This window comes from Pseudoalteromonas sp. ND6B (assembly GCF_000764215.1).
Taxonomy (GTDB): domain Bacteria; phylum Pseudomonadota; class Gammaproteobacteria; order Enterobacterales; family Alteromonadaceae; genus Pseudoalteromonas; species Pseudoalteromonas tetraodonis.
The window spans coordinates 1-115343 of sequence record NZ_JQFL01000067.1; the positions used below are offsets into that span (position 1 = coordinate 1).

The 115343-nt window shown below is 40.2% G+C and carries 111 protein-coding genes, 2 rRNA genes and 1 riboswitch (1 of these 114 running past the window's edge); of the genes, 77 read left to right on the plus strand and 36 right to left on the minus strand.

Annotated features, from left to right (window positions below; translation table 11 throughout):
* Nucleotides 1-36: 36 nt before the first annotated feature.
* The 3 genes from rrf (ND6B_RS04240) to glsB all read left to right on the plus strand — a co-directional run bounded on the left by rrf (ND6B_RS04240) (nt 37) and on the right by glsB (nt 1936).
* A 5S ribosomal RNA gene (gene rrf, locus ND6B_RS04240) occupies nt 37-151 on the plus strand.
* Between the two features lie 63 nt (nt 152-214).
* Nucleotides 215-329 (plus strand): 5S ribosomal RNA (rrf, locus tag ND6B_RS04235).
* Between the two features lie 683 nt (nt 330-1012).
* The gene (glsB, locus tag ND6B_RS04230) at nt 1013-1936 is read left to right on the plus strand and encodes a glutaminase B (RefSeq protein WP_028835530.1); all 924 of its coding nucleotides are present in this window, start codon (nt 1013-1015) and stop codon (nt 1934-1936) included.
* Between the two features lie 22 nt (nt 1937-1958).
* Here glsB and ND6B_RS04225 read toward each other — a convergent pair whose 3' ends face one another.
* The gene (locus ND6B_RS04225; RefSeq protein ID WP_013464270.1) at nt 1959-3263 is read right to left on the minus strand and encodes an inosine/guanosine kinase; all 1305 of its coding nucleotides are present in this window, start codon (nt 3261-3263) and stop codon (nt 1959-1961) included.
* Between the two features lie 177 nt (nt 3264-3440).
* On the opposite strand from ND6B_RS04225, the gene tadA reads away from it, so the two are divergent.
* Nucleotides 3441-3947 carry a tRNA adenosine(34) deaminase TadA gene (gene tadA, locus ND6B_RS04220; protein ID WP_033104008.1) on the plus strand — a complete coding sequence of 169 codons (507 nt, stop codon included), beginning with the start codon at nt 3441-3443 and terminating at the stop codon, nt 3945-3947.
* Here tadA and ND6B_RS20310 read toward each other — a convergent pair.
* Nucleotides 3944-4114, minus strand: a complete 171-nt coding sequence (locus ND6B_RS20310) for a hypothetical protein (RefSeq protein WP_008468235.1) — start codon at nt 4112-4114, stop codon at nt 3944-3946. The two genes, tadA and ND6B_RS20310, sit on opposite strands and share 4 nt — an antisense overlap.
* 126 nt (nt 4115-4240) lie before the next feature.
* Nucleotides 4241-5689 (minus strand): membrane-bound lytic murein transglycosylase MltF, encoded by a 1449-nt coding sequence (gene mltF / locus ND6B_RS04215; RefSeq protein ID WP_033104009.1) that lies wholly within the window; start codon nt 5687-5689, stop codon nt 4241-4243.
* Nucleotides 5690-5900: 211 nt separating this feature from the next.
* Between mltF and purL the strand changes: the two genes are divergently transcribed.
* From purL to ND6B_RS04195, 4 genes are all read left to right on the plus strand, one after another.
* The gene (gene purL, locus ND6B_RS04210) at nt 5901-9791 is read left to right on the plus strand and encodes a phosphoribosylformylglycinamidine synthase (RefSeq protein ID WP_028835528.1); all 3891 of its coding nucleotides are present in this window, start codon (nt 5901-5903) and stop codon (nt 9789-9791) included.
* Between the two features lie 96 nt (nt 9792-9887).
* A complete protein-coding gene (locus ND6B_RS04205; protein WP_033104010.1) occupies nt 9888-12344 on the plus strand; it encodes a YdbH domain-containing protein in 2457 nt (818 codons plus the stop codon).
* On the plus strand, nt 12341-12538 hold the full coding sequence (locus ND6B_RS04200) for a YnbE family lipoprotein (RefSeq protein ID WP_028835526.1): 198 nt from the start codon (nt 12341-12343) through the stop codon (nt 12536-12538). The genes ND6B_RS04205 and ND6B_RS04200 overlap by 4 nt, the downstream gene beginning before the upstream one ends.
* Nucleotides 12539-12549: 11 nt before the next feature.
* Nucleotides 12550-12879: a YdbL family protein gene (locus ND6B_RS04195; RefSeq protein WP_008468219.1), complete on the plus strand. Its 330-nt coding sequence runs from the start codon at nt 12550-12552 to the stop codon at nt 12877-12879.
* Between the two features lie 36 nt (nt 12880-12915).
* On the opposite strand, the gene ND6B_RS04190 is transcribed toward ND6B_RS04195, so the two are convergent.
* Nucleotides 12916-13464 (minus strand): DUF1415 domain-containing protein, encoded by a 549-nt coding sequence (locus tag ND6B_RS04190; protein ID WP_033104011.1) that lies wholly within the window; start codon nt 13462-13464, stop codon nt 12916-12918.
* Nucleotides 13461-14744: a lipid IV(A) 3-deoxy-D-manno-octulosonic acid transferase gene (gene waaA / locus ND6B_RS04185; protein ID WP_033104012.1), complete on the minus strand. Its 1284-nt coding sequence runs from the start codon at nt 14742-14744 to the stop codon at nt 13461-13463. Before waaA ends, ND6B_RS04190 begins: the two co-directional genes overlap by 4 nt.
* A gap of 324 nt (nt 14745-15068) precedes the next feature.
* On the opposite strand from waaA, the gene ND6B_RS04180 reads away from it, so the two are divergent.
* Together ND6B_RS04180 and hldE are read left to right on the plus strand one after the other, a co-directional pair.
* Nucleotides 15069-15659, plus strand: a complete 591-nt coding sequence (locus ND6B_RS04180) for a D-sedoheptulose-7-phosphate isomerase (RefSeq protein ID WP_024601842.1) — start codon at nt 15069-15071, stop codon at nt 15657-15659.
* A complete protein-coding gene (hldE, locus tag ND6B_RS04175) occupies nt 15659-17098 on the plus strand; it encodes a bifunctional D-glycero-beta-D-manno-heptose-7-phosphate kinase/D-glycero-beta-D-manno-heptose 1-phosphate adenylyltransferase HldE (RefSeq protein ID WP_033104013.1) in 1440 nt (479 codons plus the stop codon). Before ND6B_RS04180 ends, hldE begins: the two co-directional genes overlap by 1 nt.
* A 64-nt stretch (nt 17099-17162) precedes the next feature.
* Here the strand turns inward: hldE and ND6B_RS04170 are convergent, their stop codons facing one another.
* The gene (locus ND6B_RS04170; protein WP_033104014.1) at nt 17163-18710 is read right to left on the minus strand and encodes a capsule assembly Wzi family protein; all 1548 of its coding nucleotides are present in this window, start codon (nt 18708-18710) and stop codon (nt 17163-17165) included.
* 169 nt (nt 18711-18879) lie between these two features.
* Between ND6B_RS04170 and ND6B_RS04165 the strand changes: the two genes are divergently transcribed.
* Both ND6B_RS04165 and ND6B_RS04160 read left to right on the plus strand, forming a co-directional pair.
* Nucleotides 18880-19953: a hypothetical protein gene (locus ND6B_RS04165; RefSeq protein ID WP_033104015.1), complete on the plus strand. Its 1074-nt coding sequence runs from the start codon at nt 18880-18882 to the stop codon at nt 19951-19953.
* Nucleotides 19950-21035, plus strand: coding sequence for a glycosyltransferase (locus tag ND6B_RS04160; RefSeq protein ID WP_013464282.1), 1086 nt, complete (start codon nt 19950-19952; stop codon nt 21033-21035). The genes ND6B_RS04165 and ND6B_RS04160 overlap by 4 nt, the downstream gene beginning before the upstream one ends.
* 6 nt (nt 21036-21041) lie before the next feature.
* Here the strand turns inward: ND6B_RS04160 and ND6B_RS04155 are convergent, their stop codons facing one another.
* Nucleotides 21042-21761 (minus strand): 3-deoxy-D-manno-octulosonic acid kinase, encoded by a 720-nt coding sequence (locus ND6B_RS04155; RefSeq protein WP_033104016.1) that lies wholly within the window; start codon nt 21759-21761, stop codon nt 21042-21044.
* A gap of 123 nt (nt 21762-21884) precedes the next feature.
* Between ND6B_RS04155 and ND6B_RS04150 the strand changes: the two genes are divergently transcribed.
* The 6 genes from ND6B_RS04150 to glpG all read left to right on the plus strand — a co-directional run bounded on the left by ND6B_RS04150 (nt 21885) and on the right by glpG (nt 27151).
* Entirely contained in the window at nt 21885-22946 is a 1062-nt protein-coding gene (locus ND6B_RS04150; protein WP_033104017.1) for a glycosyltransferase family 9 protein, read from the plus strand.
* Nucleotides 22943-23512 carry a D-glycero-beta-D-manno-heptose 1,7-bisphosphate 7-phosphatase gene (gene gmhB / locus ND6B_RS04145; RefSeq protein ID WP_024601849.1) on the plus strand — a complete coding sequence of 190 codons (570 nt, stop codon included), beginning with the start codon at nt 22943-22945 and terminating at the stop codon, nt 23510-23512. Before ND6B_RS04150 ends, gmhB begins: the two co-directional genes overlap by 4 nt.
* Before the next feature lie 163 nt (nt 23513-23675).
* Nucleotides 23676-24872, plus strand: a complete 1197-nt coding sequence (locus ND6B_RS04140; protein WP_008468203.1) for a glycine C-acetyltransferase — start codon at nt 23676-23678, stop codon at nt 24870-24872.
* A gap of 52 nt (nt 24873-24924) precedes the next feature.
* Nucleotides 24925-25950 (plus strand): L-threonine 3-dehydrogenase, encoded by a 1026-nt coding sequence (gene tdh, locus ND6B_RS04135; protein ID WP_010390995.1) that lies wholly within the window; start codon nt 24925-24927, stop codon nt 25948-25950.
* 65 nt (nt 25951-26015) lie between these two features.
* A complete protein-coding gene (gene glpE / locus ND6B_RS04130) occupies nt 26016-26333 on the plus strand; it encodes a thiosulfate sulfurtransferase GlpE (RefSeq protein WP_033104018.1) in 318 nt (105 codons plus the stop codon).
* On the plus strand, nt 26330-27151 hold the full coding sequence (gene glpG, locus ND6B_RS04125) for a rhomboid family intramembrane serine protease GlpG (protein WP_033104019.1): 822 nt from the start codon (nt 26330-26332) through the stop codon (nt 27149-27151). Before glpE ends, glpG begins: the two co-directional genes overlap by 4 nt.
* Here the strand turns inward: glpG and ND6B_RS04120 are convergent.
* Nucleotides 27148-27546, minus strand: coding sequence for a flagellar basal body-associated protein FliL (locus ND6B_RS04120; protein ID WP_008115596.1), 399 nt, complete (start codon nt 27544-27546; stop codon nt 27148-27150). The genes glpG and ND6B_RS04120 overlap by 4 nt on opposite strands.
* Nucleotides 27547-27796: 250 nt before the next feature.
* Here ND6B_RS04120 and ND6B_RS04115 point away from each other — a divergent pair, with 250 nt between their 5' ends.
* Nucleotides 27797-28342, plus strand: coding sequence for a chorismate--pyruvate lyase family protein (locus tag ND6B_RS04115; RefSeq protein ID WP_033104020.1), 546 nt, complete (start codon nt 27797-27799; stop codon nt 28340-28342).
* On the plus strand, nt 28339-29217 hold the full coding sequence (ubiA, locus tag ND6B_RS04110) for a 4-hydroxybenzoate octaprenyltransferase (RefSeq protein WP_033104021.1): 879 nt from the start codon (nt 28339-28341) through the stop codon (nt 29215-29217). The genes ND6B_RS04115 and ubiA overlap by 4 nt, the downstream gene beginning before the upstream one ends.
* Here the strand turns inward: ubiA and ND6B_RS04105 are convergent.
* From ND6B_RS04105 to ND6B_RS04095, 3 genes are all read right to left on the minus strand, one after another.
* The gene (locus tag ND6B_RS04105; protein ID WP_008468193.1) at nt 29214-29834 is read right to left on the minus strand and encodes a 2OG-Fe(II) oxygenase; all 621 of its coding nucleotides are present in this window, start codon (nt 29832-29834) and stop codon (nt 29214-29216) included. The genes ubiA and ND6B_RS04105 overlap by 4 nt on opposite strands.
* Nucleotides 29835-29929: 95 nt before the next feature.
* The gene (locus tag ND6B_RS04100; RefSeq protein ID WP_008468191.1) at nt 29930-30808 is read right to left on the minus strand and encodes a LysR family transcriptional regulator; all 879 of its coding nucleotides are present in this window, start codon (nt 30806-30808) and stop codon (nt 29930-29932) included.
* A gap of 243 nt (nt 30809-31051) precedes the next feature.
* On the minus strand, nt 31052-31501 hold the full coding sequence (locus ND6B_RS04095; RefSeq protein ID WP_008466063.1) for a DUF2721 domain-containing protein: 450 nt from the start codon (nt 31499-31501) through the stop codon (nt 31052-31054).
* Between the two features lie 75 nt (nt 31502-31576).
* Between ND6B_RS04095 and ND6B_RS04090 the strand changes: the two genes are divergently transcribed.
* The 3 genes from ND6B_RS04090 to tsaD are packed head-to-tail and all read left to right on the plus strand — an operon-like array spanning nt 31577 to nt 33571.
* Nucleotides 31577-31939 (plus strand): putative signal transducing protein, encoded by a 363-nt coding sequence (locus ND6B_RS04090; RefSeq protein WP_008466062.1) that lies wholly within the window; start codon nt 31577-31579, stop codon nt 31937-31939.
* Entirely contained in the window at nt 31923-32513 is a 591-nt protein-coding gene (locus ND6B_RS04085) for a YjaG family protein (RefSeq protein WP_008115608.1), read from the plus strand. Before ND6B_RS04090 ends, ND6B_RS04085 begins: the two co-directional genes overlap by 17 nt.
* Before the next feature lie 44 nt (nt 32514-32557).
* The gene (gene tsaD, locus ND6B_RS04080; protein WP_008466060.1) at nt 32558-33571 is read left to right on the plus strand and encodes a tRNA (adenosine(37)-N6)-threonylcarbamoyltransferase complex transferase subunit TsaD; all 1014 of its coding nucleotides are present in this window, start codon (nt 32558-32560) and stop codon (nt 33569-33571) included.
* A 23-nt stretch (nt 33572-33594) separates the two neighbouring features.
* Here the strand turns inward: tsaD and plsY are convergent, their stop codons facing one another.
* Nucleotides 33595-34200, minus strand: coding sequence for a glycerol-3-phosphate 1-O-acyltransferase PlsY (gene plsY / locus ND6B_RS04075; protein ID WP_008466051.1), 606 nt, complete (start codon nt 34198-34200; stop codon nt 33595-33597).
* A gap of 207 nt (nt 34201-34407) precedes the next feature.
* On the opposite strand from plsY, the gene folB reads away from it, so the two are divergent.
* From folB to trmB, 8 genes are all read left to right on the plus strand, one after another.
* Nucleotides 34408-34767 carry a dihydroneopterin aldolase gene (gene folB, locus ND6B_RS04070; RefSeq protein ID WP_033104022.1) on the plus strand — a complete coding sequence of 120 codons (360 nt, stop codon included), beginning with the start codon at nt 34408-34410 and terminating at the stop codon, nt 34765-34767.
* Nucleotides 34768-35256 carry a 2-amino-4-hydroxy-6-hydroxymethyldihydropteridine diphosphokinase gene (gene folK / locus ND6B_RS04065; protein WP_008466048.1) on the plus strand — a complete coding sequence of 163 codons (489 nt, stop codon included), beginning with the start codon at nt 34768-34770 and terminating at the stop codon, nt 35254-35256.
* On the plus strand, nt 35253-36053 hold the full coding sequence (locus ND6B_RS04060; RefSeq protein WP_033104023.1) for an undecaprenyl-diphosphate phosphatase: 801 nt from the start codon (nt 35253-35255) through the stop codon (nt 36051-36053). Before folK ends, ND6B_RS04060 begins: the two co-directional genes overlap by 4 nt.
* 146 nt (nt 36054-36199) lie before the next feature.
* Entirely contained in the window at nt 36200-37555 is a 1356-nt protein-coding gene (gene mpl / locus ND6B_RS04055) for a UDP-N-acetylmuramate:L-alanyl-gamma-D-glutamyl-meso-diaminopimelate ligase (protein ID WP_033104024.1), read from the plus strand.
* A gap of 1 nt (nt 37556) precedes the next feature.
* Nucleotides 37557-38180: a flavin prenyltransferase UbiX gene (locus tag ND6B_RS04050; RefSeq protein WP_024601858.1), complete on the plus strand. Its 624-nt coding sequence runs from the start codon at nt 37557-37559 to the stop codon at nt 38178-38180.
* On the plus strand, nt 38177-39106 hold the full coding sequence (locus tag ND6B_RS04045) for an ABC transporter ATP-binding protein (RefSeq protein WP_033104025.1): 930 nt from the start codon (nt 38177-38179) through the stop codon (nt 39104-39106). The genes ND6B_RS04050 and ND6B_RS04045 overlap by 4 nt, the downstream gene beginning before the upstream one ends.
* Complete coding sequence (locus tag ND6B_RS04040) at nt 39107-39874, plus strand: ABC transporter permease (RefSeq protein WP_008466038.1); 768 nt, start codon at nt 39107-39109, stop codon at nt 39872-39874. It begins immediately after the preceding gene.
* A complete protein-coding gene (trmB, locus tag ND6B_RS04035; protein WP_033104026.1) occupies nt 39874-40545 on the plus strand; it encodes a tRNA (guanine(46)-N(7))-methyltransferase TrmB in 672 nt (223 codons plus the stop codon). Before ND6B_RS04040 ends, trmB begins: the two co-directional genes overlap by 1 nt.
* Here the strand turns inward: trmB and ND6B_RS04030 are convergent.
* Nucleotides 40542-42410, minus strand: a complete 1869-nt coding sequence (locus tag ND6B_RS04030; RefSeq protein ID WP_033104027.1) for a GGDEF domain-containing protein — start codon at nt 42408-42410, stop codon at nt 40542-40544. The genes trmB and ND6B_RS04030 overlap by 4 nt on opposite strands.
* 259 nt (nt 42411-42669) lie before the next feature.
* Between ND6B_RS04030 and panP the strand changes: the two genes are divergently transcribed.
* On the plus strand, nt 42670-44295 hold the full coding sequence (gene panP / locus ND6B_RS04025; protein WP_033104028.1) for a pyridoxal-dependent aspartate 1-decarboxylase PanP: 1626 nt from the start codon (nt 42670-42672) through the stop codon (nt 44293-44295).
* A gap of 58 nt (nt 44296-44353) precedes the next feature.
* Here panP and argE read toward each other — a convergent pair whose 3' ends face one another.
* Nucleotides 44354-45499, minus strand: coding sequence for an acetylornithine deacetylase (gene argE / locus ND6B_RS04020; RefSeq protein ID WP_033104029.1), 1146 nt, complete (start codon nt 45497-45499; stop codon nt 44354-44356).
* A 221-nt stretch (nt 45500-45720) separates the two neighbouring features.
* On the opposite strand from argE, the gene argC reads away from it, so the two are divergent.
* From argC to ND6B_RS03975, 9 genes are all read left to right on the plus strand, one after another.
* Nucleotides 45721-46734, plus strand: a complete 1014-nt coding sequence (gene argC / locus ND6B_RS04015; protein WP_033104030.1) for an N-acetyl-gamma-glutamyl-phosphate reductase — start codon at nt 45721-45723, stop codon at nt 46732-46734.
* Entirely contained in the window at nt 46731-47498 is a 768-nt protein-coding gene (gene argB / locus ND6B_RS04010) for an acetylglutamate kinase (protein ID WP_033104031.1), read from the plus strand. Before argC ends, argB begins: the two co-directional genes overlap by 4 nt.
* A 7-nt stretch (nt 47499-47505) precedes the next feature.
* Nucleotides 47506-48438, plus strand: a complete 933-nt coding sequence (locus ND6B_RS04005) for an ornithine carbamoyltransferase (protein WP_016900252.1) — start codon at nt 47506-47508, stop codon at nt 48436-48438.
* Nucleotides 48435-49637 (plus strand): argininosuccinate synthase, encoded by a 1203-nt coding sequence (locus ND6B_RS04000; RefSeq protein WP_033104032.1) that lies wholly within the window; start codon nt 48435-48437, stop codon nt 49635-49637. Before ND6B_RS04005 ends, ND6B_RS04000 begins: the two co-directional genes overlap by 4 nt.
* A gap of 52 nt (nt 49638-49689) precedes the next feature.
* Nucleotides 49690-51555 (plus strand): argininosuccinate lyase, encoded by a 1866-nt coding sequence (argH, locus tag ND6B_RS03995; protein ID WP_033104033.1) that lies wholly within the window; start codon nt 49690-49692, stop codon nt 51553-51555.
* Between the two features lie 253 nt (nt 51556-51808).
* Nucleotides 51809-52003: a hypothetical protein gene (locus tag ND6B_RS03990; protein WP_008466017.1), complete on the plus strand. Its 195-nt coding sequence runs from the start codon at nt 51809-51811 to the stop codon at nt 52001-52003.
* Between the two features lie 17 nt (nt 52004-52020).
* Nucleotides 52021-52554, plus strand: a complete 534-nt coding sequence (locus ND6B_RS03985) for a hypothetical protein (protein ID WP_033104034.1) — start codon at nt 52021-52023, stop codon at nt 52552-52554.
* Nucleotides 52555-52616: 62 nt separating this feature from the next.
* Entirely contained in the window at nt 52617-53066 is a 450-nt protein-coding gene (locus tag ND6B_RS03980) for a hypothetical protein (protein ID WP_235420568.1), read from the plus strand.
* Nucleotides 53059-53571, plus strand: a complete 513-nt coding sequence (locus tag ND6B_RS03975) for a hypothetical protein (RefSeq protein ID WP_033104036.1) — start codon at nt 53059-53061, stop codon at nt 53569-53571. Before ND6B_RS03980 ends, ND6B_RS03975 begins: the two co-directional genes overlap by 8 nt.
* Nucleotides 53572-53591: 20 nt before the next feature.
* Here ND6B_RS03975 and coaD read toward each other — a convergent pair whose 3' ends face one another.
* Entirely contained in the window at nt 53592-54083 is a 492-nt protein-coding gene (coaD, locus tag ND6B_RS03970) for a pantetheine-phosphate adenylyltransferase (protein WP_024601870.1), read from the minus strand.
* A gap of 178 nt (nt 54084-54261) precedes the next feature.
* On the opposite strand from coaD, the gene ND6B_RS03965 reads away from it, so the two are divergent.
* Both ND6B_RS03965 and thiI read left to right on the plus strand, forming a co-directional pair.
* A complete protein-coding gene (locus ND6B_RS03965) occupies nt 54262-54915 on the plus strand; it encodes a TetR/AcrR family transcriptional regulator (protein ID WP_033104037.1) in 654 nt (217 codons plus the stop codon).
* Nucleotides 54916-55015: 100 nt separating this feature from the next.
* Nucleotides 55016-56473 carry a tRNA uracil 4-sulfurtransferase ThiI gene (thiI, locus tag ND6B_RS03960; protein ID WP_013464312.1) on the plus strand — a complete coding sequence of 486 codons (1458 nt, stop codon included), beginning with the start codon at nt 55016-55018 and terminating at the stop codon, nt 56471-56473.
* A gap of 291 nt (nt 56474-56764) precedes the next feature.
* Here the strand turns inward: thiI and ND6B_RS03955 are convergent, their stop codons facing one another.
* Both ND6B_RS03955 and ND6B_RS03950 read right to left on the minus strand, forming a co-directional pair.
* Nucleotides 56765-57667, minus strand: coding sequence for a ketopantoate reductase family protein (locus tag ND6B_RS03955; protein WP_033104038.1), 903 nt, complete (start codon nt 57665-57667; stop codon nt 56765-56767).
* Nucleotides 57660-58010, minus strand: coding sequence for a VanZ family protein (locus ND6B_RS03950; RefSeq protein ID WP_033104039.1), 351 nt, complete (start codon nt 58008-58010; stop codon nt 57660-57662). Before ND6B_RS03950 ends, ND6B_RS03955 begins: the two co-directional genes overlap by 8 nt.
* 151 nt (nt 58011-58161) lie before the next feature.
* Between ND6B_RS03950 and ND6B_RS03945 the strand changes: the two genes are divergently transcribed.
* Nucleotides 58162-58644, plus strand: a complete 483-nt coding sequence (locus tag ND6B_RS03945; RefSeq protein WP_013464315.1) for a YajQ family cyclic di-GMP-binding protein — start codon at nt 58162-58164, stop codon at nt 58642-58644.
* 212 nt (nt 58645-58856) lie between these two features.
* Nucleotides 58857-59022, plus strand: a riboswitch (cobalamin riboswitch).
* A gap of 37 nt (nt 59023-59059) precedes the next feature.
* Entirely contained in the window at nt 59060-60910 is a 1851-nt protein-coding gene (locus tag ND6B_RS03940) for a TonB-dependent receptor domain-containing protein (RefSeq protein WP_033104040.1), read from the plus strand.
* Nucleotides 60911-60976: 66 nt separating this feature from the next.
* Here the strand turns inward: ND6B_RS03940 and msrA are convergent, their stop codons facing one another.
* From msrA to ND6B_RS03925, 3 genes are all read right to left on the minus strand, one after another.
* On the minus strand, nt 60977-61513 hold the full coding sequence (gene msrA, locus ND6B_RS03935; RefSeq protein ID WP_033104041.1) for a peptide-methionine (S)-S-oxide reductase MsrA: 537 nt from the start codon (nt 61511-61513) through the stop codon (nt 60977-60979).
* Nucleotides 61514-61589: 76 nt separating this feature from the next.
* Nucleotides 61590-64688 carry an efflux RND transporter permease subunit gene (locus ND6B_RS03930; protein WP_033104042.1) on the minus strand — a complete coding sequence of 1033 codons (3099 nt, stop codon included), beginning with the start codon at nt 64686-64688 and terminating at the stop codon, nt 61590-61592.
* Between the two features lie 3 nt (nt 64689-64691).
* A complete protein-coding gene (locus ND6B_RS03925) occupies nt 64692-65744 on the minus strand; it encodes an efflux RND transporter periplasmic adaptor subunit (protein ID WP_033104043.1) in 1053 nt (350 codons plus the stop codon).
* Between the two features lie 247 nt (nt 65745-65991).
* Between ND6B_RS03925 and ND6B_RS03920 the strand changes: the two genes are divergently transcribed.
* The 6 genes from ND6B_RS03920 to ND6B_RS03895 all read left to right on the plus strand — a co-directional run bounded on the left by ND6B_RS03920 (nt 65992) and on the right by ND6B_RS03895 (nt 71393).
* Nucleotides 65992-66696 carry a DUF2982 domain-containing protein gene (locus tag ND6B_RS03920; protein ID WP_033104044.1) on the plus strand — a complete coding sequence of 235 codons (705 nt, stop codon included), beginning with the start codon at nt 65992-65994 and terminating at the stop codon, nt 66694-66696.
* Nucleotides 66697-66731: 35 nt separating this feature from the next.
* Nucleotides 66732-67064, plus strand: coding sequence for a hypothetical protein (locus ND6B_RS03915; protein WP_013464320.1), 333 nt, complete (start codon nt 66732-66734; stop codon nt 67062-67064).
* A 66-nt stretch (nt 67065-67130) separates the two neighbouring features.
* Complete coding sequence (locus tag ND6B_RS03910; RefSeq protein ID WP_033104045.1) at nt 67131-68777, plus strand: Lcl C-terminal domain-containing protein; 1647 nt, start codon at nt 67131-67133, stop codon at nt 68775-68777.
* Between the two features lie 10 nt (nt 68778-68787).
* Complete coding sequence (locus ND6B_RS03905) at nt 68788-69303, plus strand: Lcl C-terminal domain-containing protein (protein WP_013464322.1); 516 nt, start codon at nt 68788-68790, stop codon at nt 69301-69303.
* 153 nt (nt 69304-69456) lie between these two features.
* Nucleotides 69457-70374 carry an ExeA family protein gene (locus ND6B_RS03900; protein ID WP_016899355.1) on the plus strand — a complete coding sequence of 306 codons (918 nt, stop codon included), beginning with the start codon at nt 69457-69459 and terminating at the stop codon, nt 70372-70374.
* Between the two features lie 11 nt (nt 70375-70385).
* Entirely contained in the window at nt 70386-71393 is a 1008-nt protein-coding gene (locus tag ND6B_RS03895; protein WP_033104046.1) for a general secretion pathway protein GspB, read from the plus strand.
* Between the two features lie 7 nt (nt 71394-71400).
* On the opposite strand, the gene ND6B_RS03890 is transcribed toward ND6B_RS03895, so the two are convergent.
* Entirely contained in the window at nt 71401-72597 is a 1197-nt protein-coding gene (locus ND6B_RS03890) for an HD-GYP domain-containing protein (RefSeq protein WP_033104047.1), read from the minus strand.
* A 109-nt stretch (nt 72598-72706) separates the two neighbouring features.
* Nucleotides 72707-76510 (minus strand): bifunctional proline dehydrogenase/L-glutamate gamma-semialdehyde dehydrogenase PutA, encoded by a 3804-nt coding sequence (putA, locus tag ND6B_RS03885; RefSeq protein WP_013464326.1) that lies wholly within the window; start codon nt 76508-76510, stop codon nt 72707-72709.
* Between the two features lie 169 nt (nt 76511-76679).
* Between putA and ND6B_RS03880 the strand changes: the two genes are divergently transcribed.
* Nucleotides 76680-77162, plus strand: coding sequence for a winged helix-turn-helix transcriptional regulator (locus ND6B_RS03880; RefSeq protein ID WP_016899359.1), 483 nt, complete (start codon nt 76680-76682; stop codon nt 77160-77162).
* Nucleotides 77163-77254: 92 nt separating this feature from the next.
* Here ND6B_RS03880 and ND6B_RS03875 read toward each other — a convergent pair whose 3' ends face one another.
* A complete protein-coding gene (locus ND6B_RS03875) occupies nt 77255-77860 on the minus strand; it encodes a TIGR04211 family SH3 domain-containing protein (protein ID WP_013464329.1) in 606 nt (201 codons plus the stop codon).
* A 212-nt stretch (nt 77861-78072) separates the two neighbouring features.
* Between ND6B_RS03875 and ND6B_RS03870 the strand changes: the two genes are divergently transcribed.
* Nucleotides 78073-79593, plus strand: a complete 1521-nt coding sequence (locus ND6B_RS03870) for a CYTH and CHAD domain-containing protein (protein WP_033104048.1) — start codon at nt 78073-78075, stop codon at nt 79591-79593.
* Nucleotides 79593-80285, plus strand: coding sequence for an START domain-containing protein (locus ND6B_RS03865; RefSeq protein ID WP_033104049.1), 693 nt, complete (start codon nt 79593-79595; stop codon nt 80283-80285). The genes ND6B_RS03870 and ND6B_RS03865 overlap by 1 nt, the downstream gene beginning before the upstream one ends.
* A gap of 48 nt (nt 80286-80333) precedes the next feature.
* Here the strand turns inward: ND6B_RS03865 and ND6B_RS03860 are convergent, their stop codons facing one another.
* On the minus strand, nt 80334-81851 hold the full coding sequence (locus tag ND6B_RS03860; protein ID WP_033104050.1) for a S10 family peptidase: 1518 nt from the start codon (nt 81849-81851) through the stop codon (nt 80334-80336).
* 304 nt (nt 81852-82155) lie between these two features.
* Between ND6B_RS03860 and ND6B_RS03855 the strand changes: the two genes are divergently transcribed.
* The 4 genes from ND6B_RS03855 to mrcB all read left to right on the plus strand — a co-directional run bounded on the left by ND6B_RS03855 (nt 82156) and on the right by mrcB (nt 87234).
* Nucleotides 82156-82938: a response regulator gene (locus tag ND6B_RS03855; RefSeq protein ID WP_033104051.1), complete on the plus strand. Its 783-nt coding sequence runs from the start codon at nt 82156-82158 to the stop codon at nt 82936-82938.
* A 255-nt stretch (nt 82939-83193) separates the two neighbouring features.
* Nucleotides 83194-83532 (plus strand): P-II family nitrogen regulator, encoded by a 339-nt coding sequence (locus ND6B_RS03850; RefSeq protein ID WP_010391070.1) that lies wholly within the window; start codon nt 83194-83196, stop codon nt 83530-83532.
* Nucleotides 83533-83541: 9 nt separating this feature from the next.
* On the plus strand, nt 83542-84771 hold the full coding sequence (locus tag ND6B_RS03845; RefSeq protein WP_016899363.1) for an ammonium transporter: 1230 nt from the start codon (nt 83542-83544) through the stop codon (nt 84769-84771).
* Between the two features lie 138 nt (nt 84772-84909).
* On the plus strand, nt 84910-87234 hold the full coding sequence (gene mrcB / locus ND6B_RS03840; protein WP_033104052.1) for a penicillin-binding protein 1B: 2325 nt from the start codon (nt 84910-84912) through the stop codon (nt 87232-87234).
* 65 nt (nt 87235-87299) lie between these two features.
* On the opposite strand, the gene hemL is transcribed toward mrcB, so the two are convergent.
* From hemL to ND6B_RS03820, 4 genes are all read right to left on the minus strand, one after another.
* Nucleotides 87300-88580, minus strand: coding sequence for a glutamate-1-semialdehyde 2,1-aminomutase (hemL, locus tag ND6B_RS03835; RefSeq protein WP_024601882.1), 1281 nt, complete (start codon nt 88578-88580; stop codon nt 87300-87302).
* Between the two features lie 38 nt (nt 88581-88618).
* Complete coding sequence (locus ND6B_RS03830; RefSeq protein ID WP_033104053.1) at nt 88619-89635, minus strand: aspartate carbamoyltransferase; 1017 nt, start codon at nt 89633-89635, stop codon at nt 88619-88621.
* A gap of 111 nt (nt 89636-89746) precedes the next feature.
* Nucleotides 89747-90181: a CopD family protein gene (locus ND6B_RS03825; protein WP_010391077.1), complete on the minus strand. Its 435-nt coding sequence runs from the start codon at nt 90179-90181 to the stop codon at nt 89747-89749.
* A gap of 16 nt (nt 90182-90197) precedes the next feature.
* The gene (locus ND6B_RS03820) at nt 90198-91880 is read right to left on the minus strand and encodes a chloride channel protein (RefSeq protein ID WP_033104054.1); all 1683 of its coding nucleotides are present in this window, start codon (nt 91878-91880) and stop codon (nt 90198-90200) included.
* A gap of 238 nt (nt 91881-92118) precedes the next feature.
* Between ND6B_RS03820 and erpA the strand changes: the two genes are divergently transcribed.
* A complete protein-coding gene (erpA, locus tag ND6B_RS03815) occupies nt 92119-92457 on the plus strand; it encodes an iron-sulfur cluster insertion protein ErpA (protein ID WP_002958911.1) in 339 nt (112 codons plus the stop codon).
* 58 nt (nt 92458-92515) lie between these two features.
* On the opposite strand, the gene ND6B_RS03810 is transcribed toward erpA, so the two are convergent.
* Nucleotides 92516-92704 carry a hypothetical protein gene (locus ND6B_RS03810; protein WP_013464338.1) on the minus strand — a complete coding sequence of 63 codons (189 nt, stop codon included), beginning with the start codon at nt 92702-92704 and terminating at the stop codon, nt 92516-92518.
* Nucleotides 92705-93065: 361 nt separating this feature from the next.
* On the opposite strand from ND6B_RS03810, the gene ND6B_RS03805 reads away from it, so the two are divergent.
* Nucleotides 93066-93305 carry a helix-turn-helix domain-containing protein gene (locus ND6B_RS03805; protein ID WP_008111877.1) on the plus strand — a complete coding sequence of 80 codons (240 nt, stop codon included), beginning with the start codon at nt 93066-93068 and terminating at the stop codon, nt 93303-93305.
* Nucleotides 93306-93373: 68 nt separating this feature from the next.
* Here ND6B_RS03805 and ND6B_RS03800 read toward each other — a convergent pair whose 3' ends face one another.
* Genes ND6B_RS03800 through ND6B_RS03785 form a run of 4 tightly spaced genes read right to left on the minus strand, consistent with a single transcriptional unit; the run spans nt 93374 to nt 97139 of the window.
* On the minus strand, nt 93374-94753 hold the full coding sequence (locus tag ND6B_RS03800; RefSeq protein WP_033104055.1) for an AmpG family muropeptide MFS transporter: 1380 nt from the start codon (nt 94751-94753) through the stop codon (nt 93374-93376).
* Between the two features lie 53 nt (nt 94754-94806).
* Nucleotides 94807-95427 (minus strand): peptidylprolyl isomerase, encoded by a 621-nt coding sequence (locus ND6B_RS03795; protein ID WP_013464341.1) that lies wholly within the window; start codon nt 95425-95427, stop codon nt 94807-94809.
* 2 nt (nt 95428-95429) lie between these two features.
* On the minus strand, nt 95430-95990 hold the full coding sequence (locus ND6B_RS03790; protein WP_013464342.1) for a YajG family lipoprotein: 561 nt from the start codon (nt 95988-95990) through the stop codon (nt 95430-95432).
* Nucleotides 95991-97139, minus strand: a complete 1149-nt coding sequence (locus ND6B_RS03785) for a methyltransferase (protein WP_033104056.1) — start codon at nt 97137-97139, stop codon at nt 95991-95993. It abuts the gene before it with no gap.
* 43 nt (nt 97140-97182) lie between these two features.
* Between ND6B_RS03785 and ND6B_RS03780 the strand changes: the two genes are divergently transcribed.
* From ND6B_RS03780 to cyoE, 17 genes are all read left to right on the plus strand, one after another.
* Nucleotides 97183-97776, plus strand: coding sequence for an alpha-ketoglutarate-dependent dioxygenase AlkB family protein (locus ND6B_RS03780; RefSeq protein WP_033104057.1), 594 nt, complete (start codon nt 97183-97185; stop codon nt 97774-97776).
* Nucleotides 97777-98213: 437 nt separating this feature from the next.
* Nucleotides 98214-98525: a BolA family protein gene (locus ND6B_RS03775; RefSeq protein ID WP_013464345.1), complete on the plus strand. Its 312-nt coding sequence runs from the start codon at nt 98214-98216 to the stop codon at nt 98523-98525.
* A gap of 109 nt (nt 98526-98634) precedes the next feature.
* Nucleotides 98635-99828 (plus strand): enoyl-ACP reductase FabV, encoded by a 1194-nt coding sequence (gene fabV / locus ND6B_RS03770; RefSeq protein ID WP_033104058.1) that lies wholly within the window; start codon nt 98635-98637, stop codon nt 99826-99828.
* 353 nt (nt 99829-100181) lie between these two features.
* Entirely contained in the window at nt 100182-101525 is a 1344-nt protein-coding gene (locus ND6B_RS03765; protein ID WP_028835482.1) for a Na(+)-translocating NADH-quinone reductase subunit A, read from the plus strand.
* Nucleotide 101526: 1 nt separating this feature from the next.
* Complete coding sequence (locus tag ND6B_RS03760; protein ID WP_008111893.1) at nt 101527-102732, plus strand: NADH:ubiquinone reductase (Na(+)-transporting) subunit B; 1206 nt, start codon at nt 101527-101529, stop codon at nt 102730-102732.
* Nucleotides 102725-103474, plus strand: a complete 750-nt coding sequence (locus ND6B_RS03755) for a Na(+)-translocating NADH-quinone reductase subunit C (RefSeq protein ID WP_024601889.1) — start codon at nt 102725-102727, stop codon at nt 103472-103474. The genes ND6B_RS03760 and ND6B_RS03755 overlap by 8 nt, the downstream gene beginning before the upstream one ends.
* Entirely contained in the window at nt 103474-104106 is a 633-nt protein-coding gene (locus ND6B_RS03750; RefSeq protein WP_006791491.1) for an NADH:ubiquinone reductase (Na(+)-transporting) subunit D, read from the plus strand. The genes ND6B_RS03755 and ND6B_RS03750 overlap by 1 nt, the downstream gene beginning before the upstream one ends.
* 10 nt (nt 104107-104116) lie before the next feature.
* Nucleotides 104117-104725, plus strand: a complete 609-nt coding sequence (gene nqrE / locus ND6B_RS03745; RefSeq protein WP_006791490.1) for an NADH:ubiquinone reductase (Na(+)-transporting) subunit E — start codon at nt 104117-104119, stop codon at nt 104723-104725.
* 17 nt (nt 104726-104742) lie between these two features.
* Nucleotides 104743-105966: an NADH:ubiquinone reductase (Na(+)-transporting) subunit F gene (gene nqrF / locus ND6B_RS03740; RefSeq protein ID WP_013464349.1), complete on the plus strand. Its 1224-nt coding sequence runs from the start codon at nt 104743-104745 to the stop codon at nt 105964-105966.
* Nucleotides 105967-106106: 140 nt separating this feature from the next.
* Nucleotides 106107-107132, plus strand: a complete 1026-nt coding sequence (locus ND6B_RS03735) for an FAD:protein FMN transferase (RefSeq protein ID WP_033104059.1) — start codon at nt 106107-106109, stop codon at nt 107130-107132.
* A gap of 97 nt (nt 107133-107229) precedes the next feature.
* Entirely contained in the window at nt 107230-107442 is a 213-nt protein-coding gene (gene nqrM, locus ND6B_RS03730) for a (Na+)-NQR maturation NqrM (protein WP_010391098.1), read from the plus strand.
* A gap of 324 nt (nt 107443-107766) precedes the next feature.
* Nucleotides 107767-108195, plus strand: a complete 429-nt coding sequence (locus tag ND6B_RS03725) for a hypothetical protein (RefSeq protein ID WP_013464351.1) — start codon at nt 107767-107769, stop codon at nt 108193-108195.
* A 326-nt stretch (nt 108196-108521) separates the two neighbouring features.
* Complete coding sequence (cyoA, locus tag ND6B_RS03720; RefSeq protein WP_013464352.1) at nt 108522-109475, plus strand: ubiquinol oxidase subunit II; 954 nt, start codon at nt 108522-108524, stop codon at nt 109473-109475.
* A gap of 2 nt (nt 109476-109477) precedes the next feature.
* A complete protein-coding gene (gene cyoB, locus ND6B_RS03715; RefSeq protein WP_024601893.1) occupies nt 109478-111466 on the plus strand; it encodes a cytochrome o ubiquinol oxidase subunit I in 1989 nt (662 codons plus the stop codon).
* Nucleotides 111463-112095 carry a cytochrome o ubiquinol oxidase subunit III gene (cyoC, locus tag ND6B_RS03710; RefSeq protein WP_008111916.1) on the plus strand — a complete coding sequence of 211 codons (633 nt, stop codon included), beginning with the start codon at nt 111463-111465 and terminating at the stop codon, nt 112093-112095. Before cyoB ends, cyoC begins: the two co-directional genes overlap by 4 nt.
* On the plus strand, nt 112095-112451 hold the full coding sequence (gene cyoD, locus ND6B_RS03705) for a cytochrome o ubiquinol oxidase subunit IV (protein ID WP_033104060.1): 357 nt from the start codon (nt 112095-112097) through the stop codon (nt 112449-112451). Before cyoC ends, cyoD begins: the two co-directional genes overlap by 1 nt.
* Before the next feature lie 9 nt (nt 112452-112460).
* The gene (gene cyoE / locus ND6B_RS03700) at nt 112461-113345 is read left to right on the plus strand and encodes a heme o synthase (RefSeq protein ID WP_008111919.1); all 885 of its coding nucleotides are present in this window, start codon (nt 112461-112463) and stop codon (nt 113343-113345) included.
* A 95-nt stretch (nt 113346-113440) separates the two neighbouring features.
* On the opposite strand, the gene ND6B_RS03695 is transcribed toward cyoE, so the two are convergent.
* The 3 genes in view from ND6B_RS03695 to ND6B_RS03685 are tightly spaced (at most 57 nt apart) and all read right to left on the minus strand, a layout consistent with a single transcriptional unit that may run on beyond the window.
* On the minus strand, nt 113441-114112 hold the full coding sequence (locus ND6B_RS03695) for a hypothetical protein (RefSeq protein WP_033104061.1): 672 nt from the start codon (nt 114110-114112) through the stop codon (nt 113441-113443).
* Nucleotides 114113-114168: 56 nt separating this feature from the next.
* On the minus strand, nt 114169-115077 hold the full coding sequence (locus tag ND6B_RS03690; RefSeq protein ID WP_033104062.1) for a histone deacetylase family protein: 909 nt from the start codon (nt 115075-115077) through the stop codon (nt 114169-114171).
* A gap of 57 nt (nt 115078-115134) precedes the next feature.
* Nucleotides 115135-115343, minus strand: the 3' portion of a protein-coding gene (locus ND6B_RS03685; RefSeq protein WP_008111924.1) for a PilZ domain-containing protein. Its footprint extends 154 nt past the window's final position; the window shows 209 of its 363 coding nt (coding positions 155-363); its start codon lies beyond the right edge, outside the window; its stop codon occupies nt 115135-115137.

The window sequence follows — 115343 nt, forward strand, 5'->3', positions numbered from 1 at the left end:
AGTAAGCTCGATTAAATCGAACTTACACCAAATTTGCTTGGTGACAATAGCGTTTTGGACCCACCTGACCCCATGCCGAACTCAGTAGTGAAACGAAACAGCGCCGATGATAGTGTAGCATTTGCTATGTGAAAGTAGGACATTACCAGGCTCCAAATTTAGTCGAAAGACTTTAAATTTAAAAATAAATAATAAGAAAATTGAAAAGAATTTTCTTGGTGACAATAGCGTTTTGGACCCACCTGACCCCATGCCGAACTCAGTAGTGAAACGAAACAGCGCCGATGATAGTGTAGCATTTGCTATGTGAAAGTAGGACATTACCAGGATCCAAATAAGAGAAACCCGTTACAGCGATGTGACGGGTTTTTTGCTGTCTGGGATTTAATAAATAGCCAAGAGCCCATGCCGAACTCAGTGGTGGCCTTTCTCGTACATCCTGTGCTCCACGGCATTCGTATTCCTAAACAGCTCAAAGGCGAGCCCCGCACAAGGCCGCCCCGACACAATGATAGTGTCGCATTTGCTATGTGACTTTCTACCGCTGTGGGCACCATGACATTACCAGGATCCAATTAAAGAAACCCGTTACAGCAATGTAACGGGTTTTTGTTGTCTGAGATAAAGAAAAACATCAAGCCAAGACTGTATATGGAACTTAGTAGTGGCCGCTCTTGCATATCTTGTGCTCCATGGCATTCGTATTCCTATACATCAAACAAAACAGCTTGGAACTAAACAAAAAAGTGGGATGTTCTATTGTATTGTCGCTATAAATTAGCGCACTGGCTCCAAATAACAGAACCACGTTACAGCAAAATGCTGGTTTTTTATTGTTTTAAATTTGAAGATGAATTACGCAATATCTTAAAAAAAGAGACTGCCAGCCAATCTCATCATGTATATGCTTCCTATCAGATTACTAATAACTTATAGACTTAACATTCTCATGCAGTTATAGATCCTACGTGTTAAAATTTGATTTTAACTTTGCATATTATTGAGGTGTCTATTGCCAACCAGTGATTATCAACGAGTGCTAAATGAGATAACTCAAGAGGTTAAACCTTTATTGAGCCAAGGTAAGGTTGCTGATTATATCCCTGCTCTTGCTGAAGTTGATCTTGAGCAGTTTTCTATTGCCATTTACACCACTGAGGGGGAGATATTTTGCGCGGGTGATTGTGAACAGCGTTTTACTATTCAATCTGTTTCTAAAGTAATGACTCTTACATTAGCGCTGCAACGTTATGGCGATGAACTATGGAGTAGAGTGGGTAAAGAGCCCTCTGGAACAGCATTTAATTCACTGACACAGCTTGAGTTTGAAAAAGGCATACCCCGTAACCCATTTATTAATGCGGGTGCCATAGTTACCTGTGATGCTTTATATAGTCGTTTATCAGCACCCATGCACTCTATGCTGGAAACATTTCGCGATTTATCTGGTAATCGAAGTATCGTAATAGATAAACAAGTGGCTAATTCAGAGTATGAGTTTAGGCATCGAAATGCGGCAATGGCACACTTAATGAAATCATTCGGTAACTTTGAAAATGAAGTTGATGATGTGCTGTGGTCATACTTTAATTTTTGTGCCATAGAACTTAATTGTATCGAACTTGCTAAGGCGTACAATTTTTTAGCTAATAAAGGGATAGATTACAGTTCTTCTAAACGAGTGCTTTCTAGTCGTCAGAATAAGCAACTAAATTCGTTGTTATTTACCAGTGGTTTATATGATGCGGCGGGTGATTTTGGTTATCGAGTAGGAATGCCGGGCAAATCAGGTGTTTCTGGCACTATATTGGCGGTGTTACCGAATAGATTTACTGTGGCAGTGTATTCCCCAGGATTAAACTCTTTTGGTAATTCAGTCGCAGGAATAGCAGCATTAGAGCTGCTATCTAAAAAGCTTGATATATCGATATTTTAAATACGCTTAGTGCATTGGGATTTTATTGATCCCAATACACTTGCTCTAAACAATCTTCGCGCTCTGGTAAGCCACGTGATAAGCGTGGAGAATGCTGAACCAGCACTTCGTAACTTGCACGGTTGGCGTATTTACTAATTTGAGCGAGCGAAGAGTAGGTAATCGCTTGTTGCTGATGTTTTGCTGAATTAGCAACGTTCAACTTATGATAAACATTCGCTGATAAGTCATGCAATACAGCGGCTAAAGCACAATCACCAGCGCCGTTGGTATTTTTAATCGAGTCAGGCCCGCCCATAAACGGAGCAGTATGACTATATGCCTTTATTGGGTTTTCACAGTCAACTTTACGCATTGCACGTGAAAACTCATAACGATTAAAGTCAGGGATAGCACCAGGCAAAAGTGGATACTCTGTTTCGCGTTTGAAACTGTCATCAACAAAACCGGCCATAAATAAGCCTTTTTCACCGGCAGTACAAATTACTAAATCAACCCAGTCTAATGCTTTGTCGGCAGCTAGTAATGGATCTTCAAATCCAGTAATTGCTTGGCCTTCTTCTTCGTTCATAGCAAGGATATCAACATGCTTTTCTACAAAGTTAGCCCACCATGTCGGATCCTGCTCGATAAGAAACTTAGTACCGAGTGTTAATACAACCGGTACATCTGCATCGTTAGCATACTTGATTGCTTGCATGGTCGCTTCGGTCATGGTTTCATCGCCTTGAGTACGCATTAAATAAGCGCTAATCACTAATGCCGATGAGCCTTCGATTAGCTCTTTATCAATTGACTCAGGCTTTAGATAATTCATTAGGCCAGCACTAATGGCAAAGGTGCGTTCACCCGTTTCATCAATCAATGTGAAACAGCGGCCTATAGGACCATCTACAGGCTGTAAGTAGTCTAAGTCTACGCGACTTGAGTTATTACATAAAAAGCGATAAGCATAACTGCCTATTTTTATGTTTTCACTCATTACACCTAATAGCACTGAACGGTCATCAGCAAGTACGGAATAGTTGTGCATCGTGTTGCCAACGGTTCCGCCTGCGAATTCGTAATCGACCATGTCGTTTAGTTTTAAGCGATCGTATAAAGCATTGGTGATGTCATTATCTATAACTTGCGACATCCCTCGGCGCAATTGAAATTCATCGAGAAAAGCTTGGTCAACCTTAGCTTCTATATCAACAACGATTTGATCGATCCCCGTAATATAGCTGCGGTGTAATCGCTCAGTGGCGTTAAGTTGATTGGTCAGTGGATCTTTGGCTTCCACTGGAAAATAATGTTTATGCCTGCGGCGTCCAGGAAATTTCATTTGCTACCCGTGTTGTGAGCTAAATAAAAAAAGCGTGAGATTATAGCGTAAATCCTGCCTTATGAGCCATGACAAACCACTTAAATTTGTTTTATTTTTGCAATAAAGTGATCAATGACGCATTTTATTGCGCTAAGTTGGTATAATTACGGCATAAAAAATAGTTAAGTAATAATAATGACAGAGCCATTTGACGACCAATATTGGATGGAACAAGCGCTTGCGTATGCAAAACAAGCGGAGCAGCTAGATGAGATCCCGGTAGGGGCTATAATTGTTAAAGATAATCAGCTTATTAGCGCAGGCTATAATCGTTCAATTACTGATAACGACCCGTCGGCTCATGCTGAGATGATAGCGGTACGTGAAGCAGGAAAAGTACTTAATAATTACCGCTTAATTGACTGTACTCTTTACGTCACGCTAGAGCCATGCTCTATGTGCGCAGGTTTATTAGTACATAGCCGAATTAAACGCTTAGTATTTGGTGCAGCCGATGCTAAAACGGGTTCTGCTGGTTCAATTATGAACCTTTTACAAGAACCTCGTTTAAACCATCAGGTAGAAATAACGGGTGGGGTATTAGAAACACAATGTGCAGAGACTATTTCTAGTTTTTTTAAGCGTCGCCGAGCACAAATAAAGGCGGCAAAGCAAGCCGCTCGTAATAGTAACAGCGATTAGTCAGCTGCTGCTATTAAGGCGTCTAATTCAGCCATTTGCTGCATAGCAAACATGCGGCGGCGCCAAATTATTTTTTTATGTAAATTTCTTAACATCACTCGACGACGAGTGGCGGTTGAGTGCTTTATACAACGTTTAAGTTGATGTGTACGTCTACGTTTAAGCATGACTTATCCTTATGTGCTTGGTAATGACACAAAATTTTATACAATTAAGCCAGATTATTGAATAATTGATTACAAGTAAACAACTATTTGATTTTCTGATGTTCAGTTAATTACTAAGCTGCGTATTTATTTTTTTTCTTCTTCAGCGGCATTACTTGTACGTTGCTCTGAATCATCTGGTTTAACGATTTTCTTTTCTGTTTCATTTGTTGAGGTAATCGGCGCCATTGCATTATTTTCATCAAGCCAAACAAGCGCATCGTAATAGCGGCGTATATTATCAACATAGGTCACAGCTACATCACCGCGAGCATAGCCATAACGGGTATTACGATAATGACGTTTTTTTACTAACAATGGTAAGCGCTTTTTAACGTCGGCCCATTTATCAGGGCTAGCTCCCTGTTGCTCGGTAATAATACGGGCATCGTTAACGTGTCCCCAACCTACATTATAGGCGGCAAGTGCAAGCCAAGTACGATCCGGTTGAGGGATTCGATCCGGGACGCGTTTAATTAATTTTGCTAAGTATTGTGCACCACCGCGTATATTTTGCTCTGGTTCTAAGCGGTTTGTTACACCGACTTGTTTTGCTGTGCGTCTTGTTAGCATCATAATACCACGCACACCGGTTGGTGACTTAGCACGCGGGTTCCACATCGACTCTTGATAACTTAATGCTGCCAGTAAGCGCCAATCTAGGCTACCTGCATATTGCATAAACCAAGGTTGATATTTAGGCAGTGTTTCTTTAATTGCGTCTATATATGCCAAGGTATTAACGTAATTAAATTGGCGGACATGACCGAAGTATTTTTCTTCGAGCACATAAAGTTGATTATTTTGTTTTGCTTCACCAAAAAAGGGGACTAATAATGCGTATAGGGAATCATCATTCGACTTTCTTAGTATCCATGCAATTGAATCATTTCGGGTAACTGAAAAGCCAATACTTAAATTAGGGTGATAGCGACGAAATAGCGCTAAAGTATGTGAATCCGCTAAGGTGTAATCTATTTCGCCGTCAATAACTGCTTGCAGTAATTCTTCTTCATCAAACTCTTCGGTTTCATTCCAGCTTAAGTTTGAGTTGGTTTGTTGAATTTCTTCTAATGTTAATGAATGGCTACTTTTAGCGATAACGGTGAAGTTTCCGGTTAAATCATCAAAATCACGAGGGCGTTCACGGCCTTGTTTAAAGACTAATTTTTGGCTAATTGTTCTGTATGTAGGGCCATAGCGATAGCGCTCAGCACGTACTTTATTGTAGGTAAGCCCTGAGGCAATTAAATCGAGGTCACCACTGTCCAAGCGCGCAAACATTTCGGATAAATTAAAAAAGGGTACAATTTCAAGCTCTACCCCTAAGTAGTCTGCAAACGCTTGAGAGAGCTCAAATTCAAATCCTTGCTCCCCTTGAACGGCTTGATAGTAATTACTTGCACTGGCAAGTGTACCAATACGAATTTTGTTTTCAGATTTGATTTGGGCAAGCTGTGTTGATTGCTCTTGTGTATTACATGCACACAAAAGTATGACTAACGTAATGATTGTTATTAGCTTTATCTTCAACATATTCGCCTCTTTAGCATCGTATCTCCTGTTATAACAAAACTTACTGATTACGTCACTTATCGTTTAATCGCAGTGAGTAAAAAATAGGTGTAAACAAAAAGAAAAAGTTAATTTAATGAAAAGCGCATTTTTGAGTTAAATCTGAGAGTAATTTGGACTATAATACGCGCCTAAAATATCGTTCAATCCCTAACCCCGGGTGAAATTACTTATGTTGATCCTTCGTGGTGCACCAGCACTTTCAGAGTTCAGAGTTAATAAAATTTTAGCGCGTTGCCAACAATCGCAACTTCCTGTCACCAATGTATATGCCGAATACGCTCACTTTGCCGATTTAACATCGCCATTAAACACTGATGAGCACACCAAACTTGAAAAGTTATTAACCTACGGCCCAACAATTGCTGAGCATGCGCCAGCAGGTCAGTTGGTATTAGTGACGCCTCGTCCTGGTACAATCTCGCCATGGGCTTCAAAAGCGACAGATATCGCTCATAACTGTGGGCTTAAACAAGTTCATCGCGTAGAGCGAGGTATTGCTTACTATGTTGAAGGTGATTTAAGTGCAGAACAGTTAGCACAAGTTGCAGCACTTCTTCATGACCGCATGACTGAAGCTACTCACAGTAAATTAGAAGATGCCGCGCAGTTATTTCGCAGCGATGCACCTCGTCCAATGTCATCAGTTGATATTTTAGGTGGCGGCCGTGAAGCATTAGCCACAGCAAATATAGAGCAAGGGTTTGCGCTTGCTGATGATGAAATTGATTATTTAGTTGAAAACTTTATTAAGTTAGGGCGTAACCCTAACGATATTGAACTGTTTATGTTTGCTCAAGCGAACTCAGAGCATTGTCGTCATAAAATATTTAATGCTGATTGGACTATTGATGGCATTGAACAACCAAAGTCGTTGTTCAAAATGATTAAAAACACCTTTGAGCATAATCCTGAAAATGTATTATCTGCTTATAAAGATAATGCAGCCGTAATGAAAGGCTCAAAGGCGGGTCGCTTCTTCCCGAATGCACAAGGTGAATATGCGTATCACCAAGAAGACATTGAAATATTAATGAAGGTTGAAACCCATAACCACCCAACGGCTATTGCTCCTTTCTCTGGTGCGGCAACAGGGTCGGGCGGTGAGATTCGCGATGAGGGCGCAACTGGTCGTGGTTCAAAACCAAAAGCGGGTTTAGTGGGCTTTACTGTATCTAATTTACGTATTCCTGGTTTTGAACAGCCTTGGGAAAGTGATTTTGGTAAGCCTGGCCGTATTGTTAATGCTCTAGATATTATGACTGAAGGCCCATTAGGTGGTGCTGCGTTTAATAACGAGTTTGGCCGTCCTAATTTATTAGGTTATTTCCGTACTTACGAAGAAAAAGTGACCAGTCACAATGGTGAAGAGGTGCGTGGTTACCACAAGCCAATTATGCTTGCCGGTGGTTTAGGTAATATCCGTGCTGATCATGTTCAAAAAGGCGATATTCCAGTTGGTGCAAAACTCATTGCACTAGGCGGCCCTGCAATGAACATTGGCTTAGGCGGTGGCGCTGCATCAAGTATGGCATCGGGTCAATCAAATGAAGATTTAGATTTTGCCTCTGTACAGCGTGAAAACCCAGAAATGGAACGTCGTTGCCAAGAAGTCATCGACAAATGTTGGCAGCTAGGTGATGCAAATCCAATTGCGTTTATTCATGATGTGGGTGCAGGTGGTTTATCTAACGCATTCCCTGAACTTGTTAGTGACGGTGGACGTGGCGGTAAATTTCAGCTTCGCAATATCCCAAATGATGAACCGGGCATGGCACCACACGAAATTTGGTGTAATGAATCGCAAGAGCGCTATGTACTCGCTGTCGCTGTTGAAGATTTTGATCGTTTTGAAGCTATTTGTAAGCGTGAAAGAGCGCAATATGCTGTTATTGGTGAAGCAACTGCAGAGCCTCATTTAACGGTTGCTGATAGTCACTTTGAAAATAATCCTGTTGATTTACCGCTCGATGTTTTATTAGGGAAAGCACCTAAAATGCATCGTGATGTAACATCACAACAAGTGTTAGGTAAAGCACTCGACGTTGAAAATATCAGTGCTGCTGATGCTGCAGAACGTTTATTACGTTTACCAACCATTGCTGAAAAAACCTTCCTCATTACTATTGGCGATCGTTCGGTAACAGGTTTAGTAGCACGCGATCAAATGGTAGGCCCATGGCAAGTACCAGTAGCTAACTGTGCAGTAACCGCAGCAACGTATGACACTTACCATGGTGAAGCAATGTCACTGGGTGAACGTACGCCTGCAGCACTACTTAACTATGGCGCTTCAGCGCGTTTAGCAGTGGCAGAATCGTTAACGAATATTGCCTGTGCAAACATTGGCTCTCTTGAAAATATTAAGTTATCTGCAAACTGGATGGCCGCAGCGGGACACCCAGGAGAAGATGCCGGTTTATACGAAGCGGTAAAAGCGGTGGGTGAAGAGTTATGTCCGGCACTTGGGTTAACAATTCCTGTAGGTAAAGATTCTATGTCGATGAAAACGACATGGAAGAACGAAGATGATGCTACAGAGCAATCTGTAACATCCCCGTTATCGCTTATTATCACTGCTTTTGGTCGTGTTGAAGACGTACGTAAAACAGTGACCCCACAGTTACGAACAGATAAAGGCGATACATCGCTTATTTTAGTTGACTTAGGCGCGGGCAAAAACCGACTGGGCGCATCAAGCCTTGCTCAGGTTTATAAGCAATTAGGTGATACAACACCTGATGTAGATAGCCCAGAGCTACTAAAAGGTTTTTACAACGCAATGCAAGCGCTAGTCGCTGATAGCAAGTTGCTTGCGTACCATGACCGTTCAGACGGTGGTTTATTTACCACTATCGCTGAAATGGCGTTTACCGGTCACACCGGTGTTACCGTTGATTTAGCGACTTTGACCGGCTCTGATATTGAAGCGCTTTATAACGAAGAGCTAGGTGCTGTAATTCAAGTAGCGAATAGCGATTTAGAGGCTGTAAATGCGGTATTTGAGCAGCATGGAGTTGCCGCAATTAGTCATGTGATTGGCTCGCTAAATAACGACGATAACATCGTGTTTAATCGTGGTGAGCAAACAGTACTTAATCATACTCGTACTGAACTTCGTACAATTTGGGCCGAAACAACGTATCAAATGCAAGCGCGTCGTGATAACCCAGATTGTGCTAAGCAAGAGTTTGACGCTAAGTTTGACGCAAAAGATCCTGGCTTAAATGTAAAACTTAACTTTGATTTAAATGAAGATGTTGCAGCTCCATATATTGCAACTGGTGCTAAACCGCAAATGGCTATTTTACGTGAGCAAGGTGTAAACTCTCATTTAGAAATGGCAGCTGCATTTAACCGTGCGGGCTTTGCAGCGGTTGATGTGCACATGAGCGACATTTTAGAAGGGCGCTTAACACTTGAGCAATTTAAAGGCTTAGTGGCGTGTGGCGGTTTCTCTTACGGTGATGTGCTTGGTGCGGGTGAAGGTTGGGCTAAGTCAATACTGTTTAATGACATGGCACGCGATCAATTCCAAAGTTTCTTCCACCGTGAAGACACCTTTAGCTTAGGGGTATGTAACGGTTGTCAAATGCTATCAACATTAAAAGAGTTGATCCCAGGTACTGAGCATTGGCCACGCTTTGTAACGAACAAGTCAGAGCGTTTTGAAGCACGCTTTAGCTTAGTTGAAATACAAGAGAATCCATCGGTATTCTTTAATGGTATGGCGGGCTCGCGGATGCCAATTGCGGTATCTCATGGTGAAGGCCATGCAGAGTTTGCAAACGAAGCAGCAACAAAAGCAGCACTTGCAAGTGGTACTGTAGCGGTTAAATTTGTTGATAACTACGGCAACCCTACAACGCAATACCCAGCGAACCCGAACGGCTCGCCAGAAGGTATCACAGGTATTACATCAACAGATGGCCGTGCAACTGTAATGATGCCACATCCAGAGCGTGTATTTCGTACTGTTGCTAACTCTTGGCACCCAGATGAGTGGAAAGAGGATAGCCCATGGATGCGTATGTTCCGTAATGCGCGTAAAAATGTAGGTTAATATACACACTAGATTCATGATCTGGATGTAAAATAAAAAAGGCTGCCTTGTGCAGCCTTTTTTGATTATAGTGATTAAAAAACATGTAAGGATAATATGTTTAAGCGCATTGGTTTAATTGTTGGCACTCTTTTACTGAGTCTATTATTACTCGGGTATGTATTTCGCTTGCCTTTACTACAATGGGCCATTGCCCCTGAACTTAAAAAAGCAGGTGTCACATTAAGCTGCCTCGATTTTTCAATTACCTCAAAGTTAAATATACATGCCGATACTGTGTGTTTAAATTACCAAAACCAACAATTACAACTCTCTGATATTACTGCAAATACAAAGCATGTCAGTGTTCAAAGTGCAATATTAACGCTCAATCCATTACCTAAAAGTGATAACGCTAATCAACCGGCTAAACAGCTTAAGATAACGCTACCTTCAAATCGCCCTCTTATTAATATTAAACAGCTTGTAGTAAACAGTAATCAGCTCAATAAACCATTAAAATTTAGTGTATTAGAACCTGCGCTAAATCAATTTAATGTAACGGGCGATATAAATGCGAGTGCGATTTTAACCACCAATAAAATAAGTGGTCAGCTAGCAGTTGATGACATTTTGTTAAAACAGGTAATAAACACTAAAAACACCTTACTCGATGCTGTTAACTTTAATACTCAACAAGTGTTTAGTTTTGACGGGATTGAGCTTAAGTTGAGCGGGGGGATTAGCGCTCAATTTGCTCATACGTTTGAGCAATGCCAATTTAATTTATTAACCACTGGCCAGATGGCTACTCGCTTTAATTTAAATAACCAAGCGTTAATCCTAGATACCGGTTCACTTAATAACAAAATTAATTTAAGCCCTCGCTGCACTGAGTTAATTCCACCAAGTGAGTACGCAGATTTTGTAAGCAAACAAGTTGCTTTAAATTGGCAGGTTAAGCTTTCTCAAGCTCTTCGTTTAGAACAGGGGGAGCTGAGTATTCCAGTAATTAATGTGATGAGTGAAGGTAATAAACACTTTGATATTTTAATAACAGATACCGCACTCCCTATTAACGCTTTGCTTGATAATATGCAGGCAAAGGTGTCTGCTCAAATAAACACGCCAGATATAAACAGCATTAATATAAGTGCTCAGCTAAATGGTACTAAAGTTAAAGGTGATTACAACGTTGAGCTTAAAAGACTACCCGCATTTATCCCTGTTACTGCTAATATGCTTAATTTCAGTGGTTACTTTGAATTAAGTGAATTTATTGACTCAAAACCCGTCGGGTACACACAGAGTAAATTTTCCGTTGCTAGCTTTGAAGCTTTTGATGTAAAAGCAGTGCATTATCAAGGTGGTTTAACCGCGAAAATGGATAAACAACTAAATGCAGAAATTACATTAACTAATCAGTTAAAAAATGCGGCATATAAAGAATTTAAACTTACCAATATAAATAATAGTCTCACGGCAAAAGCAAACCTAGGTGTAGGTGAGTTATTTGCTCATTTAACTGCGAAAACGCAAATTAAGGCTCTTAATAGCGCTGATATAAGACTGAATAATATAAAAATAGACTCGAGTGGATTACAAAGCCGTGCACTTAAAGCGTCGCACCATGCGTTTATAGATGATATTGAGTTGGTGGTAAATCATCATATATCGTCACAGGCACATCCGTTTGAGGTAATTGTGCCAGCGCAAAGTGTGTTGCCATTAAACACCTTTATTAATCAGTTTTATCCACTTGCTAAGCTGACAAAAGGTACTTTTAACGGCAATATTAGTGGCGATGTCAATTTACAAAGGGCATCCTTTGATATAGATATTCGCCAATTAAGTGGACTTTATAATGACTACCTTGCAAGTGATTTTAGTAGTGTATTTAGCGGGGAGTTTAATTCAGGTAGGCTTAATGTAAAACCGACTACCTTTCATTTAAATGAGTTTAGAGCGGGCGCAGTTATCAAAGGCCTTAAAGGGCAATGGCTCGTCAATAACAATAATGTGCTTGTTAGTAATGTTGAAGGTAATGTGCTTGGCGGTACATTTTTATTAGATAACTATACGCTTGGACAAGAAACCCAAGTTAGCACTGTAACGTTTAATAATATTGATGCAAGTAAGCTGATCACCCTTGATGATAAGTCGGGTATTACTTTAACAGGACGTTTGGCTGGTACACTGCCGGTGAGCGTTAATAAAAATGGTGTGCACATTAGCCAAGGCAGTCTGTTTAGCCAAGGTGAGGGCAATTTAAAAATTAGCAATAATGCTGCATTTGATTCTGTGATGCAGCAACAGCAAGAGTTGCAACCTGTACTGGGGTTATTGACTGATTTAGATATTCAAAAACTCAATAGCAGCGTTGTACTTAAAAATGATGGTTGGTTAAAGCTTGGAGTTAATTTACAAGGTTATAATCAGCAAGCGCAGCAGCAAGTTAACTTTAATTACAACCATGAAGAAAACATATTTACGCTTCTACGGGCACTGCGTTTAAGTGATGAAATTACACAAAAAGTTGAGCAACAATTTTCACAAAAAGGAAATGGGCAATGAGACAGTCGTTATCGATAAAAGTGCTGCTCGCGTTAGCAGCAATATCAGCACTAAGTGCGTGCACGCATCGTGTTGAGGTGTCGGCTAAAGAGCCAATCACTATTAATTTAAATGTTAAGGTTGATCATGAAATTCGTGTCAAAGTAGATAAAGAGCTCGATAATTTATTTAGCGATGACAGTGAGTTATTTTAAGGAGCTAGAATATGAATATTAAAAATAAATTAAATATAGTAACCCTAATTAGTGCCGTTTGTATGTCATTTTCAGTTTGGGCTATGAGTTTAGATGAAGCTAAAAGCCAAGGCTTAGTTGGTGAAAACAGCTCAGGCTACCTTGGATTAGTTGTACAAAATACAGAAGCAAAAGCGGTTGTTGATGACGTTAACGAAAAACGTAAGGCACAGTACTTAAAATTAGCTAAAAAGAATAACTTGTCACTTGCACAAGTTGAGGCATTGGCAGCGGCAAAAACAATCGAAAAAACGCAAAGCGGCCACTACATTGAAGTAAACGGTAGCTGGGTCAAAAAATAAAGTTAATGGGTTAACTAAAGGTATTAAAAGCCGAGCTTATACGCTCGGTTTTTTACAGTTTTCTAATAATTGTTGCCAAAAATCAATGCCTTTTCGGCGTGCTAAGTTTATATTATGCTCAGGAATAGACTCAGGTTCGTCATAATTTTCAAGTGCTTCACTCATACTTGCTTCACGAATTAGGTGCAAGGTAGGAAACGGCGCTCTATTTGTGTAGTTGGCCGCATCGGTTTCATCGCTATCGGCAAATACATAATCGGGGTGAAAATTTGCAATTTGATATTTACCTTCAAAGCCTTGTGCAACCAATAGCGCATTTGCTAAATCGACTAAATCTAAAAAGTCTTCAAAGTCACTAAAACCGTTATCGAACATGATTAGCGTGGTTTCTCGTTCTCTCTCGCGGTCAAGCTCGATACATTGCTCAAGCATATCCATTACAGCATCATCGATAGTATTGGCGTTACTTACAATGTAATGAATACAGTTGTTTTCGACTTCTTTACGGGCAAACGGGCAAAAGTTATATTTTACAATAACGGATGAAACCCATTCTCGGGTTTGGCTAATAGCTATGTTAGTCACTGTTTTGGCTCTAAGTATTGATTAATAATAGTGAGTGTTTTTTTTATGGCGCCTTGGTTTTTAGCAACACATTGCGCAGCTTTTGTGCCGAGCGTTTGGCATGCCTTTTTATTTTGGCTAAAGGTAATGAGTTGTTGTGCCAGTTCATCTGCATTTTCTACCACGCATGCCCCTTTAAGCTTTGTTAACTCAGGATAGACATGATCAAAGTTATACGTGTGAGGGCCTGTTATTACACCGACCGAAAATGCGGCTGACTCAAGCGGGTTATGACCACCACGACGAATCAAACTACCGCCAATATAACTAACACTAGCCGCGCCGTATAAACACTGTAATTCACCTAGCGTATCGGCAAGTAAAACGTGTTCGTTTTGGTAATTATTTTGGCTACGACGACTAAAGCTTAAAGTACTTTGTGTGAGTAGTTCAGCCACTTTATCAAATTGCTCGGGGTGTCGCGGGGCAATAATCAATAAAGCATCAGGCTGCTTTTTTAACAACTGCTGGTGGGCATCGAGTATTAATTCATGCTCTATAGGGTGAGTAGAACCTGCCACCCATATAAAACGTTCTTGGCTATTATAGTACTGTTTGAGCGCGCTCACCTTTGTTAGTTGCTCTTGAGTAGGGCTAATATCAAACTTGATTGAACCTGTAACATGGCTTTTTGAAGGCTCAAGCCCAAGTGCAATAAAACGCTCTGCATCTGTTTTGTTATGACTGGCTAACGCAGTAATAGAGTGCATAATACGGTGAGTTAACTGCGCAACCTTTTGATAACCCTGCTGCGACTTCTCAGAAAGTCTCGCATTAACAACCAATACCGGGATTTTTTTGTTATGCGCATTAGCCATAATATTTGGCCACAATTCAGTTTCTAAAATACACAGTAACTGCGGTTTTACGCGTTTTAAAAATCGAGCAGTGGCAAAAGGAAAATCGATAGGTAAATAACTAGTAGCGACGGTATCTTTAAATTGTGCTGTTATTTGTGCGCGGCCAGTCGGGGTATTACAAGTGATCAGAATATTGAGCTGCGGGTGCTCATTTTGCAACGCTTTAATTAATGGCGTAGCTGCTAATACCTCTCCTACAGAAGCACAATGAATAACAACAGGTTTAGTGTTATTAGAAAATAAACAGCGACGTACAAACCCAAAACGTTCTTTAAAATGCGCGCGATAACCCGAATTTTTTTTACCACGTAATACATATAAATAAAATATGATCAAAGGGCTAATAATGATTAGTGCAAGTGAATAAAAAGTGCGTGCCATACTGAGCTTTGTTTAAGGTAATTGTAGCTAGTTTATCGTGAAACGGCTTATTTCTAAACACACAAAGTATAAAAGTTGGTTTGAGTTCATTTACTAGGGTATAAACTAAATCAATGTCATTCAAATCACGCTATTGCATCAGTTTCATGATTTTAGGAAATGCTTATGGTTACTTTTATAACAAAAACGATTTCCATGCAGTAAGCCTTTGATTTTAGTTTCTGTGAAACATCTAATTTAGTTATATAGAGGTGATTTGGCTATAAAATTATGGAATAATGAAATTAATTTTTCCTGCCATTTCAGTTCCAAGAGGAATATCTCATGTCAATTATAGATTCAGTGGCAACCAGCTACCTAGAAAGTTTAAACCGTCATCAAGTATTGTTTGAAACAATGGAGGCGTATCATCAAGAGGTAATGCAGTTGCTAGAAGCATGTCATAGTGCTTTACAAGCTGGTGGTAAGGTGGTTTGGTTTGGTAATGGCGGCAGTGCTGCCGATGCTCAGCATTTAGCTGCAGAGTTTGTGGTGCGTTATAAATTAGAGCGAGGTCCATTAGCGTCTATTGCTTTGACCACAGACACGTCTATTTTAACAGCGCACAGCAACGATTATCATTTTGATACTGTGTTTGAGCGCCAAGTACAGGCGCTATGTAAGCCTGAGGATATCGTGATTGGTTTAACTACATCAGGTACCAGTAAAAATATTAATTTAGCATTAGAAGCTGCTAACAAAATAGGGGCATTCACGGTTGCACTTACTGGCCGTGACGGCGGGCAAGTAAAAGATATTGCAAAGTTACCTATTATTATTAAAAACGACGAAACCGCGCGTATTCAAGAAGCACACATGTTTATTGGCCATTGGTTATGTGAAGCCATGGATATGGTTGTTGCGGAGCAGCAGTAATGGATTTATCTTTACTAAAGAACTTATCAGCAGCACGTATTTTAGTGGTGGGCGACGTGATGCTCGATCGCTATTGGTATGGTGATTCAGGGCGTATCTCACCAGAAGCGCCAGTACCCGTTGTTAAAGTAAGTAAATTTGAAGACAAGGCTGGCGGTGCGGCTAATGTGGCTAAAAATATAGCCCGTTTAGATGGTAAAGTGGGGTTGTTAGGCCTTATTGGTGAGGACGAAAGTGGGCAAATTTTAGAAAATATTTTAGAAGGTGAAAAAATAAATTCACAGCTTGTCAGCGTGTGTGATTTACCGACTATTTCTAAAATGCGTGTAATTAGCCGTCATCAGCAAGTGGTACGTTTAGATTTAGAAGAAACTTTTAACGAATCACATAGCCAGCTTTTATTAAATCGATTAGAGCTTGTGCTAAATGATTACGACTTTATAGTGTTTTCTGATTACAACAAAGGCTCGCTATCGCTGATCAAAGAGATGATAAGTGTGGCCAAAAAAGCAGGTAAAACGGTACTTGTTGATCCTAAATCATCGGACTTACAGTTATATCGCGGTGCTGATTATATAACCCCTAATTTAAATGAATTTAAATTAGCAGGCGGGCAAGTGGGCTCAGAAGAGACACTTGCAAGTAGTGCACGAAACCTCATTAGTGATGCGGGTATAACGGCGATGTTACTTACCCGTTCAGAGCAAGGTATGTCGCTTATAAATGCCACTGAAAAATATGATTTTGCAGCTCAAGAGCTTGAGGTCAGTGACGTAACTGGCGCTGGGGATACTGTTATTGCAACCCTTGCCGTTATGTTAGGTGCGGGCATGATGCCTAAAGATGCGGTAGAAATTGCTAATTTAGCTGCAGGTATTGCGGTGAGTAAATTGGGCGCGGCTACGGTTTCTCCAGAAGAGTTAAGTCGAAAACTGGGGCAATACTTACAAGCAACTGGCGAGCATTATCAAACCCCGTTTGATGACGTATTGCAGCATATTGAATTTGCTAAGCAAAATGGTGAAACGATTGTATTTACTAATGGTTGCTTTGATATTTTGCATGCAGGGCATGTGCGGTATTTAGCGCAAGCTAAAGCCCGTGGGGACAGATTAGTGGTTGGTTTAAACAATGATGACTCTATTGCTCGTTTGAAAGGCCCAGAACGCCCAATAAACCCATTAGATGAGCGCGCCATGGTCCTCAGTGCACTTGCCTCCGTTGATTGGGTTATCCCGTTTGGAAGTGCTGATGAAAATGACACGCCGGCAAAACTTATCGAGCAAATAAGCCCTGATATTCTTGTCAAAGGCGGCGACTATACGGTAGAACAAATAGCCGGTGCGGAGCATGTGCTGCGCCATGGCGGAAAAGTCGAAGTGCTTGAGTTTTTAGATGGCTGTTCAACATCAAAAGTGATTAGCAAAATAAAAAGCTAGTTAATGAAATAAAAAAAAGGGAATAAACTGCAGTTTATCCCCTTTTTTAATGTTATTAATGAAACTAAAAGTTGTATTCGAACTTAGCAAATGCAGAGGTATCGTTTTCTGCTCCATCGTTATTAGAGGCAAGTCCGCCAAGGGTTAAGCGCCCCCCCATGGCAAGCATTCTATAACGTACTTCAAGCTGCTTAGAACTAAATGCGGTTTTTGTGATTGAGTTACCTAAATCTGGATTATTAGGGTAACGATCGCGGTTGTCGCTATTGAAGTCAATATCACGCAGTTTTACTTGCCAATCAGTCCCGTTAGAAAGTTGCCCAAGTACAGTAAGTACTAGTGACTGCGTATCATTATCATAACTAGATCCGATAGGACGGCCATGATAGCGATAGCCTGATTGATAATCTGTGTGCTCATAATAGCAGTTTTCGGTCGTTGACCCCGCAGAGCAAGAGACACCTGTATCAATATATTCTAAGTTGACTAGTAAATTCTGCTCGTAAACGCGATGTGTTGTTTGTAAGCCAAATAAATACGCTCTATCTGCTGGTTTAAATTGTGAGCTCGCATCTTCACCAATGGTACTTGCATAAATAGCATAAGGTTGATTGAACAACGTATCAGACCAGCGAATATCAATACCGGCTAATTGATTACCAATTTTTGACTGTAACTGGCTATCACAATTACTGGTGCCATCAACGCATTCTGTATCACCGGCAATCATATCGATAAAGTCACTAGCCGAGCTTGGTTGTCCTTTGCCTGCCCATTGTGCCGACCAGCTAAAGCCAATTTCTAATTGTTGAATTGGACGAAGATTTAAACGAGTACTCCACAATAACGCATCTGGTACAACTCGGGTTGACTCTAGCTTTGCCATTTGTGCAGTAAAGCTCCACTGACCAATCCAACTCAGCCAAGGTGTTTCAAATGCACTGCTTTGTTCTCTGCTGATACTTATTGCAGGAAGTGGTTTGGCGTTACCAGACATAATTAGACTGTTATCAACGCCTGGTCCCCAAAACTGTTCAACCGCACCGGCTCTAAATATCCAATTACCCAAACGATACGCTAAATAGCTATCATCAAGTGAGGTATCATTGCAGTCAGTCAGTGCTTGCTCATTGTTAACTATATTGTCTGTTGTTTTACCGTTGATTAAACACTTTTTACCATCACTGCGGTGATTAAGCGCAATTTTGGCTGCAAAGTTATGTCCTAGGTAAGCATAGGCTGCTGTTAATTCTGACTCTTGGGTATTCGTTGCACCAAAGCTGGTGGTCGCTAATGGATCTGAGCTGGCAAATGCAGAAAGTTGAACACTATGTGAACCACTGTTTTCTGACTTATAACGATGTTTTACACGCAATAACGCATCTTGTAAGCGAGGTGATAATTGCTCTAGTCCGGCATTATCGATATCAGCAATAAAGCTTTTCCACATTAACGGGTAAGTCGTTACCGGGGCTAAAATAACACCTGCATCGGCGAGTTGCTGGATATCCGCTCTTAACCCAAAATCATCAGGTTTAACCCAGGGTTCAGCATAAACAGGGGTACTCATTGCACAAAAAAGCGAAGAAAGTATAAAAATTTTGTTTCGCAAAGCTCAGATCCTTGTGATTGAAATTACCGGTAAGTTTAGCAATCTAAGCATCTTATTGCAGTAATTAAATCTAAATTGGTATGTTAAATCATATAGAAAAATGCTTACCATCTATCGCTAAAAAGTTGCCATTGGTATACTGCAGGTCAAATAAGCCAGTGAGATTGTAATGAGCAAAAAACGACTTTTATTTATTCCTGTGTCATCACCAGAAGGTATTGGTGAATATATGCGCTCATTACAGCTGGCTCAAACTTTAAAGGCTGAGTATGGCAAGCAGTTAGATATTCATTTTATTTTAAATAAACATACGGCTTATGCTAAAAGCTGCCCGTTTTCTAGCTTACTCTTAAACCAATCGGCAACAAAAGAAAATACGCACGTATGTCAGTTTATTGATCAATACAAACCAGATGCGGTGCTTTTTGATTGCGCAGGACGCGCTGAGCAAATGAAAGCGGCAAAAAAAGTGGGTGCTAAAGTTGTTTTTATTTCGCAGCATGCAAAAAAGCGGGCAAAAGGTTTAAAGCTTAATAGGACTGGTCTTATTGATACTCATTGGGTGGTACAACCGGATTACTGTATTGAACCTCTTTCGTGGTATGAAAAGCTAAAATTGAGCATGTTGCCTTTGGCCTATCCTGCTAATGTTGGGCCATTTACAGTATTTGCATCAGCGCAACAAAAATGCGATGCACTAAACCGTTATCACTTGAAAGAAAAAGAATTCTTTATTGTTAACGCGGGCTCTGGTGGTCATACAGTTAATGGCGTAAATTGCGCAGATATATATTTTCAAGCAGGGCTTGTTATTGCTAAACAAACAGGCTTGAAAGGCGTGGTGGTATTTGGCCCTAATTACACTAAGTCGCTACCTAAAACCAATGAGTTAATTTGTTTGCCAAGCCAAGAGGGAACTGAATTTTTAGCCTTACTCAGTCAGGCTAAAATTGCATTACTGAGCGCGGGTGATACTTTACTACAAGCTATTGCTTTGCAAACCCCAACCATTGCTTGTGCTATTTCAAAAGATCAGAGTGATCGAGTCGCACGTTGTGCAGTCACAGGCGTTGTTAAGCAAGCTGAGCTTGATATTTTAGACATCACTCAAAAAGTGCAAGAGCTACTTACTGAGCCAAATTATAACAATACACTCAGCCAATATATGTTGTTAGAAAATGTACATAGCTTTGATGTTATAACGAATGGTGTAAAAGTACTGTTGCAGGGGAATAAGCTATGAATATTGTCATTGTAATTGACTCTCTTGTTGGTGGTGGCGCTGAAAAGGTAATGCTTACATTAGCGCAAGAGATGGTATTAAAAGACCACAATGTGACTATCTTGTCATTGGCGCAAAATATTGAATATGACATTCCAACCACTTTGAACGTTGAAAGTTTATTTTCAGGTCGAGCAACTAAAGTAGATCGATTTTGGCAGATAAAAAAGAATATCAGAGTGTTAGAGACATGGTTTGAGCAAAAGTTACGGCAACTTGGGTCTATTGATATAGTACTTTCTAATTTAGATCGTAGTAATAACTTATTAGCGCAGAGTAAAATAAAAAATATCCATTTTGTTGTTCATAACTCAGTTAATGCAGAGCTCGCTAGGCAAAAAAAACTAGGCCCGCTTTCATACTTATATCTTAAAAAGAGTAAACAAAATCTTAATGGTAAATCACTGATCTGCGTGTCCAAAGGGGTTGAAGAAGAAATACAACAAGGCAGCTTAATAACCCCAAGTGCTATTACCACTATTTATAATCCATTCAATTTTAAAACAATCAATGATAAAGCTAATGAGGTGAATACAAATATACCCGATTCTCCCTATCTTATTCATGTGGGACGTTTAGCTAAACAAAAACGCCATGATATTTTATTTTCTGCATTTGCCAAGTTAGATAAAAAATACAAATTAGTGCTGTTATGTAACAAAAAAGAAAAGGCATTAAAGTTAGCCAAAGAATATGGTATTGAAAATCAGCTTATTGTTCCGGGATTTGTACAAAACCCATATAACTGGATAAAGCAGGCAAAAGCTTTATTGTTAAGTTCAGACTTTGAAGGGTTTGGTAATGTGCTAGTCGAGGCTTTAGCAGTAGGTACGCCTGCTGTCAGTACTGAGTGCCCTCATGGTCCAAGTGAAATACTTACGGGTGAACTAAGTAAATACCTAGTACCTATTGGCCAAGGTGAGCTCCTAGCGCTCGCAGTTAAGCAAGTGCTCGCAGATAACCCAAATGTAACCAACGCAGCTATTTTAGAAAAGGTGTGTGCCGATAGAGTAACAGAGCAATACTTAGCGTTAGCAAACTAGTTTTTATTAGGTTAACCCATTATGGTAGTGTTTATTTAAACTTTGCCAATCGTTTTCTTGCCAATGAAAGCTGCTATTGCGGCTTTGCTCTTTTAAAAATGAGCGCTGTAGTCGAGACATGTTGCTTTGTTGCCATTTTTTATCGGGTGTTTTTATTTCGCCGCGGTCAAAATCGATAATAAAAACGTTGCCACTGTCATCAAATAAAATATTATTAATATTTAAATCAGCGTGATACACCCCTTCATTATGAAATAACGCAATTGTGCTGGCTATTTTTTTTATTTCAATATCATTCAATGCGCGTTCAATCAGTATATCTAATACGCTTTTAGCGCCGCTAACCGCTTCAGTAATAATATCACCTCGGTAAATAAAACCATGGCGGCTCACTTTAGCGGCAATAGGTTTTGGTACATTTAAACCTAGCTCTATTAATTGTGTCATCAAGCTAAACTCTTTATAAACACGGGTATGCTCAAGCCCCCAGTACAAATACTGATCACTGAGTAGCTTTCCTATCAGGCCGCCACGCCAATAATGGCGCAACACAGCCGTTAAATCTGCGTGTTTAAAAAACCATGCGGTTGCACGTCCCTTTTTAGCGCCAACAATTTTTTGCTGTTGCTGCCAAAAGTCGGGGCTAAACCAATCTAACTCTATCTGGCTGCTATATTGAGGATGGCTCAAAATGACATGGTTATTTTTGACGTGTTGATTAAACATAGCTCATAGGGTTTGCTTTAATATGTGCACATATTAACGTGTTTTAACGCTAAGGATAAGTACTTGCAATGACGCGATTATAATTTAAGATCAGGTTTTATTATTTTACCTCCAAGGAAACGTGTGACTTCAGCGCCTACTTACACTTCAATTTGTATTTTACGTCTTTCTGCTATTGGTGATGTATGCCATGCAGTAAGTGCGGTACAAGCTATTCAAAAAGCACACCCAAATGCCAAAATTACATGGGTTATAGGTAAGGTCGAGGCGATGCTGTTAGCTGACTTACCAGGCGTTGAGCTTGTAGTATTTGATAAAAAGCAAGGTAAAGCGGCACTGAAACAGTTAAAGCAAACCTTTAAAGGGCAGTGTTTTGACGTACTGCTTAATATGCAAGTGGCTTTAAGAGCAGGTTTTGTTGCTCGCTGTATTCCTGCCAAAGTTAAAATTGGCTTTGACTGGGCTCGTTCAAAAGAGCTACATAGTTTATTTATTAATAAACGCATTAAAGCCCAATCTCAGGCGCATGTTTTAGAGGGATTTAAAGGCTTTGCCCAAGCGATTGGTGTTTATGATTATGTCCCTGTATGGAATATGCCCTTTACCAACAAAGATCAAGCTAAAGCTGATGAGCTGTTAGGTGACGATTATTTATCAAATAAGCTATTTGTTATTTCGCCAGCAGCAAGTAAAGCACAGCGTAACTGGTTAGCCGATCGCTATGCTGCGCTTGCGGATTATGCACATACACAGGGGTTTAAAATAGTATTAACTGGTGGACCGACTGAACTGGAAATTAATTTAGCAAATAACATCATTAAACACTCTGATTCACCCATTCTGAACTTGGTGGGTAAAACAAAACTCAAAGAATTATTGTGCGTACTTAAGCGTGCAGACTTAGTACTGGCGCCCGATACAGGCCCAGCTCATATGGCGGTGACTGTGGGTACGCCCGTTATTGGTTTATATGCGCATTCAAACCCAGCGCGTACGGGGCCTTATTTATACCAAGACTACGTGGTTGAGGTTTACCATCAAAACTTAGTTATGCAAACAGGTAAAACCGCCAAGCAATTGCCTTGGGGTACTCGTGTTAAAGGCGATGATTTAATGAGTCAAATAACCACCGATGCAGTAAAACAAATGTTTGATCATGTTGTTAAAAAAGAGTCACTGTTATGAATCAAGAAAACACTAACAAGGCGCTTTTTTTAGATCGTGATGGCGTAGTAAATGTTGACCATGGTTATGTGTTTAAAAGCGAAGAGTTTGAATTTATAGATGGTGTGTTTTCAACATGCAAAGCGTTTTATGATGCGGGCTATAAAATAATTATAGTGACTAATCAGTCAGGCATTGGCCGTGGTTATTATTCTGAGAGCGAATTTTTAGCGCTTAGTGAGTGGATGAAAGCGCAGTTTAGCGCTCATCAAATTGAAATTACGGACGTTTATTTTTGTCCCCATCATCCTAAAAACGCATTACCAGATTATTTAAAAGAGTGCGATTGCAGAAAACCAGCGCCTGGCATGTTACTTCAAGGAATAGAAGATCATCATATCAACCCTGCACTTAGTGTGATGGTGGGTGACAAATTAGGTGACATGCACGCTGCCATTAGCGCTAATGTACGTACCAAAGTACTGGTACGTTCAGGGCAAAAATTTGATGACAAAGCTGTAAATTTTGCTGACTATGTTTGTGACTCAATCAACGACCTTCCGGCTTTATTTGCTGATCTAACGTAGTACATACCTCAAGCCTGTAAACTGGCAGCTTTTCCTGCCAGTTAGGCAATTTGCGACGAATGACAAACAGTGCAATTTGGCGCTTAAACTTTTACAATACCCCCATTATAAATAGCAGCAACACGTCTGCTGTTTAACCCGTTCAACCAAATGGAGATCACAGATGAGAGCATCTGCTTTTTTTAGCCAATTACAACAGCAAATCGAAGACGTTAAAGCGGAAGGTTTGTACAAGAATGAACGTGTTATCACTTCGCAGCAGCAAGCTCAAATTGAAGTGGCATCAGGCGAAAAAGTTATTAATTTTTGTGCTAACAACTACTTAGGTTTAGCTAACAGCCCAGAGCTTATTAAAGCAGCGCAACAAGGCTTAGATGACCATGGGTTTGGTGTGGCGTCTGTGCGTTTCATTTGTGGTACACAAGATATTCATAAAACGCTCGAGAAAAAAATCAGTCAATTTTTAGAAACTGAAGACACCATTTTGTACTCATCATGTTTTGATGCCAATACGGGGTTGTTTGAAACCATATTAGGTGCAGACGATGCGATTATTTCTGATTCATTAAACCATGCTTCTATTATTGATGGCGTACGTTTATGTAAAGCAAAACGTTTCCGTTATGCAAATAACGATATGGCTGATTTAGAAAAGCAATTAATCGCAGCCGATGAAGCCGGTGCTAAAACTAAATTAATTGCAACCGATGGCGTATTCTCAATGGATGGCGTTATTTGTAACTTAGAAGCCGTATGCGACTTAGCTGATAAATACGATGCACTTGTTATGGTTGATGACTCACATGCAGTTGGTTTTGTTGGCGAAAACGGTAAAGGTACACCTGAGTACTGCAACGTGCTTGATCGTGTTGATATTATTACTGGTACCTTAGGTAAAGCACTAGGTGGAGCCTCGGGTGGTTATACCTCAGGTAAAAAAGAAATTGTTGAATGGTTACGTCAGCGTTCTCGTCCTTACTTATTCTCAAATTCATTAGCGCCTTCAATTGTAACGGCGTCAATTAAAGTGTTAGAAATGCTTGAAAATGGCGGTGAGCTTCGCGCTAAGCTATGGTCAAATGCTAAATACTTCCGTGAGCAAATGGAAGCGGCTGGTTTTACCTGTGCAGGTAAAGATCATGCGATTATACCTGTGATGCTAGGAGACGCCAAAGTAGCGTCACTTATGGCTGATAAGTTATTGGCTGAAGGGATTTATGTAACCGGCTTTTCATTCCCTGTTGTACCAAAAGGGCAGGCGCGTATTCGTACCCAAATCTCTGCAGCGCACAGCAAAGAACAGCTTGATACAGCCATTGCAGCATTTACCCGTATTGGTAAAGAGATTGGTGTTATTTAATTTTCTTGTTAAATCGCGGCTGAAGTCGCGATTTTTTAATTGAGTGTGAATTATGAAAGCATTATCAAAGTTAAAAGCAGAGCCAGGCATTTGGATGACAGATGCACCAAAGCCTGAAGTGGGTCATAACGATCTGTTAATTAAGATTCGTAAAACGGCTATTTGTGGCACCGATGTGCATATTTATAAGTGGGATGAGTGGGCACAAAACACCATACCGACGCCTATGGTGGTTGGCCACGAATACGTGGGTGAAGTAATTGACATGGGACAAGAAGTTCGCGGTTTCGAAGTTGGCGACCGCGTATCAGGTGAAGGTCATATAACCTGTGGCCATTGTCGTAACTGTCGTGCTGGGCGCGTTCACTTATGTCGTAATACAACAGGGGTCGGTGTAAACCGCGAAGGCGCATTTGCAGAGTATTTAGTGATACCTGCATTTAATGCGTTTAAAATCCCAGATAATATTAGCGATGAACTTGCCTCTATTTTTGACCCATTTGGCAATGCAGTACACACGGCTTTATCGTTCGATTTAGTCGGTGAAGATGTCTTGATCACCGGTGCTGGCCCAATTGGTATTATGGCTGCAGCTGTGGCTAAGCATGTGGGTGCACGCCATGTGGTTATTACTGATGTAAATGAATACCGCCTAGACTTAGCACGTAAAATGGGCGCAACGCGTGCTGTAAACGTCGCGAATGAAAAGCTTGAAGATGTAGCTAAAGAGCTGGGCATGACTGAAGGCTTTGATATTGGCCTAGAGATGTCAGGTGTACCAAGTGCATTTAATGCCATGCTAAATAACATGAATCATGGCGGCAAAATTGCCATGTTGGGAATTCCACCTTCAGATATGGCGGTCGATTGGAATCAAGTTATTTTTAAAGGCTTAGTGATCAAAGGTATTTACGGTCGTGAGATGTTTGAAACTTGGTACAAAATGGCCAGTTTGATTCAATCAGGGCTTGATTTAAAACCAATTATTACTCATCAGTATTCAATAGATGACTTCCAAGCTGGCTTTGATATGATGATTTCAGGCCAATCGGGTAAAGTAATTCTTAACTGGGATTAATTACCCCTTGTTAAGAGAATTAAAGGCGGCATTTGTCGCCTTTTTTGTAATTATAAGAGAGTACTATGGCATTTAAACATATATCAATCGCACAAACCCTTGAACTACTCGATAAAGAAGATGTAGTGATTGCTGATATTCGCGATCCTAATTCGTATCAAGCGGGTCATATTCCGGGTTCAGAGGCATTATCTAATGCGAATATTGCCCAATTTATGATGGAAAAGGAGTTTGACCAGCCGATTATTATTGTCTGTTATCACGGCATGAGCTCACAAGGCGCTGCCAGCTACTTAGTAGAGCAAGGCTTTGAAGATGTTTACAGTATGGATGGCGGTTTTACTGCATGGGAAGCCGCTTACAAGGATAAAGTAGCACGATGATAGAGCTAGGCAGCCTAACTAACCCCCGTGCTGCACAGGGCTTTATAGATTACCTAAAAAGCCAAGGGCTTTCAGGGCAAATTCGTACTGAGGATGGCCATACGCTTGTTATTAGTGTGGCACCTGAAGACTTTCATGCAGTGCAGCCTTTATGGAACGAATTTGCTAAAAACCCTAATCATGAACGTTATCAACAAGCATCATGGCAAGTAGGTACTACGCAGTCACCGTTAAAGTATCAAGGGCAGTCGCTTAATTTAGTTGCCCGTTTTAAAGCCTTAAGCTGGCTTAATCAAAGTGTTAGTATTCTCAGTATCGTTGTTTATGTTGCCTTTTTATTTGGTGCATTTGAGCCTATTTACATGGCGTTGCAGTTCAATCCTGCGTCACCACTTACCTGGTTAACACCTGCTATTGTGCATTTTAGCGCTATGCATATTGTGTTTAACTTAATCTGGTGGGTATCGCTGGGTGATAACATTGAAAAGCAATGCGGTAAGTCGAGTTTAATCGGACTTTTTTTAGTTACCGCTTTAATAAGTAATTGGGCACAATACTTAATGGTCGGTCCTAACTTTGGTGGGCTTAGCGGTGTTGTATATGGGTTGTTAGGCTTTTGTTGGATTTACAGCGCGCTTAACCCTAAACAGCCTGCACTGGTTACAACCGCGATTGTTGGTTTTATGCTGGTATGGTTAGTACTTGGTTTTGCAGATGTATTATTTGTTGGAATGGCTAATTGGGCACACTTAGGTGGGCTTGTTAGCGGTATGGCTTTTGCCTATACCGCTCAGCTTTTTAAAACAAAAAGCGCCTAGTGATATAAATATTTAGTAAATAACAGGTCTCGGATTATTTCTTGGCCTGTTTCTTCCTTAAGTAAGCTTTTTAGTTTTTCTGCGCTCTTAAGGCGAATTTGCTCACGCCCTGTTAAAGACTTTATTTTGTTTTCAGGCTCTTTTGATAATATCTCTACTAGCGCATCACGTAACAGCGGGGTGTGGTGTTCTACAATGGCAATATCGGATGTTTTATTTAGCATTAAATCTACCGTGACGCGAACGTAACCCATTTTTTTACTCGATGGACCAATGTAATTAGTAATAATGTCTGGCTCAAACCCAAAATAACCCACAGTAGACTCAGCACGTGCTGATAAGCTAGTTAGGCTGACTAAAAGAATAAAAAGGCCTGTAAATACTGTTTTTTTCATTTCAAAAGCGTTTCCGTAAACTGGTTACAAATAGTTTATACTTATTAGTAAATAAGATACAGCAAGATGCTGTTATTTGTTGAGTTATGTAAAGGCACTCTGTACTCAAGTTTGGGATAGGCAATAGCGAGAGTCAAATGTTGATTAGCTTTTTATAATAACAGGGTGTGCTTGGTAGTGAGTAAATCGCGCTTTTTCAAATCTCTTAGCAATGTTATGATCTTGCTGATTTTTATCAAGTAGAGCTATTGTGATTACGTTTCCTCTTTCTTTATCTGCTGATTGGCAGAGTACTTCTCAAGTCTGTGGCTTATCTAGCGCTGAGCAAGAGTGGCTATTTGAACCGCGTTCTTTAACGGCTAAATTAAAAAGCCAGTCGCAGCGTTTTGCAGTAAAGGTGCTGAGCGAGCAAAAAGTTAACCTCTCGCAACCTCAGCAAGCTTTATTAAGTAATGAGGTGAACACCGTACTTAACCGTGAGGTTTTATTGTTGTGTGATGACAAACCGGTTGTATATGCTCAAAGCTGGTTGCCAATATCAAACAACAATACAAATAATCAGCTGCATAATATGGGTGAACGTCCGTTGGGTGATGTCATATTTCAAGACCCTGCGTTAAAGCGCGCTGATATTGAAATTGCTCGCTTTGATGATAACCACTCATTGCAATCACTGGTGAGCGAACTTAATTTACCCATACACATATTATTAGGGCGACGAAGCGTGTTCTCTTTGCATGACTACAAATTTTTAGTTTGTGAAGTTTTTTTACCAGGAGCCTATTTATACTCATGAAACTAGCCCCTTTATCGGTAAACCATGTACCGTATTACGTTCAGTTAATGCGAATAGATAAGCCCATAGGCACCTTATTATTACTTTGGCCAACTTATTGGGCGCTGTGGATAGCAAATGAAGGGATACCAAGCCTAACAAACTTCATTGTGTTTACCCTTGGGGTAATAGTTATGCGTAGCGCAGGATGCGTTATCAATGATTTTGCTGACAGGAAAATAGATGGCTCAGTAAAACGAACCTGTCAGCGCCCTTTAGCAACTGGGGCTGTGAGTAGTGGGGAAGCAGTTAGTTTGTTTTTGCTGCTGGTTAGTATCGCTTTTATTTTAGTAATAATGCTAAATACCAATACTATCTTGTTATCGTTTGGGGCGCTTGGGCTCGCGTTTTGTTATCCCTTTATGAAACGTTACACACAACTTCCACAGGTTGTATTAGGGGCTGCTTTTGGTTGGGCAATTCCTATGGCATTTATGGCATCAACAAACTCATTGCCTGTGCAAGCTTGGCTATTATTTGTCGCTAATATTTGCTGGACGGTGGCTTATGACACTATGTATGCCATGGTTGATAGAGATGATGATTTAAAAATAGGGGTTAAATCAACCGCTATTTTATTCGCCAGTTATGACCGCCACATTATAGCGCTACTTAACTTTAGCTTTTTTGCGCTGATGGTTTTAATTGGATTGATGAATCAAATAGGATTTAGTTTTTGGTTGGGATTATTTGTTGCAGCAATTTTACTGGTGTATCAACAGCGTTTGATTCATTTACGCCAGCGAGATAATTGTTTTAAAGCATTTTTAAATAATCATTACGTAGGACTGGCTATTTTTATTGGCTTATTATTTTCTTACCCCGTTTTTTCTTAACGGGGTGGGTCGATAATACCACTAATTGACGCATTTTTTCTGAACCAACCAGCAATCGAATAGCGGTTATCAAAAGCCGGAAGTACTTCATGCACAAAGCGTTCGCTTTCAAATAATACCAAAGTGCCTGCAGTGGGTTTTATAACCACTTCTATGTCTTTACTTTTTGGCTTGTAAATAACCAGCTCCCCGCCTTTCTTAGGAGAGTTTAAATACAATACGGTGGTAAAAACTCGATTTGAACGACCTTTGAACGCATCTACATGTTTTTTGTAAAAATCACCCTGCGTATACTTTGCATAGTGACATTCATAATCAAACAAGCCCATGAAAAAGTTACGATTAAGGGTTGTGCGAACAGCTTCCATTATTTGTTGATAGCTAAGCTGTGCATTTGAGCTGCCATCAAACCAGTAGGTTTTATCTTTACGAACGGAATCATCAATTTGTAAATTGTTTAATCGTCCAATACCGGCAAGGCTAAAGTGAGGATTTATTCTATAGCAATCAGCCATCAACTCGGATATTAAGTCACTATCAATGGCGTTTTCAATAATGGCATAGCCATGCGTTTCAATGTGCTCTAGGTAAATTTCAGCAGCTGTAAAGTTATTCATTAACGCTAGTCATAATATAAGGGAGCGTTAGTGTAGTGAAAAAAAACTTTAATGCCACTAATTTATAGTTGTTATAAAACGCATGGAGTCATTTTTTATGCTCTTGAAACTTTCTTAATTAGCGAGAGTAGGTGGTCAACATGCTCACCTGCCTCTATCTGCTGGCTTGTTTGCACCACAAGTTGTTCATGGCTAATATCGTTATTCGTTTTAAGCTGGATTAAGTTATGGTTTTCTGCCACAGAGCTGGTGTGTTCAATACCTGCAATAGCAAAATGATCTGACTTTTCAAGTCCAGCCATTACCTGCTCAATACTACCTACTTTAATAGTTGAAACTTTATTTAACGAGTCTATTACTTCATTAAGCATTGATTGCACTTGTTTTGACTGCGAAAAACAACTGAACATTGGATAGCTTTCGAGCTCTTTTTTACTAATATCGCTTTTATTTGCTAAAGGGTGTTGTTTTGAACAAAATAAAATAAGTTGATCAGGTAATTGTATATCGCTACCAATGCTATTGACTATTTGCGAGCATACACTAATGTCAATTTCCCCTTGAAGCAGTTTTCTATGAAGCTCAGTTTTATTTTGCAGCTGCATTTCAATTTTAATATGCGGGTACTGACTCAAAAATTCGCCGCAGGTGATTGGTACTATGCTGCTGGTTGTTGTGGTGTAGCCAATCACTAATTTTTTTTCTTCTGTGCCATTAATTGATTGAAAAGCGCGATGCTTTATTTGTTCTAGCTCATTGAGCGTATTTTTAGCAAAGTCGAGGAAAAGTTCGCCTGCTTGAGTTAACTTAACCGAGCGAGTAGAGCGGGTAACTAGTTCGTAGCCAAGCTCCGTTTCAAGAGTTTGAATGCTACGGGTTAATGCAGATGTGCTAATTTGGGTTTGTTCAGCAGCTTGCCTAAAATGACGAAGTAGGCCAAGTGCTACAAACTGTTCTAATTGTTCAAATCTCACTATATAGTCCTTTTTTATAGGTAAGCTAGGGGAATTACAGATTTAATACTGACTTTATATCCCTACAGATCAGTTGAAATAAGGTTTTTAACCACTTATTAAGATTAACTTTCTTTTAATCGTATTTAAAGAGAATAGTTGCAAAATGTTGTTATACCTTTGGGTAATGTTAAGTAACTGTTGGGTTTTATCATTAGCCTAATTTGTGCAATTTTATAACAACATTACTAAAGTCTCGTTTGGTTAATTGCTGTTTTTACTTTTGGGATTAGGCTCAATAAAGTTTTTACTAACTCGGTTACTTAAAGGCTTATTTTCAATGTTTTGTAATTCAATTTCTATGGCATCACAAGAAATATGAATTTCAAATAATGAAGTAAGCAAAGATAAGCTCAAGCAGCTTAAACTAACACCAAATAAAATAATGCCCGTGGTATTAAATTCTATAAATAATGCAAACATAGATAACGTACATAATAAAAAAGAGGCCACTCCGTATACTTGCATGGTCCTTATTAGTTTTATTCGCTTTCTAAGATTAGTTATTTGCGCCACTACAACAGGACGAATAGACTCACCTTCACGGGCATTCAATTCTCGTATTAGTTGCGCAAGCACTAAAAATCGGTTTGTATAGGCAAGTAATAACAATGAGATGGCTGGAAAAAGTAAACCTGGGGTAGTTAGCGTCATAATGTGTCCTTAAATCATATTATTTGCTTTAGGTTACGCGGGCTTATTGTACACATAAAGTAAATGAGGTGGATATTGCAAAATACTAATAATAGCCAATCAAATGTAACATCATTTGATTGGGTGACGCTTTATAATGCAGAAAATAGTTTAGAGGCCAATATAATAAAAGGACTGATTCTTAATGCGGGAATTGAGTGCCAAATAAAAGGTGAAATACTGCAAGGCGCAATGGGCGAGATCCCATTTGAACAAACACAAGTAAGTGTGCAGGTTTATGCGATAAAAGAGCGCCATGCACGTGAAATATTGGTAAACTATCAGCAAGTAAAACAATCCGCTCCAGATTGGGTGTGCCCTAATTGTAATGAGCATAATGGATCAACATTTGATTTTTGTTGGTCATGTGGGACCTTAAAGAATGACAAAAGCGAATAATTTTCAGCGTATTAGAGAGTTAAATTATTTACAAAAAGCGGTATTGGCCAGTGCGTTAATAGAGCGTATGTTGCCTAATTATGGACTATTTAGTGAGGCTACCGGCTTTGGCGATGAGGTTATTTTACGCAATGCTTTAAATGTATGTTGGGAAAAAATACTCCTTCCTAAAAGTAAAATTGATTTAGAAAAGCAAGTTGAAAAAATAGAACCTAATGTTCCTGAACTTGCCGATTTTGATATGTTTGGTACCTATCCTGCAATCGATGCTGCCACCTCATTACTGAGTTTAATGCATGGCCTTTTAGCACAAGATGAGCAAGAGTTTGTTAATGTGAGTAAAATATCACAGGCCACCGTAGCTCGCTTTATTGAGTACCAAATGACGGTTGAAGGTGATGTTGCCGATAACAAAGCGGTGCGTGAACACCCACTGATGCAATACGAAATAGAGGTATTAGGTGAACTAATTGATTTTGTAGAAGCAATGGGGCGTATCACTGCTGAAAATGTGAAAGCATTGAAAAAGCATGTCCTTGCTGATGGCCAAACTAACATTGGTTTAGCACTGTAAGTTATTTGTTTTAAACACCTTGTTAGGTGGCAGGAGAATTAACAATGCGAATTTTAGGCATTGAATCATCATGCGATGAAACTGGTATTGCTATTTATGATGACGAAAAAGGGCTGCTAGCCCATCAATTATATAGCCAAGTAAAAGTACATGCAGACTATGGTGGTGTAGTACCTGAACTTGCCTCGCGCGATCACGTACGTAAAACATTGCCGCTTATTGATGCGGCATTTGCGCAAGCGGGTTGTGGGCCTGAAGATTTAGATGGTATTGCTTATACGGCAGGGCCAGGTTTAGTAGGGGCTTTGTTAGTAGGTACCTCAATTGGTCGCTCTTTAGCATATGGCTGGGATATCCCAGCGGTGGCAGTGCACCATATGGAAGGGCATTTATTAGCGCCAATGCTTGAGGAAAACGTCCCCGAGTTCCCATTTATTGCCTTACTGGTTTCTGGCGGTCATACCATGATGGTAAAAGTTGCGGGCATTGGTCAATACGAAGTATTGGGTGAGTCGGTAGATGATGCTGCTGGTGAAGCATTTGATAAAACAGCCAAGTTACTTGGACTTGATTATCCAGGTGGCCCTCGTTTGGCTAAAATGGCTGAACAAGGTGTTGCTAAGCGATTTGTTTTTCCGCGTCCAATGACAGACAAACCTGGCTTAGATTTTAGCTTTAGTGGCCTAAAAACCGCCGCTTCAATTGCTATTCGTGAAAACGACAGTGATGAGCAAACAAAAGCAGATATTGCTCATGCATTTCAAACGGCCGTTATTGATACTTTAGTAATTAAGTGTAAGCGCGCATTAAAACAAACCGGTATTAAGCGTTTAGTAATAGCCGGTGGCGTAAGTGCTAATACGCAATTACGTTTGCAATTAGAGCGTGTGATGCAAGGTATGAAGGGCGAAGTGTTTTACCCTCGTACTGAGTTTTGTACTGACAATGGTGCAATGATAGCGTATGCCGGTATGCAGCGTTTAAAAGCGGGGCAGTTTGCTACGCTTGATATGAAAACTAAACCGCGCTGGCCAATCGATAGCTTAGAAGCAATATAGTTAACCAGAATTCAGGTTAGTTATTACTTCTTATCATCTGTAGGGGCTTGTTTAGTCCCTACTTTTGGTTCTTCCCCTTTAAATAAACGCACAATATTAGTGCGATGCCTAATAATGATCAGTAGCGTAATAAAAGTCACCGGTAAGGTGTATAACGGTTTTATCCACCATGTGTATAAAGGGGCTAGCGTAACGGCCACTAACGCGGCAAGTGATGAGTAACGAGTAATCGCGACAATCAGCAACCAAGTACCAATTAATAACCCTCCTAAAGAAAGCCCTATCGGTAGTAACGAGCCAAATGCAGTTGCAACCGCCTTACCGCCCTTAAAACTAAAAAATAACGGGTACATATGCCCTAGGCATGCAGCAACGGCGATTAAACCAAGCTCTAATGGCTCAAGTTTTAAAAAATAAGCGCCCCAAACAGGGATTGTGCCCTTTAAAATATCGAAGACTAAAACTAAGCATGCAGGAAGTGACCCGCCTAAGCGGTAAACATTGGTTGCACCTGGATTATTGGAGCCATGCGTGCGTGGATCGGGGAGTTTGAATAGCCGCGACACTAAAATGGCCGATGAAATCGAGCCGAGCAAATAGGCTAAAACAAACATTAAAATGACTAACACGCGCTTCCTTATTTTTTAATCATTACTTTTAAGCTATTATTGGCGTCAAAATTTACGGGCTTCTTAAATTACTCGCAATTTTGTAACGATTCTATTGTAGAAGTAATTTTAGTATATTTAAACACTGATTAAAGTATATACAGTATTAATTTGATTGATACAATATGTAATTAACTCAGTGACTTGTTACAGTCATTTGGAGTATCAATGGACAAGGTATTTATATCACAATTGCATGTCGAAACGATTATCGGGGTGTATGATTTTGAAAAGAAAAGTAAACAAAGCCTGTACTTTGATATTGAAATGTTAAGCGACATCAAGCCCGCAGCGCAAAACGACGATATTAACTTGGCACTGGATTACGCTAAGGTAAGTGAGCGTGTTATCGAACACAGTACGGCTAAACCGGTAGAGCTTTTAGAAACACTGGTGGAGCAATTAGCGCAAATCATTTTAACCGAATTTAATACCCCACAAGTGACAATAAAAGTAAGTAAGCCGGCTGCAGTTCCACAAGCGCAAACCGTCGGTGTAGAAATAACGCGTAACAAGGCTCTTGCTTAAATGGCGCAAATATTTATTAGCTTAGGGTCGAATATTAATAAAGCAGAGCATATCAGGCGTGCTTTAGTGGCGTTAAATAAACATTTTAAAAATACACAACATTCTTCGGTGTTTGAAAGTGAAGCGGTGGGTTTTGCCGGTAATAACTTTTACAACTCCGTACTTGCTGCCACTACCGATATGGCGCTTGAAGATGTGTGTGCGTTATTAAAACAAATAGAGCGCGATAATGGTCGCAAAGCAAATGATAAAAAATTTAGCCCGCGCACCTTGGATCTCGATTTACTCTTTTACGATGATGTCATTTGCGAGAGCCCAGCTCAACTACCACGTGACGAAATTACCAAAAATGCCTTTGTATTACAGCCTTTAGCAGAGGTGGCTCCTGATTTTTATCACCCTGTAGCAAAAAAAACGATTGCCCAAATATGGAATGCATATAACAACCCTCAACAAAAACTATGGAAGGTGGAGTTTTCTAACCCATGAGTATTATAGAAATAATTGTTTTAGCCCTAATTCAGGGATTTACTGAATTTTTACCTATATCGAGTTCTGCACACTTAATTTTACCGTCGCAAATTTTAGGCTGGGAAGATCAAGGCTTGGCATTTGATGTTGCCGTTCATGTAGGAACGTTAATAGCTGTTGTTATTTATTTTCGTAAAGAAGTGGCCGATATACTCGGTGCTTGGTTTAAATCGTTTGGTGCACAAGGTACAACAGATGACAGCAAACTAGGCTGGTGGATAATTTTAGGTACTGTGCCTGCCGCTATTTTAGGGCTATTGCTAAAAGATTTTGTTGAACTGTATTTGCGCAGTGCATGGGTGATTGCAACCACAACAATCGTATTTGGCTTGTTGTTGTGGTTCGCCGATGCTAAAGGTAAGCAAATAAAAACAATCTATCAGCTAAACTGGAAAACGGCCCTCATTATTGGCTTTGCACAGGCCGTTGCAATGATCCCTGGCACTTCACGTTCAGGTATTACCATGACAGCGGGTTTAATGTTAGGTATGAACAAGCAAAGTGCAGCGCGCTTTTCGTTTTTATTAGCTATTCCAATCATTTCAATGATGGGTCTTTATTATACTGCAGAGCTTGCCCTTGGCGATCATATCGTAGATTGGACGGCATTATTGTTAGGTGTAGTGCTGTCGTTTTTATCAGCTTATGCTTGTATTTTTATGTTTTTAAAAGTGATTGAGCGAATGGGAATGCTACCATTTGTTATTTATCGTTTATTATTAGGTGTCGGTTTAATATTCTTTTTAATGCTATAAGCCATTAATCTTCAGGAAAGCCTCCCACTTTGGGAGGCTTTTTTATTTGCGCCAAGGGTTAATGGTAACTTAAGCTAAATTTTGGCATTATAGCGCCATTAAATTTTGCCCTAGAGCAAACTCCGCGCAGGATGAAAGGATAGTAAATGCATATACATATTTTGGGTATTTGTGGCACATTTATGGGTGGTATTGCCGCTATAGCAAAATCATTGGGTCACCACGTTACTGGGTCAGATCAAAACGTTTACCCACCAATGAGTACTCAGCTACAAGAACTGGGTATTGAACTAACACAGGGCTATGACGTATCTCAACTAGAGCCAGCTCCAGATATCGTTGTTATTGGTAATGCTATGAGCCGTGGTAACCCGTGTGTTGAATATGTACTCGATAAGAGCCTGCCTTATACTTCAGGACCTGAGTGGCTAAAACATAACTTACTACAAGATTCGTGGGTGCTGGCTGTGGCAGGAACTCATGGTAAAACAACCACCGCCAGTATGTTGGCGTGGATACTTGAATATGCGGGTTTAAAGCCTGGCTTTTTAATTGGCGGAATTGTACAAAATTTTGGTCTTTCTGCGCGAGTTGGGCAAACGCCATTTTTTGTTATAGAAGCCGATGAGTACGACACGGCCTTTTTTGATAAACGCAGTAAATTTGTTCATTATTTACCTCGAACACTTATTTTAAATAATCTTGAATTTGATCATGCTGATATTTTTGAAGATTTAAACGCAATTAAAAAACAATTTCACCATTTGATTCGTACACTACCGCAAAGCGGCAAAGTATTGTGGCCAAAAGATGATGAGGCTCTGAGCGATGTTATAGCAAAAGGGCTGTGGAGCGAGAGCGAAACATTAGGCAATGATTGGGATTATCAGCTACTTAAAGCGGATGGTTCTCAATTTAATGTGTTATTAAACACGCAGCTGCAAGGTGTAGTTAACTGGCAGGCAATTGGTGAGCATAACGTTAAAAATGCCATGATGGCCATTGCAGCAGCGCGCCATGTAGGAATTGCTATTGAGCACAGTATTGCGGCTTTAGGCGAATTTATCAGCCCAAAAAGGCGTATGGAGCTTAAAGCGGATATAAATAACATTAAAGTGTATGATGATTTTGCCCATCATCCTACCGCGATACAAACAACGCTTGCGGGGCTGCGCGCCAAAGTGGGCAATGACAAAATTATTGCGGTTTTAGAGCCGCGTTCTAACACCATGAAAATGGGAGTTCATCAATTTACATTGCTAGATTCATTACGCGATGCGGATGAGGTGCTACTGTTTGAACCAGAAAACTTAAGCTGGTCGCTCAAGGAGCAAGCAGAAAAAGCCGGTATGCAGTGTTTTGATTCTACAATCGCCATTATCGAAACAGTGCTTGAAAGTATTGAGCCAAATCAACATGTTTTAATTATGAGTAATGGTGGTTTTAATGGCCTTCATCAACAACTTGTTGATGGCTTGGCCAATAAATACAGCGGAGAATAATGTGCAATTTAAAGATAAAATCACCTTAGCATTTAGTGGTGCATCAGGCGCGCCTTACGGACTAAGGTTATTAGAGGTGTTGCTTGAGCAGCAGTTTCAAGTGTATGTGCTTATTTCAAGTGCCGCGCGGGTAGTCTTTGATACCGAATCAAATGTTAAACTATCAGCAAATGAAGACAAGGCCACAGAGCAATTAAGCCTGTTATATAACGCAAAACCTGGGCAGTTAAAGGTATTTGGTAAAGATAATTGGTTTAGTCCGGTAGCTTCGGGCTCTGCTGCCCCCAAAAAAATGGTAGTATGTCCATGTAGCGCAGGCTCTGTGTCTGCCATTGCAGTCGGCGCATCAGATAATTTATTAGAGCGCGCCGCCGATGTGGTAATAAAGGAGCGAGGCCAGCTTATTTTAGTGCCACGCGAAACGCCATTTAGCGAAATTCATTTAGAAAACATGCTTAAATTATCGCGTTTAGGTGTAACAATTATGCCTGCAGCACCTGGGTTTTATCATCAACCGCAAAGCATAGAAGACTTGGTTGACTTTATGGTGGCGCGAATTTTAGATCATTTAAATATTGAACATAATCTCACAAAGCGTTGGGGTTATGGTGAGGGTAAGAAATGAATAAGCAAAATATTGCTTTAAATATTGAAGGCCTTACCAAGGTTTACAAAAATGGGGTAGAGGCAGTAAAAGGGGTTGATTTACAAGTTCACGAAGGTGACTTTTTTGCATTACTTGGCCCGAATGGGGCGGGTAAATCAACCACTATTGGGGTAATTTCTTCACTGGTTAATAAGACCAAAGGCAAAGTTGAAGTATTTGGTCACGATATTGATACCGACCTTGAGGCGGCTAAAGCGAATTTAGGCCTAGTACCACAAGAGTTTAACTTTAGTCAGTTTGAAACGCTGAGCCAAATACTCGTTAATCAAGCAGGTTACTACGGTGTACCGCGCGGCGAAGCACATAAACGTGCAGATAAATACTTAGCGCAGCTTGGATTAATCGAGAAAAAAGATAAGCAAGCGCGTACCTTATCTGGTGGTATGAAACGCCGTTTAATGATTGCACGTGCCTTAATGCATGAGCCCAAATTACTTATTTTAGATGAGCCGACAGCGGGGGTTGATATAGAGCTTCGCCGTTCAATGTGGGACTTTTTAAGGCAAATTAACGAACAAGGTGTGACCATTATTTTAACAACCCACTACCTTGAAGAAGCTGAACTGCTTTGTAAAAACATCGCCATTATTGATACCGGTCGCATAGTTGAAAACACCACCATAAAAGCCTTGTTAGCTAAATTAGACAAAGAAACCTTTGTATTGGATTTAAAACAGCCTACCAAACCGGTGACGCTTGAAGGGTATAATTTCACTATGACTGATGAGCACACCATTGAAGTTGAAGTGGCTAAATCACAAGGGCTCAATGCTGTATTTAGCGCGTTAACCGAACAAGGAAATACTGTGCTAAGCATGCGTAATAAAGCAAATCGATTAGAAGAATTATTTGTAGGTTTATTAGAGCAAGGGCGGGGCGAATAAATGTTTAAATATGGCGTAGCCTTAAAAAGTATTTGGATTAAAGAGTGTATTCGCTTTTTGCGTATTTGGGTGCAAACCTTAGTACCGCCAGCGATCACGATGAGTTTATATTTTGTTATTTTTGGTAACCTAATTGGCTCGCGTATTGGTGACATGGGCGGTTTTAGCTATATGGAGTTTATTGTCCCTGGCCTTATTATGATGTCAGTTATAACTAACTCTTATTCAAATGTTGCTTCTAGCTTTTACTCAACTAAGTTTCAAAAAAGTATTGAAGAGTTATTAGTTGCTCCTGTGCCTAATTACATCATTGTACTGGGTTATATGGGCGGAGGTATGACCCGTGGCATTATGGTTGGTTTTATCGTAACGTGCGTTTCTTTATTTTTTGTAGATATACAAATACATAATATTTTTGTGATTATAGCCACTGTTATTCTCACCTCGGCGGTGTTTGCCTTGGGTGGATTAATTAACGCTATTTATGCAAATAGCTTTGATGACATAAGTATTATTCCGACCTTTATTTTAACGCCGTTGACCTATTTAGGCGGGGTGTTTTATTCAATCACTTTACTGCCTGATTTTTGGCAAATGGTGTCGCAAATAAACCCAATTATTTATATGGTTAACGCATTTAGATATGGGTTTTTAGGTGTTTCGGATGTAGATTTATCGGTCGCAATGGGTGTGTTGTTGGTGTTTATCAGCGTCCTATTTACTTTAGCACTGACGCTAATTAAAAAAGGTGTGGGGCTAAGACACTAATGAGCGATGCAAATTCACGTAGTATTGTATCTAATCAAGCGGGACTTCATGAAAAGCTTGATGAAATAGTTAATAAACACTTACAGGCTGAGTTTAAAAAGCCAATTGCAGCGCATACTCAAACCGCATTTGATGAAGTTAATGCTAAGGTGCAAGCCTTTGATGGACCGCTTATTCTAGACTCCTGTTGTGGCGTTGGCGAAAGCACTGCTAATTTAGCGAAACGTCATCCTGATGCGTTAGTTGTGGGCATTGATAAGTCATCTCATCGACTTGATAAGCATGATGTTGAGTATAAACAAACTGAGAGTGGTCAATACATTTTGGTGCAAGCTGACTTAAATGATTTTTGGCGTTTAGCTGTCGCTGCTAATTGGCGGCCTACTCATCATTATTTGCTATATCCAAACCCGTGGCCTAAGTCTAAGCACATTCAGCGGCGCTGGCATGGGGCTGCTATCTTCCCCTTTATTGTTAAATTAGGTGGTTTGCTTGAAGTGCGCAGTAACTGGGATATCTATGTTAAAGAGTTTGCCAGAGCGCTCGAGTTAGCTGGGTATCCTTGTCAAACCGCGTTGTTTGAATCAGACGAAGCAATTACTCCTTTTGAGCGTAAGTACTGGGCCAGTGGTCAGCAAAGCCACCGACTAGCCATTAATATTAATAACTAATTCATTGCTTTTTTAAACTCAGTAACATGTGGCGTTGGTTTGCCAAGGAAACTACCTTGCATCAGCGTCACATTTAGTTGGCTGAGTAACTCTGCAACCGTATTACTTTCTACCGCTTCAACAACCAATTCAAGTTCAAGCTGCTGGGCTATATCAGTGATGTAGGATATAAATAGCGACGTATTTTCATCATTTACCAGTTGCTTGGTGATCGCACCATCGAGTTTAATACCATCTACCTCAATCTTTAACGTATTGAGCGTATTAATAAACTCATTACCCCAACAATGCATCACTATTTTTGCCCCTTTACTTTTCACCATCGCAATAAATGATTTTATTTCATAGTAGTGTGTAATGACCTGCGACTCTAATATTGAAATAGTAATGTTTTCAGGGTTGGGGTAGCGATGAAGCTCATATGCTATGTGATCATAAATAGTGGGATCTGCAATATTTTCAGCGCACACAGTTAACCCCCAGCTGATTGCTGATTTGCGAAAGCGCGAAATGCATTGAGTAAATAAGGTACGTGTTAACATCCCATCCATACGCAGTCTATTTAGTGCATTTGCAAAGGTATCAGGGGTTAAAATCTCCCCTTGTGAAGTGACTATTCTCGGTGAGCAATCATACCTAATAACTTCATCGGTATGAGTATTTATAACCGGCTGAAAGTAAGGAACAACACGATGAGCATCAAATGCTTCACGAATTTCTTTTGCTATTTCAACATTATATAAATATAGAGATTTAGCGTCATTAATTGCCTCACAGTAGTTAACTATGCTCTGATCGCCCTGCTTAGATTGCAGTAACGCAATATGAGCATTCTTAAGCAGTAATGACTTATTGCCTCTAGCTACACCAGCGTTAAGTGTAATATAAATAAAAGGCTGATTTAAAAACGGTATATTTTTATTATGCGATTGTATGATGCTATATAGCTCATCAAAGGGAGTTTCTTTATCAGTCAAAATAGCGAGTTTATTAGTTGCAATACGATAAATACGTGCGTGCAAACGGGCTTGCTGCTTAAAGTGAGTGAGCAGCTTTTTCATCACTTCATCGGCTGTTTTTGTGCCAAAAAAACGACTGATATTATCAATTTCGTTCACTAAAATAATCGCAATTTGCAAATGATGTTCATTGCTTTTTTTTAGCTGTTTTTCTAAGGCAATATGATTTTCAAATCCGCTTGCATGGTCGCTCATTAATGAACGACGTACTCCATAGTAATAAAGAATATAAACTATTAATAAAATAATAATTACGCAGCAAAAATGAAACATAGATTGATATAAGTCTGTTTTTAACGCATTGCTAATTTTATCAACGCTAATATCTGCAGCTGTAATATAGGTTCTGCCATTTTTTGCTATATGAGGAATATACACCGTTTTAGAATGGCCGCGATGCGCTGTTGAGGTTTCAAAAATAGGGGCCGTTGATAAAAATGCAGCCATAGTTATTGGCGTGGCTTCGGGATAAAGATCTAAAAACTGAGTAACTTTACCGTTATTTTGATCATCTTGAGTGTAGCTAGAGGCAGTAAAATAAACATTTTCATCAATCACTACCATTGAATATAAATAATCTATATTTAAATCATTGGCCAATGCCGAAAGTTGCTCGGCTTTATTTTGATAGCTTGAAAAGCTAATTTCTTGCGCTACTTTATCGTGATAATCATTACCTAAAATGTACTTTACGCTGGTGGCTGCATTTAATAAACGATTATCAATGCTGCGTATCACATCATTATTGATGGCAGTGTAGGTGTAGTAACTGTAAATTATTAAGCTGACTAAAAAAAAGACGGTACCGAGCGCCAACCGAGTTAATTTTAGATTTCCTTTTAGCATGCAACATCCTTATTTTTTGTTAGATTTATTATACTTAAAAATTATAAATGCCCAATATTTTAATTACCCTTTGTACTAAATATAAAAAATAGTGAAATGTTATCTATTTTGTATTGTCTTTTATGGCTTAAAACGAGACATTTTTGTCATATTGCAGTAAAGTTAGCGCAATTTTTTAGAAATGCCGTTGCTTAAAAACACCTTAAATTAGCGTGTTTTACAAACTAACAGGTGTTTTAGTCACACACTAGGTATGAAGATGGATCAAAAGCGTTGTGCCGTCGCCTCTAAAGAAAGCCTCAAACGGATATTTACCGTTCCAGAGGCCCCTGACTCAACTTTGAGCAAAATAGAGCTTGAAATTTCGAGTAATTTAGCAGGTTTCTTAAACGAAAATATCGCGGCAATTGAAAAACCATTACATGAAATAGAAAAAGATTTTCAATCGGCGGCTATCCCTGAAGAGCCAACGTTTGTGTCTTGCTATGCCCAAGATATTATGGAACAGCTGGTTGCTCATTCTGTACATACCGCAGCGCCAAGCTTTATTGGTCACATGACATCTGCTCTGCCACATTTTTTACTGCCGTTATCGAAATTAATGGTTGGGCTAAATCAAAACCTTGTAAAAATAGAAACCTCAAAAGCGTTTACCCCATTAGAGCGTCAAGTTTTAGGAATGATGCATCATTTAGCTTATAGCCAAAGTGATGGTTTTTATTCTAAATGGATGCACAGTGCAAAAACCTCTTTAGGTGCATTTTGCTCTGGTGGCACCGTGGCTAACATTACTGCGCTTTGGATTGCCCGCAACCGCTTATTAAAAGCAGATGGCAACTTTAAAGGCATTGCTGCGCAGGGTTTAGTGGCGGGAATGCTTCATTATGGTTACAAAGGGCTGGCAGTTTTAATCTCTGAACGAGGTCACTACTCGTTAGGCAAATCGGTAGATTTATTAGGTATTGGCCGTGAGAATTTAATTGGTATTAAAACATCGGCTGATAATAAAGTTGATGTAGCTGCTATGCGAGAAAAAGCGCTAGAGCTTGAAGCGCAAGGCATTAAAGTGATGGCAATTATTGGTGTAGCCGGAACGACTGAAACTGGTAATATCGATCCACTTGAAGACATGGCTAATTTAGCACAAGAGATTAATTGCCACTTTCATGTTGATGCGGCGTGGGGCGGAGCTACTTTACTCTCTAATACCCATAGGCACCTTTTAAAAGGTATTGAGCATGCAGATTCAATCACCATTGATGCGCATAAACAAATGTATGTACCGATGGGAGCAGGTTTGGTGCTGTTTAAAGACCCTGCTGCAACTGATGCCATCGAACACCATGCTGAATATATTTTACGTAAAGGCTCTAAAGATTTAGGCAGCCATACCCTTGAGGGGAGCCGCCCTGGTATGGCGATGTTAGTGCATGCTTGCTTACGTGTTATTGGTCGTAAAGGCTATGAAATGCTTATCGATCGCAGTATTAAAAAAGCACGTTACTTTGCTGATTTGATAAAAGCAGATGAAGACTTTGAATTAATATCAGAACCTGAGCTATGTTTGCTAACTTATCGTTATGTCCCTAAGCAAATTAAAAATGCGATAGCACAGGCCGACGCACAAACCCGTTTAGATATCTTTGCCGCGCTTAATCGTTTTACTGCAAGCATGCAAAAACGTCAACGTGAATCAGGTCGCTCGTTTGTATCGCGTACACGTTTAACGCCAGTTCAATATGATAATCAACCAACCGTAGTATTTAGAGTGGTGCTTGCGAACCCGCTTACATCAGGTGCAATATTAAAAGAGATATTAGAAGAGCAGAAAGAACTGGCACAAACTGATCCGGTGTTTAAAAAGTATTTACGAAAATATATGTAACTACAATTATAAATGCAATGACAAAAAAGACGCGATTAAGCGTCTTTTTTTTTACTGATTAAAAGCAACTCGCCTTTATAAGGTTGCTGATAATTTGTTGAGAAGGTTTGATTTTTTCCATTGCTAAAAACTCATCGGGCTGATGCGCTTGGTTAATAGAGCCTGGTCCCATTACGATGGTTTCACAACCCAGTTGCTGTATAAATGGCGCTTCGGTACAGTAGTTAACAGCCACTGCTTTTTGCCCTGCTATATTTTCGGCTAATTTGACTAACGCGCTATCTGTGCTTCCCGTAAATGCTGGAATTGGCTCATGCAAATCAATTACGCTCACAGAGTTAGGGTATTGCTGGTTTATATCGTAGGTTGCATCAAGTACCATTGCTTGAAGCTCTTGCACGCTTAAACCGGGGAGAGGGCGCATATCAATGTGCATTTCACAGCAGCCACAAATTCGGTTGGCATTGTCACCCCCATGAATATTGCCTAAGTTGAGTGTTGGATAAGGAATTTCAAAGTGGTTTATTGAATATTTATTCTTAAGTTGTTCTTTTAAGAACAGTAATTTTGTAATCACTTTATGCATTACTTCGATGGCATTAAGACCCCGTTCGGGATCAGAGCTATGTCCTGAGCGACCAACGACTCTGATTGCTGTAGTCATATGGCCTTTATGGGTAAATACTGGTGTCATATCAGTGGGTTCACCAATAATACAGCGATTTGGCTTTAAATTTGGGTGCTTACAAATTTGCTGTGCGCCAGCCATAGTGGTTTCTTCGTCTGCGGTGGCTAATATTAAAATAGGTTGAGTTTGTTGCTTTTCATCAAGCTCACTAATAGCTTGCAGTACAAAAGCAAAAAAGCCTTTCATATCAATACTGCCTAAACCATATAATTTGTTATCAAGTTCAGTCAATTTAAATGGGTTTTGATTCCAGCGGCTGTCATCAAACGGCACCGTATCGGTGTGCCCCGCAAGCATTAACCCGCCATCGCCTTGTCCGCGTTTTGCTAATAAGTTGTAGCGGCCTTTACCACCTTCTAACTCTATTATTTCACAGGTAAAACCTAAGCTTTCACACCACTGAGCGAGTAGTTCAATCACGCTTTTATTGCTCATACACAAATGCTCTTCAATAGCACTAATAGAGGGGGCAGCAATCAATTGCTGGTACATCGAAATAAATGACGGCAGAGACATAAAAAATTCCAAAATAAGTATTCATTTTAATTGCATAACAATATAAAAGTATTTATTATGAATATCAATTCACTTTTTAAGCATAAATATATTAAAGTTACGCCATGAAAATAATACGACGATAGTTATCACTCATAAATTTAATCTGTTTGGCTGGGTTATACCCTAGTGTAAACAAATAACATGGAATGTAGTCACTAATTTTAGATAAAGAGTAAGTAATGAACGTAGTAATTATAGGTGCCAGCGGTTATAGCGGCGCAGAACTGGCTAGCTTAGTAGCAAAACATCCAACGCTTTCGTTAACTGGTTGTTACGTGTCAGCGCAAAGTTTAGATAAACATAAGTTGCTCAGTGAATTATACCCTGAGCACTTAGGGTTACTTGACTTACCTTTGCAACCACTTAATGAGAGTGCATTGAGTGATATAGCGCATTCAGCAGACTATGTGTGTTTATGCACTGACCATAAAGTAAGTGTTGATTTAGCTCCTCAGTTTTTAGCGATGGGCAAAAAGGTATTTGACTTGTCTGGTGGTTACCGTCTTGAAAGTAATGAAGATTACGTCACTTATTATGGTTTTAAACACCAGCATCCAGAACTCCTCAATGAAGCTGCATATGGCCTTGCAGAGTGGAATAGTGAGGCCATTGCAAAGGCGCAGTTAGTTGCTGTAGCTGGCTGCTACCCAACTGCCGCATTAAACGCATTAAAGCCTCTTCAGCAAGCTGGGTTACTTAGTGATGAGCGGATTATTATTAATGCTGTATCGGGAGTAACGGGAGCAGGTCGTAAAGCAAGTATTGGCACGCATTTTTGCGAAGTATCGCTAGCTGCTTATGGTTTGTTTAACCATCGTCATGGACCTGAGATACAGCAGTATCTTGGCCATAACGTGTTATTTACTCCTCATTTAGGTAATTTCCCGCGCGGTATTTTAGAAACCATTTATGTACAGCTAAAACCGGGTGTGACCAGTGAGCAAGTAACTAAAGCGTATCAAGTATTAGCGGATGAGCCGTTAATTCGATTGCTTGGTGGCAAAATTCCCTCCATTAAAGGGGTAGCAAAACAACCCTATGTTGATATTGCATGGCAGCAGCAAGACTCACAATTAATAGTGATGGCAGCGATTGACAATTTACTAAAAGGGGCGGCTGGTCAGGCTCTGCAATGTATTAATTTGTCAATGGGTTTGCCTCACACTACAGGTTTAGTAGGAGCGTTTAAATGAGCAGTAAAACGTGGGTGATTAAACTCGGTGGCGCAGTACTCAATACTGAAAATGCCGCTAAAGCGCTTTTTGAGGTTCTTAATGAGCAACATGATGCACAATTTGTCATTGTTCATGGCGGTGGCTCATTAGTTGATCATTGGTTAGCAGAAGCCGGTTTTGCCAGTGCTAAACACCAAGGTTTGCGTATCAGCCCTAAAGAACAGATGCCTTATATTGTAGGAGCATTAGCGGGAACAGCAAACAAACAATTAATGGCGCAAGCAATGACTGCTGGGCACAAACCCGTTGGCTTGAGTTTATATGAAGCTGGAATAACAGCATCACAAAAATTAAAAGCGCTAGGGCAAGTAGGTCAATGCCATAGTAATGATGATTCTATTATTAATGAATTACTCAGTAGCGGGCGTTTACCTATAGTCAGCTCCATCGGTTTTGATGAACAAGGGCTTTGGTACAACGTCAATGCTGACGAAGCAGCAGCAGCGATTGCAAGTAATTTAAACGCCGAACTTATTTTTATGACGGATGTGGAAGCGGTGCTTGATGCGAATAAGCATCCACTACATCAACTTGACACAAAACACATTGATACTTTAATTGCAGAGGGAGTAATTGTGGGCGGGATGGAGGTCAAAGTTAAGACCAGTCTTCACGCTGCCCAACATTTACGACGCGGTGTGTACATTTCCAGCTGGCAAAAGCCAGAAAATTTAACGGCTTTGCTGCAAGGCGAGCACGTCGGAACTAAAGTGACACCATAGGTTGAATATGTTTAAAGATTTTATAACGGGTCTAGAATTAGACCAACAAGGCGCACTTAATTTATTAAAATTAGCGCAAGATATTAAAGAAAGCCCTGCAAAGTATAGCCAAGTGTTAGCTGGTAAGTCAGTGGTTACTTTGTTCGAAAAGCAAAGTTTACGTACGCGCTTATCGTTTGATATTGGTATAAACCGCTTAGGAGGTCATGCGGTTTATCTTGATCAACAAAACGGCGCGATGGGGGCACGTGAATCAATAAAAGATTTCGCCTTGAATATTTCTACTTGGGCCGATGGTATCGTTGCCCGGGTTAATCAGCACAGTACGTTAACGACCTTAGGTGAGTATTCGTCTGTTCCAGTGGTTAATAGTTTGTGTGATTTATATCACCCATGCCAAGCCTTAGCTGATTTTTTAACGCTTCAAGAAGTGCACGGTGATGTTAGTCAGCTAAAGCTAGCTTATTTAGGTGAAGGCAATAACGTAACGCATTCACTGATGCTACTTGCAGCAACTTTAGGTACTGATTTTGTTGCTGTAACGCCAAAAGGCAGTTCGCCCGATTCGCAAATTCTTAAAAAAGCGGAGCAAATTGCCGCAATGAATGGGGCTTCTGTGATGGTAAGTGATAGAGTTGAGGCTGCGGTAGGTGCTAACGCAGTTTACGCTGATACCTGGGTTTCTATGGGAGACACCACCCCCCTTGAGCAAGTGAAAGAAAAATATATGCCTTATCAATTAAATCAGGCATTACTTAAAAAAACCGGGGCAACCACGGTATTACATTGCCAACCGGCACACCGTGAGTTTGAAATTACCTCTGAGGTAATGGATGGCCCCGCATCAAAAATTATTCAACAAGCAGAAAATCGTATGCATGCGCAAAATGCTCTGCTTGTTACATTATTAAATCCAAATTTTGTTAAGGAACACCTATGAGTTCAATTAAAAAAGTCGTTTTAGCCTATTCAGGTGGTCTTGATACATCGGCTATCGTGCCATGGTTAAAAGAAAACTATGGCTGTGAAGTTATTGCATTTGTGGCCGATGTTGGCCAAGGCGCAGAAGAACTTGAAGGCGTAGAAGCGAAAGCCATTGCATCGGGGGCATCTGAATGTTACGTGGTTGATTTGAAAGATGAAATGCTAAGTGATTACATTTACCCAACACTTAAAACAGGCTCTATATACGAAGGAACCTACTTGCTAGGTACTTCTATGGCACGTCCAATCATCGCCAAAGCCCAAGTTGAAATTGCCCGTAAAGTGGGTGCAGATGCACTTTCTCATGGCTGTACGGGTAAAGGTAACGACCAAGTACGTTTTGAGTCATGTTTTGCAGCACTGGCTCCTGATTTAAAAGTGATTGCGCCATGGCGTGAGTGGGATTTATCAAGTCGTGAATCATTACTTGATTACCTAGCCGAGCGTGATATTCCGTGTTCTGCATCAGCAACTAAAATTTACAGTCGTGATGCTAACGCATGGCATATCTCCCACGAAGGCGGCGAGCTTGAAGACCCTTGGTGTGAGCCAAGTGAGCAAGTATGGACATGGACTAATTCACCAGAGCAAGCGCCCGATAAAGCTGAGCATGTCACTTTATCAGTTGTAGAAGGTGAAGTGGTTGCTGTAAACGGCGAACAATTAAAACCTTACGACTGTTTAGTTAAACTAAACGACATTGCAGCTCCGCATGGTATTGGTCGTGTTGATATTGTAGAAAACCGTTTAGTGGGCATGAAATCACGCGGTTGTTACGAAACACCAGGCGGTACAGTGATCATGGCTGCGCTTCAAGCAATTGATGAGCTCGTTCTTGATAAGTCAAGCCGTAAATGGAAAGAGGTACTCGGTGGTGAATTTTCGCATTTAGTCTACGACGGTCGTTGGTTTACGCCGCTTAAAGATTCTATTTTAGCCGGTGCAGAAGCGCTTTCTACGTTAGCGACAGGTGAAGTGGTACTTAAACTTTATAAAGGGCAAGTAACAGCGGTTCAGAAAAAATCACCTAACAGTTTATATAGCGAAGATTTTGCTACCTTTGGTGAAGACGATGTTTATGACCAATCGCACGCAGAAGGTTTTATTCGTTTATTCTCACTATCAAGCAGAATTTCAGCATTAGCTAAAAAGTAATTTTTTATGCCCCTTGGAATTAAGGGGCTATTATCGGGTTTGGAGAGATTTCATGGCATTATGGGGCGGGCGTTTTTCTACGGGTCCAGATGAAGCGTTTAAACAATTTAACGATTCACTTCCCTTTGATTATCAATTAGCAGAGCAAGATATTATTGGCTCTGTTGCATGGGCTGGCGCACTTGAACAAGTGAACGTGTTATCTAATGACGAACACCAAAAGCTGGTATCGGCATTATATGAATTACTTGAAGAGGTAAAAGCAGATCCACACGCTGTTGCCACCTCAGGTGCTGAGGATATTCACTCGCATGTTGAAGCCGCGCTAATTGAAAAAGTGGGTGATTTAGCTAAAAAATTACACACAGGCCGAAGCCGTAACGACCAAGTTGCTACCGACTTTAGATTATGGTGTCGCGATACTGCCGATCATATCTTAAAAGCGATTGCACAACTAAAAGCTGAATTTATTAGCTTGGCTGAACGTGAGCTTGGCACAATATTGCCAGGGTATACGCACTTACAGCGTGCACAGCCGGTGTTATTTAGTCACTGGTGTATGGCTTATGTAGAAATGTTAGAGCGTGATGAAAGCCGGTTGCAAGATGCCCAAGCACGAATGAACTATTGTCCACTCGGCAGTGGCGCTCTTGCGGGAACTGCCTATCCGGTTGACCGTCATGCACTTGCACAAGGGTTAGGGTTTACAGGCGCGACTAAAAACAGCCTTGATGGTGTATCTGATCGTGACTTTGTGGTTGAGCTATTAAGCTGTGCGTCTATTTCTATGATCCACTTATCGCGCATGTCTGAAGACTTGATTTTTTATAACTCAGGAGAAGCTGGGTTTATCGAACTGGCTGATAATGTTACATCGGGCTCATCTTTGATGCCGCAGAAAAAGAACCCTGATGCACTAGAGCTTATTCGTGGCAAAACAGGACGGGTGTTTGGTGCGTTTAGTGCAATGATGATGACTCTAAAAGCACTGCCGCTTGCCTACAATAAAGACATGCAAGAAGACAAAGAAGGCATTTTTGACGCTATGCCAACGTGGCTTGCTTGTATTCATATGGCGCAAGCGTGTATTAAGGGTGTAACAGTTAAAGCAGACAAAACTTTAGCAGCGGCAAAAGGTGGCCACGCGAATGCAACAGAACTTGCTGATTATTTGGTAGCCAAAGGTGTGCCGTTCAGAGAAGGGCATCATATTGTTGGGGTATTGGTGCAATTAGCCATTAGTGAAGGTAAAACGTTAGAGGAGCTTTCACTTGAGCAGTATAAATCAGTAAACCCAGTGTTTGAAGATGATGTGTATCCGGTACTTGAAATTGATGCCTGTATTAAAGCACGTCAAGCACTTGGCGGAACCTCATTAGAACAAGTAAGTAAAGCGGTGAAAGACGCGAAAAAAAAACAGCAAATAACAGTTCGTGATGCAAACCTAGATGACGTGGAAGCAATCGCTAAACTCGTGCAACACTGGGCAACAGTCGGCGAAAACTTACCGCGCGCTAAAAGTGACATGGTGCACTCAATTAATGAGTTTGCTGTAACCGAGATAAACGGTCAGGTATCAGGTTGTGCTTCATTATACATTTACGACACTGGATTAGCTGAAATACGCTCATTAGGTATTGACCCTAAAAGCGCAGTAACAGGCCAAGGGCGAGAGCTAGTAGAACATTTATTAGTAAAAGCCAAAAAATTGGCACTCAATCGTGTCATCGTTCTGACTCGTGTACCTGACTTTTTCGAAAATCAGCGGTTTAGTTTCTGTAATAAAGATAGCCTACCTGAAAAAGTCATGAAAGATTGTGAGTTATGTTTACGTAAAGAAAACTGTGATGAAGTCGCAATGGAATATATGTTAAAGCCAAGTAATAGCATGGAGATCCCTTGTAAAAACGTGGCTTGAGCAATCCCTAGGATAAAAAACGCACGGTGACCCCGATGCGTTTTTTTTGGGGGTAAAATAAAATAATTTTTAAATTAACATACTATTAATTTAAAGTTGGCATATCGTTTGCTTTTATTATTCTGTAGCGTGTTGTTGAGTCAATTAACCAACCTAGGCAATACGTTACCGCAGTTATTTAGTAACTGCTCCAGGTGGTGTGATTTAAATTTACGCCAATAATAAAAATTTAATACTCAAAAGGATTAATCACATGCAAATTTCAGCTAATAGCCAAGTACAAATGCAAGCATACAATAAAACGCAACAATTAAAGCCTGCAATGGAACAAACTGCTAGCCCTAAAACCCTACAATCTGATACAGTAAGTATCTCTCAAGAGGCGATGGCTGCGGCGAGCACTGATTTACAACGTGGTGGTATTATTTTGCCTACAAGACCTAAATAAATAATTAAAGGTTATGGATGTTTTTAACTGAATTTTTTGGTTTTTTTTCGCTGTCAGCCCTAGTAATGTGGGGATTCCTGATGGCGTTCTTCTTTAATGTGTTTGTATTTAGTATTGGTGTAAAAAGAAATACAACACTGCTAGCAAGTTCTTTTATTTTATTCATATCTTACTCATCTTCAGACTACTTTTTAACATGGCTGTCGATATATGAAATTACTTATCTGGATTGGGCTTTATATGATTTAGTTACCCTTATAGCGCTTGCCATTACTTATAAATTAATAAAAAAAACTACACCATCATTTTTATATCTGATATTTGGTCTTACGATAAACATGAACTTGTTATTTTTTATGTATGTAGATGTTTTTATGAAAAATAATAATACACCTTGGTTTTTCTGGGATGTTTATACTTTTGGTGTTACCTGCATAGATTTTATTATGATTGTAGCGCTAATAGTTGATAGAGACTTTTTAGGTATACACATTCTTAAGAATAAACTATTCGGGCAACCTGATACTAATTCCGAAAACAACTTTTCATAAACATGTATATAGGCTATACCCTTGGTGAATATGTAAGCGCATTCATTCAATGGGGCTTTTTGATGGCTTTCCTTTATTGTTTTGTAAAAAGTATCAATACCCCACATAAATCTTCTCTATATTTAGCTGCAATAATGCTGTGCTCATATGTATTAAGTGATTATCTATACATAGTAGAACATGTATATCTTAATTGGATAGTTTACGATTTTTTTACCATTGCTTTTATTGTTTTTGCGATTAAAAGAGCTATAATTCTTTCCGCTTTACCTGCATATCTCATCATTATAGGTTTAACTATAAATAGTCTTTTAGTTGGTTTTATTTATTATGATTTATACATTCTAGGGAATACTCAAGAGTGGTGGTTTTGGAGTTTTTACTCTATTTCTATAAACTTAATTGATATATTAATGATAGCCTCTTTGGTAATAAACTTAGATTATGTAAATATCAATCAAGGTGCAAAAGCATTAAAACCTATGGTTAAAAATGGTGTCTCAAATGGATGATTTTTTGCTCAGTCCATATGTATCTCTTTATATAGGCGCATTTGTTCAATGGGGTTTTTTAATGGCTTTTTTATACTCATTAGTAACGAGTATAAATAAACCCAAAAAAGAGGCTTTATGGCTGTCGCTAATAATGTCAGTTTCATACTCTTCAAGCTTGTTTATTGATATTCAAAATATTTCTTACATGCAACTATTACTATTTGATCTAATGACTATTTTGGCTATTTTGGTTGTAAGTAACTTCTTAACTAAAAATGTTATATCTACTTATCTATTATTAGGGTTAAGCATAAACTCACTGTTATTTTTTGGTATGCACTTAGATGTGTCAGTTTTTAATAACACTACACCATGGTGGTTCTGGTCATTATATTCGATGAGTATTAACTTAATGGACTTTATAATGATAGCTATTTTCTTTATCAATAAAGATTTTTTGGGCTTAGTGAGGCTTAAGAGCGTTCTGTTTCCATCAAGAGCGAAGCTACCTAGCGTAATGTAACGATACGCTAGGTGTTGTGTTTAATGCTTGGTTTTCCCGAGCCTTGATTGCAGGGCTTTCATAACTATGGTGTCAACAAACTCACTCACATCCCCGTTATGGCGTGCTACTTCTTTTACTAGCGTTGATGATATAAAGGTATTACGCTCGGCAGGCGTTAAAAATACGCTTTCTAAATCAGGGTTTAAACGGCGGTTCATATTCGCGAGCTGAAACTCGTAATCAAAATCAGAAACCGCTCTTATGCCTCTGATCAGTACATTAGCATTATGGTCACGGGCTAAATCGGCGAGTAGCCCTGAAAAGCCAATGACTTTTACATTATCTAAATGGCTTAAAATCTCATTTGCTAAATCAACGCGTTCTTCTAAAGTAAAACACGGTTTTTTACTTGGGTTATGAGCAATAGCCACAATAACGGTATCGAACATTTTAGCCGCACGCTGAATTAAATCAGTGTGGCCGTTGGTAAGAGGGTCAAATGTGCCTGGGTAGATTGCGGTCACTTTCATAATATTTACTGTGTTATTATTTTTAGCCGTAGTGTAGCAGTGTTTAGTGTGCAAAGCAGCCCTGTGAGTAAATTGTATATAACTGCAGCTGCGCAGTGTTACAAATGCAATGATTTGTTTATACTAGGCGGATTATTTTAATGCAGCATCGTATTTTCGAAAATTGAGTAATGAGTATATGAATACCAAGGATAAAATAATTCAAACCAGTATTTCATTGTTTAATGAACATGGTGAAAGAGCAATATCTACTAATCATATCGCATCGAGTTTAGGTATGAGTCCGGGTAATCTGTACTACCACTTTAAAAATAAAGAAGACATTATTCGCCATATATTTGCACTTTATCGTGACCATTTAAGTACTCATTTTAAGCCGGTCGATCAGGGCGACGATGCTTTTGAACACTTAGGTCCTTATTTAGATTCGCTATTTGAATTGATGTGGCGCTATCATTTTTTTTACGACAACCTTGGCGATATTCTCGCTCGCGATAGTCATTTAAAACAGGGTTACATTGATTTTCAGCAAGAGTTACTTGAGCAGGTGCGTAACATCATTTTGGCTTTACGCGACAGTGAAATTATTGCCATTGATGAACAAGATGCTATCGAACTTGCTCATACGTTAAAATTAACGGTCAGCTTTTGGACACCCTATATGAAAGCAAGAAGGCTTAGTGGTGTGCTGGTTGAGCAAGATATTTACCCTGGTATTGTAAAAGTACTGACTTTATTTAAAGCCTACAGCACCGAAAAAAGCGCAAATAAAATTAATCAGTTAAGAGACAAGTACGCACTTTTAGCAAATGCTGCTCCCCAGAGTCCTTAAGCCCGTTAAGTTGGTTAGTTCCTAGGCGCTAAATTTTTTGCTATAATCCGCCGCGCCCAATACCTGGGTGCGCGAATTCACGCAGTCTAAGAGTTAAACTATGCTTAAATTTATCGTCAAACTTCACCCTGAAATAGCCATTAAAAGCCGTTCAGTCCGTAAACGCTTTACTAAAGTGTTAGAAAATAACATTAAAATTGTATTGCGTCGTGTTGACGAAAAAGTACAGGTACGTAATAACTGGGATAACATTTCAGTTGTAACAAAACTGGACGATGCTCAAACTCGCCTTGATTTTATCGACAGCTTACAACGTATACCTGGCATCGTGCAATTTATTGAAGTGACTGAAACAGACTTTAAAACGATTGATGACATTTATCAAAAAACTATTGAGCTAGTTGGTCACACTATTATTGGTAAAACCTTTTGTGTCCGTGCTAAGCGCATAGGTCAACATGATTTTACTTCAACTGAGCTAGAGCGTTACGTTGGTGGCGGGCTTAATCAACATGTTGAAGGGGCTCGAGTAAAGCTAAGTCGCCCAGAAGTAACGATTCGTTTAGAAATTAAAGACGAAAAAGCCTACATAGTAACGCAAACGCATTTAGGAATGGCGGGCTTTCCACTGCCAACACAAGACGATGTATTATCGCTTATGTCTGGTGGGTTTGATTCTGGCGTTGCCAGTTATCAAATGATCCGTAAAGGTGCTCGCACGCACTTTTTATTCTTTAATTTAGGTGGCGCTGCTCATGAAATTGGGGTTAAACAAGCGAGTTACTATCTATGGAAACAATACAGCTCTACTCACAAAGTTAAGTTTATTACTGTTGATTTTGAGCCAGTGGTTGCTGAAATCTTAGAAAACGTTGAGAACAGCCAAATGGGCGTTGTCCTTAAACGTATGATGATGCGAGCGGGTAGTGCCGTTGCTGAAAAACTAAATATTCAAGCATTGGTCACGGGTGAAAGTATAGGTCAGGTGTCTAGTCAAACCTTAGCTAACTTAAGTGTGATTGACCGCGTAACCGAAACGCTCATTTTACGCCCACTTATCCAACATGATAAGCAAGAAATCATCAATATAGCGCGCCAAATAGGCACTGCAGAAATGGCAGAGACGATGCCTGAATACTGCGGTGTGATCTCTAAAAAGCCGACAGTTAAAGCCAAAATTGAAGTGATTAAAGCAGAAGAAGAAAAGTTTGACTTTGATGTGTTAGATACCGTCATTGATAACGCCCGTGTTATGGATGTGCGCGATATTGATGTTGAGGCTAAGCAAGAGCTTAAAGAGGCAGAATCAGTTACAGAGTTACCTGAAGGAGCGGTTGTTGTTGATATTCGCTCGCCTGAAGAAGAAGATGCGGCACCGCTGGAAATTGAAGGTATTGAAGTTATCCACTTACCGTTTTTCCGCTTAGCAACAAAGTTTGGCGATTTACCTAAAGGTAAAGATTATTACTTATATTGCCAAAAAGGAGTAATGAGCCAATTACAAGCGCTTATTCTTCACGAAGAAGGCTTTAACACCGTAAAAGTATATCGTCCTTGATGGCATAAGATATTGGGTCTGTTGACCTTTGCGGATTATAATTTGTTCAAACTAGGGGCGGTTTAATCGCGGCGCGAGGTTTGTAACCTAGTGGGCTAAGTAAAAATCGAGCAACAAAGAGTAAATCGCCCCTAGGCAGAACCCTTCGGGCAGCGCCTGTTTGGCATTGATGCTGCGTTATCGCCTATTTATGGGGAATAACCACACCACATAGGCTCTGCCTTACCTAAATACCAAACAGACTGCTGCAAATTTAACCTTGAAAGGTCAACAGACCCTAAATGCGCGGATTTATTCCGCGCTTTTTTTTGCCAAAATTTTAGCAAGTAAGGCGTCATTATAAGGTGTTGCAATATGGTGCAGTTTTCCTTGCTCACTTATATAGCCACAAATCGCCATGATCTCTGTTTGCCTATTATGCAAAACGTCTTGATGCATCGAAGAGTAATTTTCGGCAGTTAAACTCATTACTTTGTAAGCCCGCTCTAGGGCATCTATAAGCTTAATATTGAGTTTTAGCGCGGTTGCAATGTGGCATGCCTCAGCTAATAAATTAATAATTGCACTACTGTATTGCGGTGCACGTAACTGACCATTTTTTATATTGTACAGAGCGGTTAATGGATTTATTGCAATATTAACCAGTAGCTTTTCAAACCGTAGTTGTTCAATATTGTTACTGATAATTAACTGCGGAATAGTGTGTAATTGCGCACTAAGCTGTTGAATATTTTGCATAGCTAGTTGATTACAGCCCCCTAATACACTTTGCCCGTTTCCGGTATGTTGCACAATATTGGGGTTTGACTTAAATCCAGCCATGCTGGTGGTTAAAAAGTACAACGACTGCTGCTTTGTTAGCTGTTCATTTAATTGTTCAACATTACCCATGCCATTGTGACTCAGTATAATATGGGTATTATTGCCTAGATAAGGTTTTACTTGAGCATAGGCTTGTTGCACTGCAAACGCTTTTACCGTGAATAAAACAATATCAAATTCAGGAGTTTGAGATAACTGCTCTTGTGAGATAAAAGTGGCGTTAATTTTTTCAGACGCAGCGTTACTGTGGCTGTAAAAGCGAGTATTAACTGTGCCTTTTCGAGTAAGTATATATATAGCGTGATGCTTGGCCAAAAAATGGCTAAATAACAAGCCAATAGCGCCATCACCTACAACAAGTATGTTAGCCATAATGGTTCTTTTTACGCAGTGTTAACAGGGCTTTAGCTAAAAAGTAGCTCGCTGCACCAATAAAATCGGCAACAAAATCGGCCAGTGATGCTTGTCTGTAAGGAAGGCTATCTTGCATAATTTCTATTGCTGCACCGTAACCAGCGAGTAATAGTATTTGTGCATATAATGGGAGTTTAAACGCTTTATCCATAATAATGGCAAGTAAAAAGAAGATACCAAAATGCGCCACTTTATCAACATGCGGAAATAAGTTTGCCGCGCCCTTTACCTCTTTAGCAAATAAGAAGGTAAACGCAACAATACTAATTAAAAAAATTGCTTGGTAAACACGCCTTGTCACGAAAATTCCTAAAATCGTATAAAAAAGAGGTCTCAGTATATCAAACTAATTTAGTATCGCACCTGAACAAAATGCAGAAAAATGTAAAGATTTATCATTTTAACGTTATAATTGCGGCATAAAATTAAGATTAGATAGTTAGGAGAACGCTATGCCTTCATTTGATATTGTATCTGAAGTAGAAATGAACGAAGCAAAAAATGCGGTTGATAACGCCAACCGTGAACTAGAAACGCGATTTGATTTTAGAGGCGTTGATGCCTCAATAGAACTAAATGATAAAACAATTAAATTAAAAGCTGAAGCCGATGCTCAGGTAATGCAGTTATTTGATATTTTAGCGAGTAAAATCTCTAAGCGTGGGATGGATGTTGCAAGCTTAGAGCTACAAGATATTTCTCGTGCGGGCAAAAATGTTTTTCGTAACGTTGCACTTAAACAGGGTATCGAAAAAGACATGGCTAAAAAAGTAGTAAAAGCCATCAAAGACTCTAAAGTAAAAGTGCAAGCGGCTATTCAAGGCGAAGAAGTACGCGTAACGGGTAAAAAGCGTGATGACTTACAAGCTGCTATGCAAGTTGTACGCACTGCCGATTTAGGTCAGCCATTTCAGTTTAAAAACTTCCGCGATTAATTTATTGTTTCGAGCTAGGCACTACAGGCGCTTAGTTCAAAGCAACATGTATTTAGCCAAACACATAATATTGTTTGGCTTTTTTATTTTTAAATCTATGATAATTACCGAACCTCAAACCCCGAACCTCGAACCTTTTGGGCTTGTAGGTGTTTAGACGTCCGTTGACTTTTTTCAGCAAACAGATAACAATAGCAGCCTATTTTCAAGGTGCTTGCTAAACACTTCAATGGTGTGATTTTTTTGGTAGGATAATCGGGAAGTTGGTGCGTTTTCATTGATGAAGTCAATCCCAACACTGCCCCCGCAACGGTAAAGTTATGCTGTATTAAATTATGGTAACTGAGTCCGGAGACCGGCCTTGATTTAATCTTACTTACTAACATCTTTGCGGTGGGCAAAGATAGGGGACATGATGTTAAATAAAACTGCATTGGGTGTGGCCATTTCGGCTGCACTCTCTATTTCTGTATCTGCTGCAGAACAAACCATTGAAAAAATAACCGTTACTGCGAATAAATTTGAACAACCTATAAATGATGTATTAGCAAGTGTTGCAGTTATCGAGCGCGCTGATATTGAAAAAGCGAATTACCGAGATTTACCAGCAATATTAAATACCATAGCTGGGATAGATATTGTTCGTAATGGTGGGTTAGGTCAAAAGGCAGATATATTTATTCGCGGTGCCAGCGCTAAATATACCTTAGTATTGGTTGATGGCGTAAGAGTGAGCGATGCAAGTTCAGGTAGTGTATCGCTGACGAATATTCCAGTTAACAGTATCGAGCGTGTTGAGCTTTTTAAAGGGGCAAGAGCTGCTATTTATGGCTCTGATGCGGTAGCCGGAGTAATTAATATTATCACCCGTAAAGCCTCAAATAACTCGCTTTCGGCTACTTTAGGCAGCCATAGCTACAGTAATTATCAGCTTGCTGGTGGGCTTGTAAAAGAGGCGTTTAGCTTTAATTATAATTTAGGCTACGAAGAGACGGATGGTTTTGATGTTACTGGCAAAGATCCAGCGGCTGAGTACACAAAAGATCATGATGATGATGGCTACAAAAATAAAAACATTGGCTTTAATTTAGCTTATGAGCTTGCTGAACTAGGCCAATTGAGCCTGCAATCTCAGTATAGTGAAGGCGAAGCACAATATGATAATGCATGGGGTAACGACGCCTACGACTTTGAAAATTACACCGCTAAGCTAGGCTGGAACAAAGCCTCTGATGTATATAGCCAAAGTACTTCGGTGAGCGTTTCGCAAGAAGAAAATACCCAAACAGGTACCGATGTGCAGCAAGTGTATAGCACAGAGCGTGTTGAGTTTGAATATCGAGGGCTTTATACCCTTACTGAAGAACTTGAACTATCGGGTGGCTTTAATTATTTATCTGAGGATTTATCAAACTCGTCAGCAACGTCATCAGAAGAAAAACGCGATAATAAGGCGTTGTTTATAGGCGCGTTTTATAGCCATAACAAATGGTTAGCAAATGCGGTTGTTAGAACCGATGATTATGACTTCCATGGCCGTGCAAACACTTACAGTACAGGACTTGGTTACAAAGCAAATAACTATGTAACACTACGTTTAAATCACGGTACTGCATTTAGAGCTCCTTCGTTAATTAATGCGTTTGTGACTAACAGCCCGTACTATTTACCAAACAATAATATTAAACCTGAAGAAGCCTTAAATAATGAGCTTGGTATAACTTTAGAAACCCAATGGGGCCGTTATGATATTGCTATTTTCGATAACCGTATCAATAATTTGATTAGTAATAATTATGATGCAGACTCAGGTAAATATATTGCCACTAACATAGATAAAGTATCTATGCAGGGATTTGAGCTGTCGGCAGAGTTTTCAGCGCTAGGCTTTGAACACTCGGTTAATTTTAGCTTTTTAGACGCTACAGATGAAAAAACGAATACCGATTTACCACGTAGACCTTCTGAATCGTTTAATTATCAACTCGCTAAAACATGGGGTGATTTTGATGCCAGCTTGGATATGCAATATCGCTCATCGCGTCCTTCGATTGCGTATTATGACTCGGAGCTCGCTGCTTATACGGTATTTAATATAGCAGCCAATTACCAGTTGCTAGATAATTTGTCGTTAGCTGCTCGAATAGAGAATATTACTGATGAAGAATATTTTACTGCTGCGACGGGCTTTGCTGCCAGTGGTAAGCTATTAGGTTATAACAGCGCGGGAAGAACTTTCTTTGTAGGGGCAAATTATCAGTTTTAGTCACTTATCCTAGTTGCCAAGGAACAAATAGCCCAGCTTATTGCTGGGCTATTTATTAAAAGCACTTTATTTCGATAAAAACTCGCTAAATTCGGTTTCAAACTTATGTAATTTGGGTGCAATTAAAATACTGCAATAGCCCTGCTCAGGATTTTCATTGTAATAGTCCTGATGGTAGTGCTCTGCGGGGTAAAAAGTGGTTGCTGGGCTCACCTCAGTCACTATAGGTTCGCTAACATGACTTTGCAGCTCTGCAATAACTGCCTGTGTTTGTACTTGTTGTTGCTCATTATGATAATACACAACGCTGCGGTATTGAGTGCCTATATCGTTACCTTGGCGATTTAGTTGTGTGGCATCGTGTAGGGTAAAAAACATCGCGAGTAAGGTTTCAAAGCTGATAACACTGGCATCAAATTCAACCTTAATTACCTCTGCATGGCCACTGTTGCCAGTGCAAATAGTTTTGTATGTTGGGTTATCAGTATGTCCACCAGTATAACCAGAGCAAACACTGAGTACACCTTTTACACGCCTAAATGCTGCATCAATACACCAAAAACAGCCGCCGCCGAGTGTTGCTACTTGTGTGGTCGAACTCATAAGTACTTCCTCAATTGTTAGGAATATGTGCACTGAATAAAGCGCCGTAACAGCTAGTTACGACGCTCTAAGTGACTTAGATCTCTTTAAGCGGTTTTTCAGCGGCTTGCTTATCAAGTTTTTGTTGTAAAAACTCAGGTGATTGTGTGTTTCGCGCTAGTGCGTAATAAGCGGCTGGCACCACAAACAGAGTTAGTATGGTTGCCACCGTTACGCCAGTAAATACCACCACACCAATTACCATTCTACTTTCCGAGCCTGGACCGGAAGCCAACACCAAAGGTACGGCACTCATAACCGTTGTTAGGGAAGTCATAATAATAGGGCGCAAACGCTGTGTAGCCGCTTGTAAAATAGCCTCACTAAATTCTACGCCTTTATCACGTAACTGGTTGGTAAATTCAACGATCAGTATACCGTTTTTAGCACTTAACCCAATGAGCATAACAATGCCTATTTGGCTGTATATATTAAGCGTTAACCCCATACTCCACAGCCCAAACATGGCACCCATTAAACCAAGTGGCACAGTTAACATAATAACAAATGGATGCATAAAACTTTCAAACTGAGCTGCCAGTACTAAAAAGGTCACGGTTAATGCCAGCACAAACACATAGGTCATGGCTGAGGCACCTTCATAAAACAATTGCGACTCACCTTTATAGTCAATGGCACCATCAATGTCGTTTTCCTCTGTGGCAACCTTGTTTAAAAAGTTTAGTGCTTGTTCTAGCGTGTAACCATCAGCGAGGTTGGCACTTAAAGTAATTGCACGCATTCGGTTATAGCGGTTTAAACGCGAGGCGGTGGCTTCTTCTTTTAAGCTAATAAGGCTATCAAGAGGAACAAGTTCTCCGCTACGTGATTTTAGGTAAATATTTGAAATATCAGTCGGGTTGGCAAAGTCTTGTTTTGTGCCCTTTAAAATTACATCGTATTCTTCACCGCGGTCAATAAAGGTGGTTACACGGCGTTGGCCAAGCATGGTTTCAAGTGTACGACCCACATCAGAGACTGATACGCCTAAATCAGCGGCTTTATTTTTATCAATACTGACTAAAAACTGAGGGAAGGTTTCTTTATAATCATGATCAATACGCACTAATCCAGGGTTTTTCTCAGCGCGTTTAATAATTCTATCTCGCCAATCGGCAAGTTGAGCATAATCATTACCTTGCAAAACAAATTCAATAGGGCGAGATGAACCACCTCCGCCAATACCACGGCGCATAATAGCAAATGCACGAACGTCGGTGACCTCTTGCATTTTGCCGCTTATTTCATCCATGACTTCCCATGTTGAGCGTTTGCGCTTATCCCAATCAGCCATGCCAACAATAGCCACGCCGCCACTGCCACCCCAACCTGGGACTCGAACAAGCACTCGACTTAGTTCGCCAGATTCAGAATAAGGCATTAAGCGTTCTTCAATTTTTGCCATATTAGCTGCGTTATTTTCATAACTTGCCCCTTCAGGGCCATTCATAAGCACAAAGAAGGTGCCACGATCTTCTTTTGGCGTGAGCTCTGAGGGTATTTGTAAAAATAATGAATAACTAACAAACCCAGCCAAAACTAAGCTCAGCATTAAGCCCCATTTACGGGTCATGTTTGACGCTAAAGCGTTACGGTATCCATTTTCTAATTTAGTAAAAAAACGGTCCATAACTTGGCTAAACTTACTTTCTTTTTCAGAGGCCTTTAACACTTTTGAACACAGCGCCGGAGAGAGTGTCAACGCAGTGATACTAGAGAAAAACACGGCAGCACTTACTGCCATAGCAAACTCTGTAAATAGTGCGCCAATTCGTCCTTCCATAAACACTAATGGTACAAACACGGATATAAGCACTAAGGTGGTGGCTATAATTGCAAAGCCCACCTCACGTGCGCCGCGATAAGCTGCCAATAAAGGCGGTTCACCAAGTTCAATACGGCGGTGAATATTCTCTAGCATTACAATGGCATCATCAACCACTAAGCCTATTGCTAACACCAGTGCTAGTAGAGTTAATAAGTTAATTGAATAACCCATTGCTAATAAAAACATGAAACTACTGACTAGGGCGACCGGTACTGTGACCGCGGGAATAAGAGTGGCGCGAATGTTACCTAAAAATATAAAGATAATAAGCACGACTAACCCCATAGAAATTGCTAAAGTTTTATAAACCTCATTAATTGACTCTTTAATAAATACCGAAGAATCATAACTGTCTTCTATGGTGGTGCCTTCAGGTAAATTACGTTTTATTTTTTCCAGTTCACTGCGGGCGTTATCAACCACAGTTAGGGTATTGGCTTTGGCTTGTTTAACAATACCCATACCAATCATATTACGGCCATTACCTCGGAATAAACTTTCATCATCGGCGGCTTCTAGTTTTACGTCAGCCACTTCGCCTAGACGCACTAAATAACCATCTTCACCTCGTTTAATAACTAGGTTTTGAAAATCACGTTGGTTTTTATAGCTGCGGGCAGTGCGAACGGTAAAATCACGATCAACTGATTCAATTTCACCGGCCGGAAGTTCTACATTTTCACTACGCAGTGTTTGCTCAATATCACTGGAGGTAATACCACGGGCGGCCATCGCTTGGCGGTTAAGCCATACTTTCATGGCATACTTTCGCTCCCCCCCAATGCGCACATTCGATACGCCATCAACAACGGCTAATCGATCTACAATAAAACGCTGTGCATAATCAGAAAGTTGCAATGAATCCATGGTTTCGCTGTTAAGTACAAACCACGCGATAGGGCTTTCGTCACTATTTGATTTTGATACTTCAGGAGGACGCACTTGTTCGGGTAGGCTATCAAGTGCACGCGCTACACGTTCACGCACATCGTTGGAGGCATCGTCTATGTCACGGCTAATATTAAACTCAATGGTAATGTTTGAGCGGCCATTACGACTCGATGAGTTAATACTTTTAATACCTTCAATGCCCGAAATACGATTTTCAATAACTTGCGTTATTTTTGTTTCAATAATTTCGGCAGATGCACCGGTATATTCAGTACTAATATTTACAATCGGTGTTTCAATATCTGGATACTCTCGCAAAGGCAACATGCTAAAAGCAACTAAGCCAAATGTGAGTAACAGTAAGTTAATAACAATCGCAAAAACGGGGCGTTTGACGCTAGTATCGATAATTTTCACGTGTTACCCCTTAACGCTTACTTTACTACCTGAGCGAATTTTAATTATTCCCTCGGTAACAATTTGCTCGCCATTACTTAACCCTTTGTCTATCGCAACCCAGCCATTATTTCTACTTGCAACATGTACTTCTTTACGGTTTGCTATGCCATCTTCAATTTGAAAAACGTAATGCTTATCTTGCAGAGGAATAATGGCCTTTTCAGGCACCATCAGCGCTTGGTTACTGCTTAGCTCTAGTGCAGTTTTAAGCAACATACCTGGGCGAAGTAAACCTGATTTATTAGCAAAACTGGCTGTTACCTCTACACTGCGAGTGATTGAGTCGATACGTGAGCTTATATGGGTTACTTTACCGCTGAAGGTTTGATCAGGGTAAGCATCGTTTTGAGTGCGAACAATCATGCCGTTTTTCAATTGAGCTAAATACTTTTCAGGCACTTTAAAATCAACTTTTATAATACTAATGTCATCGAGGGTTGTGATCACAGTACTATTATTAATATACGCACCCACCGATATTTCGCGTTTCCCCAGTAACCCAGAAAAAGGCGCGGTGATGGCCATTTCATTGAGTTTGGTTTTAGCACTTTCAAGTTGTGCTTCGCTGGCATCAACGCGAGCGAGTTGTTCTTCAAGCAATGACTTGGCCGTCGCTTGCGAGCGAGAAAGCTCGGTCAGTCTGGCTAATTGACGTTTTTCTTCTTGTAAATTAATGCTAAGTTCTTTTACTGCAAATTGTTCTTGTTGGTTTTGCAGTTGTACTAATTTTTGTCCTTTGCTGACCAAGTCGCCATCTTCAAAGTAAATGCTAGTGACATAATCGTTTTGGGCGCTTTTAATGTAGATAGCCTGATTAGCACGAGCACTGCCAATGGCTTCAATCATAATTGCGTTTTCTTGCGAGCTTACCGTGTGGGCAGAGACTTGCGTTGTCATTGCCGAGTAATTGGCTTGCTCGCCCTGTGATGCGGGAAAATACAAATAAACGCTAAAAATTATTAGTAACGAAATAATAAATGGAAATAAGGCTTTACCTGATTGTTTAGAGTGCATTGTTTTCATACCTGAAAATAGATTATAAGTATTGTACGAAATCAGGACAAAAAAAGGCGGTTATGTATCTCATTAATTTGTGCGTTAAGCGTAAAAATAACTGATACTTAGTCATTGCGCATATTTAACAGTAATAATGGGAGTTAATTGATGAGCTTTAAAACATCATGCAAACGCTGTTTAACGCTGAGAAAGTTAGTATTGTGGGCTATTATTATGTTTATATTTTATATGGCGTTTTTTCAGTATGGCTAATATAAATAAACAAATACTAAATTACCGAGCGCAAGGCGCTAAAAATGGAATTGAAATATTAATGGTAGGCAGCATTGGCTTGATTATTATCATGCTGTTTAATTTATTACGCCCAGGCGAAATAAGTATTATCGAAATTTTTTTAGTAAGTTTATGTATTGCTGCAATTTTAATTGGCTTTTTTAAAACACAAGAACCTTTTTATAGTATTATTTTAACTGAGCAGCAATTAATATATCAGCATAAGTATGGACAATGGCATTTACACCCAGAGAATTTGCACCATTGTGGTATACCTAAGGTTGATAATGGCATTGATTACCTTGAGCTTAATGCGATTGGTATTAAGTTAAATGATATAGATTCATTCTTGTCTGCTTTAGCTCCAAGAATTGCGGGTAAATTGTTGATAGAGCAGCGACATTTCTTTATGCAAGTTGTTCAAAAAAATTGCAAAAATGGGCATTGCCCATCAGAATGGTTAGTTGAAGATAATAAATATAGGTCAAAAAAAGGAATTGACTATAATGGGCTCATAGCGATGTTTGCTAATAGGGCTAAACATCTTCAGCTTTTAACAGGGTATGACTTACTGTTACCAGCGAGTGTAATAGAAAGTGATATTTGGGAATTTAGCGCAAATTTAAATAAATGGAAGCGCGATCCCTCTCAGTTTATAAAGTCGCAGTGTGAATAATAATATAAGCACTCACTGCGGGATTAGGAATAACTATGAGCCAAGACAGATCTTTCATTAAAAGTGGTCGAAACACCATAATACATAAAGACAGAAAACTAGATTTAGTGATTGTTAATGGTGAGACTCACCCTAAAATTAAAGTAACAGGTAATGGTCTTGAGCCATTTAAAGAAGAATTGCCAAAAAACCGCCGAGATGCAAAAGAGCGTTACCTCGACGTTGTTTATATTACTAGTGCTGATGTATTTAGCGAAGAAAAACAATTGTTGTTTATTCAATCCTTAGATGGCCGCGAATATAAAGTAGATTACAGTAAAGTTGGCACTAAATTATTTGTTCGTATTCATCAAGATAGCTATTTATAATTTATAATGGCATTTTTTTTGCTTAATAGTTTTATTAGATAATTTTAAGACAAAAAGGTGCTGAGTATGAGAGCAATTTCGTTAATACCACTTATGTCATGCTTGCTTTTGGCTGCATGCGGAGGGGGAGGCGGTGCTGATAACAGTGATATAAAAACATCAGTATTTGCAGGTAACGATCTTCAAGTTGTAGAAAAATCAGAGTTTACTATTTCTGCAAAAGGCTCTCCTGCAGATGGTACATTTACTTGGCAGCGTGTAAGTGGCCCTATTATAGATGTGTTTCCGCTTGAAGGGGCTGAACAAACCATTACTGCACCAGATGTAAAGTCTGACAGTGAACTGGTATTAAGAGTTAGCTATCAAACGTCAGATGGCAGTTTAGTGAATGACGACTTGAGTGTTTTCATTGCCTCTAATAATCAGCTTCCTCTTGCTGTTGTTACTCAAGTTGCTCCTGCAAACTTGCCCTCAGTTTATAAGGATACTGTAACCCTTAGTGGTTTAACTTCCACAGACCCCGATGAAAATGGCGAAATTAGCAGTTATTTGTGGCAATTATTGTCAGGGCCGGATTTAACAATTGATAGCTATACCAATCCAACGCTTAGTTTTCCTCATCCATTATTAGAAAATAACACCAACTTAAAATGGCAGCTCACCGTAACAGATGATGAGGGCGGAGTATCTGCATCACAATTTGATATGACCCTTAATAAAACAGCCCAGGTGATTATTGCCGATGCAGGCGCTAATCAAACAGTAGAAGAGTTTGATAAGGTTATTTTAGATGCCACTGCAAGCGAAGCGGCAACTCAATCTTATCAATGTAAGTGGCAACAACTTACCGGTAATGCAGAAACCCTGATTGAATCACAGTCATGTACTGCCAGCTTTTTTGCCTCTGATATTGATTTAAATGCAACGCTTAGCTTTGAAGTACAAGTTATGGACTTAAAAGGGCGCACCGACACAGATACCGTATTTATTGATGTAACACCCAAAGCGCTAGGGTTAATAAATGATACAGGAGTAGGAGAGTGTTATAACAATACTCAGCGAATTAATTGTAATAATGATGAATTTCCAGCTCAAGATGCTGATCTTGGGCGCGATAGTTTTGCCAATCGTTTAGGTAAAGTGGGTAAAGGGAATCTGGCTTTTGATTACACCAAACTTAATGAGTTTGCCGATGAGCTTCTCGATGATGCGCAAAACTTTAGCTGTATTCGTGATAATACTACCGGCCTTGTTTGGGAAGTAAAAAGCCCTTATTCCGGGGTGTTACCAAATACCACTTTACGTGATGGGCAAAACCGTTACATTTGGCAAGGGACTGTCAATAGCGGCGATGTAGCGGGTAGTGATAATACCACGTGCCCGAGCAATACTGATTGCGGATTACAAACCTATATTGATGAAGTTAATGCGCTTGATTTTTGTGGTGGTAGTAACTGGCGTTTACCCACTTATACTGAACTTTTAGGTTTAATTGATTATGGTAAGCAAGGGCAAAACGTATTGATAGATACTGCATTTTTTCCTAATACACCATCGACTAACACCGAAGGGCATTTACGCTATTGGACTTCGCAAACGGCTGTTGATGGTGCTAGTTTATCACAGGCTTACATTATCGATATGATGGATGGCAATGATTTAGCCTATCCAAAAGATAATGCCGCTTATGTGCGCTTAGTTAGAAATCGTTAAGGTGATTATTATGAAATTAATTAAAGTCTCTATGTTATTAGCCTTAGGATTAAGTCAGTCACTTGCAGCGCAGCAGTGTTATCAGGAAGTCGCGACTAGCGATGATACCGACCGATTTGTGATTAATATTGATGGCACTGTGTCAGATACTAAAACAGGGCTAATGTGGCAGCGCTGTAATTATGGTCAAGTTTATAATAGCGAAACAACTAGCTGCGATGGTGATACTCAACCATTAAACTGGCAGGCCTCACTTAAAGGCGCACTGAATGACACCACGGCAAATTATAACGACTGGCAAGTGCCGAGTATTAAAGAGTTAGCTAGTATAGTAGATCACCGTTGTACCGATCCAAGTATTAATGCGGGTATTTTTTTAGCAACGCAGTCGCAAAATTATTGGTCTAATACCTCGGGTATTAGCAATATAAATTCGGCATGGGTTTATCAATTTTCCAGTGGTTTAAATAGCTTACATGCTAAAACAAGTAACGTATATTTACGCCTAGTACGCTATGAGAAGTAGTTAATTAATATATTAGCGAATCTAAAAATGCTCTTTTATTTACGGTTAGCCTTTTTATTTACACTATTTTAATAATAAAGCCTGGTTGTAGTTGTCACCCAGGCTATTTTTTTGCCATTATAGACCGTGAATTAACGACCAAGGACTATAAAGGTGTATTTAAGCTATTTTGGTTTACAAGAAAAGCCATTCTCAATTTCGCCTAATCCCCACTACTTATTTTTAAGTGAACGCCATAAAGAAGCATTAGCGCACCTTACCTATGGACTAGGTGAAGACGGTGGCTTTGTGCTGTTAACAGGTGAAGTGGGTACAGGTAAAACCACCATAACACGTAGTATGTTAGAGCGACTGCCTGAAAATACCCAAGTAGCCATGATCCATAACCCTGCGTTATCAGAACTTGAACTGTTAGCCAGTATTTGCGATGAATTACAAATAACTTACGACGCCAAAAATGCCACGCTGAAGAGTCTAACGGATGTGATTAAAAAGCACCTTGAGTTTAATAATAAAGCGGGGGGGCATACTATTTTAATTATTGATGAAGCACAGTTGCTTGCCCCCGATGTGCTTGAACAACTTCGCTTATTAACCAATATCGAAACGGACCATAAAAAGTTATTACAAATAGTATTAGTTGGGCAGCCTGAGTTACAGCTACTTTTAAAGCGTAATGAGTTAAGGCAACTAGCACAGCGTATTACAGCCAGGTATCACTTGTTAGCGCTAACACCAGGGCAAACCATTGCTTATATTCAACACCGGTTGCATATAGCAGGTTGTGACAAGAAAATATTTTCAATGGAAGCGATGCAAATGGTGCATCAGCTCACAGGCGGTGTGCCACGATTAATGAATCTGGTGTGTGAACGCGCATTAGTAGGGGCATTTTCCAAACAGCAAGAAATTGTTGGCAGTGATATTGTTAAGCAAGCGGCGAGTGAATCTTTACCTATCGATTTTATTGCCACAAATAATAAGGTGAGTAAAACAGGTTCGATTTGGCCTTATAGTGCTGCTGCGTTAATGCTTTTTTGTGCAGGAATTGGCCTGTCATTTATTCTTTAGTTAGGTGATTCATGTCTTATTTATTAGATGCGTTAAAGCAGTCAAAGCACGATACCATGAGCGCAGAGCAATATGACTTGCAAGCGCAACAATTAAAACAACAACACCAGTTGATGACCTATCGTCGAATTAGTTTTTTACTCGCAGGAAGTTTATTGGCAACGGGTATATTGACCAGTGGCTTTTTTGTCGGGAAGTGGCTGCAACAAGAAAATGTAGCCGTAAAAAATAAGGTTTTCCAAAATGACCTTAGTCAAAAAGACTCAGCAGTGGTAGAAAAACCAACAAGCCCAGAGGAAGTACAAAAAACGGTTGTTCAAGCAGTAACAACCCCTCAAGCGCCCCTTGTTACAACTGCGCCTAACAATTCTGTGCCACTGGCAGGGCAGTTGGTTTATGTACAAACCCCAACGGGTGTGCAGCAAATGTTGCTTACGCCACAAGGGCAATATTTACCTATGAGCGTTAATCAAGCGTCTCAAGGGCAAACGCAAAATTTCTCGGCGCAGAATAACGTTTCATCTAGTTTTCAATCACCGAGCAGCCAACCGAAAAGCGTACCAACTCAGCCAACGAAAAGAACACTCAGTGCCGATGAGTTGAGTAAATACAAAGTGTTAGGTAAACCACTTAATCAAAATGTGCCTGCTCAGCCAGAATCAACCGCTGAACTAGATACGGTTCCCGACACGCTTAAAAATGCGTTTGCGCAAGCCGTTAATGACACAGAAACAACAGCCGACTACGAAGTAACTCAAGGCTCTCGTCATTCATCACGGGTACAACCCGTTGAACTACTGCCGGATGGCCTACAAAGTATGTTGCCAAGCATTAAATATCAGGCACATATTTATTCGTCGACAGCAGATAAGCGCTGGATAAAGCTCAATGGCAGAGAGCTATATGAGGGGGAGTCTATTGGTGCGTTGAAGGTGTTAGAAATAGCACCGGATCAGAGCGTACTTGATTTTGATGGCTATGAGTTTAGCTTAAAAGCCCTGCAAGATTGGCCACAGTAGTGGCCAATTAACTAAAGATAGAGTGCTTATAAAAGCCCTCTAAATCTATATTATATTCTTTGGGTTTCACTGCTGATTCAAGCGTGTCTTGCGTTCTTTTGCTTGATAAGTCAATATCTTGAACTTCAGTGTAACGCCCATGTTTGGCATTAAAAAACGTTTTTACGACTGGTTTTAATGGTGTTGCAGGATTACTTTGGGTCACCAACCCCACTTTTTGGCTGGAAAGTTTTACCAGCGTGCCCACTGGGTGAATACCAATGCATTGAATAAACTTATTAAGTAGCACGCCATCAAAGCTATCAGGGCAACCTTGTTTTAATATTTTAAACGCCTTAATTGGCTCCATACCCGCTTTATAAACGCGTTCAGCGGTTAATGCATCATATACATCAACAATAGAGGCCATACGAACATATTGGCTTATTTCATCGCCTTTCTTACCAAAGGGGTAGCCTTTACCATCTAAGCGCTCATGGTGCATACCTGCGATATCAACAGCAATCCCCGTTAATCCTGCGTCTTCTAGTATTTCTTTGCTAAAGCGCGCATGGTTTTGCATCACTTTAAATTCTTCGTCACTGTAGCGACCTGGTTTGTTGAGAATCGCGTCAGGTATTTTTATTTTTCCCATATCATGCAATAGGGCACCTGTTGCAAGTTCTTCAATGATTGGTTTTTCAATATTGAGATGTTTTGCAAAAATACTCATTAAAATAGACACATTTATCGAGTGCTCTAATAAATAGGCATCTTTTTGGCGCATTTGCGTAATGCACGCCAGCGCATCTTGATTTCTAAATACGGAGTCAATAAACCCGCTAGCCAGCTCCCTAAAAGGAGCAACATCAACAGTGCGGCCAGATTCTATATCGCCAAATGCTTTGGTTTGTAAGTTTTTTGCTTCATCATAAAGCTTTTTAGCTTTACTCATTTCTTGCTCAGCGCTGTGGGTTATTAACCATGGATCGCGCTTTTTGATTTCGTGCTTAGTCGCAGGCGTTGGTTGTGTTTCAGATTCTTCAGAGGTGAGCATTTTATCAGGATCGATTTCTACCTCTAAAATGCCAGATTTTATTAATTTATCAATTCCACTTTGAGTTTTAACCCAGCCTTGGTTTTTTATTCTAATATTGCCAGTTTGCTTAACAACCTTTTGTACAAACATACCAGGTTTTAGCTGTGTAGTCGGAATGGTTTTCAAAGTGAACTCTAATTAACAAATATGATTAGAGAAAGTAACAAATAAATTCACATTTAGAAATAAAAAAGGCATCAAATTGATGCCTTTTTAATTAAATGATGACTATTTTCTATTCATCATCTTCAACAAGCGTCATCAACGAGGTGTTACCGCCTGATGCCGTTGTATCGATACTGATTGTTTTTTCAGTAATAAGGCGCTTAATTAGCGTGTCGTAATACTCTGAGCTGATCACTGGCAGTATTGCGCCTTTACGTTGTGCAAGCTGTTGGCTGAAGTAGCCTAAGCGAGAAGAACGTGCAGCAACTACCGCACCCGCTAGGTGAGGGTGTGCCAATATAGCTTGTAACTGGTTTGGTTTAGCTACTTGGAAAACACCTTCAGCAACGCCGGTTGCAATAAACTTATCTCTAAAGGCAACCGCTTCGTCGTAAAATATTTCAGATGCAACAGTAATTACCGTATTACCAGCCGCTAGTGCGGTAATAATAGACAGTGCCCAAAAGTTAAATGAGGTGCTTTTATCTGCGTAACAAACCACACAACCACGAGCTTCAAGGTGAAGTGTATTCGACTCACCTGTTGGCCCTGGCAATGTTGTATATTTACGCATGTGCTTTTCTAAGCGGTTTAACTGAGCACGTGCATCGGCAAGTGTTAACGCTAAATCGTCCGCGAGGTCGTCAATAATTTCAACCGTCGCTACTTTCGCTAATAACTGACGTACCGCAGAAACACGATCATTCAGTGGCGTTGCACGCCAGATTTTTTCATCGCGCATAGAGTTAACCATCAGCTTTTCTACTTGCTCATTTGCGCCACTGTAGTGGTGTAAATCAAGCTCATCTGGCGTTAGGTTAGTCATTTGTACGTTATCTGGTGATGCTTTTTCTTTTATTAGGCGTTGTAGGTAGTTTGGTCCACCGGCTTTAGGGCCAGTACCAGAGAGTCCACGGCCACCAAACGGTTGCACGCCAACAATGGCACCAATCATATTACGGTTGATGTATACGTTACCTGCACGCGACATTTTCGCTAAATGTTCACAACGTTCTTCAATGCGAGAATGAATACCCATTGTTAAGCCGTAACCCGTGTTGTTGATTTGGTCGACAACACTATCAAGCTCACTCGATTTAAAGCGGATAACATGCACACACGGGCCAAATACTTCACGTTTCAATACCGATAAGTCTTTAATTTCGTATAAACGTGGTGCAAAGAAAAATGCGCCATTTTCGCTGTTATCAGGAATTTTACACTCATAGTGAAGTGTTGCATTACCCTTTAGGTATTCAACATGGTCGTTGAGTGTTTTAAGCGCTTTTTCATCTATTACTGGGCCTACGTCTGTAGAGAGTAATGATGGGTCGCCAATATGCAACTCAGCAAGTGCGCCTTTAAGCATATCGATAATGCCATCAGCTACGTCTTCTTGAATAAAGAGTACGCGTAATGCTGAACAACGTTGACCTGCACTTTGGAAACCAGAACTGATAACATCATCAACAACTTGCTCAGGAAGCGCTGTTGAGTCAACAATCATACAGTTTTGGCCGCCAGTCTCTGCAATTAAAGGCACCTGAATATCGTTACGTGCTGCTAATGTTTGCGAGATAAGCGTGCCCGTTTCAGTTGAACCTGTAAACATAACAGCTTGAATACGCTCATCAGGAACAATGGTTTTACCTACTTCGCTACCGCGAGCAATGACAGGTTGTACAACGTGCTCAGGTAAACCAACTGATAGCATTAATTCAATGGCACGAAGTGCGATTAAGCTGGTTTGCTCTGCTGGTTTTGCAATAACCGTGTTACCGGTAACAATGGCCGCTGCAACTTGACCCAAGAAAATAGCGAGCGGGAAGTTCCATGGGCTAATACATAAAATAACACCACGGGCTTCAAAGCGCTCATCTTGCGCAAGCTCTTCTGCACGGGCTGCGTAGTAACGACAAAAATCAACGGCTTCACGTACTTCATCAATACCATCTTGTGCTACTTTACCTGCTTCTTTAATACAGATAGCAACAAGCTCATCGTGATGGCGCTCTAAAATATCAGCAACGCGACGCAACAAATTGGCGCGCTCTTTTACCGGTGTTTGTGACCATGATTCAAATGCGGTTTCAGCGTTGGCTAGCAACACTTTCATTTCATCGCTATTTTGTAATTTTATATGGCCAATAATTTCTTTATGGTTTGCAGGGTTTTTAACTGCCAGCGCGCCCTCTGGTACTTGACTTTCATCAATTAAGTGCTCTTCAAACCAAGTGTCTAAATTTTCTTTAAACGGGGTGATCACGTTAATATCAGTTAAGTCCATACCTTTTGAATTGGCACGTTCTTCACCGTATAAATCAATTGGCATTTTTATCTGTGTGTTGTATTTATTACGTAAACCTTGCAGTGTTTCAACAGGATCTGGCAATAATGCTTCAACCGGTTGTGTGGTATCTACAATGGCATTTACAAATGACGAGTTAGCGCCGTTTTCTAGTAAACGACGCACAAGGTAAGCAAGTAGGTCTTCGTGTTGGCCGACCGGTGCGTATACGCGGCACTGAATTTTTTCTTCATCAACGATTTGGTCAAATAAAGATTCACCCATACCGTGAAGACGTTGGAATTCAAAACCTTGGTTATCACCTTTGGCCACTTCTAAAATAGTCGCTGCGGTGTAGGCGTTGTGTGTTGCAAATTGCGGGTAAAGTACATCACGTGCTTCGAGCATTTTAATCGCACACGCTTTATATGATACATCCGTGGTTGCTTTACGGGTAAACACCGGGAAGTAATCTAAACCATCTTGTTGTGTGGTTTTGATTTCTGTATCCCAGTATGCGCCTTTTACTAAACGCACCATCATTTTGCGACCCACACGGGTTGCTAGGTCGGTTAGCCATTCAATAACAAAAATAGCGCGTTTTTGATAAGCCTGAACCGCTAAACCAAAACCTTGCCAATCGCCTAAATCGTCATCGCTAAATACTGCCTCAATAACATCAAGAGAAATATCTAAACGGTCAGCTTCTTCAGCATCAACAGTAAAGCCGATATCGTATTTTTTAGCGGCAAGGGCTAGTTCTTTTAGTTTTGGAACGATTTCTTCCATTACACGCTCTCTATGAGTGAACTCATATCGAGGGTGAATAGCCGATAACTTTACAGAAATACCTGGGCTTTTTATTGGACCACGGCCATTTGCGGCTTTACCGATAGCATGAATCGCATTCATGTAGCTATCAAAGTAACGCTTGGCGTCTTTCATTGTGCGAGCACCTTCGCCTAGCATATCGTAAGAATATACATAGCCTTTTTGCTCTTTTTCAGCAGCACGCTCAATCGCTTCGTTAATGGTACGACCCATTACGAACTGTTTGCCCATTATCTTCATAGCAAAGTTAACAGACTTACGTATAACTGGCTCGCCTAAACGACCAATGGTTTTTTTGAGTATGCCAAACTGTTGCTCTTTAGTCTTATCGTTATAGTTAACCATTTTACCGGTTACTAATAATCCCCAAGACGAGGCATTAACGAATAAAGAGTCACTACTACCTAAGTGAGAGCTCCAATCACCGTTTGCTAATTTATCACGTATTAATGTTTCTTGAGTTGCTTTATCAGGAACACGAAGCAGCGCTTCGGCTAAACACATTAATACCACACCCTCTTCACTCGATAGTGAAAATTCATTTAATAGCGCATCAACACCGCTTTGACCGTCTTGGTCTTTACGAATGTTTAAAACTATTTGGCGAGCTCTTTCCCATGCACGGCTTCGTGCTTTAACACCGACTTCTGCAAGTGGTAAAATGTGATCAATAACCGCATTTTCATCTATACGGTAGAAGTCACGGATCTTTTGTCTGATCGGACAAGTCGTTGTTAAATCGCCATTGAATAACATAAGCAACCCTCAGGAGTGTTAAGACTTAGGGTAATTGTTAATTACCGCTAAATGTTGTTGGTGTAAAGCGTGCATTCTAATTAAAATCCAGCAGAATATGCTGGTTAATTTTGCCGTTTTACGATAATTTACAGGGCATATTATTAACTTATCCATATAAAATACTGATATGACTAATCCGAATAGATTACGCCTGCTTGATCGTATCGATATATCAATTTTAGACGTTTTGCAGCGCAATGGTAGAATTTCAAATGTTAACCTCGCAAAACAAGTGAATTTAAGTCCTAGTCCTTGTTTAGATAGAGTTAAACGTCTGGAGCAAGAAGGCTACATTGAGGGATATTTTGCAAAGTTAAGCGAGGAAAAGCTCAATCAAAGCTTAGTGGCGCATGTGCAGGTATCATTAGTCACCTCAAATACAGCGGTATTTAAAGTGTTTCGCGAACACATTCTTAAAATTAAGCAGGTTGTTGAATGTGACATGGTAGCGGGTGGTTACGACTATTTATTAAAAATTCGTGTCTCTAATATGGACGAATACAGAGAAGTATTAGGTGATTTGGTTGATATTCCGGGAGTGGGTACACACCACACTTACATGGTAATAGAAAAAATCAAACAGGATCCTGGACTGCGTTTAGATATGTAACCTTTGAGTACATTATTGCAGGTATAAAAAATTGCAGGCATAAAAAAAGCATCTTTTTGATGCTTTTTTTATGCCTGCAATATAGGTGGCGCTTACGCCCAACCTTCATAGCGTTTTCTGCGCGATAACACAATAGTTAAAATAATTCCTAAGAACAAACCTAAAAATGCAATAGCACCACCATAAGTGAGTAGCTGACGCTTTTCTTTAGCACTGGTTGCTTGCTTTAATTGTTGTTCTTGAGCAAGCGAGTCTTGTAATTGACTTATTTGTGCTAACAGCTGAGCATTTTGTTCGGTTAGCTGTGAGTTTTGTTCTTGTAGTTCAGGTAATTCTACTTGCGCTTGGCGTAATTTATTTTGCATAGCGCTAATTTCGCTGTTAAGCGCTTGATACTGCTGCTTTAAACCAGCTGATTCGCTGATGAATTTAGCCTCTACCCAGCCTTCACGGTCTTTATCATCTTTAACTTTTATAAAACCGTTTTGTTCATCAGATAATAAAGTCAGTTGCGTGCCTGCATCTATAGAACCGAGTAAGCGATAGTCTTTACTGGCGCCTGAACGCATAAAAGTATACAAGTTATCGATTATATAAGCTGTTTTAGCATTAGTAGGCGGCGTTGATTGAGCTTCCTCTGCTTGGCTCATAAACGGGGCGGCTGTTAAAAGCAGCCATAGTAAACAGTGTTTTAGCATTTATCTACCTTGTTAATCTAGCAGTGTCCGTTGTGAACGTGATTTTTATTTCGCATAAGTATATAGATAGTATGGATTTAATAGTTTAATAGCAAGATAGATATTGTAACCAAAGCATTTTGCTTGCGTGTTTATGACTAAAAAATTTGCAATATAGGTCTGCTTTGTTTATTTTGAGCACTTATTAATTTTAAGGGTAATCCGCAAGCCTAATGGATACTGAGATAGAACTGAAGTTTTTGGTATCAGATGACGTCATTCCACTGATCCCCTCGTTAATTACTCAATTTGCAAAAACAGTCACAAACAAGCCTTCTAAAAGTTTGCAAAATGCTTATTTTGATACGCCAAGCAGAGAGCTGAGAGCACTCGATATTGGTTTTAGAACGCGTTGTACAGACGAGCGCTGTGAGCAAACAATTAAGCTTGCAGGAGACGTGGTGGGGGGATTACATCAACGTCCAGAATATAACCTTCCCATAGAAACACATCGACCTAATTTAATGGCGTTTGATTCATCAATTTGGCCACACGGCATGCAAATTGATGTTATATCACAAAACCTCTACCCTATATTTAGTACTAATTTTATCCGCCGTACGTGGTTAATTGAAACGCAAAATGGTGCCAAAATTGAAGTGGTATTAGATAAAGGTGAAGTGGCCGCCTCGGGTAAAGTGGAGATTATTAGCGAGCTTGAAATAGAGCTCGTCGAAGGTAGCCGAGACGAGCTATTTGCTTTAGCAGATAAATTAATAAGCCAAAACAGTGTGCGCTTGGGGCTTTATTCAAAAGCAGCAAGAGGCTACCGCCTAGCGGATAACACACCGTTACAACCGAGTAAATCTATCGGTTTTGTTAAACTTACTAAGCAAGCCACTCAAGAGCAAGCACTTATTGAAGCCATGGGCTTTGGTATTCGCTTTGTGCAAAAACATGAGCAATGCTATTTTGATAAGCCAAGTTTAAAAACATTAAAACGTGTGACCGACGGTATTAGTTTAATTCGTCATAACTTTTGGTTATTTGATGATATTGTCAGTAAAGACAGCACCGAGCACCTCAGAACGGAGTTAAAGTGGTTATTGAGTGAATTAGCATGGGTTGAAAATGCCATTCAGTTAAAAACTTACACTTCTAAGCGCCATGCTTTTTATAAAAAAATAAACAGTGCGCCCGCCTTAGCTCAAGTTATTAACGATTTAAAAGAGTTACAACCGAGTATTGATGATATTTTTGCGCTTTTTCATAGTGCGCGCTACAACCGTTTATTGCTGAGCTTAACAACGTGGCTGATAAATAAGCAGTGGCGTAAAGACTGGAGCCAAGCAGAGCTACAAAATGCTGAGCAGCCCGTTATTGATATTGCTCATCGTTTATTTGATAAAGATTGGAAAAATTTACACCGCTTATTGCCTAAAGAGCAAAGTTTAGCGGGCAATGATTATTTAAATTTTCGTACTCAGTTAGAGAATAGCTTACTCAGTGGTAACTGTTTAGGTGCACTGTTTAATAAAGATGAACGATTAGAATTTAGGCTTCCTTGGCTCGATATTTCTCATGGCATGTATGAGCTAAGCACGCTTGATTATTTAAAACAGCTGTGTGGCGGGCAAGAAGATGCTCAACTAGCAAAAATACAACTATGGTTGGAACAAAAGTCTGACTTTTTAGTCAGTGCCATGGAGCAAAGTCGACACGCTTCATTTGATACAGAACCGTATTGGCTTTGATGGCTAAGCACTTTTGCACGCTTAACTTGTTGCAAAAGTGCATTATTCTATCGCTTTTGTGTTTTGTTACAAATGTGTATTCACAGCCCTCTTGGCAGCTTTACGAGAGTAAACAGGGAGTGAGTATTTATTTTCAGCGTTTGAGCGATGATACCTTGAAAATGAAAGCTGAAACGGTGGTTAAGAATACCACAGCAGAAGATTTAATCGCCTTACTCAGTGATACCGATGCTGCTCCCCGCTGGATAGAAAATATTGCTAAAGTAAAATTACTGAAATATTTAAGCCCCTCAGAAAACCTTGTTTACAGCTTTATTGACTCCCCTTGGCCCGTTGCAAATAGAGATTTAGTCACGTATTCGTGCTATACAAAACGCAGCGCGTTGCAAACTCAACTTAGTATTCATGCCCGTCCTGATTTTTTACCTCAAACTAAAGGGGTAGTAAGAATAAGCACATTAGATGCGACGTGGTTACTGACTCAGCAAGCGAATAACTTGCATATTGACTATCAGGTTTATGCGTTACCAGGCGGAAGTATACCCAATTGGCTAAATAACCGAGTCGCTCTAAAAAGCACCTTTAACACGCTAATAAATCTAGCTGAAATACTCACGACAAAGCAGTACACAGCAAAGCCAACCGTCATTCGCACCGGTAATTGCACACATGGCGAATTGCCGCGGTTATAAGCAAAAAAGTGACCTAAGTGGTCACTTTTTTAAGTGGATATAAGCTAATTAGTATTTAGCGGATTGACCGTTTTTAGGTATAGACTGTTTTATAAACTCGCGTAAATCGTTGTTAGAGCTTTTTAAATCTGCATGGCGTAAGTACATCATATGGCCACTGCGGTAGCCTTTAAAGCTTAATCTATTTTGCATTTTACCACTTGGATCTAGTTGCCACATTGTGTATTTAGCATCAAAGTAGTTTGTTGCACCATCAAAATAGCCAGCTTGAACCATCACATTTAAATACGGATTTTGAGCCATAGCTAAACGCAAGTTTTCACCGGTATTGTTTCCGCTTCTATCCCATGGGTGAACGTTACCAAATAAGTTATATTTGATGTCGGTTTTGTAATTAAGCTCTTCACGCAGGTAGTAGTTAATTGCAGGGGTAAAAGAGTGCAGCCACGATGTAAGCTCTGCCCAGTAATCTGGTGATTCACCGGCATCGCGCTTATCAATCCCTAAATAGCGCGAATCCAGTCGACCAACCATTTGTCCGCGTTCACGTAATAACTCTTTCCAAAAAAACTGTGTCGGAATGTCTAAGTTATTTTGGCTAACAAATGTTTCAGATAGACCTGCATATTCGGCCATTTTTTTAATAATACGACGTTTTTCATCTGGGGCAATAAATCCGCCTTTTGCAAGCGCGGGAATGAGCTCATTAACGGTAAACTGTTCCACTTCAGGTAATAGCTCGTCTAAGTCTTTAGCTTGTAAATCAGCGCTTAATGCCTTGTGGTACCAGGCTGTGGCTGCAAAATAAGGTAGGCGGTTAGCGGCTTTTACAGGACCGTCGCGCTTAATACCAATATCGGTAGGTGAAACGAGTACAACACCGTTAATGTACATCCATTGACTATTTTGTAGCTCATGCGCTAAGCCTGATACACGAGTGGTACCATAGCTTTCACCAATTAAAAATTTAGGAGAGCGCCAGCGTTCATTGCGAGATACAAAAGTATTAAGCCACTCTGCTAGATATTTTATATCGGCATTCACACCAAAAAATAACTCTTTTTGTTTATCCTTTGCTAGAAGGTTACCATCTTTATCTTCAACGACACGCGAATAACCCGTGTTTACAGGGTTTACGTAAACGATGTCGGCTACGTCTAAAACCGAGTAAGGGTTATCTTTAACACCGTAAGGTTGAATAGGGTAGCCTTCGTCGTCAATTTTTAAAACGCGTGGGCCGGTGTATGCTAAATGCATCCAAACTGACGCTGAGCCTGGGCCACCATTGAATGAAATAAGTAATGGGCGCTTTGTTCTATCATCGACCTTATCGCGCGTGTAGTAAGTGTATTGAAGGGTTGCGATAGCATCTCCCTTGTCATCCCATACCGGTTGTGTGCCAGTTGCTACTGTGTAAGAAAATCGTTCATTATTTATTTTTGCTTTGTGCTGGGTAACCACTTTACTGTCAATATCAATGCGACGTTGATTATCGGCAAACGAGGCGCTACTTAGGGTGAGCGCAATAGCGGCAATGGGTAAAAATAGACTTCGACTAAATTTCATAAGTGACCCTTTTTATTTTATGTACTGCAGTTATAGCGATATTTGAGTAAAAAACAAAAGTAATGAGACTAGCTGCCGATAATAATCGTTGAGTTTATGTAATTAAGATTAATCTGATCACAGCAAACAGGCGAAATATGCTTTATGTGTATACCGCACTGTAAGTTTAAGGCGATTAAAAAATTTAATTATTAATTAAGTTTTTAAGTAGTTGGTCGCTTTACTTGTTTCTATATGGATGATTGAAAGTGATTTCTTTTTAGGTTTATAACCTTAAAGAGTGAGCGCAAATAAAAGGGAGTTTATGCAACGGGTTTTAATTGTTGAAGATAATATAAGAGTACAGCAGGTACTCAAACATATTGCTGCTCAATACCTTGATGTTTTGGTTGATTTTGCCTCGTCACTTACTCAATGCAAACAACTCCTGAGCCAAACAAGTTATTCACTCGCCTTAGTTGATTTGCCACTTAGTGGACAAACCGATATGGATGTTGCTCGCTATATTTTATCGCAAGGTATCCCTACGCTATTAATGACAACGCAATTAGAAGAGTCCACGCGCTTAAAAATACTGGAATTAGGGATTATTGATTACATTATTAAAGATAACCGTGATTCTTATCTTTACGCTATTAAATTAGTTGCACAGTTACTGCGTAATCAAGGGCGTAAGGCGCTAATTGTTGATAATTCCTTGTTAAGCAGTAGTTTGATTAAGCAAATGCTCGAAAAACAGTTATTTGATGTTATTACTGCTGATAATAGCGCTCAAGCATTGCATATACTTAACCATAATAGGGCAATTAAGTTAGTCATTACTAATCATAATTTAACTGATATGAATGGGTTTGAATTAATTAGAGCAATTCGAAATGTTAAAAGTCGTGAGCAATTAGCTATTATTGGTCTGGCCGATGTATATAGTTATGGTGTTGCCACGCAGTTTATTAAATCGGGTGCAAATGACTTTTTAACTAAGCCCTTTACTCATGAAGAGTTTCATTTTCGAGTGGTAAAAACTATGGAATCGCTATGGCTGGGTGAAGCTGTAAGAGCTGATTTATCCCTCGACGCGACTGAGTAAGTCATTATGCTTAAAAAATTAATTAGTACTTAGAACGTTGTGCAGCGGGTCACTAGAGATGACGTCTTGCTTTTAACCACCTCGCACCAATGCAGTATTTTGCATAAAAAAAGCGCACCTAAATGGTGCGCTTTTTTGTTTTATATATTATTTATTTTTTTAAGTTTATGTTTTTATTATTAATTTAAAAATGGCACAAAGGTTGGATTGTATAGAGGAAATACAATAACAAGCTAGCGTCCTAAGGGGGCCTTTGTGAAAATGATCAGTGCAATAATAAAGCCATTCAAACTAGATGATGTGCGTGAAGCACTCGCTGATTTAGGCATCGAAGGAATGACAGTGGTTGACGTTAAGGGATTTGGACGTCAAAGAGGGCATACTGAGTTATACCGTGGTGCTGAATATCAGGTTGACTTTATACCTAAAATTAAACTTGAAATTGCTACTCGTAGTGAAAATTGCCAACGCGTTGTAGAAACCATTACCAAAGTCGCTGGAACGGGCAAAATTGGTGACGGCAAAATTTTTGTTTACGACCTAGACCAAATCGTCCGTATTCGTACTGGCGAGCTTGATGATGATGCAATTTAAGGGGGCAACATGGAAAATACAATTATAGAGCTGAAGTTTTCGCTCGATACGTTTTACTTTTTAATGTCTGGCATCTTAGTCATGTGGATGGCAGCCGGTTTTGCAATGTTAGAAGCGGGTTTAGTGCGCTCTAAAAATACCACAGAAATTCTAACTAAAAATATCGCGCTTTATTCTATCGCGTGTACTATGTTTTTGTTGATAGGCTACAACATTATGTACGTAGATAATGTTGAAGGCGGCGTTATTCCTTCGTTTGGTGGGCTAATAGGTAGCCAAGCGGCAGATGCTAATCATTCACTAGAATCTGACTTTTTCTTCCAAGTAGTGTTTGTTGCAACGGCCATGTCTATTGTATCTGGCGCCGTAGCAGAGCGTATGAAGTTATGGGCTTTCTTAGTTTTCACAGTGGTACTAACAGGATTAATTTACCCAATTGAAGGTTACTGGACATGGGGTGGCGGCTTCTTATCTGAATTAGGCTTTGTTGATTTTGCAGGCTCTGCCATTGTACATGCAACGGGTGCGGCTGCAGCGCTTGCGGGTGTAATACTACTGGGTGCACGTAAAGGTAAATATGGTAAAAATGGTGAAATTTACCCAATTCCAGGTTCAAACTTGCCACTTGCTACATTGGGTACGTTTATTTTATGGATGGGTTGGTTTGGCTTTAACGGCGGATCACAGTTATTAATTTCAGATAAAGAAAACGCAACAGCGGTAGGTCAAATATTACTTAATACCAATGCTGCTGCAGCTATGGGGGCAATTTCAGCCTTGTTCTTATGTAAACTGTTATGGGGCAAAGCTGATTTAACCATGGTACTTAATGGTGCACTTGCAGGCTTAGTGGTTATTACTGCAGACCCATTATCACCATCACCATTAATGGCGTGCTTATTTGGCTTACTAGGTGGCTCATTAGTAATACTCAGTATTGTCGCATTGGACAAAGCGAAGATAGATGATCCCGTGGGCGCTATTTCTGTTCACGGTGTGTGTGGCATCCTAGGTATAGTGCTAGTACCTGTTACTAATGCTGAGGCTAGCATTGTTAATCAGTTGATTGGCCTACTATGTATTATTGGTTTTGTGTTTATTGCTTCATTCATTGTATGGGCAATCCTCAAGCAAACCATGGGTATTCGTGTTACCGAAGAAGAAGAGTTAAACGGTATGGATCAACACGATTGTGGTATTGATGCTTATCCAGAGTTTGTATCAGTTAGAAGTAATTAATTTAAAGTATTGTGTGTTCAATCAAAGCCCTACTCTGTTAGGGCTTTTTTGATTTCAGGGGAGGTTAATTTTTCAGGTGCTAGAGTAATGTGATAAGCTCCTCGCGTTAAATTAACCTTCGGAATATATTACACTTAAATGGCTGAAAAAAAGAAAACATCGACCAGTAAACCCTCGACTAAGCGCGCTACTAAGTCATCTGCGCGAAAAAGTGCGACTAAAAAAACTTCAAGTACCACAAAACGGCCACTTTTTAAAACGTTGTTTTCTATTTTTTGGAAACTGAGTCTGGCGACGTTTATCGCCATTGCACTTTATTTTATTTACCTTGATGCAAAAATAACTCGCCAGTTTGAAGGTAATAAATGGCAACTTCCGGCACAAGTGTATGCTCGCTCAATGACGTTTTTTCCAGGCCAGTTTTTATCAGAGCAAGAAGTTTTATGGGAGCTTAAGCGCTTAAACTACACGGCGGTTAATCGCTTAAGCCGGACTGGGCAGTATATTAAAACAGCCAATAGTATTAAGATTTTTCGTCGTGACTTTGAATTTTATGATGGTTTAGAGAGCGCTCATGTTATTGAGTTGCGTTTCTCTGGAGAGAAGGTAGCCAGTATTAAAGATAAGTTTGGCCGTCGCTTAAACACTGCCAGATTAGAGCCTGTACAAATAGCCCGTATTGGTAATGACTCAAAACAAGATAGAGAGTTTGTACCATTAGATAAATTTCCTGACATGCTTAAAAATACCTTATTAGTAGTTGAAGACCGCGATTTTTATGATCATCACGGTGTATCGGTATTTTCAATTTTACGCGCTTTGTATACCAATATTCGCGCAGGGCGCACCGTGCAAGGGGGGAGTACATTAACCCAGCAGCTGGCTAAAAATATTTACCTTACCCGTGAGCGTTCGTTAGTCCGTAAAATTAATGAAGCCTTTATTGCGCTTATTCTTGATTACCGTTACTCAAAAGATCAGATTCTCGAAGCCTATTTAAACGAAGTGTACTTAGGTCAGTCATACAACCAAGGGGTACATGGAATGGGGCTGGCCGCCGAGTTTTACTTTGCCAAACCTGTTGATGAACTCGAGTACGACCAAATTGCCTTGCTGGTGGCTATGGTTAAAGGCCCATCTTATTACAATCCTAGACGTTACAAAGAACGTGCGATGGAGCGTCGTGACCTAGTGCTGCGTTTAATGGTCGATAACAAACTTATTTCTACTAAAGAGTATAGAGCCTCGTTAAAACGCGCAATTGATATTGCACCAATGAAAGCCAGCTTGCAAAAGTCTTATCCAGGTTACTTAGAGTTGGTTAATCGCGAGCTCAAACAGCTGCTACCCGATCAAGACGTATTGGATGCGGGTGTGCGTGTATTTACTTACTTCGATTTACAAAAACAAACCGCGATGGAAGAGTCGATTCAGGCCAGTTTACCTTATTTAGAAAGACGTCCAAATACCAAAGAGTTAGAAGCGGCGATGATCTCCGTTAATGTTGAAAAAGCCGGTGTATCAGCGTTAGTCGCTGGACGTGATGTACGCTACTCAGGATTTAACCGCGTGCTCGATACCAAACGAAATATTGGCTCATTAGTTAAACCTGCAGTGTATTTAAGTGCACTGCAGCTTCCTCATTATAACTTAGCGACGTTACTTGATGACTCGCCTGTTCAAGTCACCAACGAGGAGGGTAACGTATGGCAGCCAGAAAACTTTGATCATCAATACCGTGGTGCCATGCCTCTTTATAAAGCATTTAGCCACAGTATTAATATACCGGCAGTTAACTTAGGGCTTGATGTAGGCGTCGATAAAGTGGCTAACACGCTCAGAGGGTTAGGAGCTAAAGGTTATATTAATGAATACCCATCGTTGTTATTAGGGGCTATTGAAATGTCGAGCTTTGAAGTGGCACAGCTTTATACCACGATTGCAGCAGACGGTGAATACAGAGAACTGACGTCTATTTCTGCGTTAACCGACTCTGTTGGTAAAGTACTTTATAAGCACAAAGTAATTAACGAGCAACGTTTTGATAAAGATGCCATGTACATGACCAAATATGCTATGAAGCGAGTAACTAAAGATGGCACCGCTAAGCGCTTAAACTTACATTTTCCGTCAATCCAGTTGGCAGGTAAAACAGGCACCAGTAATGAATTACGCGACAGCTGGTTTGCTGGATTTGATCAAAATACAGTGACGGTTGCATGGATAGGCCGTGACGATAATAAAAGCACCGGCTTAACCGGCAGTGTTGGCGCGCTTGAAACCTATATTCGTTATTTAAAACCGCTAAACCCGCAAGCAATTGCCGATACCCGTCCGCCTTCAATTAGGTGGGCATTTGTAAACGAGCAAACGGGGAAGCAAGCACCACCGGGCTGTGGCAAAGTGATTCAGCTACCGCTTAGAGCCAGTGAGTTTAAACCAAGACCAGAATGTATTCGTTAAATAGTAAAAACAAAAAAAGCCCGAAAGGGCTTTTTTTATGGGTAAGCGTTTTTAAAAACTAAACGTTATAGCTTAGCAAAAGCGCGCTCTGCTGCTTCAATCGTTGCTTGAACTTCTTGCTCTGTGTGCGCAGCACACACAAAACCAGCTTCAAACGCTGAAGGCGCTAAATAAACCCCTTCTTCAAGCATTAAGTGGAAGAACTTTTTAAAGCGCTCTAAATCACATTCAGTGGCTTGTTTGTAAGTAGTTACTTTTTCTGCATCGGTGAAGAAAAAGCCATACATACCGCCAGCGTAGTTAGTCGTTAAGGCAATACCTGCTTTTTTAGCTGCGGCTTCAAAGCCTTCACAAATCGCTTTACTAATGGCTTCTAACTTATCATGCACGCCAGGAGCGCTTAGTAGTTCGAGTGATTTTAAGCCTGCTGCCATCGCAATAGGGTTACCTGAAAGTGTACCCGCTTGATAAACAGGGCCTACAGGAGCTATGTAATCCATGATTTCTGTTTTACCACCAAACGCGCCTACTGGCATGCCACCACCAATTACTTTACCTAAACAGGTTAAGTCTGGTTTGATGTTGTAATACGCTTGAGCGCCACCAAGGGCGACACGAAAACCTGTCATTACTTCATCAAAAATAAGCACGGATTGGTATTGATCACATACTTCACGCAGTCCTTCTAAAAAGCCGGGTACTGGTGGAATACAGTTCATGTTACCGGCAACTGGTTCAACAATAATACACGCGATTTCATCGGCGTATTTAGCAAAAATCGCTTTCACTTCTTCAATATTGTTAAACGAAACGGTGAGTGTGTGCTTAGCTAAATCTTCAGGAATACCTGGAGAGTTAGGTACACCCATAGTTAATGCGCCAGAGCCGGCTTTTACTAGCAGTGAGTCTGCATGGCCGTGGTAACACCCTTCAAATTTTAAGATTTTGTCACGACCAGTAAAACCACGGGCTAAACGAATTGCACTCATTGTTGCTTCAGTACCAGAGCTTACCATGCGTACTTTTTCGATTGATGGTACTAGCTCTTTTACTTTTTCAGCCATTAAAATTTCAGCTTCAGTAGGCGCTCCGTAGCTTAAACCATTTTCTACCGCGTCATGCACTGCTTGTTTAATTTCAGGGTGATTGTGGCCCATAATCATTGGACCCCAAGAGCCTACATAATCGATGTAACGGTTGCCATCAGCATCAAATGTAAACGCGCCCTGTGCTTTAGTAATAAACAGCGGAGTACCACCTACACCATTAAATGCACGCACTGGCGAATTTACGCCACCAGGAATAGAGTCTTGAGCTCGTTTAAATAAGTCTTGGCTAATTGTCATGAAAAATCCTATTGTTTTATCACTTTAAAATTAAAAGCTTAGCTATCGCGTTTGCGGCTAAACCAAGGAACGCTTACTTCATACTGCTCGACTTTGTTTTCTACGCCGAGGGTTAAAGCAAACAGCGCCATACGAATAAGTACGCCATTTTGTACTTGGCGGAATATTGCTAGATTGTCGTTAGCATTTAAGTCGTTATCAAGTTCGTTTGCCTCTAAACGGCTATCGCGAGGAAGCGGGTGCATTAATACTGAATTAGGTTTGCAATGGGAATTATAAATAGACTGGCTAATTCTAAATCCACCACGATACTTATTAGCTTCTTCTTGTGATGGAAAACGCTCTTCTTGGATTCGTGTTTGATAAACGATATCGGCTGCTAAGTTACCTTCCATTTTATCTACCAGTTCAATTTTATGACCGGCATTTTCAACCGCAGATAAAATTGAGTCAGGCATTTGCAAGCCATTAGGGGCAACCATCGAAAACTTAATGTCTTTGTAATGGCACAGTAACTTAGAGAGTGAGTGAACAGTACGGCCATATTTTAAATCGCCGACTAGCGCAATGTGCATACCATCAATATTTTGATCGAAGCGGTTAAGCTCTCGCTCAATAGTTAATAAATCAAGCAGTGCTTGGGTAGGGTGCTCATTGGGTCCATCACCACCGTTTATTACTGGTACGCTGCAACCTGTTGCAAATTCAGCTACCGAGCCTGAGTCAGGATGGCGCATAGCAACTGCATCAGCATAAGCTGAAATAACACGTGCGGTATCATAGAGTGATTCGCCCTTAGCAAGCGCAGAGCTTTGCATGCCGGTGGTTTCACGAACTAGTCCACCGAGTAAGTTAAACGCAGTGCCAAAACTAACACGAGTACGTGTACTGGGTTCAAAAAATAGATTTGCTAAAATAGCGCCTTCAAGCACGTTGGTCCGCTTTTGTTTTTTAGCGTATGGCTCCATTTTTTTTGCCACAGCAAATATGCGTTCAATACAGTCTCGGTCGAGTTGATTAACAGAGAGTATATTTTCACCTTGGAAACTGAACATGGGGTTATTCCTAGTTATTCAAAAAGGCGCGATAATCCACAAAGGAGCACGCAATCGCGCGTATTATACAAACTTAGTATGCGACTTGGCAGCGTAATTTATAAGCCTTTGCTAAAAGCTTGGCTTAATAATCGCCAAAGCGACAATAACGAGTAGCGCTAAAACAGGTAGCTCGTTGAAAATGCGATAAAACCGATCGCTTTTGGTATTTCTATCGTGTTTAAAATCAGCTAACAATTTGAAACAGTAGCCATGATAAATATATAAAATAATCACCAGCACGAGTTTGTAATGCAGCCACATGCTGTAACGAAACCATTCTCGGCCGTATTCAACAATAGTCAATACGCCAAATACTGCGGTAAGCACCGCAAAGGGTGTAACAAAATAAAGTAGCCGACGTTCCATTACTTTTAGCATTGAGTTACACGATTTTTCTTCACTCATAGCGTGATAAACAAAAAGTCGAGGTAGGTAAAAAATACCGGCAAACCAAGCAATCATAAAAAATACGTGCAAGGTTTTGTAGATTAATAATGCGCTCATATTGTTCTCATTATTGTTAAAGTAGACTGTTACGTATGGTTAAAATATGGTGGATTTGATCCCACCTTAGTAATCCCATAATTTGTTGATTATCTAATAAGTTATATACATAAAGTGCACCATTGCGTTTATCATTCAAAATTTCAAATGCATCTGCAAGGGTGGCTTGGCTGCTAATACCTTGTAAGCTAATGTATTTTATATTGACCGCCTGATCAGACATTAAACTTAAGTCATATTCAGCTAGGCGATAACCATTTTCTTCATCAAATACAATTAATGGTGTTTGACTGTCCATGGCATCTAGACTGTTTTTTATTTGCTCTTTATCGTCGGAGTAGAGCAGTTTAAAGTCTTCATCCATGTCATCCATCACTCCTACTTTCTGTAAGGCTTCAGTGGCGGGAGAGACATGATAGGGAAGCCCTTGAAAGTCTAATTGCTGTAAAAATATGGAGCGGTTACCAAATACCTGTAAAGCTGTAACGTAGGCGGTAGTAATGACGATCATCGCAGGCACAATAATTTCCGGTGACGAGGTCAGCTCCATCACAGTGGTCAGTGCCGCTAAGGGGGAGTGTAGTGTGGCCGCTAATAATCCTGCCATGCCCAGCACCCCGTAAGTGCCGGCTATATCGGTGCCGGGGCTAATAAATTGAGCAAAAAATGCCATTAAAGTACCGGTTAAAACGCCCAGCCCAATAACCGGACCTATCAACCCACCAGGAATACCTAAGCCAATAGCAAATAAGGTGGCTAATAACTTAGCAATTAAAATAGTGGTGAGTAGTTGAATATTTTCAGGTGACTCAACCGCAATAGTGATAGCGCTCATACCCGAGCCCATTGCTTGTGGAACTGCATAGGCAATTAAGCTGGCAATACACCCTGCAATCATTAAACGTGGAAACATACTAAGTGGTTTAAAGGTTTTAATAATTAACATTAAATTCTGATTAAAAGCATAAGCCACCGCGCCTAATCCCATGCCGCATAAAATTAAATAGGGGTAATGCCACCCACTTAAGGGGGCAATGGTTATTAGCGCAAGTTCTGAGCCCTCACCAAATACAAACTGTGTTGCTAATGCGCCGGTAACGGCTGCGAGCATAATCGGCACAAAAATATGCACTTTGTATTCTCTGAGCACCACTTCCATTACAAAAATAACCGCAGCCAGGGGGGTGTTGAACGATGCAGCAATGCCCGCGGCAACACCACAACCACTGAGGGTACGCATAGCGTTGTGGGGTAAGTGTAGTTTATTTGCTAATATGCTTGCCCCCGCTGCTCCCATATGAACTGAGGGGCCTTCGCGGCCAACAGAAAAACCGCTGATCAGTGCCAGCGCGCCGCCTACAAACTGGTTAACCGTATTATAAAGTGGCATTTGCCCGTAATGACGTTTTATTCTGTGTATTACAAAAGGGATACCCAAGCGGTAATGTTTAAAGCCGGTAAAAGCCGCAAATGTGGCTATCAGAAGTGCAGCAATCAAAGGCATTAATACCCGTTCTAGGGTAGGGAGAGTAGTAAAGTCGTCAGGGGTTTCTAAAAATAAGCTTTGAAAAAATAAAATGGTTAGGCGAAACAGTATAATGAAAAATGCAGCAATTAATCCGGCACTTACGCCCAATAAGCATAATTGTACGGATGTTTTTGGTTTTGCTAATCGACGTCTCAGTCGCTCAAGCCACATGCTTTATTTCCCCGTAGCATTTTTAGGCGTCAAGTTTATCAAAATAGTCTAGGGAAGTCCTTGAGATTTTTAACAACCGATTAATTTAAATTAAATTTATAGTATATTGATTCACAGAACAGATTAAACGCGCATTGTTTTAATTAAAGCTTATAAACGCGAGCTTACTATACTTGATTAAAACACTCAGGTATTAGATAATCTGGTGCATTAGTATAAAGGTATTGAGGGTTATAAAATGTCTGAAGAATTACCCATTAAGTTTAGCGACGCAGCCGCTGTGCGTGTTAAACAGTTAATCGACGAAGAAGAAAACCCAGATCTAAAACTGCGTGTTTATGTCACAGGCGGTGGTTGTTCAGGTTTTCAATACGGTTTTACTTTTGATGAAAAAGCGAATCCTGGCGATTTAGAAATTGTTAAAAACGGGGTTACCTTAGTCATTGACCCAATGAGTATCCAGTATTTAGTTGACGGTGAAGTAGACTACACCGAAGGGTTAGAAGGGGCACGCTTTTTTGTCTCTAACCCTAATGCCACAACAACGTGTGGCTGTGGCGCTAGTTTTAGCGTGTAAAGATACCGTTATTTGAAAAAAAAACCGCTTAATTAGCGGTTTTTTTATGTGTTTAAAATCATAACTCAGTTGGTCTGTATTCTGTTATTTGCATTATTAACACAAAAAAACCAAGTACGAATGCAGAGAAAGCTAAAATATAGATAAAGCCTTTTTTACCCTGTTTGATTGGAATTGCATAATGGCGCAAAAAAAAGTACCAGCCCAAGCATAAAATAATAGGCAGTAAAAAAAGTAGTCTAAACATGATTTAGCCTTTTTAAGCAAATAATAAGTTAATAATAAACGGCTTATATTTAAATGAAACAAAAAAGTTATAAAATATTTAACCTTATTCAGAGTTAGTAAATATTTGTTGTTAAACTTTAATCGCATAATTACTAATTAATCATTCAGATCAACGATGAATGGTATATAATGTATCCAAGAGTGAAACGGGCAAGGTTTCATTTTTCACAATAATAAAGTGTTAATACATATTTGAGCGTTTTTATTGGTTGAATTGTAAGCGTTTACACTGCGCTTTTGTGAGTGGTTGTAGGTTTACAGTGTTGGCGATTTTAAGCGCTTAGCTATATGTATATTTAAACAACGAGTAGGAGTTGTATATGATGGGTAAAACCGTATCTTCGGAAGAAAATGCAAAATTAACAAAGTGGCTTAAAACTAAGCGCCATGAAAAAGGCTACACCATGCGTAGCTTAGCGCAAATCTTGGGTACGCCACATTCTTTTATTGGCAAAATTGAAAATCAGGAACGTCGTTTAGATGTAATTGAGTTTGTTCGCTACTGTAATGCATTAGAAGTCGACCCTTATGAAGCATTAAGCTTAATTAAAGCTGACTAACGCTTTCTTTTTGGCTGTAATCGTAAAGTTAAATTAGCGTCTACAGCCAATACTAGTGCAGGGATGCATTAGGTATTTTTATGATAATTTTGCTCTAGTGCATATAGCTTGTGCCTAATTAGAAATAAAAACACTAATGAGGGTAAAACCATAAGTGCAGTTAATACAAAGAACAATGACCAATTCCCCATTAGCCAATCATCAATAACCACGCCGCTGTAACTCGATAATAACGTACGCCCTAAATTACCCAATGATGCCAATAGCGCATAATGGGTGGCGCTAAATGCTCTGTCACACAGCATAGATATAAAAGCAACCATTGCCACTAAAGACCAAGCTTGGGTAAAGCCATCAACTACAATTGCCATTGCATATAAGTGCTCTTGTGGACCAGCTAAGGCAATCCAAGAAAACATTAAGTTAGATGCTGCCATGGCTATGCCACTAATAAATAAGCCTTTCACAATGCCATATTTATGGTTAAAAATACTGCCCAAAAAGGCAAATACAATGGTGATTAACCCCGTGCCGAGTTTTGAGTAATTTGCTATTTGCGTATTACTAAAGCCAACTTCTTTATAAAATACAATCGACATCCGCGCTAAAAATGCTTCACCAATCTTAAATAAGAAAATAAACGCCAGCAGCGCCAACGCGGTTTTAACGCCATTTTTAGCAAAAAAGGTTTTAAACGGATCAACCACGGTAACGCCTAGCCATGCAAGCGTTTTTGTCAGTGGTGTTTGTTTAGTGGCGGCGAGTTTTTCAAGATAAACACGTTCTAGTTCGGCATGTACGGCTTCGCGATTTGATTGTGGCTCTTTAGCCCAAAATACACAGCTAATTAATAACAGCATAATCGCGGATAAAAAATAATATACCTGTGGCCAGTCAATATTTGGCATATCAGCCATGTAAAAAGGCACAGCTCCTAATAAAGCATAGCCAGTCCACCAACCTGAGGTGGCCATTGCAGCAGCCGCGGTGGCTTTGTGAGATTCATTTTCACTAAGGGTATCTATTCGAAAGGCGTCAATTGCAATATCTTGCGTGGCAGAGGCTATGGCGATTAATAAGCAAAGTGCGGCGGCAACCGCTAGGTTTGCTTTCAAATCAAGTCCTGCAAGTAGCAATGTGCCAAGCAAAATAAAGCTTTGGCAAAACAGTATCCAACTACGGCGCTGACCAAGCCAATTATATAAAAAGGGCAGTTTAGTGCGGTCGATTAAAGGTGACCATAAAAAGTTGATGCTGTAGGCACCAAACACAATGCCAAATAGGCCAATCATGCTGCGGCTCAAACCTTCATCTTTAAGCCATGCCGACATTACTGAGCCAATTAATACCCACGGAAAGCCACTGCTCATTCCAAATATAAAAACATTAATCAAACGTTTATCTTTAAAATAAGAAAAGTATTCGCTAACAGAAAGTGTGCTATTCATAGGGGCTCATTGGCTTATACAAAGAGCAGCTAAGGCTGCTCTTATTAAAAAAGTTATAAAGGAACTTGCTCAAGCACCTTAATATTTAATATAACGACCGGTTTTTCGGGTACAAAGTTGTAGCCAATTTTGTCATTAAATCCGGTTTTTACAGCCATGATTTTATCGAGTGTTTCATAGCCTTCCATCACACTGCCAAACACTGCAAATCCCCAATCACGGCCAGGGTTTAAATGATCGTTATCATCCATATTAAAAAAGAACTGACGCGTTCCTGAGTGTGGTTCACGGTCTTGATAAGCCATCGCAATGCTATACATATCGTTTGTTAAGCCGTTACCGCTTTCATTAAAAATAGGGTCGTTTTCATGTAGGCCATCGTAATCTTTATCATAACCACCGCCTTGAATTACAAAGTCACGATCATTTTCTACGTCGCGTTCTACACGATGAAACACACTACCTTGATAGCTTTTATCCGACACGTACGTTAAAAAATTATTGACCGTAATAGGAGCTCTTGAGCGGTCTAACTCAACCACAATGCTGCCCAACGATGTCACAATTTCTACCCGAGGAAAAATGTTATCTTTTTGCACAAAACGACCCTCTTGAGCCGCTAAGCTACTAACGCTAAATAATAAGCTTACGCAGATTAAAAAAAGTTGCTTCATTGTTAACCTTCTAAAAATGCAATTAATTCTGGGTCAGATACAATGCGGGTAATTAACTGCTCAGTCAACTTATTGAGCTGACCTTCAACTTTTGCCCTATCGTGACCAAGCGGGCCAGATAAATTAGCATTACCGCTGTAGCGTTTACTAAAATTACTGGTCGGGCGAATCACCCGCACTTCAAATTCAATCTTGGCTTCACTGGTATGGCTCATTAGCGTTTCTGTAACTACCGCTTGCAGCGTGTGAATATCTAACTCAAAACGCAATTGCGCTAAATTAGAAATGCTGGCGCCATTGCGACTCAGCGCACTGTCTAGCGCACTTTTAACCGATTCAGTAATACCCGTACTGGCAATGGTTTTGGTTTTGCTCGATTCAATCAGCTTTAAGGTTGCACTGTCACCACGTAAATCAATCACGCTGGTGTTTAAGCTGCTGTTTATTGAGCTTATTTGACCACTTTTATACACAGGGTTAAGAATAAGCTGATTAGGCTGATTGGCACATCCCGAAAAAACCACTAATGTACAACAGCTCAATAATGCTTTTAAGAGTTTCATTTATAACGTCCCACTATTTTTAGTTGCGCTGAGTACCACAAACTTTTTATTAGAGCCTAATAAAGTACAGTTACCAAACATACGGTTTAGTTTGTCGTGGTAATCTAGATGACGGTTACCAATAATACGCAGCTCGCCACCTTCTTTTAATGTGTCTTTTGCTTGCTTGAACATTTGCCATGCTATGTGGTCGGTAACCGCTTGTGCTTGGTGAAATGGCGGATTACACAATACAATATCAGCGCTTTCACGTTCAAAGTCAGTTAAACAATCATTCTCTATAAAGGTACATTGTTCAAACTTGTCTTCCATGTTGAGCTCAATGTTGAGTCGAGCTGATTCAACCGCCATATACGACTCATCAACAAAGCTAATATGGGCATTAGGACAGCGCGCTAATGTCATTAAACCAACTACGCCATTGCCACAGCCTAAATCAATAATATTTTTGGCTTTATTTGTTTGTGGCAAATAATTAAAAAAGAAACGCGCGCCAATATCAAGTGAATCACGTGAAAACACATTGGCATGATTACTTATTGTAAAATCAGTGCCTTCGAGCGGCCAGCTCACTGGGAAATCTGCACCTTTATAACCGCCAGCGGCCTGGCTAATAATTAAACGTGATTTTTTTACTGCGAGGCTTGTTTTCGTCTCACCAATAAAATCTTCAAATGCTTTAATCGTAGAGTTATGCACGTCTTTAGTTTTTGCAGCACCAATAACCGGTGTACCGGGCGCCAGTACTTCGCTTAATTCAGATAGCTGATACTGTAAAAAAGCCAACGTGCGTGGTACTTTTACCAACACTAGGTCTACTTGTTCGGGCAAAGCCGATAAACTATCAAGCTGGCTAAACGCAGTTGTTGCGATTTTGTTTTGCGCTAAGTTATAAGCCGCCGCCTGATGGCTAATATATGAGTCGTTTACTGAACAAACTGTTAATTGTTGCTTGCTAAAGTAACAGCTAAGTGCACCAAAGCTGTCGTTTAAGATCAGCAATGAGCGACAATTAGGGTAGTGTTCATTAACATAGTCAATGAGGTATTCGTCTGCTGAATCCCACGCTTGTAAGCTGCGGTTTTTTTGATCCAAAGGAAAGCGTTCAAGAGTAAAGGTGTTATCGCCGAGCGTAGCTTGCGTAGTCATAATAGTTTAATGATCGGTAATCAAATGATAGGTAAATTCTAACATGCAACCGCCAAACGCCAACCCCCAACTGTTACCAAATGGCTTTTCTTATCAAAGTAGGGTGCTTAGTGCGCAAAAAAGCCTCGATTTATTTTATTATTTGCAGCAAAACTTAAATTGGCAACAACCAAATATCACGGTGTTTGGCAAAACGGGGCCAATACCAAGGCTGCAATGTTTTATCAGCGAAGAGAATCTTGAGTACGGCTATTCTGGGCATAAACTCGATTTAGAGCCTTGGCCAGACGTATTACTTGCTATGCGAACACGATTAGAAAATCACCTACAGCAACCGTTTAATTCAATTTTGGTTAATTATTATCGTGATGGCCACGATAGCATGGGCTGGCATAGCGATGATGAGACGCAGCTAGGGCCTGAGCCTACAATAGCCTGTGTATCGCTTGGCGCAGAGCGATTATTTAAACTTAAACACAAAGTAAGTAACAGCATTACTAACATTAAATTACAAAGTGGTAGCTGTTTAATAATGAGCGGCCAAAGCCAACAAAATTACCAACATGCATTGCCCAAACAAACAACGCTTAAACACCCTCGAATAAGTTTAACGTTTCGCTATATCAGGGTCTGTTGATCTTTGCGGATTATAATTTGTTCAAACTAGGAGCGGTTTAATCGCGGCGCGAGGTTTGTAACCTAGTGGGCTCGATAACTACTCCTGCGTTATTCTACTGGCTTACATCCATGTAAGAATAAGTAAAAACCGAGCAAAGCTTCCGCGTCCTGCTCACGCCCCTTACCTACATCCATGTAGGTAACAAAGAGTTAATTGCCCCTAGGCAGAACCCTTAAGGGCAGCGCCTGTTTGGCATTGATGCTGCGTTATCGCCTATTTATGGGGAATAACCACACCACATAGGCTCTGCCTTGTCTAAATACCAAACAGGCTGCTGCAAATTTAATCTTGAAAGGTCAACAGACCCTAATAATGGTTTCAGTTAAATAGCATTAGCCATGGTATAGCCGCAGTTGTTATAGTAAGGACATAACTGAATTTTGAGGATGGTTTTTATGTCAATGCAAGAACAAATACGTAACAAGCTAGCCGATGCGATTGCGTGCAAGCATTTAAATGTGATCAACGAAAGCCATATGCACAGTGCAGGCACTGAATCACACTTTAAAGTGATTGTAGTTAGTGAGGAATTTGCTGGTAAGCGATTATTGCAGCGTCATCGTGAAATTAACGAAATTTTAAAAGATGAGTTAGCAAATCATATTCATGCGCTTGCGATGCACACTTACACCCCTGAAGAATTTACCGAGCACGACGGTGAAGCGCCGCAGTCGCCTAACTGTATGGGTGGCTCAAAAATTGGATAACAGGTAGCTAGAAGGTGGTTTGAGCAGAGCGTAACTGATCAGATCAGTTTTTTTTGTTTTAGCCTTTAAACTAGCGCTAATTTTTATTGTAAAAGATATAGGATGATCAATGGTCATTAAGCCTAAAATTCGCGGATTTATCTGCACCAATGCACACCCAGTAGGCTGTGCAGAGCATGTACAAGAACAAATTAATTATGTTAAGCAGCAAGGGGCATTAAAAAATGCACCTAAAAATGTATTAGTTATTGGTGCGTCTACAGGTTATGGCCTAGCGTCTCGCATTACCGCTGCATTTGGTGGTGGCGCTAAAACATTAGGTGTTTTCTTTGAAAAAGAAGGCACTGAGCGTAAAACAGGCTCTGCGGGTTGGTATAATACGGCGGCGTTTCAAGCAGCTGCTGAAGCTGAAGGTTTATGGTCAAAAAATATTAATGGTGATGCGTTTTCTAACGAAATTAAACAAAAAACAATCGACACCATTAAAGCTGAATTAGGTAAAGTTGACTGTATTATTTACAGCTTAGCATCACCACGTCGTACTGATCCAAATACCGGCGAAGTGTTTTCTTCAACGCTTAAGCCAATTGGTAATGCGGTAACCACTAAAAACTTAAATACGTCAAAGCGTGAAATTGATGAAGTAACTGTTGAAGCGGCAAACCAAGACGATATCGACAACACCATTAAAGTAATGGGTGGCGAAGATTGGGAAATGTGGATTGACGCACTTAAAGAAGCGGATGTACTCGCAGATAACTTTAAAACCACGGCTTACACTTATATTGGTAAAGAACTAACGTGGCCAATTTACGGTCATGCAACAATTGGTAAAGCCAAAGAAGATTTAGACCGTGCCACTGCTGCTATTAAAGCTGCTACCCAAGATTTAAATGGTGAAGCCTACGTTTCATCGCTTAATGCGGTTGTTACTCAAGCAAGCTCAGCAATTCCAATCATGCCACTTTATATTTCTGCCTTATTTAAAGTGATGAAGGCTGATGGCACGTATGAAGGCACCATTGAGCAAATTCATGCGCTATTTAGTGAGAACTTATACGGTGATTCTCCACGCTTTGACGAGGGCGGGCATTTATTCCAAAACTATAAAGAACTGGAAGATGACGTTCAATCTCGCGTTCAAGCCATTTGGGATAGTGTAGATACAAACTCAATTGATGAGTTAACCGATTATATTGGTTACCATAATGAATTTTTACGCTTGTTTGGTTTTGGTGTTGACGCGGTTGATTATGAACAAGATGTAAATCCTGTTGCACCTATTGCCAATATGATTGACTAACTTGTCGCTGTTAGCGCATTTTTGAAAAAGTCGCCTTGTGCGGCTTTTTTGTTTTTTAGCTTTGATTTGAAAAAATATTTGCTAATTGTTGGCTAATTTACCACTTTGGTCTAGCTTGTATTTTATTAATTGTTAATTACAAAACTAAATAAACGTTTCTCTCGTATAATTTTCATAAATACACTCGCATAGTCAGCCACAATAATGTTAAAATCAAAGCAATATGTGAGGAGTTTTACTGCGCTGCTTGTTTGGTATTTATAGCGAGTCATTTTATAGCTTGCAATAATACAAATAGCGGCGTGGTTAGTACGATTTTTCAGTTTCTTTCCGTTAATGTAGTGCAAGTGCGTATGATCAATATAAAAAAAGGTCTGGATTTACCCTTAGAGGGCGCACCTCAGCAAGTTATTCATGATGGTTCTGCCGTCAAACGTGTAGCTGTGCTAGGTGAAGAGTTTATCGGTATGCGTCCAACCATGCATGTTCGTGTGGATGACCAAGTCAAAAAAGGCCAGGTACTTTTTGAAGATAAAAAGAACCCAGGCGTATTATTTACTGCACCAGCTTCTGGTACAGTAAAAGAAATTAATCGCGGTGCTAAACGTGTTCTGCAATCTGTTGTTATTGAAGTAAACGGCAGTGAGCAAATCACCTTTGGTTCTTTCTCGGAAACTGAGCTTAACAGCTTAGACCGTGAAAAAGCTAAAGAAGTACTAGTTCAATCGGGTCAATGGACAGCACTTCGTGCCCGCCCATTTAGCAAAGTAGCGGCATTGGATGCAAATCCTAGCTCTATTTTTGTGACAGCTATCGATACCAATCCACTTGCTGCAGATCCTGCAGTAATTATTGCTGAAAATGCGAAAGCGTTTGAAGCAGGTTTGGCTGTTGTGTCACGTTTAACCGATGGCAAAGTATTTGTTTGTAAGCAAGCAGGTAGTCAAGTTCCTAGTTCACCTATTGCTCAAGTAGAAGTACATGAGTTTGGTGGCGTGCATCCGGCTGGCCTTGTTGGCACTCATATCCATCACCTTGACCCAGTATCTGCTAGTAAGCAAGTTTGGCACATTGGTTACCAAGACGTTATTGCGTATGGTCACCTTTTCCTTACTGGTGAAATTTACACAGACCGTGTGATTTCGCTTGCAGGTCCGCGTGTTAAGAATCCTCGTTTAGTGAAAACACAATTAGGTGCTTCACTTGATGACTTAGTTGCAGGTGAATTAGAAGACGGTGATAACCGTGTTATTTCTGGTTCTGTACTTGCAGGTGCTACGTCTTCTGGCGTTCATGCATTTTTAGGTCGTTACCATGTTCAAGTATCTGTATTACTTGAAGGTCGCGAAAAAGAATTTTTTGGCTGGATTGCACCAGGTAGTGATAAATTCTCTGTAACGCGTACATTCTTGTCTCACCTTACACCGAGTCGTTTATTTAAAATGACAACGTCTACGGGCGGTTCAAAACGTGCTATGGTTCCACTTGGAAGCTATGAGCGTGTTATGCCACTTGATATTTTGCCAACGCTTTTATTACGTGACTTATTGTCTCGTGATTTAGACAGTGCAATTTCATTAGGTGCGCTTGAATTAGATGAAGAAGATTTAGCGTTATGCACCTTCGTTTGTCCTGGCAAATACGAGTACGGCGCAGCCCTACGCGATTGCTTAACTACGATCGAGAAGGAAGGCTAAAATGGGCTTAAAAACTTTCTTAGAAGATATCGAACCGCATTTTGAACCAGGTGGTAAGCATGAGAAATGGTACGCGCTGTATGAAGCCGCTGCGACTATTTTTTACACGCCAGGTTACGTAAACAAAGGTTCAACTCACGTTCGTGATAACATCGACCTAAAACGCATGATGATTTTAGTGTGGATGGCGACGTTCCCTGCCATGTTCTTTGGTATGTTCAATATTGGTCATCAAGCGGCAATCGCGCTTGGTAATGGTTTTGAACTAGCTAACATTTGGCAAGTAGGTTTATTCCAGTTATTAGGCGGTGAGTTAACCGTTGATGCTGGTTGGGGCGCAAAAATGTTCTACGGAGCATGTTTCTTCCTACCTATTTATGCAACAACCTTTATTGTCGGTGGTTTTTGGGAAGTATTGTTTGCTTCTGTGCGTAAGCATGAAGTAAATGAAGGTTTCTTCGTAACCTCTGTATTATTTGCATTAATCCTGCCTGCAACGATTCCTTTATGGCAAGTTGCGCTAGGTATTACTTTTGGTGTAGTTATCGCAAAAGAAATATTTGGTGGTACAGGTCGTAACTTCTTAAACCCTGCGCTTGCTGGTCGTGCGTTTTTATTCTTCGCATACCCTGCACAAATTTCAGGTGACACAGTATGGACTGCCGTAGATTCATTCTCTGGCGCGACGATGCTTGGTCAAGCGTTTGCTGGTACGTTAAATTACGCGACTGATATTGAGCTTTGGTGGAATGCGTTTTACGGATTCATTCAAGGTTCTATGGGTGAAACGTCTACACTAGCTGTACTTATTGGTGGTTTATTCCTAATTTACGTGCGCATCGCGTCTTGGCGTATCGTGCTAGGTGTATTCCTAGGTATGGTAGTAACCTCATCAATACTAAATACTATTGGTTCTGAAACCAATGCTATGTTTGCTATGCCTTGGTACTGGCATATGGTATTAGGTGGTTTTGCATTCGGTATGTTCTTTATGGCAACTGACCCTGTATCTGCTGCATTTACTGATAAAGGTAAATTAGCATACGGTGCGCTTATTGGCTTTATGGTTATCATGATCCGTGTTGTTAACCCTGCATACCCAGAGGGCATCATGCTAGCAATCTTATTTGCTAACTTGTTTGCACCTTTATTCGATCACTTTGTAGTGCAAGCTAATATCAAGCGGAGGTTGGCACGTAATGTCTAGTAATAACGAATCAATTGGCAAAACGCTAGCTGTTGTTGTCTCATTATGTTTAGTGTGTGCAGTTATTGTGTCGCTAACGTCTGTGCAACTTCGCCCTCTGCAAAAAGCAAATAAAGCAAAAGATATTCAAAGTAATATCTTAGCTGCTGCTGGTATTGGCAAAGTTGATAACGTTGCAGAAACGTTTGAAGCTAAAATCGAAACCCGCTTTGTTGATATGCAAAGTGGTGAGTTTGCTGAGCCGGTAGAAGATTTCGACTTTGAAAAAAGCAAATATGATGCTGATTTAAGCAAGTCTCTTAAAGAGAATGGTATTAAGGACATCGCCGGTATTCAACGTATTACCAAGCGTGCGCCTGTTTACATCTCTAAAAAAGACGATGGCTCTACTGATGCAATCATCCTTCCTATTCAGGGTTATGGTTTATGGGGTTTAATGTACGGTTTTATCTCGCTTGAAAGCGATGGCGAAACTATTAAAGACATTATTTTCTACAAACATAACGAAACACCTGGTTTAGGTGGTGAAATTCAAAACCCACAGTGGACTGCAACGTGGGAAGGTAAAGAGTTACCAATCCAAATCGTTAAAGGGACTGCAGCCGGTGATGAGCACAAGATCGACGGTCTTTCAGGTGCTACATTAACGTCTAATGGTGTTGACCATGCAGTTGACTTTTGGACTGGCGAAAATGGCTTTGGCCCTTTCCTTGCGAAAGTACGTAAAGGAGCATTGAACTAATGGCTGATACTAAAGAAATGAAGGCGGTCCTATTCGGTCCAGTTTTCGCTAACAACCCAATCGCATTACAAGTACTTGGTATTTGTTCTGCGCTAGCGGTAACGTCTAGCTTAAAAAATGCATTAATCATGTCAATTGCATTGACCTTGGTAACTGCATTCTCTAGCCTTTTTATCTCGACTATTCGTAACCATATTCCATCATCAGTACGTATCATTGTACAGATGACGATTATTGCATCATTGGTAATCGTGGTTGACCAAGTACTACAAGCTTTCTCTTACGCTACGGCAAAAGAGTTATCAGTATTCGTTGGTCTAATCATTACTAACTGTATCGTAATGGGTCGTGCTGAAGCTTATGCAATGAAGTCGCCGCCATTAATGTCTTTCCTTGATGGTATTGGTAATGGCTTAGGTTACTCTGTTGTGCTTCTTACTGTTGGCTTTATTCGTGAGTTATTCGGTAAAGGTTCACTGTTCGGTGTTGATATTATTCCATTAGTACAAAATGGTGGTTGGTACCAACCTATGGGTCTATTGATCTTACCACCGAGTGCATTCTTCATTATTGGTTTATTCATTTGGGTACTTCGTACTTATAAGAAAGACCAAGTAGAAGCTAAAGCGTAAGGGGCGATAAGTGGAACATTATATTAGTTTATTTGTAAAAGCCGTTTTTATTGAAAACTTAGCGTTAGCATTCTTCCTAGGTATGTGTACTTTCTTAGCCGTGTCTAAAAAAGTAACTACATCAATTGGCCTAGGGGTAGCGGTTATTGTTGTATTAGGTATTTCAGTACCGGTTAATAACTTGGTTTACCATGCGGTATTAGCACCAGGTTCACTTGAGTGGCTTGGTTACCCAGAAGCGGATCTTAGCTTTTTACGTTTCTTAACTTTCATTGGTGTTATTGCTGCACTGGTGCAAATTCTTGAAATGGCATTAGATAAGTTCTTCCCACCACTGTACAACGCATTAGGTATTTTCCTACCACTAATCACAGTTAACTGTGCAATTTTTGGTGCGGTAGCCTTCATGGTTGAGCGTAACTATAACTTCGGCGAGTCTGTTGTTTATGGTATTGGCGCTGGTGTGGGTTGGGCGCTTGCAATTACATTACTTGCAGGTATCCGTGAGAAAATGAAGTATTCAGACGTACCAGATGGTTTACGTGGTCTAGGTATTACCTTTATCACTGTTGGCTTGATGGGTCTTGGCTTTATGTCATTCTCTGGTATTTCACTGTAATAATAGCGAGGTCAATCATGGATATTTTCTTAGGCGTTGGTGTTTTTATCGCTATCGTTGTAATACTAGTTTTAATCATCATTGGTGCTAAATCTAAGCTAGTTGCAAGCGGTGACATCATCATCGGTATTAATGGCGATCCAGACAAAGCCATTAAAACATCAGCAGGTAGTAAGCTATTAGGTGCACTATCTGAGTCAGGTATTTTCGTATCTTCTGCATGTGGTGGCGGTGGCTCTTGTGGTCAGTGTCGCGTTCACATTAAAGAAGGTGGCGGTGATATTCTGCCAACTGAACTTGACCACATCTCTAAAGGTGAAGCACGTGAAGGTTGTCGTTTAGCGTGTCAGGTTAATGTTAAAAATGACATGGAAATTGAACTTGAAGAGTCAATTTTCGGTGTTAAAAAATGGGATTGTGAAGTTATCTCTAACGATAACAAAGCAACGTTCATCAAAGAACTTAAGCTACAAATTCCAGATGGCGAGTCAGTGCCGTTCCGTGCGGGTGGTTACATCCAAATCGAAGCGCCAGCTCACCATGTTAAATACGCTGATTTCGATATTCCTGAAGAGTATCGTGGCGATTGGAACCATTTTGGTTTCTTCGACCTGGAGTCAAAAGTAGACGAAGAAACAATTCGTGCTTACTCAATGGCTAACTACCCAGAAGAAGAAGGCATTATTATGCTTAACGTGCGTATCGCTACGCCGCCGCCAAGAAACCTAAGCCTACCATGTGGTAAAATGTCATCGTACATTTGGTCACTGAAAGAAGGTGATAAAGTAACTATTTCTGGTCCATTTGGTGAGTTCTTCGCTAAAGACACAGACGCTGAAATGGTATTCGTAGGTGGTGGTGCAGGTATGGCACCAATGCGTTCACATATCTTTGACCAACTTAAGCGTTTAAACTCTAAGCGTAAAATTAGTTTCTGGTATGGTGCACGTTCTAAGCGTGAAATGTTTTATGTTGAAGATTTTGACGGCCTAGCTGAGCAAAACGATAACTTCGTTTGGCATACAGCGCTTTCAGATCCGCAACCAGAAGATAACTGGGAAGGCTACACTGGCTTTATCCACAACGTGTTATTTGAGAACTATCTTAAAGACCACGAAGCGCCTGAAGATTGTGAGTTCTACATGTGTGGTCCTCCAATGATGAATGCGGCAGTTATCTCTATGCTTAAAGATTTAGGCGTAGAAGAAGAAAACATCTTATTAGATGATTTCGGTGGCTAATACCCAAACTAAATAAATTTAGTTAAAATACCAGCCTCATAGCACTAAGTGTTATGAGGCTTTTTTATATCAACTGATTGAGTTTGGCTTTACCGCTGATTTTAGTTGATACTCTATTTAACCTTTATAAGTAGGCTATTATGAATCGATTAAGTACAGTTAAAGGCGTGGCAGCCTTATTTTTAATCATATCCACGTTACTTATTACCGGTTGTGGCAATTCACAACACAACGAAGAAGCTTACCTTGAAGGTAAAACGATGGGGACAACTTACCACATCAAGTTTTACGCTGATCAAGTGGATCCTCAAGCAGTTCAAGCAGAAATAGATGCGGTTTTAGTTGATATTAACCAGTCTATGTCGACCTATATTGAAGAGTCAGAAATAAACACCTTTAATCGTTTAGATGCTAATCAAGTAATGCCAATCAGTGATGATTTTAGAGCGGTTATTGCAGAATCTATACGAATTGGTGATTCAACTAAAACACTCGATGTGACTATGGGACCGCTAATCGATTTATGGGGATTTGGTCCTGATAAAAAACCAACAAAGCGCCCAACGGATGAAGCACTGGCAAATATGGTCAGTAACATTGGTATAGATAAGCTAGTCCTTAATGAGCAAGGGTTAGCTAAAACAGTTGCTGATTTAGAGCTGTCGTTTTCGGCTACCGCAAAAGGCTATGGTATTGATAAAGTTGCTGAGCTATTACAAAGTAAAGGCATTACAGATTACATGGTTGAAATTGGTGGAGAACTGCGTATTGCTGGTACAAAACCAGACAATCAAGCATGGCGAATAGCAATCGAACAACCTGATGCAAATCCGGGCGAGCGCAAAGTACACCGCGTATTAACACCGGGTAATAATGGCATTGCCACCTCAGGCGATTATAGAATATTTTATACTATGGATGGCGAAACTTATACGCATCTCATTGATCCGATGACAGGTATGCCGATTAAGCACGACTTAGTCTCTGTCACAGTTTTGCACCCAAGTGCAATGACGGCGGACGGTTTAGCGACTGCTTTAACGGTAATGGGCATGGAAAAGGCACAACGTTATGCGCAGCAGCATGATTTACCTGTGTATTTAATTGCGAAATCGGCACAGGGGTTAGTCACCTATTCAAGCCCTGCGTTTAAGCCTTATTTATAGTCTTTAGGTTTATATCCTTATCATGAGGGTATATAATGCAATGAGCTCAGATATGATGTTTGGGCTCATTTTATTGCTGAACAATAGGGGCTAAGCAATGTCACTTTTTTTTCTAACCTTTGGCTTACTTATTTTAATTGTCGCTGCAATGGCGATAGGCATGATAGTACAAAGAAAATCGATGGCGAGTAGCTGCGGAGGCCTAGGCTCTGTAGGTATTGATAAAGCATGTGATTGCGATGATCCATGTGATAAACGCAAAAAGCGTCTAGCCAAAGAGCAAGTATGGAAAGAAAACCAAATTCTTTAAATAGGGTATCCCTGTTTAAACAAAAAACCTCTCGTAGCTCACTACGGGAGGTTTTTTATTTATATCGGCATAAATAAATCACCAGCCGATAAAATAATCGTGTTTTTATCTTGAACAGAAAATTCTCTTTGTTATACTCATGCCCGAACTTTCAGTAAGTTTTGAAAGTTCTATTGATGCGGATCAAAACTAGCTTGGCAAAATAGTGCTAATGCGTTGAGACTGTATTTCATGTCACTGTATAAGGCTTTACGGCTGCAACCTTTTTTGTTGCCACGGTGTACACCGAATTTTGTTATTAGTCATTTTAATAGGTTAATGTTTTTGAACTCACTTTCTTTGTTTCATACCAGCGCTTTGCTTACCTTAGGTAAGTCAGTGTTGCATGAGCGCTTTAAAAAAGCGAAAAAGGGCGTGAGTGTGGCTGTAACATTATTAGTTTTTAATGTCGTTATGTTGCTTAGTGGCGCTATTGAGGATGCCTTTAGGCTTGAAGCATTGGTCAGTGATGGCTTTTTTATAGAGCCATTATTACTGACAATTGCCGAATTTTTAGCTCATCCCATCTTATCGTGTCAGTTACTTATTGGCCTTTGTTGGCTATTGTTCCACATGTTTCCAGCGCGTCGTGCTGGGATAATCCTCCGTAAAGCAGCCTTTGCTTTTAGCGAGGCTAAAGTTCAGCAACCAGTGCAAGCTGCGCATGGTTGTCGTGCTCCACCTAGCTTTACAGGTTGTCTGTTTACCCATTAATTTTATGGGTATAGGTTACACCTGTGGTATCTAATTATTTATTCTTGCTGTAAATAACGATTACTTTCATTGTAGCTTAGTGTTTTTACACACTCTCAGCCAACCATACCTCACCCAAGTTAATTTTTATTGCGTTATATTAATGTGTTTAAAAAAGCTGGGTTGGTTCTGCTAGGTGGTTTTATTAAGCCAGTGGTCAATACTTCATGCTTGCATTCGCTCTGCATTATTGTAATTCAATCTTAATTAACTTGGATTTTTATCAAATATCGTTGCTAAATATTTTTGGCAGCTAATAAAAACTCTTTAGGTTTTAGGATAGTCCCTTGTTAATTCGTAACCTTTTTAATATTGCTTTAGCTAGTATGGCGCTGATCTTATCAGGCTGTAATGGCGGGGTACTCGACCCAAAAGGGCAGATAGGTATTGATGAGAAAAATCTGATCATCATCGCCACTGTGCTTATGTTGTTAGTTGTGATCCCCGTTATTGTGATGACTTTATATTTTGCTTGGAAATACAGAGACACACAAAACCATGAAATTTACGCACCAAAATGGGCTCACTCTAATAAGATTGAGGCTGTTGTATGGGCGGTTCCTATTGTTATTGTTGTTATTTTAGGTGTGATCACCTGGCAGTCAACTCAAGAGCTTGACCCCTATAAACCGATAGAAGGTAAAGGTGAACATCTTACTGTTGAAGTGGTGTCACTTAATTGGAAATGGTTATTTATTTACCCTGAACAAGGTATTGCCACGGTGAATGAATTGGTATTTCCAGCCAATGTTCCGGTTGAATACAAAATCACGTCAGAAAGCACCATGAACTCGTTTTTCATCCCTCAGTTAGGTAGTCAAATCTACTCAATGGCGGGCATGGAAACTAAGCTGCATTTAATTGCTAATGAGCCAGGCACGTTTAAAGGCTTTTCGGCTAATTACAGTGGTGCGGGTTTTACTGGTATGAAATTTAATGCCATCGCAACGCCAACAAAAGCTGACTTCAACCAGTGGGTTGAACAGGTAAAAACTAACGCTAATAACCTTACTCATGCCAATTATGTTGAGCTTGCAAAAGCAAGTGAGAACAACCCAGTCGCTTACTATGGCAAGGTTGATGACGGTTTATTTCATACCATAGTGATGAAATACATGCAGGCGCATGGCGATATGAATAAAAAACATCATGTCATGGGTAAACATCAGCAGATGAGTAATGAGCATCAAGCAATGGGTAATCATTCAATGCCATCATCACACAGCCAGGGCGAGGAATAATCATGTCGTTTTTAGGTAAATTATCTATAGATGCAATTCCGTTTCATGAACCTATTATCATGGTTACCATGGCGGTGATTGCTGTTGTCGGGCTTATTATAGCTGGGCTAATAACAAAATATAAAAAATGGGGTGTGCTTTGGCGTGACTGGATCACCTCGGTTGATCATAAACGCTTAGGCGTTATGTACATTTTATTAGCACTAATCATGCTGTTTCGTGGTTTTTCTGATGCCATTATGATGCGTGCGCAGTTAGCGCTTGCTACCAGTGGCGCGCCAGGCTATCTGCCGCCAGAGCATTACGACCAAATATTCACCGCTCATGGCGTTATTATGATCATCTTTATGGCGATGCCATTTATGATTGGTTTAATGAATATTGTTGTACCACTGCAAATTGGTGCCCGTGATGTGGCTTTTCCATTTTTAAATAATTTAAGTTTTTGGTTTACCGCTAGTGGCGCCATTTTAATAAATTTATCACTTATATTTGGTGAATTTGCTAAAACAGGCTGGGTTGCTTACCCACCGTTGTCGGAGTTGACCTTTAGCCCTGGGGTGGGGGTCGATTATTATATTTGGGCCTTGCAAATATCGGGGCTCGGTACGCTATTAACCGCTGTTAACTTTCTAGTGACTGTATTTAAAATGCGTGCCCCTGGTATGACTCTGATGAAAATGCCAATTTTCACATGGGCATGTACGTGGGCAAATATCTTAATTGCGGCATCATTTCCAATTTTAACCGCAGTGCTCGCCATGCTAACGCTAGACCGTTATTTAGATTTCCACTTCTTCACTAATGAAGCCGGCGGAAACGCCATGATGTATATCAACCTGTTTTGGGCATGGGGTCACCCAGAGGTATACATTTTAGTATTACCAGCTTTTGGTATCTTCTCTGAAATAGTGTCGACTTTCACTGGTAAACGTTTATTTGGTTATAAATCGATGGTATATGCCAGCGGTGCCATTTCTATTCTTGGCTTTATTGTATGGTTACACCACTTCTTTACTATGGGTTCAAGTGCCAATGTAAATGCCTTCTTTGGGGTAATGACCATGGTCATTGCTGTCCCTACTGGGGTTAAGTTATTTAGTTGGTTGTTTACTATTTACCGTGGTCGCTTGCGCATTACTGTGCCCGTACTGTGGACGCTTGGTTTTATGGTTACCTTCAGTATTGGTGGTATGACGGGGGTATTACTAGCAATCCCTGGTGCCGATTATGTATTGCATAACAGCTTATTCTTAATCGCTCATTTTCATAACACCATTATTGGTGGCGCAGTATTTGGCTACTTAGCTGGTTTTGTTTTTTGGTTCCCCAAAGCAATGGGCTTTAAGCTTGATGAACGTTGGGGTAAAGCATCATTTTGGTGTTGGTTAATCGGTTTCTTTGTAGCCTTTATGCCATTGTACGTACTCGGCTTTTTAGGCATGACTCGTCGCTTAAATCACTCTAATAATCCTGATTGGAATATCTGGCTTTACATTGCTGCAGTGGGCGCCGTGATTATTATGTTCGGTATTATTTGCCAAGTTATTCAGCTTTATGTGAGCTTTAAAAACCGCGAAGCGCTTGATGATACCACCGGCGATCCTTGGAACGGTCATACCCTTGAATGGTCAACGTCATCACCACCACAATATTATAACTTTGCTGAAATCCCGCATGTTGATGATATTGATACATGGACTGACATGAAAGAAAAAGGCCTAGCTTATCAAGGTAAATCTAGCTATAGCCCAATTCATATGCCAAAAAATACCGCATCGGGTGTGCTTATTGCTGCGAGTTTAACGGCGTTTTGTTTTGCCATGATCTGGCATATTTGGTGGTTAGCAGGGCTTGGTTTTATTGGTGCAATTGCGCTATTTATTAACCGCGCTTACACCAGCGATGTTGATTACTACGTGCAAAACGACGAAATATTACAAATTGAAGGCGCGCATATTGCCAGTAATACTAAGGAGGTAAGCGCATGAGTACGTTATCTGCAACTCAAGGCCATGTAAATTTAGAGCCTCATAGCGTAAGTCATACGCATGAACATCACGATACCTCTGGCGATACAATCTTTGGCTTTTGGCTTTATTTAATGACCGATTGCCTTTTATTTGCCTCGTTTTTTGCAACCTACGCAGTGCTTTATATGAACACCGCAGGTGGTGTATCGGGCAAAGATATTTTTGAGCTTGATTTTGTTGCTGTAGAAACTGCGGCGCTACTTATTAGTAGTATCACTTTTGGTTTTGCCATGATTGCCGCTCAAGGGCAAAAAAAGGCGCTGACGCTTGGTTGGCTCGCGGTTACTTTTTGTTTAGGCGCGGTGTTTATTGGCATGGAAATTTATGAATTTCATCATTTAATTGTTCATGGCAATGGCCCACAGCAAAGTGCTTTTTTAACATCGTTTTTCTCATTAGTAGGTTTGCATGGTTTACATGTAACTGCAGGCCTTATTTGGATGAGCATAATGATGATAGAAGTGATCAAGCGCGGTTTAGGTAAACAAACCGTCACGCGCCTAAGTTGCTTAAGCTTATTTTGGCACTTTTTAGATATTGTGTGGATTTGTGTATTTACTGTTGTTTATTTAATGGGAGCAATGTAATGAGCCATAGCGAAACGCATGCTTTAGTGCAAATGCAAAGCCAACATCATGATCAGTCACACGGCAGTGTTAAAACCTATCTTATTGGTTTTGTTTTGTCAGTGATTTTAACGGCCATTCCATTTTGGATGGTGATGGAGGGCGATTTTTCAAAAGTCACCACGCTTTGGAGTATCGTTACTTTTGCAATCGTGCAAATTTGGGTGCACTTAAAATACTTTTTACACCTTAATTTCACCACCGATGAAGGCAAAGCGAATACCTTTACCTTCTTGTTTAGCGCGTTGATCATCGTCATGGTGGTTGGACTGTCTGTTTGGATCATTTATGAATCAAACGCAATGATGATGTATTAGAGGTTTCAGATGTTTCGTCGTTATTTAGCTGTTACTAAGCCAGGTATTATTATGGGGAATTTGATCAGCGTTGCCGGTGGTTTTTTACTTGCCGCCCGCGGTGATATAGACCCATGGTTAATGTTGGTTACCTTGGTTGGTTTATCGCTTGTTGTTGCATCGGGATGTGCCATAAACAATGTTATTGATAGAGACATTGATGTTGCTATGGCACGTACTCGCTCACGTGTAACTGTAACGGGCGAAATGTCTGCAAAAGCCGCTTTAAGCCATGGCGTGTTATTAGGGCTAATTGGCTTTGGCTTATTAATCGCCTTTACCACTCAAGCGGCGGTATTTTTTGCCGCCTTTGGCTATGTCATTTATGTAGGGGTGTACAGCCTCTACATGAAACGCAACTCTGTTTACGGCACCTTTATTGGTAGTCTGTCGGGCGCAGTTCCACCTGTTGTTGGCTATTGCGCCGTTACGGGTGTGTTCGATATGGGTGCATTAATACTGTTGGTGATGTTTAGTTTGTGGCAAATGCCGCACTCATATGCGATTGCTATTTTTCGCTTTAAAGATTACCAAGCCGCTAATATTCCAGTATTGCCCGTGGCGCAAGGTGTTAACAAAGCTAAGCGCCATATTGTGCTTTATATTGCGGTATATGCTTTAGTGGTGATGCTATTGCCAATTAGTGGTTATACCGGTGCTGCCTTTATGGCCGTTGCCTGTATTACCAGTTTTTGGTGGTTACTCATGGCACTTAGAGGGTATCGCTACAACATAGACACCACCCGTTGGGCACGCCAAGTGTTTGCGTTTTCTATTATTAATATTACCGCTTTGAGTATTGCCATGGCTGTAGATTATCAAACAATTGCGCCACAGTTAGTGGCGCTAAACTGATCTTAAACGATCAATGAACCGAGTTAATTCCCAAAGTTAACCAAAGGCTCTGAGCATTGCGAGGAGCCTTTTTTCATTCCTAAAACAAAGCTTAGCTATTTACTTAAGCTCTCCGCATCATAAAACATCGGTTTCAATGTGCCACAATTTATAAATTTATAATTGAGCTCACCAGCAGAAGGCACTTCGGTTGAGGTACGAAACTTTTGTAAACAGGCGCCATTTAAATCAACAAACATAATATGATGAAAGCTGGGCGGTTGGGTTATTTGATGAATATAAATACGGTTATTGTTTTTTAGCGTAACCATATCGTACTGCTGCCATTTTGAGGTTGGATTTAAATCGGTTAGCTCACGCGTAAACATTTGCTCGCTGAGCTCTATCAGTTTATCACTGTAAACTAAGCTACCCCCTTGCTTGTAATCACCAAGGTATACATCGCCGGTAATCGCGACTTCTTCGCCTCGCATTAAGCGTTGAATATTAAATGGCTTTGGTTTTACTGTGATTAACTCAGCATCACGTACTAGATCTAAAAACGGAATATCCGATACATCCACTTTGTACATAACGTGCATATTATAAGGAAGCTCATAGCTTGGAATATTAATGGCGTACACACTTGAACCATGGTTAACCAGTACCATGGCATGCTCTGCTTCATATTTGGGATCTAATGGCGGAAGCTCAGGTGGGTCTTCAGCCAGAGCGCTTATCGGTAAAACTAAACAGATAAACAATAATATAAAAGTGAATAACCGCATAATAACCTCAATTAATTTATAAGCTTAAAGTGTAGCTTAGTTTATGTATTTTTTATTTAAAAACTGGCCGCTTGTTCTATAACAATGCCATGGCGCTTTGCTAGGCGCTGATGATCTCTGTCATAGCCTCCACCAATCACAGTGGCAACAGGAGTATTATTTGCAAGGCAGCGTTTAAGCACTAAGTGATCGCGCTTTTCTATCCCTTGCCAACTAATATCCAGTTTGCCTAAGCCATCCTCTTGCCAAATATCAACGCCAGCATCGTATAAAACAAGATCCGGGTTAAGCTCGTTTAATAAAAATTGCAGCGTATCGTCAACAATACCTAAATATTCAGCGTCTTGCATATTATTAGCTAAACCAATATCTAAATCGCTAGGGGACTTTCTAAATGGGAAGTTTTTTTCACAGTGTATTGAACAGGTAAACGCATATGGTTGATGAGCCAGCATAGCTGCGGTGCCATCGCCTTGGTGAACATCTAAATCAAAAATCAGTACGTTGGTAACTTCCCGGTTTTGAATTAACGTTTGTGCGGTAAAAGCTAAATCGTTAACCATACAAAAACCCGATCCAAAATCACTGTGGGCATGATGAGTGCCGCCTGCTAAGTGGCACGCAAGTCCATTTTCAAGTGCTAAACGCGCGGTTTGCAGTGTTCCCAACGGAGCGGTAAATGTGCGGTTCATTAGTGCTTGTGACCAAGGCAAGCCAATACGGCGCATGGCTTTTTCATCTAGGCGGTTATGCCATAAATCGTGAATGTAGTTTTCACAATGTACTATTTCTAGCTCTTCTACACTACCATGTGGTGGTTCTGTGATATTACTGCCAGCAAGTCCAAGGGTTTTAACATGCTGGTGTAGCTGAGCAAACTTACTCATTACAAAGCGATGCTTGGGATCAAAACTAAACGAGTAGTTAGGATGATAAACTAAAGGTAGATTGGGGTTTAAACTCATATCTGCGTCGTTTAATTATTTTTGATTATGGTAATAAACTTCACGCAGTGCGTCTATTTATGTTTGGTGAATAAGCGTTTCAAGCTCGCGGTGTAATAATGTTTCATCAGCAAGGTTTAGCTCAACTAAACGCTTTAAATGCGTGATACTGTCTATATCAATACTATGGCATTTAAGACCAATATGGTTTTCTTCTATGTGACGAATAACCACCGGCATTTTTATTTCAATATCGCTTTGTGGCAAAGTAAAACGTAGTACTGCTT

Bases quoted from the DNA above. Each gene is read 5' to 3' on its own strand.
- ND6B_RS04195 (WP_008468219.1), top strand. From the start codon at position 12,550: ATGAATATTAAAAATAAATTAAATATAGTAACCCTAATTAGTGCCGTT.
- ND6B_RS04005 (WP_016900252.1), top strand. From the start codon at position 47,506: ATGTTTAAAGATTTTATAACGGGTCTAGAATTAGACCAACAAGGCGCA.
- nqrM (WP_010391098.1), top strand. From the start codon at position 107,230: ATGTCACTTTTTTTTCTAACCTTTGGCTTACTTATTTTAATTGTCGCT.
- argH (WP_033104033.1), top strand. From the start codon at position 49,690: ATGGCATTATGGGGCGGGCGTTTTTCTACGGGTCCAGATGAAGCGTTT.
- ND6B_RS03805 (WP_008111877.1), top strand. From the start codon at position 93,066: ATGATGGGTAAAACCGTATCTTCGGAAGAAAATGCAAAATTAACAAAG.
- ND6B_RS03905 (WP_013464322.1), top strand. From the start codon at position 68,788: ATGAAATTAATTAAAGTCTCTATGTTATTAGCCTTAGGATTAAGTCAG.
- tdh (WP_010390995.1), top strand. From the start codon at position 24,925: ATGAAAGCATTATCAAAGTTAAAAGCAGAGCCAGGCATTTGGATGACA.
- cyoE (WP_008111919.1), top strand. From the start codon at position 112,461: ATGTTTCGTCGTTATTTAGCTGTTACTAAGCCAGGTATTATTATGGGG.
- ND6B_RS04225 (WP_013464270.1), bottom strand. From the start codon at position 3,263: ATGAAATTTCCTGGACGCCGCAGGCATAAACATTATTTTCCAGTGGAA.
- coaD (WP_024601870.1), bottom strand. From the start codon at position 54,083: ATGAAAGTGACCGCAATCTACCCAGGCACATTTGACCCTCTTACCAAC.
- waaA (WP_033104012.1), bottom strand. From the start codon at position 14,744: ATGGCACGCACTTTTTATTCACTTGCACTAATCATTATTAGCCCTTTG.
- folB (WP_033104022.1), top strand. From the start codon at position 34,408: ATGGACAAGGTATTTATATCACAATTGCATGTCGAAACGATTATCGGG.
- cyoC (WP_008111916.1), top strand. From the start codon at position 111,463: ATGAGTACGTTATCTGCAACTCAAGGCCATGTAAATTTAGAGCCTCAT.
- cyoB (WP_024601893.1), top strand. From the start codon at position 109,478: ATGTCGTTTTTAGGTAAATTATCTATAGATGCAATTCCGTTTCATGAA.
- ND6B_RS03920 (WP_033104044.1), top strand. From the start codon at position 65,992: ATGGCTAATATAAATAAACAAATACTAAATTACCGAGCGCAAGGCGCT.
- mrcB (WP_033104052.1), top strand. From the start codon at position 84,910: ATGGCTGAAAAAAAGAAAACATCGACCAGTAAACCCTCGACTAAGCGC.
- mpl (WP_033104024.1), top strand. From the start codon at position 36,200: ATGCATATACATATTTTGGGTATTTGTGGCACATTTATGGGTGGTATT.
- ND6B_RS03755 (WP_024601889.1), top strand. From the start codon at position 102,725: ATGTCTAGTAATAACGAATCAATTGGCAAAACGCTAGCTGTTGTTGTC.
- ND6B_RS04105 (WP_008468193.1), bottom strand. From the start codon at position 29,834: ATGAATAACTTTACAGCTGCTGAAATTTACCTAGAGCACATTGAAACG.
- ubiA (WP_033104021.1), top strand. From the start codon at position 28,339: ATGAAACTAGCCCCTTTATCGGTAAACCATGTACCGTATTACGTTCAG.
- ND6B_RS03875 (WP_013464329.1), bottom strand. From the start codon at position 77,860: ATGCTAAAACACTGTTTACTATGGCTGCTTTTAACAGCCGCCCCGTTT.
- ND6B_RS03790 (WP_013464342.1), bottom strand. From the start codon at position 95,990: ATGAAACTCTTAAAAGCATTATTGAGCTGTTGTACATTAGTGGTTTTT.
- ND6B_RS03800 (WP_033104055.1), bottom strand. From the start codon at position 94,753: ATGAATAGCACACTTTCTGTTAGCGAATACTTTTCTTATTTTAAAGAT.
- tsaD (WP_008466060.1), top strand. From the start codon at position 32,558: ATGCGAATTTTAGGCATTGAATCATCATGCGATGAAACTGGTATTGCT.
- ND6B_RS04160 (WP_013464282.1), top strand. From the start codon at position 19,950: ATGAATATTGTCATTGTAATTGACTCTCTTGTTGGTGGTGGCGCTGAA.
- gmhB (WP_024601849.1), top strand. From the start codon at position 22,943: ATGAATCAAGAAAACACTAACAAGGCGCTTTTTTTAGATCGTGATGGC.
- ND6B_RS03820 (WP_033104054.1), bottom strand. From the start codon at position 91,880: ATGTGGCTTGAGCGACTGAGACGTCGATTAGCAAAACCAAAAACATCC.
- ND6B_RS04060 (WP_033104023.1), top strand. From the start codon at position 35,253: ATGAGTATTATAGAAATAATTGTTTTAGCCCTAATTCAGGGATTTACT.
- ND6B_RS03760 (WP_008111893.1), top strand. From the start codon at position 101,527: ATGGGCTTAAAAACTTTCTTAGAAGATATCGAACCGCATTTTGAACCA.
- fabV (WP_033104058.1), top strand. From the start codon at position 98,635: ATGGTCATTAAGCCTAAAATTCGCGGATTTATCTGCACCAATGCACAC.
- ND6B_RS03895 (WP_033104046.1), top strand. From the start codon at position 70,386: ATGTCTTATTTATTAGATGCGTTAAAGCAGTCAAAGCACGATACCATG.
- ND6B_RS03780 (WP_033104057.1), top strand. From the start codon at position 97,183: ATGCAACCGCCAAACGCCAACCCCCAACTGTTACCAAATGGCTTTTCT.
- ND6B_RS04200 (WP_028835526.1), top strand. From the start codon at position 12,341: ATGAGACAGTCGTTATCGATAAAAGTGCTGCTCGCGTTAGCAGCAATA.
- argC (WP_033104030.1), top strand. From the start codon at position 45,721: ATGAACGTAGTAATTATAGGTGCCAGCGGTTATAGCGGCGCAGAACTG.
- nqrF (WP_013464349.1), top strand. From the start codon at position 104,743: ATGGATATTTTCTTAGGCGTTGGTGTTTTTATCGCTATCGTTGTAATA.
- folK (WP_008466048.1), top strand. From the start codon at position 34,768: ATGGCGCAAATATTTATTAGCTTAGGGTCGAATATTAATAAAGCAGAG.
- glpG (WP_033104019.1), top strand. From the start codon at position 26,330: ATGATAGAGCTAGGCAGCCTAACTAACCCCCGTGCTGCACAGGGCTTT.
- ND6B_RS03765 (WP_028835482.1), top strand. From the start codon at position 100,182: ATGATCAATATAAAAAAAGGTCTGGATTTACCCTTAGAGGGCGCACCT.
- putA (WP_013464326.1), bottom strand. From the start codon at position 76,510: ATGTTATTCAATGGCGATTTAACAACGACTTGTCCGATCAGACAAAAG.
- ND6B_RS04085 (WP_008115608.1), top strand. From the start codon at position 31,923: ATGACAAAAGCGAATAATTTTCAGCGTATTAGAGAGTTAAATTATTTA.
- ND6B_RS03980 (WP_235420568.1), top strand. From the start codon at position 52,617: ATGGCTTTCCTTTATTGTTTTGTAAAAAGTATCAATACCCCACATAAA.
- ND6B_RS03695 (WP_033104061.1), bottom strand. From the start codon at position 114,112: ATGCGGTTATTCACTTTTATATTATTGTTTATCTGTTTAGTTTTACCG.
- mltF (WP_033104009.1), bottom strand. From the start codon at position 5,689: ATGTTGAAGATAAAGCTAATAACAATCATTACGTTAGTCATACTTTTG.
- argE (WP_033104029.1), bottom strand. From the start codon at position 45,499: ATGTCTCTGCCGTCATTTATTTCGATGTACCAGCAATTGATTGCTGCC.
- ND6B_RS03775 (WP_013464345.1), top strand. From the start codon at position 98,214: ATGTCAATGCAAGAACAAATACGTAACAAGCTAGCCGATGCGATTGCG.
- ND6B_RS04045 (WP_033104025.1), top strand. From the start codon at position 38,177: ATGAATAAGCAAAATATTGCTTTAAATATTGAAGGCCTTACCAAGGTT.
- ND6B_RS03940 (WP_033104040.1), top strand. From the start codon at position 59,060: ATGTTAAATAAAACTGCATTGGGTGTGGCCATTTCGGCTGCACTCTCT.
- ND6B_RS03910 (WP_033104045.1), top strand. From the start codon at position 67,131: ATGAGAGCAATTTCGTTAATACCACTTATGTCATGCTTGCTTTTGGCT.
- ND6B_RS03860 (WP_033104050.1), bottom strand. From the start codon at position 81,851: ATGAAATTTAGTCGAAGTCTATTTTTACCCATTGCCGCTATTGCGCTC.
- ND6B_RS04140 (WP_008468203.1), top strand. From the start codon at position 23,676: ATGAGAGCATCTGCTTTTTTTAGCCAATTACAACAGCAAATCGAAGAC.
- erpA (WP_002958911.1), top strand. From the start codon at position 92,119: ATGTCTGAAGAATTACCCATTAAGTTTAGCGACGCAGCCGCTGTGCGT.
- ND6B_RS03925 (WP_033104043.1), bottom strand. From the start codon at position 65,744: ATGCACTCTAAACAATCAGGTAAAGCCTTATTTCCATTTATTATTTCG.
- ND6B_RS03690 (WP_033104062.1), bottom strand. From the start codon at position 115,077: ATGAGTTTAAACCCCAATCTACCTTTAGTTTATCATCCTAACTACTCG.
- ND6B_RS04040 (WP_008466038.1), top strand. From the start codon at position 39,107: ATGTTTAAATATGGCGTAGCCTTAAAAAGTATTTGGATTAAAGAGTGT.
- ND6B_RS04030 (WP_033104027.1), bottom strand. From the start codon at position 42,410: ATGCTAAAAGGAAATCTAAAATTAACTCGGTTGGCGCTCGGTACCGTC.
- purL (WP_028835528.1), top strand. From the start codon at position 5,901: ATGTTGATCCTTCGTGGTGCACCAGCACTTTCAGAGTTCAGAGTTAAT.
- ND6B_RS04000 (WP_033104032.1), top strand. From the start codon at position 48,435: ATGAGTTCAATTAAAAAAGTCGTTTTAGCCTATTCAGGTGGTCTTGAT.
- ND6B_RS03750 (WP_006791491.1), top strand. From the start codon at position 103,474: ATGGCTGATACTAAAGAAATGAAGGCGGTCCTATTCGGTCCAGTTTTC.
- hemL (WP_024601882.1), bottom strand. From the start codon at position 88,580: ATGACAATTAGCCAAGACTTATTTAAACGAGCTCAAGACTCTATTCCT.
- ND6B_RS03985 (WP_033104034.1), top strand. From the start codon at position 52,021: ATGTTTTTAACTGAATTTTTTGGTTTTTTTTCGCTGTCAGCCCTAGTA.
- ND6B_RS04155 (WP_033104016.1), bottom strand. From the start codon at position 21,761: ATGTTTAATCAACACGTCAAAAATAACCATGTCATTTTGAGCCATCCT.
- ND6B_RS04120 (WP_008115596.1), bottom strand. From the start codon at position 27,546: ATGAAAAAAACAGTATTTACAGGCCTTTTTATTCTTTTAGTCAGCCTA.
- ND6B_RS03785 (WP_033104056.1), bottom strand. From the start codon at position 97,139: ATGACTACGCAAGCTACGCTCGGCGATAACACCTTTACTCTTGAACGC.
- ND6B_RS04165 (WP_033104015.1), top strand. From the start codon at position 18,880: ATGAGCAAAAAACGACTTTTATTTATTCCTGTGTCATCACCAGAAGGT.
- ND6B_RS04095 (WP_008466063.1), bottom strand. From the start codon at position 31,501: ATGACGCTAACTACCCCAGGTTTACTTTTTCCAGCCATCTCATTGTTA.
- ND6B_RS03915 (WP_013464320.1), top strand. From the start codon at position 66,732: ATGAGCCAAGACAGATCTTTCATTAAAAGTGGTCGAAACACCATAATA.
- argB (WP_033104031.1), top strand. From the start codon at position 46,731: ATGAGCAGTAAAACGTGGGTGATTAAACTCGGTGGCGCAGTACTCAAT.
- cyoD (WP_033104060.1), top strand. From the start codon at position 112,095: ATGAGCCATAGCGAAACGCATGCTTTAGTGCAAATGCAAAGCCAACAT.
- ND6B_RS03865 (WP_033104049.1), top strand. From the start codon at position 79,593: ATGGCTAAGCACTTTTGCACGCTTAACTTGTTGCAAAAGTGCATTATT.
- ND6B_RS20310 (WP_008468235.1), bottom strand. From the start codon at position 4,114: ATGCTTAAACGTAGACGTACACATCAACTTAAACGTTGTATAAAGCAC.
- ND6B_RS03880 (WP_016899359.1), top strand. From the start codon at position 76,680: ATGACTAATCCGAATAGATTACGCCTGCTTGATCGTATCGATATATCA.
- thiI (WP_013464312.1), top strand. From the start codon at position 55,016: ATGCTTAAATTTATCGTCAAACTTCACCCTGAAATAGCCATTAAAAGC.
- panP (WP_033104028.1), top strand. From the start codon at position 42,670: ATGGATCAAAAGCGTTGTGCCGTCGCCTCTAAAGAAAGCCTCAAACGG.
- ND6B_RS03830 (WP_033104053.1), bottom strand. From the start codon at position 89,635: ATGTTCAGTTTCCAAGGTGAAAATATACTCTCTGTTAATCAACTCGAC.
- ND6B_RS03825 (WP_010391077.1), bottom strand. From the start codon at position 90,181: ATGAGCGCATTATTAATCTACAAAACCTTGCACGTATTTTTTATGATT.
- ND6B_RS03845 (WP_016899363.1), top strand. From the start codon at position 83,542: ATGGAAAATACAATTATAGAGCTGAAGTTTTCGCTCGATACGTTTTAC.
- msrA (WP_033104041.1), bottom strand. From the start codon at position 61,513: ATGAGTTCGACCACACAAGTAGCAACACTCGGCGGCGGCTGTTTTTGG.
- ND6B_RS03990 (WP_008466017.1), top strand. From the start codon at position 51,809: ATGCAAATTTCAGCTAATAGCCAAGTACAAATGCAAGCATACAATAAA.
- ND6B_RS03795 (WP_013464341.1), bottom strand. From the start codon at position 95,427: ATGAAGCAACTTTTTTTAATCTGCGTAAGCTTATTATTTAGCGTTAGT.
- tadA (WP_033104008.1), top strand. From the start codon at position 3,441: ATGACAGAGCCATTTGACGACCAATATTGGATGGAACAAGCGCTTGCG.
- ND6B_RS04205 (WP_033104010.1), top strand. From the start codon at position 9,888: ATGTTTAAGCGCATTGGTTTAATTGTTGGCACTCTTTTACTGAGTCTA.
- ND6B_RS03735 (WP_033104059.1), top strand. From the start codon at position 106,107: ATGAATCGATTAAGTACAGTTAAAGGCGTGGCAGCCTTATTTTTAATC.
- ND6B_RS04180 (WP_024601842.1), top strand. From the start codon at position 15,069: ATGTCAATTATAGATTCAGTGGCAACCAGCTACCTAGAAAGTTTAAAC.
- trmB (WP_033104026.1), top strand. From the start codon at position 39,874: ATGAGCGATGCAAATTCACGTAGTATTGTATCTAATCAAGCGGGACTT.
- glpE (WP_033104018.1), top strand. From the start codon at position 26,016: ATGGCATTTAAACATATATCAATCGCACAAACCCTTGAACTACTCGAT.
- ND6B_RS03965 (WP_033104037.1), top strand. From the start codon at position 54,262: ATGAATACCAAGGATAAAATAATTCAAACCAGTATTTCATTGTTTAAT.
- hldE (WP_033104013.1), top strand. From the start codon at position 15,659: ATGGATTTATCTTTACTAAAGAACTTATCAGCAGCACGTATTTTAGTG.
- ND6B_RS03945 (WP_013464315.1), top strand. From the start codon at position 58,162: ATGCCTTCATTTGATATTGTATCTGAAGTAGAAATGAACGAAGCAAAA.
- ND6B_RS03955 (WP_033104038.1), bottom strand. From the start codon at position 57,667: ATGGCTAACATACTTGTTGTAGGTGATGGCGCTATTGGCTTGTTATTT.
- ND6B_RS03810 (WP_013464338.1), bottom strand. From the start codon at position 92,704: ATGTTTAGACTACTTTTTTTACTGCCTATTATTTTATGCTTGGGCTGG.
- ND6B_RS03975 (WP_033104036.1), top strand. From the start codon at position 53,059: ATGGATGATTTTTTGCTCAGTCCATATGTATCTCTTTATATAGGCGCA.
- ND6B_RS03870 (WP_033104048.1), top strand. From the start codon at position 78,073: ATGGATACTGAGATAGAACTGAAGTTTTTGGTATCAGATGACGTCATT.
- ND6B_RS03855 (WP_033104051.1), top strand. From the start codon at position 82,156: ATGCAACGGGTTTTAATTGTTGAAGATAATATAAGAGTACAGCAGGTA.